Raw genomic sequence first — 115343 nt, 5'->3', positions numbered from 1 at the left:
TTCCGGCGCCCTCACCGTCGGCACCACCGACAAGGTCACCGCCCTCGATCCGGCGGCTGCCTACGACAACGGCTCCTCCACGGTGTGGACGCAGTGCTACGGCTACCTCATGGGCACCTCCGTCGGCTCCGAGGACGGCAAGCCCGAGCCCGACCTCGCCGAGTCCGGGGAGTTCACCAGCGAGAACGTCTACACCGTCACGCTCCAGGAAGGCCTGACCTTCGCCAACGGCAACGAGCTGACCAGTGAGGACGTCAAGCACACCTTCGATCGACAACTGAAGATCGCCGATCCCAACGGCCCCTCCAGCCTGCTGGGGAACCTCGAGAAGGTCGTGGCCGTCGACGACCTCACCGTCGAGTTCCACCTCACCGAGCCCAACGACCAGACCTTCCCGTACGTGCTGTGCAGTCCGGCCGGCCCCATCGTCGACGCCGACGTCTTCCCCGCCGACGAGGTGCTTCCCGACAACGACATCGTCGACGGCGGCGCGTTCTGCGGCCCGTACCAGATCACCAGCTGGAAGATCAACGACCTGGTCTCCTATCAGGCCTTCGACGGCTACAAGGGCATCTTCGGCGCCCCCGCCACGCAGAAGGTGTCGATGACCTACTACGCCGACCAGAACAACATGAAGCTGGACATCCAGGAGGGCAACATCGACTGCGTGTGGCGCTCGCTGTCCGCCACCGACATCGAGGACCTCTCGGCCGACGACGCCGTCACCGTGCACGAGGGCCCCGGCGGCGAGATCCGCTACATCGTGTTCAACTTCGCCACGATGCCCTACGGCACCAAGACCGAGAACGCCGACCCCGCCAAGTCGCAGGCCGTCCGTCAGGCCGCCGCCGATCTCCTGGACCGTGCGGCGATCGCGAAGTCGGTCTACAAGGGCACCTACACGCCGCTGTACTCCTACATCCCCGAGGGGCTGCCGGGCTCCGGCACCCAGTTCAAGGACATGTACGGCGACGGCGAGGGCGGCCCCGACGCCGCCCGCGCGAAGAAGCGACTCGAGGACGCGGGCGTCGAGATCCCGGTGCAGCTCAGCCTGCAGTACAACCCCGATCACTACGGCGCCTCCTCGGGCGACGAGTACGCAGCGGTGAAGAGTCAGCTGGAGGCCGACGAGCTGTTCGTCGTCGACCTGAAGTCCACCGAGTGGGTCCAGTACAACAAGGACCGCACCAGCGACGTGTACCCCGCGTACCAGCTGGGCTGGTTCCCTGACTACTCGGACGCCGACAACTACCTCTCGCCGTTCTTCGCCACGGACAACTTCCTGGTCAACCACTACTCGAACGAGAAGGTCGACCAGCTGATCGCCCAGCAGCGCGGCACCCAGGACGAGGCGGAGCGCGAGGCGCTGTTCGTCGAGATCCAGGACATCGTGGCCGAGGAGATCTCGACCCTGCCCCTGCTGCAGGGAGCCCAGATCGCGGTGTCCACGACCGAGGTCGAGGGCGTCACGCTGGACTCGTCCTTCAAGTTCCGCATCGCTCCGATCAGCAAGTGACCGCGGAGCCCGACACGACGGTCGAGCCCACCACCCCCCGACCCGCGCGCAAGCGCGAGCGCTCGGGGGGCCTCGGCCGCTACATCCTGGTGCGCTTCCTGCTCATCATCCCGACCGTGTTCATCCTGATGACGGTCGTGTTCTTCCTCATGAGGATCACGGGCGACCCGATCACGGCGGCCCTGGGCGGCCGCCTGACTCCCGAACAGCTCGCGGAGCGCCGTGCCGAGGCCGGCTACGACCGCCCGCTGATCGTGCAGTACATCGACTATCTCGGCGGTGTGGTCCGCGGCGACTTCGGCACGTCCTACACCGACGGCACCCCGGTCGCCCAGATCCTCACCACGTACGGCGGGGCGACCTTCGAACTGGTGGTGTATGCCGTGGTGGTCGCACTGGTGGTCGGCGTGCCCCTGGGCATGATCGCGGCGCGCACCCGCGACCGCTGGCCGGACGCGGTGCTGCGGATCGTGGCGATCCTCGGCTACGCGACGCCCGTGTTCTTCGTGGGCCTGCTGCTGAAGCTCGTGTTCTCCGTGGGCCTGGGCTGGCTGCCGGTCGCCGGCCGCCTCTCCACCCGCGGCGAGCTGACCATGAGCTCGATCCTGAACCCCTCGCCGTTCTACCTGCTGGACGCGCTGCGGCTGGGGGACGTCGACCTGCTCGTCGACGTCACGAAGCACGCGCTGCTGCCCGCCATCGCGCTCGGCGTGCTCACCGGGGGCATCTTCCTGCGCCTGGTGCGCACCAACATGATCGGCACGCTGGAGATGCAGTACATCGACTCGGCCCGCTCCCGCGGGGTGGCCGAGCGGCGGTTGACCACCCGGCACGCCCTGCGCCCGGCACTGATCCCGATCGTGACCGTGATGGGCATGCAGATCGCGATGATGCTGGGCGGTGCCGTGCTGACCGAGACCACCTTCGAGTGGAACGGGCTGGGCTACATGCTCGCCGAGTACATGAAGGCCCGCGACTACGTGGCCGTGCAGGGCATCGTGATGATGCTCGCGGTCATCGTGGCGATCTCCAACTTCCTGGTCGACGTCGTCGCCGCCCTCATCGACCCCCGAGTGAGGTACTGACATGACGCTCTCGAACCCCGTCCCCCCGGGAGAAGACGGCGGCGCCGACCACGACCTCGCCGCGGAATCCACCCGTGTCGCCGCCCGGGCCCGATCCTCATGGATCCTGCGGCTGCCGGTCATCTCGCACCTGCGCGGCAGCGTCGGGCTGCAGCGCGGCATGCTCATCACCGGACTGGTGCTGGTCCTCGGTCTGCTGCTGACGGCCCTGTTCGCCCCGGTGGTGGCGCCCTACGGCTTCGCCCAGACCGGGGTCGACGGCCAGCGCTTCGGCGGCCAGCAGCCGCCGTCGGCCGAGCATCTGCTGGGAACCACCGTGACCGGTTTCGACGTGCTCTCGAGGGTGATCTGGGGGACCCGCACCGCGGTGGCCGTGATGGTCTGCGCGGTCGTGGCCTCCCTGTTCCTCGGCTCCGCCGTGGGTCTGCTGTCGGGTTACCTCGGCGGCTGGCTGGACCGCGTGCTGGTGATGCTGGCCGACGCGATCTACGCCTTCCCCTCGCTGCTGCTGGCCATCGTCATGTCGATCGTCATCTCCGGCGGGCAGTCCAACGCCTGGGGCGGCATCCTGGCCGCCGCCATCTCCATCACCGTCGTGTTCGTCCCGCAGTACTTCCGGGTGATCCGCGCCGAGGTGGTCCAGCTGAAGGCGGAGCCGTTCGTGGAGGCCGCGAAGGTCATCGGCACCGGACACAAGCGCATCATGGGCACGCACCTGCTGCGCAATGCCACCCGCACCCTGCCGCTGATCTTCACGCTGAACTCGTCCGAGGCGATCCTGACCCTCGCCGCGCTCGGCTTCCTGGGCTTCGGCATCGAGCCGACCAGCGCTGCCGAGTGGGGCTACGACCTCAACCGCGCGATGGCCGACGCGACCAGCGGGATCTGGTGGACCGGACTGTTCCCGGGCCTGGCCATCGTGGCCGCCGTGCTCGGCGTGACGCTGGTGGGCGAATCCATCAACGACCTCAACGACCCGCGTCTGCGGACGCGGAAGAAGCGCTCCCGCGCCCGACGGAAGGCGGCGGCATGACCGATACCCAGAGCACGCCGGCGGTCCCACGACTCGCGATCGAGAACCTCGACGTCCACTTCGCGACCGACGGCGGGGACGTCCACGCGGTCGACGGGATGGACGTCGAGGTCGCGCCCGGGGAGATCCTCGCCATCGTCGGTGAGTCCGGCTCCGGCAAGTCCGTCACCGCCCGCTCGATCCTGGGACTGCTGCCGGAGACCGCCGAGGCGACCGGAGCCGTCCTGGTCTCCGGCACAGACGTGGTGAGCCTCAGCGGGGCGCAGTTGCGCGAGCTGCGCGGCGAGGACGTCTCGATGATCTTCCAGGAGCCCTCCAGCGCCATGAACCCGGTCTTCCCCATTTGGTGGCAGATCGGGGAGGGGTTGCGGGCGCATCGCCCGAAGATGACCCGCAAGGAGATCCGCGCGGAGGCGGTCGCGGCGCTCGAGAAGGTGGGCATCCCTGATCCCCACGAGCGCATCGACCGCTACCCGCACGAGTTCTCCGGCGGCCAGAAGCAGCGCATCATGATCGCCATGGCGCTGGCCCTGGGGGCGGAGCTGATCGTCGCCGACGAGCCGACCACCGCGCTGGACGTGACCGTCCAGGCCGAGATCCTGGAGCTGCTGCGGGACGTGCGGGACCGCTTCGGCACCTCGGTCATCGTGATCACCCACAACATGGGGGTGGTCGCCGATCTCGCCGACTCCGTGGCCGTGATGTACCACGGGCAGGTGATCGAGCGCGCCGGGGCGGTGGAACTGTTCGCCCATCCCCGTGAGGACTACACCAAGAAGCTCCTGGCCGCGGTGCCGCACCTGGGCCGCAACTCCGCGTGGACGGCGCTGGATGCCGAGCAGCAGCAGCAGATCGATGAGGCCGAGCCCATCGTCGTCGCGAAGAACCTGGTCATCGAGTACCCGGGACGTCTGGGAAAGCCTGCCTTCCGTGCCGTCAAGGGCGTGGACTTCAGTATCCGCGCCGGCCAGGTGTACGGCCTGGTGGGGGAGTCGGGCTCCGGCAAGACCACCATCGGCCGTGCCATGGCCGGTCTGGAGCGCACCACCGGCGGCAGCCTGCAGGTGCTGGGCCACGAGATGAACGGGATGAAGGAGAAGTCCTTCAAGCCATTGCGCCGACGGATCGGCTTCGTGTTCCAGGACCCTGCCACCTCCTTCAACCCGCACCTGACCATCGAGCAGTGCATCGCCGAGCCGCTGATCGTCCATGAGCCGCAGCAGGGCGCGCCCGAGCATGCGAAGCAGGTGCGGGAGCTGCTGGAGGCCGTGGAACTGCCGGCGTCGTATGCGGGCCGATACCCGCACGAGCTCTCGGGCGGGCAGCGTCAGCGCATCTCGCTGGCGCGGGCGCTGGTGCTGGGACCGGAGCTGCTCATCGCCGACGAGCCGACCAGCGCGTTGGACGTGTCGGTGCAGGCCACGGTGCTGGAGCTGTTCCGCGAGCTGCAGAGCCGCCTCGGCTTCGCCGCCCTGTTCATCAGCCACGACCTCGCGGTGGTCGACACCCTCGCCCACCGCATCGGGGTGCTGTTCCGCGGCGACCTGGTCGAGGACGGCCACGGCCCGGACGTGCTGCAGCGGCCCACGCACGACTACACCCGCAAGCTCATCGCCTCCCTGCCGGTGCCCGACCCCGTCGAGCAGGCCGAGCGGCGCGAGGCGTTCATGCGGGAGTGGGGCAGCGGCGCGGCGAGCTGAGGCCTCCACCCACGGGAGGACCCCGGATCGACCTGGGAGCTGACGCGCCGGCCGGGCCGTCCCGGAACCCTGGTGGGCATGATCTACGCACCACCCCGCCCCGCGGTCCTTCGCCCGGCCCGGACGGTTCCCGCCCGGATCGAAGCTCTCGACCTGGTCCGCCTGCTCGCCGTCGTCGGCATGATGAGCGCGCACCTCCTGGCCCCTCTCGCGCTCGTCCCCGGTGCCTCCGGCCCGGAAGCCGCAGCGGCCCGGGTCGCGCACCTGCTGACCGAGGGGACCTCCTCGACCCTGTTCGCCGTCGTCGGCGGCTGCAGCCTCGTGCTCGCCTCGCGACGGCACCTGGCCGACGGGGACCGCCGCGGCGCGGTCCTGGCGATCCTGGTGCGCGGCGCCGTGGTGACGGCGCTGGGCCTGCTGCTCGAGCTGGCCCCCAGCCCCGTGATGGTGGTGCTGGTCCCCTTCGGGCTGTCCATGATGCTCACCGCGCCATTGCTGCTGCTGCGCGCCCGGGTGCTGGTGGCCGTGATCGCCGTGCTGACCGCCGGGGGCCATCCGCTCGCGATGGCCGTTCCCGGGCCGGTCGAGTTCGGCACCGTGACGCTGCTGAGCCTGGACGACCCCGTCGGCGTGCTCCGGGGACTGGTGCTGACCGGCCAGTACCCGGTGATCACCTGGATCCCGTACCTGCTGACCGGCATCGTGCTGATGCGCGCCGTGCTGCGTGAGCAGGAGGCCGGGCGGATCCGGCGCCTCTCCCTCCTCGCCCTGGCAGGCGGGGCCGTGACCGCTGCGGCCGCCCACCTCCTGCCGGTCCTCGCCGCCGCCCTCGGGCACGCGAGCCCCGGTGCCTGGTACACCGCCGCGACGCACACCGGAACCGTCGCCGACATGCTGGCCACGGGCGGCATCGCCGTGGCGCTGATCGGCCTGGCGCTGCGCCTGCTGCCGCCTCTGCACCTGCTGCCGACGCTGCACACGGTGCGCGGGAGGATCGCGCAGAGCCTCCGGGCGGCAGGTGCCGCGCCGCTGACCGTCTACGTCGCCCACGTGCTGGCCACGGGCATCGCAGTGGTCATCGCCGTGCTCCTGTCCGGTGGGGACCTGAGCTCGATGCCCTGGTACGTCGCCGGCGCCGGGATCCTCGCCGTCCACCTCGGCGGCGTGTTCGCCCTCGGCGCGGTGCTGGCCGAGCGGGGAGGACGCGGGCCGCTCGAAGCCCTGCTGGCCACGGTGATCCGCCGGGCCGTGCGGCGGTGAGTTCATCGACCGTTCGCCGGGATGCCGCCGCGTGCTCGCCGCCGGGACGGATACCCGTCCGTCGGATCCGGTTGCCTGGGCCGGCACACCCCCGCCCCCGACGGAACGGCCCCTCCATGAGCTCCTCCTCGACCACTCCCTCGACCACTCCCTCGACCAGTTCCTCGACCACGACCTCGTCCTCTCGTCCGGCGCACTCCCGCCGATCACTGCTGCGATACTCCGCCACCGGGATCGCTGCAGCGGGCATGATGGGGACCGCGTCGGCCGCCCCCGCGGCGCCGACCGACAGGCCCCTGCGACCGAACGAAGGCATCGTGCGAGACGAGCTCTCCTTCCGGGACGACGGCACCTTCACCGTCGTCCAGTTCAACGACACCCAGGACGGACACCGCACCGACGTGCGCACCATCGCCTTGCAGGAGGCGGTGCTGGACGACGTGGCTCCGGACTTCGTGGTGATCAACGGCGACGTCATCGACGGATCCCCCACCACGCCACAGGAGGCGAAGCAGGCGATCAACAACGTGGTCCGCCCCATGGAGGACCGCGGCATCCCTTGGGCGCTGACCTTCGGCAACCACGACGAGGACTCCAGCGCGACCACCGGCCTCGAGGAGGCCGGCTACCTCGAGTTCGTCGCTCAGTACCGGCACAACGTCAACACCCCCGGCGCCCGGGACACCACCGGCAGCGGCAACCAGGTGCTGACCGTGCGCTCCGCGGCCTCGCGGGCCGACGCCTTCGCCCTGTGGCTGCTGGACTCCGGTCGCTACGCCCCGGAGCAGATCGCCGGCCAGGACTTCGAGGGCTACCCCGACTGGGACTGGCTGCGTCCCGACCAGGTCCAGTGGTATCTCAGCGCCTCCCAGCGGCTGGAGAAGAAGAACAAGCAGCTGGTGCCGGGTCTCGTGTTCCAGCACATCGCCCTGTGGGAGCACCGCTTCATGTGGTTCGCGAGCGTCGATGCCCGCACCGAGGCCGATCACGCCCGCGCGGCGGCGAAGCACTCGATCGAGGGGGAGCGCAACGAGGACGAGTGCCCTGGCCCGTTCAACTCCGGCATGTTCGCCGCGATGCTGCAGCGCGGGGACGTGAAGGGCCTGTTCGTCGGGCACGACCACATCAACACGTACGCGGGCGACTACTACGGCATCCAGCTCGGCTACGGCCCGGGCACCGGCTTCGGCACCTATGGGTTGGGCGGCACCGAGGAGCACCGTCTGCGCGGGGCACGGGTCTTCCACCTCGACGAGAACGTCGAGGGCACCTACGCGGGCACCGAGCTGCGCTTCGCCGCCGACTACGGCATCGACCTGAGCGGGACCGGGCAACCGGGCGAGCCGGCGGACTTCCCCGACGGGGTGCGCTGAGCGTCGAGGAGCTCCGCTCCGCGGTGAGGACGGTCCGGTCGGAGCGCTTGCACTGCGGGGGAGGACCTCATAGCGTCGAGGCATCACCGAGGAGAGGAACGACGATGTCGCATGTCACCGCACAGGACGGGACCACTCTGTTCGTCGAGGACAGCGGGGGTGCCGGGCATTCCGTGGTCCTGATCCATGGCTGGCCGCTCTCCGGGGAGTCCTGGGCACACCAGAAGAGCGCCCTCGAGCAGGGCGGATACCGCGTGATCACCTACGACCGTCGCGGGTTCGGACGTTCCGACAAGCCCCGGGACGGCTACGACTACGACACCCTCGCCACCGACCTCGCGGCCGTGCTCACCCAGCTGGACGTGCACGAGGTGACGCTGGTGGGGTTCTCCATGGGAGGCGGCGAGGTCGTGCGCCATCTCGCCACCCAGGGCAGTCCGCGCGTGCGCGCGGCCGTGCTCGCGGCGGCCGTACCGCCCTATTTGCTGCAGACCGACGACAACCCCGAGGGTCCGCTGACACGGGACGCCGCCGCACAGCTGCGCGAAGGCCTCGAGCAGGACCGCGACGCCTTCTTCACCGAGTTCGCGACGGGCTTCTTCACGGCGGGCGATCGGCTCGCGGTCGATCAGGCCGAGGTCGACGAGGCGGTGCGGATGTCGCGCCAGAGCGACCAGGAGGCTGCCCTGGGCTGCATGGAGGCCTGGGCCACCACCGACTTCCGCGAGGACCTGCGAGCGATCGACGTACCGCTGCTGGTGATCCACGGGGACTCCGACGGCACCGTGCCCTTCGAGGGCTCCGGCAAGCGGACGCACGAGGCGGTCCCCGGCAGCGAGCTGGTGCTGATCCCGGGCGGGCCGCACGGCCTCAACGCGAGCCATCCCGAGCAGTTCAACCGGGCGCTGCTGGACTTCCTCGGGCGCTGAGCTCAGGGTCGATCGAAGACCGGCGGCGCCCCGGCCAGGAGCACCTGGACGATGGGGACGTCGGGCGGAGCCCACTGCAGATCCCGCAGCTGGTCCCGCTCCAGCCACTCCAGGAGGTCGTGGTCGGTGCTGTGCGTCGGCGCGGCACCGACCAGGCGCACCCAGTAGCAGTCCAGGTGGAGGTCGCGGCCCCCGCCGTCGCCCACCCCTCGGCCGATCAGGTGGCCGACCCGCGCCTGGACGTCGAGCTCCTCGGCGAGCTCGCGGACCAGGGCCTGCTGCGGGGACTCGCCCCGCTCGATCTTCCCGCCGGGGAACTCCCACAGCCCGGCGGCGGCCCTTCCTGGCCTCCGCCGGGCGGCCAGGATCCGCTCCCCGTCGACGATCACCGCGCCGACCACGCGCAGGGGCGCGGGGTCGATCGGTGCCTCCTCACCGGTCAGCCCGTCGACCCGCGGTTCCGGCCGCTCCGCAAAGCCGACGTCCTCGGGCGACCAGGCATGTTCACAGGTCAGACACTCCCGCTCCGGGCCGAGGCCGACGCAGCTCTCCCAGACCACCCACGGCGGCGAGGACTCCGTCGCCCCCGCCAGGGGGATTCCGATCACGTGGTGGATCACCTGGTCACTGCCGCAGCGGGGGCAGGTGCCGCGGTGCCAGGTGATCTCGGCGCCGGTGCCCTCCTCGGGGTGGATCATCATGCGCCCAGTCTCCCGCACGGGTGTGACGGACGAGGCGCTGTTCACCGTGGAGCGCCGTTCAGCTCCAGGTGACCGGCAGCTCGGGATCGGCCATGTCGACGTTCGGGATGCTCATCCCGCCGCCGAGCCACATCTCGCAGATGCCCGTCTGCCCGTCCTTGGTGCATTCCATGGTGGTGTCGATGCTGCCGACCACATCGCCCTGGACATACGTGGGCTCGTCGCCGGACGGGGTGGGCTCCATCGTGTCGATGGCGCGCTGGGTGTCCTCGGGCATGGTCCGCTCCACCGTGCCGTCGGTCATCGTCCAGCCGTCGCTGCTGGTCGACGGCAGCGTGCCGATCCCGCAGCCCGCCTCGAGGGTCTTCTGCGCCAAGCACAGCTCGGCCGCCTCCTGCACGGCGCCGCGGAAGGCGGTCAGCCCGTCGTCGTTCAGCATCGGCTCCGGCCACGTCACCTCGGGCACCGAGCTGGTGATCAGCAGCGGGTCCTCGCTCGAGAGGGTGAAGTACGAGCTGGAGAGGGCTGCCTGATAGGCACCGGGCAGCAGGCGGATGCGTGCCTCGTCCTCCAGCTCGACCCCGTTCAGGGTGACGCCGAGGCCGTTCAGGGTGGCGGGGAGGGTGGCCGTGGCGATGGACGGGACCAGCTCCCAGGTCTCGTCCTGGTCGTAGTCGGCGACGCTGAACTCCGCGCTCGTCGCCTCACCGCCGACGGTGTAGTCGACCGTGACGGACCCGTCCATCGGGTCCTCACCGTCCAGCACGGGCTCGTGCACGGTGATGTCGGCGACCGGAGCGGCCTCGAGGGCCGCGGCGTACGCCTCCTCGGACAGTTCCGTCGCGTCCTGCGAGGAGCTCATCGGCATCAGCTCGAGCGCGGTGGCGACCTCGCCGCCCTCCAGCGCGCTCATGTAGTCGGTGACCAGCGAGGTGGCCTGCTCCTCGGCCGTGGGCCCGGAACCGGCGGAGACCGCTCGCACGGCGAAGACGATCACCAGCGCGATCACCACGAGCACGGCGATCAGGACGAGGAGACCCCCGCCCACCAGCGCGATGATCTTCCCGGTGCTCATCGTCCGCCGCGGACCGGGGTCCTGCGGTGGCGTCGGGCCCTGCGGCGTCGCTGGGCCTGCTGGCTGGAACGTCATGATTCTCCCCCGGGATCCCCTGGTGTGCGGGTCGCAGCGGCCAGGTTATCGGCAGGTGTCCGCGTTCACCGGGAGGGACGCGAGGCCGTGACCGAGCTGAGACCCTCTCGAGCACGGCCGTGAGCATCGCGACCGGGCCGACCTCGCCGCGAGGACCGGATCCCCGACGGCGCGGAGCGCTCAGCCCTGGTCGGCGAGCACCTCGAGCACGTCCTCGCCGTACTCGGTGAGCTTCTTGGCACCGACGCCGCTGACGGTGCCGAGCGCCGCGACCGAATCCGGCCTGGTCTGGACGATGCCGACCAGGGTGGCGTCGGAGAAGACCATGTAGGGGGCGATCTGCTTCTCCTTCGCGACGGCGGTGCGCCAGCTGCGCAGCGCTTCGAACCGCTCGCGCTCGGCGATCTCGAGCCCGTCGGCCGCCCGTGAGCCGCCGCCCCCGCCGCGGCCGCCGCGGGACCGGGTGGCCTTGGCAGGGGATCGGTCCACGGCGAGCTCGACGGTCTCGTCGCTGCGCAGCACCGGGCCGGAGGCAGGGCCGGGAGTCAGGACCCCGTAATCCCCCTGGGGTTCGACGATGCCGCGGGCCACCAGCTGGCGCAGCGCGGAGCGCCACTGCTTCTCCGTGAGCTCGTCACCGATGCCCCACACGCTCAGCTCCTCGTGCCGGGACTGGCGCGAGCGCTCGTTCTCCCGACCCAGCAGCACCTCGATCACCTGGCCGGAGCCGAACTTCTGGCCCCGCTCGCGGTCCAGGCGGATCAGCGCCGACAGCAGCTTCTGCGCCGCGACCGTCGCGTCCCAGGTCTCGGGCGGGTTCAGGCAGATGTCGCAGTTGCCGCAGGCGTCGGTCTCCATCTCCTGACCGAAGTAGCGCAGCAGCTGCGCCCGGCGACAGGAGACCGTCTCGCACAGGGCGAGCATCGCATCGAGGTGCGTGCGGGCATTGCGCTTGAACTGCTCGGACCCCTCGCCGGAGTCGATGAACTTGCGCAGATTGACCACATCGCCGAGACCGAAGGCCAGCCAGGCCGTCGAGGGCTGCCCGTCGCGACCGGCCCGCCCGGTCTCCTGGTAGTAGCCCTCGATGGACTTGGGCAGGTCGAGGTGGGCGACGAAGCGGACGTCGGGCTTGTCGATGCCCATGCCGAAGGCGATCGTCGCGACGATGATCAGGCCCTCGGCGCGCAGGAACCGCTCCTGGTGGTCCCGGCGCACGTTCGCGTCGAGGCCCGCGTGGTAGGGCAGGGCGGCGATGCCGCGGTCCGAGAGCCAGGCGGCGGTGGTCTCCACGGACTTGCGCGATAGGCAGTAGACGATCCCGGACTCGCCCTCGTGCTCGGTGGTGATCAGCCGCAGCAGCTGCTCGCGGGGGGAGGCCTTCGGCTCGATGCGGTACTGGATGTTGGGGCGGTCGAAGCTGGAGACGAAGTGCTCCGCCTCCTGAAGGCGCAGTCGCTCGGTGAGCTCGCGATGCGTGGCCTGGGTGGCGGTGGCGGTCAGCGCGATCCGCGGGACGGTGGGAAAGGCCTCGGCCAGCACCGACAGCCCCAGGTAGTCGGGCCGGAAGTCGTGGCCCCATTGGGAGACGCAGTGGGCCTCGTCGATCGCGACCAGGGAGAGCTCGGCGCGGCGCAGGAGATCGAGGGTGCGCGGCAGCACGAGGCGCTCCGGAGCCATGTACAGCAGGTCCAGCTCCCCGGCCAGCAGCTGCTGCTCGACGGCCTGGACCTCGTGGAGCTCGAGCGTGGAGTTCAGGGCCGCGGCTCGGATGCCGACGGCCTCGAGCGCGGCGACCTGGTCCGCCATCAGCGCGATCAGCGGAGAGATGACGATGCCGGTGCCCTGCCGCAGCAGCGCTGGGACCTGATAGCACAGCGACTTGCCGCCGCCGGTGGGCATGAGCACCACGGCGTCCCCGCCGCCGGCGACCTGGTCGATGATCGCTCGCTGGTCTCCACGGAAGGAGTCGTAGCCGAACACCGTCGAGAGGATCGCCAGGGCGCGGTCGGTCTGCTCGACATCGCCCTCGCGGAGCGCAGAGATCGGGTCGGCGGCGGGCGAGGCATCCATGGTGGCCACTGTATTCGGGTCGGCCGACGGGCGGCGACCGAGCGGGGACGGCGGTGGACGGGCGCGTAGACTTCCGGAGATGAGACCCCTGCGGTACTCCATCAACGTCACCGTCGACGGCTGCTGCGACCACCGGGCGGTGGAGCCGGACGAGCAGATGCATCGCCATCACGCCGAGAACCTCGCGCGCGCCGACGCCCTGCTGTTCGGTCGGGTCACGTACCAGATGATGGAGGAGGCTTGGCGCCTGCCGCTGGAGCCGGGGGTGTTCCCGGAGTGGGTCGGGCCCTTCGCCCGCACGATCGACGCCGCCCAGAAGTACGTCGTCTCCGGCACCCTGACCCAGGTCGACTGGAACTCCCAGCTCCTGCGAGGGGACCTCGCCACGGCGGTCCGCGAACTCAAGGAGGCGCCGGGGGAGGGCCTGCTCACCGGCGGCGTGACCCTTCCGCTCGCCCTCGCGGAGCTCGGCCTGATCGACGAGTACGAGTTCCTGATCCATCCGCGGATCGCCGGACACGGCCCGGCGCTGTTCGCCGGACTGTCCGAGCCCCTGGACCTGGAGCTGACGGAGCGCTCGGAGCTCAACTCGGGCGCCGTGGTGCTGACATACGCCCCCGCCCGGTAGGACGGGAGCAGACGACGCAGGACGCGTGCGGCGCCGAGTGATCGACGGCATGACAGAACCCGAGGCGAGGGAGGACCGTCGGTCACCTCGAGTCGCGGCAGATGAGCCGGCCCACTGCCCTGGGCGGGTGCCGTCGAATGTCGGGCGTCTCACCGGATTACATCATCACCTTCTCCGACCTCCAGAAGGTCGAGTGAGCTGATCGTCGACCGGCGAGGACGGGGTCGCGGCCCCGTCCTCCGCCCTCGCAGAGAGCCACCGGGTCGCGTGTGAGCCCGGCATGCGCTGCGCCGGCGCGCCCTCCGGGTCAGCCGGTGGAGCGACTCCCCGCGGGGGAGGAGTCGGCGTGCCGCGCCAGCGTGCGTTTGGTGTGGGCCGTGCGTCGGCGCAGCTCCCCGTAGGCGGCGAGGAAGTAGATGACGGTCCCGACCGCGGCGATCACGAAGAACCGATCCCGATGTGCTTCGTAGGCCGTGACGTCCGCGCTGGCGAGCAGGACGACGAGCGCGCCCGCCGCGATCACCGCGAGGTCGACGATCCAGACCACCTTCAGCACGCGGGTCAGCGTCCTGCGATCCCTCGTGTCCACGTCGGTATGGGCATCGCGGGCCTGCTGGGCGTGGAACACGTCCACCCGCTCGGCGAAGAGCTCGTCGTCGGCCTCACCGTCGGGGTAGCTCTCAGCGGCTCCCATCATCCTGGCGAACAGGACGTAGAGGACCACGCTGAGCACCCAGACGGGTGGGAAGAGGAAGTACACGGGCGCGAGCCCCACGATGAGGACCACGGCGGCGAGGGCCAGCGGGATCCCCCAGGCCAGCAGCGAAGGGGCGTTCTGAACCCCCTTGTAGCGCGCCCAGTATCTCGTCATCCCGAGCCTCGGCAGCAGCCAGTACTCGGCGAAGAGGATCCCGCCGATCGGCACGAGGGCGATCCCGGCGTAGGTCACCAGGTTCAAATAGCCGCGATAGATGAACGGGAAGACGGCCGCGACCACGACGAGACCACCGATGATGAGCGTGACCTTCGGCCGCGAGAACCGGGGGAAGACGCCTTGTCCGGCCAGCCCGGCCCGATACAGGTTGGCGTTGGCCGTCGTCCACCCGCCGACGATGACGACGGCGAAGCCGGCGTACCCGAGTGCCTGGAGAGCGACCTGACCCGGTTCGAGCACGGTGATGCTCTTCATCGTGATCGCAGCGGTCGCCGCCCCCATGAAGCCGGCCGATACCCAGGCCATGTAATGGCCGAGGAACATGCCGGTGGCAGACATGTAGCCGTACCAACTCTTCTTCGCGTACCGCAGCAGTGACATGTCGATGAGCCCGGCATGGGCGAACGAGTTCGCGGCCCAGGCGTACCCGATGACCCCCAGCAGGCCGATGCCTTCCGCGCCGTCCGGCGTCCTGCCCGTGAAGACGGTGTCGCCGCCGATCGTGATGACATCGCTCCATCCCGACAGCGCGGTGGTTCCGAGGGCCTCGTCGGCGGCCCTGGGCACGAGCACGATCCCGCCGGTGGCGAACATGACCATCAGCCACGGTCCGCAGATGCTCGCGAACTCGGCGAGCGCGTTGAAGCCGAACGCCGCCACGAGCACGGCCACGGCCCCGAAGACGATCGCGAGGACGATGAAACCCACGCTGGTGGGGTACGCCTCCTTCTGCGCGGGGAAATCGAAGATCAGGCGCAGCGCGGTCGCCGAGACGGTGATCATGGCCGCGGAGATGACGGCGAACACCACGGCGTTCAGGCCGTTGTACAGCGTGGACGTCGTGCGTCCGGCGGCCCGGTCGAGGAAGGTGTAGACGCTCATCCGGGTCCGCGTGGCGATCGGGGCGGTGATGAAACGGTAGGTCAGCACCGCGAGCAGGTTGCCGACGGCCAGACCGATGATGACGTCCCAGATCCCGGCGCCGAGGATGACGAAGGTCGCGCCGAAGACGAATTCCGTGCCCGCGACGTTCTCGGCGGCGTACAGCCCGGCGAAGTGTCCCGGTCCGTGCAGCTCGTGCTCGCCGGCCGGGAGCTGCTCGGAGTCCATCCCGGCGATCCGTCGATCGGCCTCGGCTGCGGTCTTAACCGACATGACGTTCCCCTCAGCGTTTCCGGGATCTGTCCGTTTCACCGTCGACCGTACCCGGGCCTGCCCGAGGGACGGCGAGCCGTGCACGCAGGTGCAGGTCGGTATCGCGGCGAAACCGCTGACGGGCCGGACCAGGCAGGCGCATCCTTCCGAGCGGTCGGTCGCGGACGTGATCGACGAGCTCGAGGACCTCGGCCGGAGGATCGATGTATCGCAACCGGGACGGATCCTCATCGATCCCGCTCCCTCTCCCGTCGCAGGGGAGACGAGACCGGATCGTGGCCTCGGGCCCGCGCCCACCGCTCCCGCGGGACGCTGTCCCCGATAGAGTCGGGGCACTCCATGGCGAGCTCCCCGCCCGCGGAGCCCTCGTCGCACAGCCGCGGCGAAGGACCCGGCCGGTCCGTCTCGCGATCGCCCGCCGCGGCCGCTCCCCGGCCCGAGAACGAAGACGGTGACATCCGTGACGAAGCGGTATCTGATGCGACTCGGCAAGACGCCGTTCGACGTGGTCGACGCCTTCCACACGCTCGATCACAACTGGCTCGGCACCAACAGCGGCAACCTCATCTACGGGGCCGCCTCCCACAAGCTCTTCTCGACCCAGGACACCGTGGTCGAGGCGAACCACTATCGCATCACCGGGAAGATGGCGGAGCAGGTCAATGCCGAGTACGGCGGGTTCATCCTGCCGCTGGCCAACTGCTTCCGCCCGGATTTCGAGGACCATCTGCGGCGGACCGCCGACTTCCTCGAGCGGCTCACCATCCCCTTCGTGATGCTCTCCGGCGGGGCGCAGCTGCCCCTGGACGGGGACCCTTCCGCGCTGAAGGCGATGGAGCCCACGATCACGCGGTTCGCCCGGGCGGTCCTCAGCGGTTCCAGCGCGCTGACGGTGCGCGGCGAGATGACCGCCGAGTATCTGCGCTCCCTCGGGTTCCACGACGTGGTGGTCGTGGGGTGCCCCTCGCTGACCCTCCACGGGCCCGGACACCGGGTGGAGGTGCCCGAGACCCTCGCTCCCGGGGCACCGCTCGCCTACAACCTGGAGACCAAGGACCCTTTCGGCGGCGATCTCATCGCGGACGCGGAGCGCCACTACCGGGCCACCTACATCGCGCAGGAGCACGGCACCCTGGAGCTCATGCTCTGGGCGACCTCGCCGTACGAAGCCGACGATCCCCGGCTGCCGCTGGAGCGGTCCCATCCGCAGTTCACCGCGGCGCAGGCCGAGATGTACATCGACGCGTATCCGTGGATCGACCGGCTGGGACAGATGGCGTTCTCCTTCGGGGCGCGGGCCCACGGCAACATCGCCGCCGTGCTGGCCGGAACCCCCGGTGTAATGCTCGCCCACGACTCGCGCACCCTCGAGCTGGCGCAGTACCACGGCATCCCGTACCTGGTCCGCGGCAGCGAGCACATGCCGCACTCGGTGCAGGAGCTGTACTCCCAGGTGGACTTCACGGAGTTCAACCGAGGACATGTCGAACGGTTCGAGACGCTGAGCTCCTTCCTGCACGAGAACGGCTTCGAGCACATCTACGACCCGGGGCAGGAATCGGCCCGCGCCGACTACGAGCAGCGGGTCGCGGAGATGTCCTTCCCGCCCGCGGTCCGGCCGACGTGGATCGGGGAGTCCCCGGAGGCGACGCAGCGGCACGCCGTGCTGCAGGACCGCGACGTCCGGCGGAAGAAGACCCAGGCCGCGATCCGCCGGGAGGCCGCCTCCCGGCACACGAAGAGCCAGGAGCAGATCGCCCAGCTGGGGCGCCGTCTGGAGGAGGTCGAGCGGCGTCTCGGGCAGGAGCAGCGGCGCGCCGACGCCGCGGAGACGCGTGCGACGGAGGCCGAATCCCGACTGGCCACCCTGGACAAGCGCCTGGCGAAGGTCTCGCGACTGACCCACGAGGCGACGGATCGTTCGCAGCGGGCACTGCGGATCCCGACGCGCCTCAAGGACGCCGTCTCCCGGTCTCGTCAGAAGCGCTGAGCCGCAGATGACGCATCTCGGAGGAGGCGAGACCGGTGGGGCGACGTTCAGGGACAGCGCGTCGACGTAGGCGGTCACCGGTCTCCCCGAGGCGGTCGGCAACCTGCTGACGCTGCACGGGATCGACCCGACCCTCGTGGGTCCGGACTTCGTGGACATGGGGGGCGCTCCAGGAACCCGTGCCCGCAGTGATGCCGAGCCCGATCTCAGGCGTCCTTCGCCCACGCCCCCGTGTCCACCGGTCTGCCGATGAAGAAGGCGGCGACCACGCCCACCAGCGACAACGCCACCGGCAGCAGCATCGCGTCGGCCATCGCCGCGGCGAAGGGCTCGTACAGCAGCGGCGGCAGGTCCGCGCTCGAGGAGCCCTCGCCGCCGGACGGCATCGCCCTGCCCGAGCCGCCGACGGCCTCGCTGATCCGGGCGGTGATGCGGTCGTTCATGACCGTCGCGATCCCGGCCGCACCGAGCACCGACCCGACCTGACGGGTCTCGTTGTACACCCCGGAGCCGGCGCCGGCCTGCGAGGGCGGCAGGTTCCGTGTGGCCGTCAGCGACAGCGGCCCCCAGATCAGCGCGTTGCCGAGCCCCACCAGCACGAAGGGCACCAGCAGCAGCACGATCGAGGCCTCAGGCGACATCAGGGCGGAGAGCCAGACCAACCCGGCGGCCAGCGAGGCGAAGCCGCCCACGGCCATCCAGCGGGGGTTGTACCGGGTCATGTTCTTGCCGACCACCGGGGCGAGGACCAGGGAGACCACGGCCATCGGGGCAGTCATCAGCGCCGCCTCGGTGGGGGACATGCCCAGGACCCGCTGGAAGTACAGGGTGATGGGGAAGGACAGTGTCAGCACCGTCGCGCCCATCATGGCGATCGCGATGTTCGCGATGCAGAAGTTGCGGTCGCGGAACAGCGACAGGGGCACCAGCGGCTCGCGCCGGTTCAGCGCCTGCCAGACGAGGAAGGCGGCCATGACGAGGATCCCGGCGATGATCAGCCCGGGCACGCTGATCGGCAGGTGGGTCTCCAGCGGGCCGATCTGCAGGGAGTCGGTGATCTGGCCCCAGTCGTAGCTGTTGCCCTCCTGGATGCCGAACACGAGCAGGAACAGCCCGGCCGCGGAGAGCACCACACCGAACCAGTCGAAGGAGTGCACGCGCCGCGAGAAGCGGGGCACGTTCCGCGCGGCCAGCAGCAGTCCGATCACGCCGACGGGGAGGTTGACGAAGAAGATCCACTCCCAGCCCGGCCCGTCCACCAGCAGGCCGCCGGCGATGGGACCCACCAGGGTGGCCACCCCGGCGGTCGCGCCCCACAGCGCGAGAGCCTGCCCACGGTCCTTCGGCGCGAACATCCGCGTGATCATGGACATCGTCTGCGGCGTCATCATCCCGGCGCCCAGGCCCTGGACGACGCGGGCCACGATCAGCATCTCGACGCTTCCGGAGAGCCCGCACCACAGGCTCGCGGCCGTGAACACCGCCAGGCCCGCCATGTACATCGTCTTCATCCCGAGCCGGTCCCCGAGACGTCCGGTGATCAGCAGCGGCACCGCGTAGGCGAGCAGGTAGGCGCTGGTCACCCACAGCAGGGAGGCGAGGTCGGTGCCGAGGTCGGCCTGCATGCGGGGGATCGCGACGGTGACGATGGTGGTGTCCACCAGGATCATGAAGAACCCCAGCACGATCGACCACAGCGCGGGCCAGGGCCGGGCCAGGCGCGGGTCGTCGGCCCCGAGCGCACGGGGAGCGGGGGAGGACTGATCGGCGGGCATGCGAACCCTTCGTCACGGCGGGCAGCGCTCCGGCGGGAACGATCGGGTGCAGGGTACTCCCGAGGGCCGCGTCGGCCGTCCCGCGCGGGAGTTCGCCCTGGCGGGCCACGGCCGTCCGTCGTCGGCCACGTCGGGTCACGGGTCACCTAGGGTGGCAGGGGTCACGTCCCCTCGGGGGCCCGCTGCCGGCACAGCGTCGTGCGGACCGGCCCCCGCGTCCTGAGGAGCTCCCGTATGTCCAGCGCGCCCGAAACCCCCAGCACCCGCACGGAGGGCACGGCGATCTCACGCGCCATGCGCCCTCTGAACCACGTGGTGGAGCGGTACATCCCCTCCGCCCTGGTGTTCTCCATCGTCCTGACCGTCATCGTGGCGATCCTCGGCCTGCTCCTGACGCCCACCGGCCCGGGTGATCTGATCGTGGCCTGGGGCGACGGGTTGGCGGGGTTGCTGGCCTTCATGACCCAGATGGCGCTGATCCTGCTGCTGGGGCACATGCTCGCCAATACCGGGCCGGTGCGGAAGTTCCTGGCCCTCCTCGCCTCGATCCCGAGAACCGAGCCGGCCGCGTACGTGTTCGTGTTCGTGGTCGCCGCGGTCGCCTCCCTCATCACGTGGGGCCTCGGCCTCGTGGTCGGCGGCCTGCTGGCCCGGGAGGTCGCCTACCACGGCCGCGAACGCGGGCTGAGGCTGCACTTCCCGATGCTGGTGGCCGCCGGTTTCGGCGGGTTCGTGGTCTGGCACATGGGCTACTCGGCCTCCGGTCCGCTGACCGCCGCCACCGAGGGCTCCTTCCTGATGGAGCCGCTCGGCGGACAGCCGCTCCCGATCACCGAGACCGTGTTCTCCGGATGGAACATGATCGCCGCCACGGTGACCATCCTGGTGGTCGCCCTCGCCCTGTTCCTGGTGGCCCCGCGGCGCGGCGACACGGTCAAGGAACTGGAGACGGATGCCCGCGAGGTAGTGGAGGACGGCCAGGAGGAGGTCGTCACCCCGGCGGACCGCCTCGATGCCAGCCGCCTCGTGACCGGTCTGACCGGACTCGCGCTGGTGGCATACCTGGTGCTGCACTTCGGCCGCGGCGGCACGCTGACCCTGGACACCGTGAACTGGTCCTTCCTCGCCCTGATCCTGCTGCTGGTGAAGAACCCCTTCGAGCTGATCCACCTGACCAAGAACGCCGCCTCCAACGTGGGCGAGATCCTGCTGCAGTTCCCGCTGTATGCCGGGATCCTGGGGATGATGGTCGGCTCCGGGCTGGTGCAGGTCTTCTCCGACGCCTTCGTCTCGATCTCCACGACGAGCACCTTCGGCCTGTTCGCGTTCCTCGCGGCGGGCCTGGTGAACTTCTTCGTCCCCTCCGGCGGCGGGCAGTTCGCGGTGCAGGGCCCGATCATGCTCAGCGCCGGCGCCGAGCTCGGCGTGGACCCCTCCATCACCATCATGGCGGTCTCCTACGGCGACCAGTGGACCAACATGATCCAGCCCTTCTGGGCGCTCCCGCTGCTGGCCATCGCGGGCTTGAAGATGCGCGACATCCTCGGCTACACCACGATCGTGCTGATCGCCTCCGGACTGGTGTTCGCGGGCACGCTGCTGGTCGTCTCGCTCTGAGCGGTCGCCGGGGCGGTTCGGACGCCGCCTCGCGCTCAGCGGGCCTCGACCTCGGTGGTGAAGTCGTCGACGAGGGCGGCGATCTCCTCGGGGTACTCGCCGTTGATGGCGTGGGAGGCGTCGGGGAAGACCTCGACCCGCGCGTCGGACAGGGTGGAGCGGGCGGTCGCGGCGGCCTCCTCGGGATCGTGCATGACCGACCGCCCGGCGAGGATCGCGAGCACCGGCTGCTCGAGCGTGGCCAGCTGCTCGGGCGTGATCCGGGTGGGCTGCGGCTGAGCCATGCGGTAGTTCTGCATGCCGGACTCGATCATGGTCGCCACCGGGACGTCCTCGACGGATGCGCCACCGGCCGTGTAGGAGGAGAAGGAATCGCGCCACGCCTTCGGCATCCAGGGAAAGGCGGCCGGGATCGACCGTGCGACGGTGCCCAGCGGGATGTCGTCGTAGGTCTGGATCGCGTCGAGGGTGATCAGACTCGCCAGATGCTCGTCGTGGTGGAGGGCCAGATTGGTCGCAGTCCACCCGCCGATCGAGAGTCCGAGCAGGTGGAACCGATCCTCGGGCAGGGCCTCGAGCGCCTGGTGCAGCCAGGCGGCCTTGTCCGCGTCCGAGGTGATGGGCCGGTCCTGGATGCTCCGGCCGGGTTCGCCGAGCAGGTCCATCGCGTAGACGTCGCCGACCTCCAGCAGAGAGGGCAGGTTGTCGGCCAGGACGGGCATGCCCGAGGCGGTCCCGGGCAGGAGCACCAGCGGCAGTTCGGCATCGCCGTCGCCCGCGAAGCGGTACACGCGCACCACGCCGTAGTCGGTGCGCACGTCGTGGGTATCCGCGGGCTCGGGGAGATCGGCGAACGCCGTGTCGTAGGCCTCGAGGTACGCAGCACGCCCCTCGGTGGAGCGCCAGTGCCCGATGGGTGCCGCCTTCGCGGAGCCGAGGGCGTATCCCCCCAGGAGCGCGCCGGCGAGAGCCGCGACGAGGACGATGCGCCGCCGACGTGCTCGGCGAGGTCGTCGCGGGGGTGCGTGCTCGGTCATGTCCGGATCCCTTCGGCCGACGTTCGAGAAGTAATCGTCCATGAGGTAGATTAACCGTCATGTCAACCACGAGAGGCCCGGGTCGTCCGCCGGGCGCCGCCGCACCGCGTCGCGAGCAGCTGGTGGCCATCGCCATCGAGCTGATCGGAGAGCAGGGATACGGCGCGGCGACCCTGAGCCAGGTCGCGCAGAGGGCGGGACTCAGCAAGGCCAGCGTGGTCCACCACATCGGCTCCGTCGCGCAGCTGCTCGGTGCCGCCCACGAGCAGGTGCTGACCTCGATGGTCGCGGTGGTGGGGGACGCCGTGGAGTCGGCCGATGCGGCGGATCGCCCCTCCGCGTACGTCACCGCGATGGTCGGGTACTTCCGCGAGCACCCGAAGCACATCCGGGTGGCGTCCGAGGCGATCATCGAGCTCGGCATCCCCAGGGACTCGCAGGAGCGCTGGGGGCCTCTTGCCCATCTGCTGGAGCAGGCGCGGGAGGCTCGGGGACTCCCGCCGGCCGAGGATCTGCGCACTGCGGCCCTCGCCATCGGCGGCGCCATCGATGCGATCGTGCGTGAGCAGCAGACCGATCCGGCCTACGACAGCGCTGACGCGGCCGAGCAGCTGGCCGCTGCGGTCGCGACGACGCTCCTCAGCCCGCCCGCGTCACGCCCTCGCTGATCCGCAGCGCGTTGGCGTAGATCGTCAGGACCGGGTTTGCGCCCCCGTTGGTGACGTGGGTGGAGCCGTCGGCGACGACGATGTTCGGATGCCCCCACACGTGGCCGTCGGGGTCGACCACGGAGCGTGCCGGGTCCGTCCCCATCCGGCAGGTCCCGGCTTGGTGCTGCCCGTTGCTGGGTGGGGTGAGTCCGCGCAGCGGCGGCATCTGCCGCACCTGCGCCGCGCCGGCCTCGGCCAGCCATTCGGCGGCGCGGGTCGAGAGCATGTCGCGTCCGCGCAGGTCCTCGGCGTGCAGGCTGCCGGACAGGTGCACGATCGCCCTCCCGAACCGGTCGCGGCGGCTGCGGTCGATCCGCACGCGGGAGTCCGCGGTGGTGACCTCCTGGATGGGGCCGACGACGGTGCCCAGGCGCAGCATCGCCCGTTCCATCGCGGGGGAGCCGACGGGGGCGGTGGGATCGACGAGGCCGTTGCGACGCAGGGCCCGCTGGGTGTCGGCCGGGGTGGGCACGAATTCGTCGGCGAGGATTCCCCCGCCCAGGATCCCGTCGTTGCCGTGGCGGAAGTCCGCCGTGGAGATGTCCGGCCCGGGCCCCTTCAGATCCACGACCTGCTCGTCGAACAGGGCGCTGGCCCCGCCGTAGGCGTGGCCCTGCAGGTGCCGGCCCACCTGGTCGGTGTCGTTGCCGAGGCCGTCGGGATGGTTGTCGGTGCCGCTGTCCAGCAGCAGTCGCGCGCTCTCGATCGCCCCGGCGGCGAGGACCACGAGCTCGGTGCGGATCCGGCGCCGCCAGATCGTCCCGTCCTCCTCGCCGACCAGCTCGACCGCCCTCGCGCGCCCGTCGGGCCCGACGTCGATCCGGGAGGCCTGTGCGGCAGGCAGCAGGGTCGCGTTCCCGGTGGCGAGCGCGGCGGGCAGTGTCGTGTTGTGGCTGCCGGCGCGGGCGCCGACGGGGCAGTCCAACCCCACGCACTGCGAGCAGCGCACGCAGGCCGCCCGCCCGGCCCGCCCCCGGGTGTTGATCAGCAGCGGCACCGGCTGGGTGCCCAACCCCAGGCGTCCGGCAGCGGCCTCGAGTCGCTGCCCGAGTGGAGAGCGGGACAGCGGCCCCATCGGCAGCTCGCTGCTGCGCGGCCCCTCCCAGGGGTCGGTCGAGGGGCCGCCGCTGACGCCGAGCATCTGCTCGATGCGCGCGTAATGCGGCTCGAGGGTCTCGTAGCGGATCGGCCAGTCCGCCAGGGAGCTGCCCTCGGGGACACCGTAGGTGCCGGCCATCGCGAAGTCCCGCGGTCCGAACCGCCACGCCTGCGCGCCGTAGACGCGGGTTCCGCCGCCGAGCGTCATCGCATTGTCGCCCCACAGCCCCTCGCCCGCGACCACATCGCGCCCGGCACCGTCGCCGATGCTCACCGTGCGTGGCTCGGCCTCGGGACCGGGGCCGGACCAGGGGAACAGGCCCAAGGCCGAGCGTGGGGTGCGCAGGTGGTCGGTGAGCAGCAGGCTCCGGTCCGGCAGCTCACCGCGTTCGACCACGAGGATCCGGCGGCCGTCCTCGGCGAGGGTCTGCGCGGCGATCCCGCCGCCGGCGCCGGAGCCGATCACGATCGCGTCGTAGTGCTCGGCGAGGGACGGCGGGGTCGCGAAGGCGGCATGGTCCAGCAGCAGCGGGGCGGGGGTCTCCGGCGCCGGCGGCGACCAGGTCTGCACGTGCGGGGCGAGCGCGGGGCCGACCCGGTCGGGGGCGAGACCGTGTTCGTAGAGCAGATCGCCGACGATGATGCGCAGGTCCCGCTCGGAGTCCGGGTCGCCGGGGGAGTGGCGCGCGACGACGTCGGTCCAGCCGACGGGGGCGGTGGCGTCGAGGGCCTGCAGCCGCCCGGCCAGCTCGGCGATGAGCTCGTCGGTCGCCAGAGTGGGGTCGAGGGCGCGGGCGATGTGCTCGCGGGTGGAGGTCGAGGCAGGGGTGTCCTGCACGATCAGCTCCCTGCGGCGCGGTCGAGCGGCATCGGGATCATGGGGAGAGTCATCGCCATCCACCCAGCGTAGGCGGCGGGCGAGTGGGGCTGACCAGACACGGCGGTGGAGCCCTCGCGGAACCGCGTGACCGACATGACAGCAACAGTTCAACTAGATGCCTGTACGGAATTCCTGAAGGGTCCTAGAATGTTCACTGAGACGTTCCTGGCCGGAGAGCACCGTGTGGCGCCGACCAGAAGCAAGAGCTGACTGCAGGATTCCGTGTGCAGAGCGACGGCTGACGCCAGAGAGTCTCCCTTCTTTGTAGTCGCCTGTGATGCATCCGCATCACAGGGTGTATTCGTCATGCCTGAATGGAGTTCACGCACCATGAGCACGCCTCCTCCCTCGCCCGAAGCCACCGGGAACTCGACCCTGCCTCCTGCTCCCGGCTACGGTCAGCCCCCACAGGGCTATGCCCCTCAGCAGCCCAAGAAGAAGGGCCGCTTCGTGAAGTTCGGTCTTCTCGGATGCGGCGGCCTGATCGCCCTGGTCATCCTCATCGTGATCGTCGCCGTGATCGCATCGAGCGGTTCCACCTCCACTGACTCGGCTCCTGCGCAGGACGAGGTCGCCGCTGCGGCTGAAGACGCCCCCGCCGGGGAGGCGGCGGCCGAGGACGAGGCGGCCGAGGAGGAGGCGCCTGCTGAGGACGCCAAGTACTCTCTGACGATCTCGAGCGTCGAGCGTGCGACGGAGGTCGGTGACGAGTACTTCGGGTCGCAGGCGCAGGGCGAGTACGTGGTCATCAAGTACTCGTTCTCCAACACTTCCGGCGAGTCGGTCGATCTGTCTTCCAGCGAGATGACCCTCGTCGGCGCGAACGGCACGGAGTACAGCGAGTCGTCAGACGCGATGATGGCGTTCCCGGATGACTACGCGGTCTACGAGACGGTCAACCCCGGCAACACCTATGAGGGCGTTGTCGTGTACGACGTGCCTGCTGGCACGGACGTCACAACGCTGAGCTACCAGCCGATGTTCTCCTTCGACGGTCCGATCGAGGTCGCGATTCCCTGATCTTGGGTGCTCGACGAGGAAGGGCGGGGAGCCGGATGTCCGGTTCCCTGCCCTTCGTCCGTATCAGGTGGCCACGGTCGTCGCGATGACAGGGCGTACGCCGACAGGATCGTCGACGGGCCTTAGCGCAGGTGCAGCTCTTCCGCCGCGCAGGGATCCGCGTCGACGGCGGCCTCCCAGATCGTGATCCGGCCCTCGGCGGTCATGCTCAACGTGGCGCCGTGCTCGTCCTGGGTCTGCAGCACGGTGCGCGAGCCCTCCTCGGTGACCTCCTCGATCTCCTCGAACCCGTACCCGCTGAGCACCGAGTTCGCGGACTGCATGCGCTGGGTCCAGCCCTCGTCGTCGGCCGGTTCCGGCAGCGGCGTCTCGGGACTCCAGGTACCGGGCGTGAACAGACAGGCGTCCTCACCGGCCGTGACCTCGCGGGTATCGGGCGCGAGCGCCCAGGCGGTGCCGTCGACGGCGAGGGCCGCCTCGAGCTCGGTGACCAGATCGTCATAGTGCGCGGCCGCCTCGTCGGCCGGAACGGGAACCGTCCCGGTGCCGCAGGACCCCAGCGGGATCACCACGGCGAGCAGAGCCAGGGCGAGACGGTGCCGACGGCGCACGAGACGGCGCATGGGTCCTCCTGGACGATAGGTCCTTCTCCCTCGCGATTCCGTGCCGCAGGGCTGTTCAGCGGCCACCGTATCCGGCGACGGCGCTGCACTGTTCACGCCCCGAGCGTGGATTCCCGCACCACCAGCGAGCACGGCGATGTGACCACGCCCCTCTCGCGCTCGCCGTTCATCATGCGCAGCAGCGCCTGGGAGGCCATCCGTCCCAGCTCCCGGTACCGGTTGTCGACGGTGGACAGCTGCGGGGTGCACTGGGTCGCCAGCAGCTCCCAGTTGTCGTGGCTGACCACCGCCACGTCCTCGGGAACCCGCACGCCGGCGCGGGCCAGCGAATCCAGGGCGCCGCGGCCGATCTGGTCGTTGCCGCAGATCAGTCCGTTGAACTCGGTGCCGCTGGTCAGCAGGTCGCGCACGGCTCGTCGGCCCCAGGCCTCGGTCGGTGCTGCTGCCCACGCAGATGAACCCGTCCACCCCGCGTGCCATGAGCATCTGCGCTCGTGCACTGCCTGGAATCGGCAGATTTCGGAGACGATGTCGAGCAGGCCGTGATCGACGTGGATGCAGGGCTCACGGTGGCCGACGGCGAGGTGCTCGCGACGGTCGGTCGGCGCCGCACCTCGGACCGGCCCTGGGCCTACGGCGAGGACGCGGCCGATGGGGCGGACGTGGAGGACACCCGCCGGGTGACGCTGCAGCCCTACCGGGACTGGGGCGAGGGCGGCGCCGGGACGATGCGGGTGTTCATCCCCGTGACGTGAACCGCGGTGATCCGGGGTCGGCAGCACGCCTCACGCCAGCCCCGACCGGTACGCGAACACCACCAGCTGGGCCCGGTCCCGGGCCCCGAGCTTGATCATCGCCCGGCTCACGTGGGTGCGGGCGGTGGCGGGGCTGAGCACGAGGCGCTCGGCGATCTCCTGGTTCGACAGCCCCTCGGCGACCAGACCCACCACCTCTTTCTCCCGTGCCGTGAGCTCCGCGAGGCGCGGGTGCGGGGAGAGGGGACGGCGCTGCTCGGCGACGAATTCCGCGATCAGGGTGCGGGTCACGCTCGGGGCGAGCAGGGCCCCGCCGTCGACCACGGTGCGGATCGCCGCGATCAGCTCCACGGGCGGGGTGTCCTTGAGCAGGAAGCCGGAGGCCCCGGCATGCAGGGCCTCGAACACGTACTCGTCGCGCTCGAAGGTGGTCAGCACGATCACCCGCACCTCCGCGAGCTCGGGGCGGGCGATGATCCGCCTCGTCGCCTCGATCCCGTCGATGCCGGGCATGCGGATGTCCATCAGCACCACGTCCGGCACGGTCTGCACGGTCTCGGCGACGGCGGCCAGCCCGTCGGCCGCCTCCCCGGCGAGAGCGAAGCCGTCCTCGGCCTCCAGCAGGGTGCGCAGACCGAGCCGCACCAGATCCTGGTCGTCGGCCGCCAGCACACGGATCATCGCGGTCCTTCCCTCGGGTGCTCCCCAGTATCCGCGCGACGGCCCGCGCGTGCGTACGTCCGGGGACGCAGCTGCCCGTACGCGCGGGGGCCCGCGACCGCTGCCGGGCCACCGAGGCAGACTGTGTCCATGATCGAGCACCCCGGCCGGCCGCAGCTGCGGGACCTGTGGCTCGCCCTGCCCGTGGGCCTGCTGGTGCTCGGTACGCTGCCGGTCACCGGTCGGTGGGGCTCGGAGGGAGGGTCCGGCACCGGTGGCCCTGGCCCGGATGGCCCCGAGCACACGGCCGACGGGAGCGGCGGCCCCTGGACCTGGGACGCCGGGGAAGGACCGGATCTCACCGCATACCTCCTGGCGGTGCTCGCGGTGGCGGCGGTCGCCCTGCGGCGGTGGCCGCTGCTCGCCATCGGACTCTCGACCGGGGCGAGCACGCTCCACCTCGCCCTCGGCAATCCCTACGGTCCGATCCTGGTCACCGTCGCCATCACAGCGTTCTCGCTGGCTCGCCGGGTGGCGCTGCCGCGCTCGGGAGTCGCCGCCGGTCTCGGGATCCTCGTGCTGCTCGCCCACGGGCCGGTCAGCGTCACACCGCTGGATGGACTGCTGGAGGCACTGCCGCTGTCTGCCTGGGTGGTGGTGCCCTGGTGCATCGGCCTGGCCCGGCGCCAGGTGCTCGAAACCCGCAGCCGTCGGCGCGAGGCCGCGCAGCGCAGTGCGATGGATGCGGAGCGTCTGCGCCTGGCCTCCGAGGTGCACGACGTGGTGGGGCACGGGCTCGCCGCCATCCAGATGCAGGCCGACATCGCCCTGCACGTCGCGGAGCGTCGTCCCGCGCAGGCCCGTGAGGCGCTCGAGGTGATCAGCCGCGCCAGCGCCGAGGCGCTCGCCGAGTTGCGCACCACTCTCGCCGTGGTGAGCCCGCAGGCCACTTCGGCAGAGACGCATGCGCCGACCCCCGGGCTGGACCGACTCGAGGATCTGTGCACGCGGATGCGCGACGCGGGGGTCGACGTCGAGCTGGAGATCTCAGGAGCCCGGCGCGCCGTGCCCTCGGTGGTCGGCGTCGCCGTCTACCGGATCGTGCAGGAGTCGCTGACCAACGTGGTCAAGCATGCCGCGGAACCCCGGGCGCAGGTGCGCGTGGCCTACCTCGACGGCGCAGTAGAGCTCTCGGTGGTCAGCCCCGCGGAGCCGGGGGAGGAGGTGCGGGAGGGCTTCGGCATCGCCGGGATCCGGCGCCGTGCGGCCGATGTCGGCGGCACCGCGGAGGTCGAGACCGACGGCTCCCGGTTCCGGGTGCAGGCCGTGCTCCCGGCGTGACCGCGACTGCGCCCGGCGACGTAGCCGAGGTGCCGCCCACGGGCCGATGGAACCGGGGCCGGACGGGCGCAGAGTGGGGTCACCATCCATCGGAAGGATCACACCATGTTCATCGAGACCCTCACCCAGCTCACCGCCGGCGGCCCGGGCGGCGACGCCGCCTGGAACGGTCCGCACGTCTTCTTCCCGTTCTTCCCACTGCTGCTCCTGCTGCTGCTCGCCGCGTTCCTCATCACCGGCGCTGTCCGTCGTCGCCGCTGGTGGTCGGAGGGCCCGCGCCGCGACGCCGAATCGAAACTGGGCGAGCGCTACGCGGCCGGGGAGATCGACGAGGACGAGTTCCGCGCTCGCCGGGCGGTGCTGCGCGAGAAGAAGTGACTGATCGGCTTTCCCTGGTGCCACGGCACGGCGCCCTGGTCCTGATCTGATCAGGCGCCGTCGTCGATCAACAGGGGCAACAGGGCTCGCGTGGCTTCGTCGGCCGGGAAGAACGTCTCGATGGCGAGCTCGTCGGTCGTGATGTCGCGCGGGGACCCGAACACAGTGACGGCATAGAGCAGCGAAAGCTCACCGAGCGGAGTGCTCAGCCGCATGGGCATCACCAGATCATCGGCCTGCCCGTCATGGTCGACACCGGACTGGGGGATCGGGTACTGCTCGATCTCGGCGATCAGCGCCTCGAGGCCTGCATCGGCCGTGTGCTCGTGCTGACGCCTCGCGCGGCGGAGTGCATCGTCCCGCCACCGTGCCGGGTCATGCAGCTGCCCCAGCATCCCGTCCGGATGGAGGGTGGCGCGAAGGATGTTGAGCGGTGGACCGGCGATCGACCTCGGCAATCCCGACAACATGGTGGTCATGGCCCGATTGGAGGCGAGCACCTCCCAGCGCGCATTGACCGCGACAGCCGGATTGGGGTCATGCCCATCCAGCACCGCTTGGACGGCCTCGCGCACGGGGCCGAGGTCGTCCAGGGGACGTTCGGTGTGATCGGGAGCGAACCCTGCAGCGAGCAGCAGGGTATTGCGATCGCGAAGGGGAACCTCCAGCTCCGCGCACAGCCGGGCGACCATGAGGCGGCTCGGTGTCGCGCGCCCGGTCTCGAGGTAGCTCAGATGCCGGGTGGAGACCCCCGCCGCGACCGCGACGTCGAGCTGGGAGCGCCGTCGCCGACTGCGCCATCGGCGAATCAGGGTGCCGGCTGCAGCAGGGCTCACAGACATCCCGCGATACTACCCAGCGCGGAGCAGCTGCTCCATGACCTCGGAGGTTATCGACACGGCACACCAGCAACGGTGACCCTGGCGACACCGAGTCGAAGGAGACAGTCATGATTCTGATCGAGATCTCATGCCCCGTCGGACGATACGACGACACGGATCGCCGCGCCATCATCGAGCAGATCTGCTCGGTCGTCCTCACGGACGATCACGCGCCCCCGGAGACGATGCATCGCGCTCGCCAGATGGCCCACCTGGGCTTTCGTGACCTGACCGACTGGCATACCGGCGATGGGCCCGCGAATCCCGAGGAGGCCCCGCCGGTGATCGCGTCGGTCACGGTGCCGCGGGCATGGCAGGACGATATGGCGCGCCCCATGATCGGGGCCGTCAAAGCCGCCCTCCGGCGCGTCGATACGAGGCACGGCTGGCAGCGCGAGCCCGGGTCCTTGTGGGTGCTCATCAACGGGGTCCCCGACGGCAGCATCGGGATGGACGGAGCATCCTCCACGGCGGATGACGTCCTGGACGCGCTGATCTCCGACTACCGTGCCGCCGTCGAGAACGGTCGCAACGACCCCGTTCCCGACGGCCATCTCGTCGACCCGATCTGCGGAATGCTCGTGCGCCGAGGGCCGCGTGCTCTCACGATCGAGACGGACGGTGAGACGCTCGGGTTCTGCGCCCTGGGCTGTCGCGACGCGTATGCCCGACGGCACGCGCTCGCCTGACCCCTACCGAGACCGTCCCGCCCCGAACTGCGGGCGGCCGACGGGGCGCTGGCAGGTGCCCGTCACTGCGTCCGCAGGATCAGGGAGGGTGGTTTTCGATGTCGTTCCGGGCGTTCAGCGGTCCGGCCGACCCGTCGTGATCGCCGCGGTCGTGGCCGGGGCCGGCGCCCTCCTCGCCACCGCGCTGCCGACCCCGCCGCACATGCTCCGGACCGTGCAGGACGCTGGAAGACGGCTGTGATGACGTCCGTCAGCGGGCGCCGCCGGAGCAGGCGTGACGCGGTGCACACACCTGATTGACGGTGAAACGGCGTCGTTCGTCGGACGCCCTCCGTAATCTTCTCATGAAGGCCTCAACCGGCAGCTTTTCCCCCTCCGATCACGGATCGGATGCCGATGCTCCTCGCAGACTCTGCGCCATGGAGCTCACGCACCCCGCAGCGGGCCTGACCTCTCAGCAGTAGCCCTGGCACCCCTGTGCCCAGGGAACGACGTCTCGCCCTCAGAATGGAGTGCACTTGTGAACAGCACCTCGCCCTCGCCCCGGGATCCGGGTTCCTCGGATCTGCCGTCCGCACCGAACTTCGGTGCCGCCCCGTATGGCGCCGCGAACAGCGGCGCCACCCCGTACGGCACCTCGAACAGCGGCGCTCCCGGTGTCCCGCCGACCCCTCCCGCCAAGAGCGGCAAGAAGAAGGGCCTGATCGCCGCCGGCTGCGGGTGCATCCTCCTTCTCGTCCTCCTGGTCGGCGGCTGCTCCGTGGTGGCCTTCTCCGGTGGCGACGACGACGCGACGTCGTCCAGGACCGCAACCGCCGAACCGGCCGAGATCGACGAGGAGGCCGGCGCCGCCGAGGATGCCCCGGCTGAGGAGCCCGCAGAGGAGAAGCCCACCGCCGCGGACGAACCGGCCGAGGAGGAGGCCCCGGCCGCAGAGGTTCCCGCCTCCGAGGAGGCTCCGGCCGAGGGCGAGGTCCCCGCCGAGTACACCTCCGCGCTGAACAGCGCCCAGAGCTACTCGGACATGATGCACATGTCGAAGAAGGGTCTGTTCGACCAGCTGACCTCGGAGTATGCCGACCAGTTCTCCGATGAGGCCGCCCAGTACGCCGTCGACAACGTCGATGCAGACTGGAACGAGAACGCACTCGCGTCGGCCGAGAGCTACTCGGACACGATGCATATGTCCAAGGCAGGCATCTACGACCAGCTCACCTCCGAGTACGGCGAGCAGTTCACTGCCGAGCAGGCGCAGTACGCGATCGACACCATCGAGGCGGACTGGAACGCGAACGCTCTGGCCAGTGCCACGTCCTACCGCGACACGATGGACATGTCCCCGGAGGCCATCCGGGACCAGCTGTCCTCCGAGTACGGGGACCAGTTCACCCAGGAGCAGGCCGATTACGCCGTCGAGAACCTCGAGGGCTGACGGCTCTCACCCGAGTCCGCGACGGGGCGTCCACCGCACGGTGGGCGCCCCGTCGCGCCGTGCACCAGGCGATCACCAGGCAAGGCCCAGTCGCTGAGGCCCGCCTCGGCGCTCAGCGAGAACCGAACCCTTCGGTGCCGACGAATTCCGCCACTGCCTCCGTGATCTGCAGAGTCATGGCCGCGTCGGAGATCAGTGGCGTGCCGTCCCCGTCCTGGGTCCCGTAGTCGCCGAAGCTGGCGTGGCTCGCCCCGTCGATCTCGATCATCTCCGCGTCCGCGGGGAGCTTCTCGCGAGCATCGGCGATCTTGGCCGGTGTGGACAGACCGTCCTCGCTGCCGGCCAGGCTCAGCACAGGCAAGCCCGAATCAGGCAGATCGTTCGAGCAGTAGGAGCCGAACAGGACCAGTGCGTCGGCCTCGGGCGCGAGCTGGCAGGCCCGCACGCCGCCCAGGGAGTGCCCGCCGACCATCCAGGACCCGACCTCGGGTGCCTTCTGGGTGAAGGTCTCCAGGCCGCGCCGATCCAGCAGTGCCAGGCGCAGCCACGGCTTCACGATCACCACCGTCATGGCCTGCTCCGTCACGAACGGTGCCAGGCGGGCTGCATATGCTTCCGGCTCCACCTTCGCCCCGGGGTAGAAAACCAGCCCGAGCGGGGTGGGGTCCGTATCGGCCGGTTGCAGCACCATCGCGCTCGAGGTCTCCGCGACCTCGATCTCCGGATCCTGCAGGACCGTGCGCAGCGGGTCCTCCTCGGCCTCCATCACCCCGATCCGGCTCCAGACCACGAGGCCGATCACCGCGACCAGCACGAGCACGAGCAGCGCGACCAGCAGACGGAGGGTCCAGGCGCGAAGACGGTGAGGAGCAGCCACGGGAGCACGGTAGCCGCTCCCGCAGCGGCCCGCGCCCCACCTCCGACGCCACACCGGCCTTCCCTCGACCACGTCCCGGCGCAGGCCCTGATCACCCTGCTCCGAGGGGCACCCTGACCGACGGTCCCCTCCCAGGGCACCCCTGGGCGGGGCCGACGACGCCCACGGGACGCTGATCCGGGTGATCATGGAGCGCACGTGAACATCCACCACCGGACCCCGGAGGACACGTGATCGTGCAGACCCGACTCTGCCTCGAGGACCTCGCCGTCGGCGACGAGGTCCGCAGCGGTGAGCATGCCCTGGACGAGACGCGGATCATCGAGGACGCCCGTCGCTTCGACCCGCAGCCCGTCCACCTCGACGCCTCCGGGGCGGAATCGTCCTTCGTCGGGGGACTCGCCGTGGCGCTGCGTCGAGGGGCGGACGCATGACTCTCGCCGACCTGCTCGCCGCCCTGAACACCGGCGAGCGCATCCCCTCGGACTCCCCGCTGCACACCGTGATGCACGAGGCCAGCCAGGAGGCGCTGCGCATCACCGGCGAGCTGAACGGCAGGTATCACGAGCCCGCCCGGGTGCGAGAGCTGCTCAGTGAGCTGACCGGGACGGAGATCGACCAGACGGTCACCCTGTTCCCGCCCCTGACCTCCGACTTCGGCAAGAACATCCACCTCGGCCGATGCGTGTTCCTCAACGCCGGCTGCCGGTTCCAGGACCAGGGCGGGATCGAGATCGGCGACGATTGCCTCATCGGGCACAACACTCTCATCGCCACGCTCGACCACGACCTCGCCCCCAGCCGTCGCGGCGACATGCACCCCGGTCGCGTGGTGATCGGCCGCAACGTCTGGATCGGCGCGAACGCCACCATCCTGCCCGGCGTCACCATCGGCGATGATGCCGTCGTCGCCGCGGCCTCCGTCGTCACCAAGGACGTGCCCGCCAGGACGCTCGTCGTCGGCTCCCCGGCGCGGGTCGTGCGCGCCATCGAGGACTGATCACCCCCTCGCCCGCTCAGCTCATCCGCTGCCGGTACTGCCGCGGCGCCATCCCGCAGGCCGCGCTCACGTGCGCGTAGAAGCTGCTGAGCGAGCCGAAGCCGCTGCGTTCTGCGACCTCCGGCATCGCCGCCGACGTGGTCATCAGCAGGCGCTGCGCCTCGGCCACCCGGCACATCGTGAGGTACTCGCCGATCGTGGCACCCACCGTCCGACGGAACACGGTCATCGCGTGCGAGGGCGTCAGGTGCGCCGCGGCGGAGACGTCCTCGATGCGCAGCGGCTCGCGGAAGCGCTCGATGACGAACTGGGCCATGGTCATGGTGTGGGCGATGGAGTCCTCCGGCATTCGCCGGGCACCGTCGGCCCGGAACGTTCCCTCATCGACCTCGGCGAAGGGGGAGCGGACCGGGCCGTCGGCCAGGGCGGCCCGCAGGGCGCGGCGCACCGTCGCCCGGATCTCCAGCAGCACCAGGGCCGAGGTCTCGTCGTCCTGGTACTCCGCCAGCCACGACGGCATCATCGATTCGATGCGTGCGCGCACCAGCTCCGAGTCGGTCACCAGCGGCTGCGGGCGCAGCAGCGCACTGATCTCCGCCTCCGGCAGGTTCCAGCCCAGCAACGTCGAGATCGGCACGTGCATCCAGCACACGTCCCCGGCGCGGGAGTCGACCAGGCCGTGGGGCTGCGCTGCCCAGAACAGGGCGATCTGGCCCTCGCGCACCACGAACGGACGCCCGGCGAACACATATCGCAGCTCACCGCGCAGCACCGCATTGATCTCGAGATCGTCATGGCGATGCATCGACTGCATCTGCGGCGGATCCCCGCGACGGCACCACAGCGCGGGCGCCATCGTCTCGACCTCGGGCGGGGCCGGCGGCGACTGAGGCAGCGGCGTCATCGGCTCAGCGTAAGCCCATATCGAAGGATCCTGGACGGAGAGCGCAGAATCGGGCGAGACCTCCGCCCTGAGGCGTCCTTAGCGTGGAGCCATGAGCTCCACGCGTTTCCTCTCCCACCCCAAGATCACCATCATCGGAGCCGGCGGCTTCGTGTTCCCCTTCCGACTGATCGGCGACATCCTCAGCTTCCCCGCTCTGCGCGAGGCGACGCTGACCCTGATGGACATCAACCCCGACAAGCTCGGCCCGGTCGCGAGCGCGACCCGGGAGCTCGTCGACCACCACGGGTTCCCGGTCACCGTCGAGGAGACCACCGACCGCCGTGCGGCGCTGGACGGCGCCGACGCCGTCATCATCACCTTCCAGGTGGGCGGGGTCGAGTCCTACGCGCACGACGTCAAGATTCCCCGGACGTACGGGATCGACCAAGCCGTCGGCGACACCGTCGGCCCCGGAGGCGTGTTCCGCTTCCTGCGCTCGGTCGCCTCCTACGACGCGATCATCGACGACGCCCTCGAGGTGTGCCCGCGCGCCCAGTTCATCAACTACGCCAACCCCATGGCGATGGCCACCGCGTACCTCAACGCCCGAGGGCTGTCCTGCGTGGGCCTGTGCCACAGCGTCCAGGGCACCACCCGCATGCTCGCCCGCAGCCTGGACGTCCCCTACGACGAGGTGCGCTACCGCTGCGCCGGCATCAACCACCAGGCCTGGGTGCTGGAGTTCTCCCGCGGCAGGGAGGACCTCTACCCCCGGTTGCGCGAGGTCATGGCCGAGCGCCACCAGCGCGGCCGCGGCGGCGCCGACCTCGCCGGGGACGATGGGGACCACAGCGAGGCGGCCGAGGCGGCCAGCACCTACGAGGGCGGCAACGAGCAGGTGCGCACCGCGCTGATGAACACCTTCGGCTACTTCGAGACCGAATCCAGCCACCACGCCTCGGAGTACCTGCCCTATTTCCGCAAGACCCCGGAGCTGACCGAGGAGTACATCCCCGAGCGCTGGGACTACTACGAGATCTGCGCCGCGCACGATGACCAGGGCGACATCGACACCCAGTTGCAGCGGCTGAAGGACGAGCTCGCGCCCTCCGTCGAGTACGGCGCGATGATCGTGAACTCGATCGTCACCGGCACGCCGTCGGTCGTGCACGGCAACGTGCCCAACGGCGGTGCACTGATCACCAACCTCCCGGACGACGCCTGCGTCGAGGTGCCGTGCCTGGTCGACGCCAGCGGCGTCCAGCCCACTGCGATCGGAGAGCTGCCGCTGCAGCTGGCCGCCCTGAACCGCACCAACGTCAACGTCCAGACGCTCGCCGTCCAGGCCGCCCTGACCGGCAACCGCGAGAACGTCTTCCACGCCGTGGCGATGGACCCGCTGACCGCCGCCCAGGTGACTCTCGAGGACGCCCGCGCCATGACCGAGGAGCTGTTCGCCGCACATCGTGAGCTGCTGCCGGAGAGCCTACGGAGCTGAGGCCGAACCGTCTGCGCTGCTCAAAGGAGAGTGACCGCATGAGAAACCCGTTCGTCGGACGCCGCCAGATCCTCGCGGTCGCCGGGATCTCGGCAGCTGGCGCTCTCGCCGCTTGTCACGGCGAGAGCACCGAGACCCAGCACCTGCGCTTGTCGTCCTGGAACATCCCAACCGATTTGGTCTCCTACCAAGAGATCGCCGACGAATTCGTCGCCGACCATCCGGGAACGTCCGTGTCGGTCGAGGTGACGACGGGGCAGTTCCACCAGTGGTTCATCACCCGGCTTGCAGCGGACCTCGCTCCGGACATCATCCGCATCACACCGCAACAGATCGGTCGATACGCGGCGAACGGGAGTCTCGTCGACATCAGCGACACCGTCCCAGCCGATTATCCGGCGGACTGGAGCGACCCCTTCTGGGCGATAGGCCAACGCGAGGACGGTCTGTTCGGAATCTTCCAGCACACCGACACCTTCATCACCTTCTACGACAAGAAGATCATGAGTCAGGTCGGAGTGGAGCCTCCTCAGAGGCTCGAGGATGCGTGGAGATGGGACGAGTTCCTCGATATCGCGCAGGAAGTAAAGAAGGCGACGGGTCATTACGCCTTCTCCTACGGATGGAGCGGACCTGACACCGCTTACCGATGGATGCCGATCGTCTACCAGAACGGTGGAACATTCCTCGGAGAGGACGGGCGGACCCCGTCCATGGACAGCGAGGAGGCGATCAACGCGCTGGAGTTCGGTCGTCGGTGGTACACGGATGGCCTCGTCAGCCGTAGCAACATGAGCAAGTCCGGCGGCGGGCACGTCGACTTCGACCTGTTTAACACCGGGCAGGTGGGAATGGCTCTGACCAATCCCGAGGCCATCGCCTCCTTCGATGAGGCCCGCCCGGGGGAATGGGGCGTCGCGCCGATGATCCGCAACAGCGCGGAGGCCTCCGACCTCGGAGGGAACGCGCTCGCGGTCACGAAGTCGTCGAAGCATCCCGAGCTCGCCGCCGAACTGGTCACGTATCTGACCAGTCGACGGAACATCCGGAGCTTCTGCCATGACGGCAACTGGATCCCGTCGCGGAGCTCGTTGACCGCCGAGGACATCGGGTACGCGGACCACGGAGAGGTGATGCAGCTGTTCATCGATCAGGGCGGCACGATTCCGTTGTCCATGGTCAAAGCGCAGTCCGGGGAGTTCTTCAGCTCTCTGAACGCCGTGTTCGCGGACTACTTGGATCTTTGCTTGCTTGGCGAGCTGACTCCGCAGGAGGCGTCCCAGCAGATGATGGAGGCGATGCTCAGTGTCACGTCTCGCTGAAGCCCCTGCACGCGCACGACAGCGCACGGGACGCCGAATCACTCCCTACATCTTCGTCGGCCCCGCAGCGTTGCTCTTCCTGACCTTCTCGCTGGTTCCGATCATCATCGCGATCACTCTCAGCTTCCAGGACACGCAGACATTGGGCGACGGGGACTGGGTGGGACTGCAGAACTTCCAGGAGCTCGGCTCGGACAACCTCTTCCGCACCGCTCTGGTCAACACTCTCGTCTTCGCTGTCGGCACGGTCCCGACGTCGATGGCGATCGGCCTCGCGCTCGCGGTGGCGCTCAACCGACCGCTGCCGGGCAGAGGCGTGCTCAGAGCTCTCTTCTTCGTCCCGATGGTGGCCGCCGGCGTCGTGGTCGGCGTCATCATGTCGTGGATCTTCAACACGGATTACGGTGTCGCGAACAATGCCCTGGTGGTCCTCGGGCTGGGCCGGGTGCCTTGGCTGACCTCGCCGAGCATGGCGATGTTCACGCTGATCATCGTGGTCGTCTGGACGCGAATCGGATTCTGCATGGTCATCTATCTCGGCGCCCTGCAGTCCGTGCCAAGTGAGATCATCGAGGCCGCATCGATCGACGGGGCCGGGCCCTGGGCCCGTTTCCGCCGCATCTCGTTCCCGATGCTCGCTCCGACGACCTCGATCCTTCTGATCTTGAATGTTGTGTTCTCCCTGCAGGCCTTCGACATCATCTACGTGTTGACGGGAGGCGGGCCAGGGTTCTCCACCACGGTGCTCATCCAGTATGTCTTTCGCGCCGCTTTCCAGGACGCACAGATGGGGTACGCGGCCGCCCTCGGACTCGTCCTCGTCGCGATCCTGCTGCTGTTCACGCTGCTGCGGCAGCGTGCCTCGAAGAGAGCGGAGAGCTACCTATGAGCACAATCGCCCGCACCAACCACGTCACGTCACGCCCCGCAACGGTCCCGCCGCGGAGATGGCTCCTGGTTGCCGTCCTCGCGTTGCTCGCGATTCTCATGGTCTTTCCCCTGTATTGGATGGTCGTCTCCGCGCTGACTCCGGGCGGACAATCGCAGAGTTCCGAGTTCTACTTGTGGCCGAAGGCGCCGACCATGGGAAACTTTACGGAGGTGTTCACCACTCAGCCCGTCTGGCGATGGATCTGGAACTCCCTGTTCATCTCGGTCATCACAACGGCAATCTCCGTGGTGGTGTCTCTCGGAGCTGGCTATGCGCTGGCCAAGTAACGCTTCGCCGGGCGTGGCCTGGTGTACGCGGCGTTCATGGTCACGATCATGATTCCGATCCAGGTCACGATCGTCCCGTCGTTCCTGGTGGTCGCACAGATCGGCCTTGTCGACTCCCCGTGGGCGGTCATACTCCCCACGGCCTTCGACGTGGTCGGCATCTTCATCGCGCGGCAGTTCATGCTGGGCGTGCCGGACGCGCTGGTCGAAGCTGCCCGAGTGGACGGTGCCGGCGAGTTCCGTGCCTTCTTCTCGGTGGTCCTGCCCACCTGCGGTCCGCTGGTCGGGGTGCTCGTCATCCTCGCCTTCATGGCGCGCTGGAATGATTTCCTCTGGCCGATGGTGGTCCTGCAGGGAGCGGAGAACCTCACCGTGCCCGTGGGTCTGTCAACCCTGACCAGCAACCCCGCCTTTGCCTCTCCATGGGGTGCCGTGATGGCGGTCGCAACGATCACCGTGCTACCAATCCTGGTCGTGTTCCTCGTTTTCCAGAAGCAGTTCGTCCAAGGGATCTCCAGCACCGGGATCAAGTGAGCCGGGCTAGGGTCGGAACCGTACGACGCAGCCCGAGGTCCTCGGAGGAATCATGGCACCGTGGCTCCTGGCCCTGTTCGCCGGCCTGATCGCCGGCGGCGCTTTGCTGCTGGGCAGCGCGATCGCCTGGTTCGTGAAGGTCCCCGCGACCGTCGTCGCCGGGATCATGGCCTTCGGCGCCGGGGTGCTGATCTCCGCGCTGACGCTCGAGCTCGTCTCCGATGCCATGGACCAGGGCGGTCTGGCCGCCACCGGCGGCGGCTTCCTCGCCGGAGCGGTGATCTACGTCGGGCTGAACATCCTGCTCTCCCGCTTCGGGGCTCGCCACCGCAAACGCTCCGGTGACCAGCAGCCCCGGGCCGATGAGCAGTCCGGCAGCGGGGGAGCGATCGCGATCGGCGCCCTGCTGGACGGGGTCCCGGAATCGATGGTGCTCGGGCTCAGCGTGCTCGCCGGCCCCGGTCTCAGCATCCCGATGTTCGCAGCCGTGTTCATCTCGAACGTGCCCGAGGGGCTCTCCAGCAGCGCCGGCTGGAAGCGCGCCGGCCGCAGCCGCACCTACGTGTTCGGGATCTGGGGCGCGATCGCCCTGGCCTCCGGGGTGGCGGCGCTGGCTGGATACGTGATGCTGGACGGGGCCTCGCCGACTGCTCTCGCCGCCGTCAATGCACTGGCCGCCGGGGCGATCCTCGCCATGATCACCGACACGATGATCCCCGAGGCCTTCGCGAAGGACTCGCTGTACACCGGCTTGCTCGCGACCTTGGGTTTCCTCGCCGCGCTGAGCCTGCACGCGATGGGATGACGTCGCGCGACAGCACGTGAACCGGCTGCACCTCGACGTTATGGCCCAGGATCCCCTCGCCGAGCAGCATTGGTCGATCGGTCTCGGCGCGACGGCGGTGCGGTGGGACGATGACGGGTGGCTGGTCATGGCCGACCCGGAGGACGACGAGTTCTGTCGGATGGACCAGGGCATCGCCGCCGGGACGAGGTGCGTCGCGTCGGGCCGGCGCACGTCCGGCGAGGAGCGCTCTCACGTCGGTGCGCCGAGCCCCGTTCCCAGGCCGGCCCGGGGCCGTGTAGCGTGGTGCCAGCGTCGCGTGTCGGTGGCAGTCCTGTCAGACATGGAGGCGCCGGACCTCGAAGGAGGACGACGATGACTGCGTCGCTCCCTTCGCCCTCTCGTGACTGAGGGCGAGAACGCCAGGTTGACCGCCTGGAGCCGAGAACTGCGCGCCGTCCACGAGCGGCTGTGAGAAGCCCTGCGCGTGACACGCGCCGCGTTCGATGGCGGTGTGCCCACGGAACGGGCCACCCGAGATCTTCTGCTGTACTGCCACGGCTTCTGCACGGCCCTGACCGATCACCACGTCGGCGAGGACCGTCTCCTGTTCCCCGCGATCGCCGCGGCCCATCCCGAGCTGCGCGAGACCCTGCGCTCCCTGGTGCAGGACCATTCGATGATCTCCCATCTGGTCGGCGCCCTGCAGGCCGCCACGCAGAGAGCAGCATCGCGCGCGGAGATCGACCAGCACCTCGAGGGGATCGCGGCGATCATGGAGAGCCACTTCGCCTACGAGGAACGTCAACTGCTCTCCGTGCTGGATACCCTCGCGCTGACGGCCGATCCATACGACGTGCTGGGGCCACTATGACTCCCGTCGTCCACCAGGCGCCCTGGAAGCCCACCACGAGAACATGCTGGATCGCTATGACGCGCTCAGCAGGAGACGAGGAACCATGAGCACGGTCGCGTGGGGATTCACCTGTTCCCTCGACGGATTCATCACCGGCCCCGATCACGACATGAGCTGGCTGTCCGCTGCTGAGGGGATCGACGACGTCGCCTCGGAGCAGCTGGCCGGCGCCGTCGGCGCGATCCTCTCGGGCCGCCGCGGCTACGACGCCGCGCTCGCGCAGGCGAGCGAGCGGGACGATCTGACCTCCGAGGCCTACGGAGGAGCCTGGAGCGGCGTCGAGCTCGTCCTCACTCACCGCCCGGAGGAGCTCGCGGACGATCCCCGCGTCATCGCTGCGGGCAGCGACGGGCCGGGCATCGTTCCCCTGAACTGCGACATCCGGGAGGCGATCCGCCTCGGGAAGGATGCCGCGGGCGGCAAGGACCTGCAGATCATCAGCGCCGACCTCGCTCGTCAGGCCCTCGCGCACGATCTGGTCGACGAGCTGCAGATCTTCGTCGCCCCCGTGTTCTTGGGGGATGGGACCCGCATCTTCGACGTCCCCGGCGGTCTCCGCTACGACTGGGAGCTGGTCGGGCCCATCGAGGGCGCGGAGCGAAGCGTCGGACGAACCTACCGACCCCGGCGCCGCAGAGCCTGACGACGCTCGAGCTCGCGGCGATCTCACACCCCGAGCCGTTCCTTCTCCTCGGCGAGCACCGCGGTGGCGATCGCGACGTCGGACGTCTCCGTCGCCTCCAGGTCGGCGTTCTGGGTCGCGGAGTCCAGAGCGGAACAGCGTCATGTCGACGTCGGCCTCGCGGAGGTCGCCAAACCGCCCGCTCTGGCCGGTCGCGGCGGCTGCTGGTTTCGCCACATCGAGGACGGCGCCGTCCTCGCGGAGATCCACTGCGGGATCGAGGACCCGTTCCACCCTGCGCGCACAGCGCACCCGGCGCTCGTCGTCGACACCGCCGAGCAGCTCGAACGGATGGCCGCACGGATCGAATCCGTCGACGGCGACGTGGACTGGGCCGAGCGCACCAGCTTCGAGGGGTACCCGCGTTTCCACGCCCGGGACCCCTTCGGCAACCGCCTGGAGGTCCTCACCCCGGACTGATCCGTCGACCCGTCGGTGGCGGGCCGATGCCGACCGCATGAACACTCGCCGTCGGCCCGGTGGCATGTCCGATTGGTCCGGTGATGGCTGCATACGGTCGTCGTGGTTGCCGTTCCCGATCCCCAGGAGACCACCATGGCCCTCGCCCTCGATCGCCGTCACCTCCTCGCCGGCGTCGGCGTCGCCGCCGTCGGCGTCACCGCCGCCGTCGCCCTCCCCGCCACCTCCGCCCCCGCGAAGCCCGAGACGCCCGGGTCCGAGGAGGGCAGCAGCCCCTTGATCGGCAAGCCCACCCACGACCGCCTCCACGTGATGACGTTCAACATCCGGCTGGAGCGGGTCGGCGACACGGAGAGCGGGGACCCCGACCACTGGCCGGATCGTCGGCCGCTCGTCATCGACCTGCTCGAGCGCGAGCAGCCCACCCTCCTTGGTGTCCAGGAGTGCAAGTTCGACCAGCTCTCCGCGATCCAGGAGGCGCTTCCGGACCACGAGTTCGTCGGCTACGGCCGCCACGGCGGCAGCCAGGACGAGTACTCCCCGCTGTTCTACGACGCCACCCGCTTCGAGCTGCTCGCCTGGGACCAGTTCTGGCTCTCCGACACCCCCGACGTGATCGGCTCGGCCACCTGGGGCAACGAGATCAGCCGCATGATCATCTGGGCGCGTCTGCACGACCGGGAGACCGACACCGAGTTCGCGGCGATCAACACCCACTTCGACCACCAGTCCGAGCCCTCCCGGGTCCAGAGCGCTCAGACGATGGCGGATCTGTTCGAGGGCGGGGAGCTGGACGGGCTGCCCACCATCGTCACCGGGGACTTCAATGCGCCCGCCGGGGACTCCGAGGCCTACACCACCCTGGTCACCGACGGGCCGACGGTCGACACCTGGGAGACCGCCGCCGAACAGCTCACCCCCGCCTGGGGCACCTTCCTCGGCTACGAGGAGCCCGAGGAGGGGTCCACTCGCATCGACTGGATCCTCAGCACCGAGGACGTCACCACCCATGAGGCCGCGATCAACGTCTCGACGAGTCAGGACGGCCGATATCCCTCGGACCATGCCCCGGTGCAGGCCCTGGTCTCGCTTCCCTGAGCCGCCCGTGATGCCGGCATCGTGGCGGTGCATCGGTCACCAGGCGCGACGCGGAAGCCGGCTCGTCGTCGGCCGGCTGAACGGTCACGGGCAAGGGCCTTAACACGAACTGGCTCCCCTGATAGGGTCGATCAATCGTTTGTGAGGCACCTCATGCGCCATGCAGGGTGTCCGAGCCGATGATGGAGAAGGGAAGCGAGCCAGGTGACCGTGAAGTCCACGTGCATGAAGGCCGCAGCATTCGCAGCAGGACTGATGATGGTTTCGGCAGGCGCCGCGCACGCCGCGGGTCCATCCGACGCCGAGGGGGACGTCTCCACACAGGGGCTGCCCCAATGCATCAGCGCCCGGGACGACGCACAGGGCGACGTCCATGTGGTCAACAACTGTGGGTCGTCCTACCGCTACAAGGTGGTGATGGCATTCGGCCCCGATCTCTCGTGTGAGACCGTCAAGTCCGGCTGGTCGCACACGTACGACGATCCTTACGGGCGCTTCGATGGCATCCAGGCGTGCTGAGTGCCACGACGATGAGTGACCGTCGGTGACCCGTACTTCCCTTGATGGTCAGCGCGGATCGGCCCTGCCGACGGGCCGAGCTGGCGTCTCAGGGGTGGAACCGCTTCGAGGGCGTGCATCCGGGCTCGATCCCGGGGCGCGCCCTCGTGGCCTGTCCCGGCGCTCATCGCTTGTGGTACAGCGAGCGGCGCTGGAATCGCGGCTCCGAGGTCACCGAGATCCCCAGGTTGCGGAAGATCCCCTCATCGACCGTGCCCAGGATCGTGGTGGTGTGCACGTCGCGGCCGGCGAGGTTGCGCAGCTCGTCCAGCGCGCGCCGAGCGTGATCGGCCGAGGCGGCCGAGACCGACAGGGCGATGAGCACCTCGTCGGTGTGCAGGCGCGGATTGCGCGAGCCCAGCCGCTCGGTCTTCAGCGTCTGGATCGGCTCGATCGCGGCGGGGGAGAGCAGGTGGACGTCGTCCGCGATGCCGGCCAGGTGCTTCAGGGCGTTCAGCAGCATCGCCGCGGAGCAGCCCAGCAGCGGTGAGGTCTTGCCCGTGATGATGGTGCCGTCGGCCAGCTGGATCGCGGAGCCCGGCTCCCCGGTGCGCTCCTCGACCTCGAGCGCGGGGCCGACGACGGCGCGGTCCTCGACGGTGCAGCCGGCTTTGGACATCACCATCGCCACCCGTTGGGAGACGACGTCGTCGTGGTCGCCGATCCGCTCGTCGACCGCAGCCTTGTAGAAGCGGCGGATGATCTCCTGGCGTGCGGCCTCGCGGCACACCTCGTCGTCGATGATGCAGTGTCCGGCCATGTTCACGCCCATCTCGGTGGGGGAGGCGTAGGGGGAGGCCCCCGTGAGCTTCTCCAGCAGTGTGCGCAGCAGCGGGAACACCTCGACGTCCCGGTTGTAGCTGGTGACCTGCTCCCCGTGGGCCGCGAGGTGGAAGGGGTCGATGAGGTTGATGTCGTCCAGGTCCGCGGTCGCCGATTCGTAGGCCAGGTTCACCGGATGCTCCAGCGGAAGATTCCAGATCGGGAAGGTCTCGAACTTCGCGTACCCCGACCGGATCCCTCGCGCATGGTCGTGGTAGATCTGCGAGAGGCAGGTGGCGAGCTTGCCCGAGCCCGGCCCTGGGGCGGTGACCACGATCAGGTCCCGCGAGGTCTTGGAGTGCTCATTGGCCCCGAAGCCCTGCTCGGAGACGATCCGTGCCGTGTCCTGCGGGTAGCCGGGGATCACCCCGTGGCGGGCGACGGAGAGCCCCAGCCGCTCCAGGCGCTCCTTGAAGGCCAGCGCCACATGGTTGGAGTCCTCCAGCTGGGTGATCACCACGTTCTCGACCAGGAAGCCGTGCTCGCGGAACACGTCGATCAGCCGCAGCACGTCATCCTCGTAGGTGATGCCGAGGTCGGCGCGCACCTTCTGCCGCTCGAGGTCCTTGGCGTTCAGGCACACCATGATCTCCAGCTCGTCCTTGAGCCGCTCGAGCATGGTGATCTTGTTGTCCGGGGTGAATCCCGGAAGCACCCGGGCGGCGTGATGGTCGTCGAAGAGCTTCCCGCCCATCTCCAGGTAGAGCTTCCCGCCGATCTGCTCGCGGCGCTCCTGGATGTGGCGCGACTGCAGCTCGATGTACTGCTCGCGGTCGAAGCCGACCGATGCGCTGCCGCGGGCCGCCGGGGCGTCGGGGACGGACGAGGCGGGGCTGGGTGAGGCGGGGGTGGACGAGACGGGGGAGCGGGGATCCGAGGCGGTCACCCCGGCACGCTAGCACCGCGGCGGTGGCGGGGGATCGGGCCCCATGGTCCGCGAGGCCGGGTGCGAGCAACGGCACGGTCGGTGGGCCGAGCCTCGACGGTCGCGGTCACGCGTGTCCGTTCCACCGAGCACCGAGGGTGCGGTGATGCGCGTCGGTGTCACCGAGGGTGCGGTCATGCGCGTCCGTGCCGCCGAGGATGCAGACACGCGCGTCCGTGCCGCCGAGGATGCAGACACGCGCGTCCATTCCACCGATAGATGCGCGTCTCGGGATGGATCGATGGAACCGGTGGCGACATCGCGGTGTGTCGCGGGCAGCGGGCAGGATGTCGCGCCTCATGGGCAGCGGGAAGCGGGCTCCGCAACTCTCCCCGACGCTCACGGTGATCTTCGGGTCGTCGGGTCCCGCGCCAGCCCTGACGTGCCAGGCCCCGCCCAGGGCGTGCCAGGCCCCGCCCAGGACGTGCCAGGCCCCGCCCAAGACGCGTCCGCCCCGTCGAATTGATTCGTATCGACGATGAGAGCCGCCGGTGCGAAATCCTCTGGCCAGCGGTGACGCCCGGGCCAGTCCACGTGCGGCCATCGAGGCGCCTCGGAAGTCGGCATCGGCGCCTTGCGTCGTCCCTGAACCTGCGCCATGATGGGCGACACCGCGTGAGTGGTCCGCGCCAGAGTCGGCACTGCAGACCACCTCGGTTCCACCCGCTGATCGCCGCCGACAAGCATCTCCCGTATCGATACGAATCGATACCGAGAGTCGAGACAGAGGAAACAGGATGACCATGGCCCTCACCCCGAGGCCGTCCCCGCACGAGAACGACGTGCCGGACCGTGCCACCCCGGGCCGCCCCGTGCACCGTCGCCCGGCAAGCGCCCGCCCCATCAGCGCCCGCCCCGTCAGCCGCCGCGCCCTCGGCGTCGGCGCCCTCGCCGTCCCGGGGCTGCTGGGCCTGGCCGGCTGCGGCTCCGATGTCGGCAACGGCGGTCCGAACGACATCCGGATCGTCGATTACTACAACACCCCGGCCGACGACGTCGCCATCAACGGCACCTTCGAGAAGTGTGCCGAGGAGCTCGGTCTGACGTTCTCGCGCGAGAAGGTCCCCGGCGACCAGCTGATCGCCAAGGTGCTGCAGATGGGCTCTTCGCGCACCCTGCCCGACCTGCTGATGCTCGACAATCCCAACGTCCAGCAGGTCGCAGCCTCCGGGGCTCTGGCGCCGCTGGAGCAGTACGGGATCACCACCGAGGGGCTCACCGATCCGGTCGCCGACCTCGGCATGTATGACGGGACGCTGTACGGTATTGCCCCCACGGTGAACACCATCGCCCTGTTCTACGACGCCGCCGCCCTCGAGGAGGCCGGCATCGCACCCCCGACCACCTGGGAGGAGCTGCACGAGGCCGCCGCGGCCCTGACCACTCCGGAGCGGTACGGCCTTGCCTTCTCCGCCATCGCCAGCTACGAAGGCACCTGGCAGTTCCTACCCTTCATGTGGACCAACGGGGGCGATGAGACCGACCTCGACGGCGAGGGCGTCATCGGCGCCAGTCGGTTCTGGTCCGACCTCGTGCGCGAGGGGCTCGTCTCCCGCTCCGTCGTCAACTGGGGCCAGGGCGATGTGATCGACCAGTTCAAGGCGGGCAACGTCGCCATGGTCGTCAACGGCCCGTGGAACATCGCCGGGCTCGAGGCTGACACCCCCGATCTGGACTGGGACGTGGTCACCATTCCCGTGCCGGAGGCGGGCACCGACCCCGTCGCCCCGCTCGGAGGCGAGGTGTGGACCGTGCCAGTCACCGGCGACGAGGAGAAGCAGAAGAAGGCCGCCGCCCTGCTGAAGGCGTTCGTCGCCCCCGAGAACCAGCTGTACATGGCGGGGGAGCGCTCCACCATCCCCGGGGACACGGCGGCCGCCGAACAGTTCGCGGGCGAGCACCCGGAGCTGTCCACCTTCGTCGAGCAGGTTTCCACCGCCCGCTCCCGCACCGCCCAGCTGGGCCCGGAATGGCCGCGCACCGCCAAGGCGATCTACACCGCCAACCAGCGGGTCCTCGTCGACGACACCGACCCGGCCGAGGCGTTCGACGAAGCCTCCCGGACCGTCGAAGCGTCCCGGACCGCGAGCTGACGAAGGAGCCGACATGACCACGACCGCCACCCAGTCCGACGCCCGGGCCGCCGGGCCCGCCTCGGCATCCCGGCGTCGGGCGCGCCGCGGGGACCTCCTGGTCCGCTACGCGTTCATCGCCCCCGCCGCGATCTACATGATCGCCTTCTTCGGCTACCCGATCCTGAAGAACGTCGTGATGAGCTTCCAGGCCTACGACTTCACGACCTTCTTCAACGGCGAAGCGCCCTTCGTGGGCCTGGCCAACTACACCGCCACCTTCTCCGATCCCATCTTCACCCGGGCCCTGGGAAACACCGCGCTGTTCACGATCGGCTCGATCATCGGACAGTTCGTGATCGGTATGGCCCTGGCGCTCTACTTCCGCAAGAAGTTCCCGCTGTCGGGCTTCCTGCGCTCGCTGCTCCTGCTGCCCTGGCTGCTGCCGATGATCGTCTCTGCCGCGGTGTGGCGCTGGATCCTCGAACAGGACAACGGCGCGCTGAACCGTTTCCTCGAGGGCGTCGGACTGATCTCCGAACCGATCCCGTGGCTGGTCAGCTCGTCGACCGCCCTGCTCGCCGTGATCATCGTGAACATCTGGTTGGGCATCCCCTTCAACGTCGTGCTGTTGTACAGCGGGCTGCAGTCCATCCCCGACGAGCTCTACGAGGCCGGCCAGCTCGACGGCGCCACCGGCTGGAAGTCCTTCTGGCACATCACGCTGCCGATGCTGCGCCCGGTGGTCTCCGTGGTGCTGCTGCTCGGGGTGATCTACACGATCAAGGTCCTCGACCTCATCATCGGGCTCACCGGCGGTGGCCCCGCCAACGCCACCCAGACCCTCGCCACCCGCAGCTACGAGATGAGCTTCATCGAGTTCGACTTCGGCCAGGGTGCCGCGCTGAGCAACGTCCTGATCCTGATCGCCCTGGCCTTCAGCCTCGTCTACCTGCGCGCCAACGCCCGCGCCGCGAAGAAGGGATGACCGCGATGAGCACCGCCACCACCGCCCCCGCCGCTCCCGGCCTGACCCCGACCCCGCACCGGCCGCGCTCGCGCCGCGCGTGGATCCACACCGTGATCGGCATCGTCCTGGTCGCGATCATGCTGTTCCCCGTCTATTGGATGGTCAACGCCTCGCTGGCCCCGGCGGGCAACAGCCTGAACACCCAATGGCTGCCGCTGAACCCCGACTTCTCCGGCTACTCCCGCGCCCTCGCCGACCAGGGCCAGAACCTCATCACCTCGCTGATCGTCGCGATCGGTGCCTGCGTGCTGTCCGTGGCGATCGCCGCCCCCTGCGCGTACGCGCTGGCCCAGTTCAAGATCAAGGGCACCGCGGTGCTGCTGTTCGTGGTGCTGATCAGCCAGATGATCCCCGGCATCGTCATCGCCAATGCGCTGTACACCGTGTACACCCCGTTGGGGCTGATCAACTCGATCCCCGGACTGATCCTGGCCGACGCCTCCCAGGGCATCCCCTTCGCGATCCTCATCATGCGCGCCTACCTCGAGACGTTCGAGACCTCGATCGTCGAGGCCGCCCGCGTGGACGGCTGCGGGCACGTGCGGGCCTTCTGGTCCATCGTCCTGCCGGTCTCGAAGAACTCCCTGATCACCGCGGGGATCTTCTCGTTCCTGTTCGCCTGGAGCGACTTCCTCATGGCGCTGACGCTGACCACCGGGGAGACCATCCGCCCGGTGACGCTGGGGCTGTACACCTACATCGGCACCAACGACACCGACTGGAGCGCCGTGATGTCCACGGCCGTGCTCTCGTCCCTGCCCGCCGTGATCCTCATGATCATCGCCCAGAAGTACGTCGCCGCCGGAGCCACCGGCGGGGCCGTGAAATGACCGCACCTCTCCCTCCGAGCGACCGCCGCTCGAGCGCCGACGGGCCGACACCGTTCGCCCAGCACCCCCGTGAAAGGACCCTCTCCATGACCACGACGCCCACCACACCTGCCACCTCCACCACCACCGCCGCGTCCGGCACCGCAGCCGCGCCGCTGCGCGTGACCGTCTGGGGCGAGAACCGCCACGAGCAGCGCGATGAGCGCGTGCGCGAGAACTACCCCGACGGGATGCACGCCGCCATCCGCGAGGCGATCACCGAGAACCTCGGGCAGGAGGTCACCACCCGTGTCGCTCTGCTCGACGACCCCGAGCACGGGCTGAGCGAGGAGGTCCTGGCCGAGACCGACGTGCTGACCTGGTGGGGACACATGGCCCACGACGAGGTCTCCGACGAGGTCGCCGAGCGCGTCCAGCAGCATGTGCTGGCCGGCATGGGCCTGGTGGTGCTGCACTCCGGTCACTGGTCCAAGCCCTTCACCCGGCTGATGGGCACCACCTGCACCCTGCGCTGGCGTAACGAGGCGGACCGCGAGCTGGTGTGGACCGTGAACCCCTCCCACCCCATCGCGGAGGGCGTCCCGCACCCGATCATCATCGACGAGCAGGAGATGTACGGGGAGCACTTCGACATCCCCGTGCCCGACGAACTGGTGTTCGTCTCCTCCTTCAGCGGGGGAGAGGTGTTCCGCTCCGGCTGCACCTTCCGCCGTGGCAAGGGCAAGATCTTCTACTTCAGCCCCGGCGACCAGGACTACCCCGTCTACCAGCACCGCGACGTGCGTCGGGTCATCGCCAACGGGGTGAGCTGGGCCCGTCCGGCGGTCGCCGACCGTGCGGTGCCGTTCCTGGACCGCTACGAGACCGACTGGTTCGTCACCGGCGCCGCCGGGCAGGGCGTGGGCGACGCGGGGGCAGTGGGGAAGGGCGCATGATCGACCTCCATCACCCCGTCCGCGACCCGCAGTCCGCCGGCCACGAGTCCCCCACCGGTCCGGTCCCGGTGGTCGTCGTCGGCGCCGGCGGCATGGGGAAGACCTGGATCCGCACCGTGCTGGACAACGACGCCGCCGTGCTGGTGGGGATCGTCGACGTGATGGACGGCGCCGCCGAGCGCGCGGTCTCCGAGCTCGTTCCCGAGCATCAGCGCTCCGCCGTCGTCACGGGCACCGACTCGGCCACCGTCGCCCGGCAGGCCGCGGCGGAGGCCGTCATCGACGTGACGATCCCGGCCGCCCATCACAAGGTCACGGCCGACGCCCTGCACGCGGGGTACCCGGTGCTGGGGGAGAAGCCCTGCGCGGCGACCCTGGCCGAGGCCGTGTCGCTGGCCGGGCACGCCGAGACCACCGGCCGGCTGTTCATGGTCTCCCAGTCCAGGCGGAACAACCCCCACCTCGGCGAGACGCGACGCCTCGCCGACGAGCTCGGCGGCGCCGGCATCGTCGACACCCGCTTCTACAAGGCGCCCCGCTTCGGTGGCTTCCGCGACGAGATGGAGCATCCGCTGATCGTGGACATGGCGATCCATGCGTTCGACGCCGGGCGCGTGCTGATCGACGGCAACCCGGTGGCCGTCACGGCCACCGCGTACAACCCCGTCTGGAGTTGGTACGCCGGGGACGCGGCCGCCACCGTGACGATCACCTACGACACCGGCGCCGTGCACACCTTCTCCGGATCTTGGGCCGCCCCCGGCGCCGAGACCAGCTGGAACGGTGACTGGCAGATCAGCTGCGAGCGCGGCAGCGTCCACTGGGACGGCGAGGAGCCGCCGACGGCCCGGCCCGAGGGCGGTGAGCAGCACCCCGGCCGTGCCCCCGCGCCGGAGGCCCGCTGGGAGCTGGATGCCTCGCTGTCCGAGTTCTGCGCTGCCCTGCGCGGGGGTCCCGTTCCGGCCTCGGAGGTCCACGGCAACGTCTGGACCCAGGCGATCGTCGAGGCGGCGGTCCGCTCGGCGGGGACCGGACGACGGGTGCTGCTCGCCGAGGTGCTCGACGAGGCGCTCGACGCGGCGCGCGAGCTCGATCTCGCGGACGGACGCAGCCGGGCACTGTCGACGTGGAAGACTGGCATCTCGGGGCTGACCACCACGTAGAGCAGCGCCGGGGACGGGGAGGGAGCCATGGCCGTCAGCAGAGCCCAGCGGAAGAAGCCGCCGACGAGCCTGGACGTCGCACGCCTGGCCGGCGTCTCGCAGTCCACCGTCAGCTACGTGCTGACCGGCTCCCGCCCCATCTCCGAGGCCACCCGCGTCCGGGTCGCGGACGCCATCGACAAGCTCGGGTATCACCCCAACTCCGGGGCCCGCACCCTGCGCTCCCAGCGCAGCGGCGTGATCGGGCTGATGGTCCCCGAGGCCGACTCCGACGACGGCGTGCTGATGGTCTTCATCGGCGCCATCGCCCGCGAGGCCCAGCGCCACGGCTACGACATCCTGCTGGTCACCGCGCAGGAGGGCGCCCGCGGCATCCGCCGCGTCGTCCGCACCGGCGTGTGCGAGGCGCTCATCCTCATGGAGCTGGACCGGCACGACGAGCGCGTCGCCCCGGTCATCGAGTCCGGGCTGCCGTTCGTGACCATCGGCAAGCCGGAGGAGTTCCCGCAGGGCTCCGTCGTGGACCTCGACTTCGAGATGCTCGGCAGGATGGTGGTCGAGCGCTCCGTCGAGGAGGGCTGCGATCGCCTCCTGCTGTTCGGCTCCCCCGACCGCAAGCGCCGCCGCAACGACGTCTCCCGCTTCCTCTCCGGTGTCGAGGACAGCGCGGAGGAGTGCGAGCTGGAGATCGTGCTCGATCACGAGGCGCTCTCCGGCGTTCCCGATCGAGCCCTGCGGCTGACCCTGCCCAACCAGCGCACCGCCCTGTTCGGCATCACCGGGGTGCGCCAGGCACTGTTCGCCATGGCCGCGACGGGCGCGCTGGTGGACGAGACAAGGCTGCTGATCGCGCTCAGCGGCGAGGATCTGGTCGACGTCAGCCCGCTGCTGGCCGCCGTGCCGCAGATCGACCCGCGCCGGATCGAGATCAGCGAGCTGGCCGTCGCCGAGCTGGTGCGCCTGCTGCAGATCGAGGGTGCCGGGCCCCGCATCACGTTGGTCGAGCCCCGCTGGCTCGAAGGCTGACGCGTCGCGCCGACGACTCCTGCGAGACGGGCTCGGTTCCTCGAAGGGCGACGGGACACGCCATCGATTCCCCCGATATGCATCGGAACCGGTGCGGATCGATGGAACGGATGGGCGCGGCGCACCCTGGTGGCCCACCGAGCACTGGCTGTGACCCGCCGACGAGCGCCCCTCCGCCGACGAACGCCCTTCCGCCGACGAACGCACTACCGCCGACGAACGCCCCACCAGCGACGAGCGCCTCACCGGCGACGAACGCCCCTCTGCCGACGAGCGACCCACCGGCGACGAGTGATGAGAGGCCCGTCCTGCACCGCCCCGACGAGAGACCCGCCGCACCGGCATGACCGGCGAATATGCTGCGAAGCCGACGAAATCATGTCAGACTCTTCCCAGGAACTGATGTAAGCCAGATCACCTTCCCTATTCGCGTCGCGTGGCAACTCCTGGAGGCCGCATGTCAGACGTCCCCGCTCCCACCATGTTCTCCCGCTTGGCCGCCGAGTTCGTCGGCACCTTCTGGCTCGTCTTCGGGGGCTGCGGCGCCGCGGTGCTGGCAGCCGGATTCCTCACCGAGGACGGCATCCACATGGGCATCGGCTTCCTCGGTGTCGCCTTCGCGTTCGGCCTGACCGTGCTCACCGGCGCCTACGCCGTCGGCCACATCTCCGGCGGGCACTTCAATCCGGCCGTGACCTTCGGCGTCTTCCTCGCCGGCCGGATCGAGGCCAAGGCCGTCCTTCAGTACATCGGCACCCAGATCGTGGGCGGCATCGTCGCCGCGGTCGTGCTCTTCGTGGTCGCCAGCGGCCAGAGCGACTTCGCGATCGAACCGGGCGCGGCGGGTTCCTTCGCGACCAACGGCTACGGCGACCTCTCGCCCGGTGGTTACAGCTTGCTGTCCGCCCTGGTCCTCGAGATCGTGCTGACCGCCATCTTCCTGTGGGTGATCCTCGGGACCACCGACGGACGGGCACCGGTCGGCTTCGCCCCGCTGGCCATCGGACTGTCCTTGACCTTGATCCACCTGGTGGCGATCCCGGTGACCAACACGTCCGTGAACCCCGCCCGATCCTTGGCGGTGGCGGTGTTCAATCCGGCGGCGCTGGCCCAGGTGTGGCTGTTCTTCGTGGCCCCGGCGATCGGCGCCGCCATCGCCGGCCTCAGCTACAAGCTGCTCTTCGCCGCCGAACGCTGAGAGAGGGCCGTCTCCGCTCCGTCGCCGCGGCCCTGTGAAGAACTATGACGGCCCAGAAGCTTTTAGCTGTCGGCGATCGTCGTGACCGCCGGGTCATCGGGGGCGCCCTCGACGGCCATCCGTCGCGTCCCAGCTCACGAGCCCATCGGGACGGGAGCACGACGCATCCCGCGCGACGCCGACGCGTCGCGACACCGCCGGGTGAGCCCTCCCACATGGACTGACGGCATAGGCCTGCTTGGGGGGCGCATAAGATCGAGACATGTCTATCGCGCCCACGCCCGTCGACGCCCACGAGATCCTCGCGTCGGTGATCACCGATGCCCCGGACGCTCGGGAGGTGGTGGCGACGCTGCGTCCCGAGGTCCTCGCCCGCACCCGCGAGGCCTACGACGCGCTGTACCGCAGCGAGCAACTGCTGCCCGCCCCGGTGCTGCATGCCCTTGCCGTGGTCACCGCGGACTGGCAGGGCAGCGGTGCGCTGTCCGCCTGGCACGCGACCCAGGGCGCCGATGCCCGTCTGACCGCCGCCGATCCGATCGCCGCCGACCTCCACGGCCTGGACGCCGCCACGCTGAACGCCCTGCGCGAGCACGTGGACCTGCTGTCGGTCTCCCCGGCGCTCATCGGCCGGGCGGACCAGACCCGCCTGCTGGATGCCGGGGTCGACGCGCCCCTGGCCGTCCTGGTCAGCCAGCTCGTCTCCTTCGAGAGCTACGTCCAGCGCCTCGTCGCGGGCCTGGCCGCCCTGCACGGCCTCGACGTGCCCACCATCGAAGCCCCGACCCGCCACCCGCGGTCCCGCGGCCGCGCCGCCGAGCACGGCGGCCCCACCGCCACCGGTCGCACCCGCCCGTCCACCTTCACCCGGGAGGTCCTGCAGTGGGAGCCGTGGGTGGCCGTGCCCGAGGAGAACGAGCTCAGCGAGCTCCAGCGCGCCTCCTTCGCCTCCAAGGCCAGCACCAACAGCGTGTACTTCCGGATGCTCTCGCTCACCCCGGCCATCACCGCCGCCCGCAGCGGGCTGGACAATGCGATCTTCCTGCCCCGCGACGGCGCCCCCAAGGCCGAGCGCGAGCTCGCCGCCGCCGTGGCCAGCAAGGTCAACGACTGCATCTACTGCGCCTCCGTGCACGCGCGCAAGGCCGCCGGCTTCTCCCGGCGCGAGGATGCCGTCGACACCCTGCTCGCGGCCGCCCTCGAGCGCGACGACGACTGGATCGCCGCAGACCTCGCTCCGCTCACGGCCGGCCAGGACGCCCGCTGGTCCGCCGTCATCGCCGCGGCCGCCGAGCTGTCCCGCCCGCGCCCGCAGCTGACCGCCGCCCAGCTCGAGCCGCTGCGTCGCCAGGGGCTGACCACAGTCGAGATCACCGACCTGCTGACCGCGGCAGCCTTCTTCGCCTGGGCCAACCGCCTCATGCTCAGCCTCGGCGAGCCCTCCCTGCCCGACACCGACGTGCCCGACTCCGACGTGCCCGACTCCGGCAGGTCCGGCGCCGAGCGCGTCGCCGCCTGACCCCTCCGCCCCTGTCCGAGCCCCGTCCCGTACCCGTCGAGGAGCCATGACCCCTGCACTCCGCCGCCGCACCCTGCTCGGTGCCGCCGTCGCCACCCTGCCCGTCCTGGGCCTCGCCGCATGCGGCGAGGTCACCGTCGAGGGCGAGGCGGGAGCCGCCACCTCCACGGCCGTCAGGGTGACCGATGATCAGGACCGGGAGGTCGAGCTGCCTGGCCCGGCACGCCGCGCGGTCGTGCTGAACAGCTACACCAATGAGTTCGTGCGGGCCATCGGGGCCGGGGACGCCGTCGTCGGCGTGGACCGCGCATCGCTGGACCGTCTGCCGTACCTGTCGCTGGCGGAGAGCGAGGTGATCGCCGAGGGTCTGGACCAGCTGAACTACGAGGCCATCGCCCAGCTCGAGCCCGACGTGGTGATCATGCCGCGCAACGCCATCTGGCAGGAGGCCGCCGAGCAGCTCGAGCCCTTCGGGATCCCGATGATCGTCGCCACCGCATGGGACACCGACGTGGTCGACGAGACGATCACCCTCCTCGGCAAGGTCTTCGGGGCCGAGGACGCCGCCACCACCGTCCTGGAGTTCAAGGACGAGATCACGGGCGTTCTCGGGGAGCGCCTGGCCGACATCGATCCCGTCTCCGTCTACTTCGAGACCGTCGAGCCGTACCTGACCGCCCTGCCCGGCTCCGGCTTCGACGCCATGATCGAGGCCGCCGGCGGCACGAACATCTTCTCCGACGCCTCCGGTGGGGACGCCCAGGAGGAGCTCACCGTCGACCCCAGCGAGGTGGTGCTGCGCGACCCCCAGGTCGTGTTTCACGAGTTCGAGCCCTCGGCCGAGCCCGTCGACCGCTTCGAGGAGATCCGCGAGAACATCGCCGATCGACCCGGCTGGGACGGCATGAGCGCCCTGGCCGAAGGGCAGATCGCGATCGCCAACGGCTGGGCGACCTCCGCGCTCGGCAAGTCCATCGGAGCGCTGTACCTCGCCTCCTGGCTGCACCCCGACGCGCTCGGCGACGTCGACCCCGACCAGTACCTCACCCGCTGGGTCACCGAGTTCCAGGACACCGAGCTGTCCGACCCGGCCGACTACGTCCAGGGACCTGCCTCATGAGCACCACCCTCGAGACCCGCCGCCAGAAGACCGATGCCCCGGCGCCCGCCCCCGGGACGACCGGAGCGTCCACCGCCCGCCGCCGCGAGCTGCGCAAGTCCCTGACGCTCGCCGTCGGCCTCGTCGTCTCCGTGCTCGCGCTGATCGCCGCCGTCACCATCGGCACCGCCGGGGTGGGATTCACCGACGTGGTCCGGTCGATCCAGGTCAGCGTCTTCGGCGGCACCATCAGTGCCGACTTCGCCTCCTCCTACGCGGTGATCACCCAGCTGCGGCTGCCGCGCGTGCTGCTGGCCTTCGCCGCCGGCGCCGCGCTGTCCGTCTCCGGCGTGCTCATGCAGGGCCTGCTGCGCAACCCGCTGGTCAGCCCCTTCACCCTCGGCGTGTCCCCGGCGGCCGCCTTCGGGGCGGCGCTGGTGATCACCCTGGCCGGGACCAACCAGCTGCCCGCCTGGGCGACCATCGTCGGCGCCATGGTGATGTCGCTGATGGTCTCCGCGGTCGTGCTCGGCATCGCCACCGCCCGCCGCATGGCAGTCGCCACCCTGCTCCTGCTGGGCATCGCGATGACCCAGATCTTCGAGGCGCTCACCTCCGCGCTGCAGTTCACCGCCAACGAGAACACGCTGCAGGCGATCATCCGCTGGACCTTCGGCTCCGTGAACGACGCCAGCTGGGACGATGTGCTGATCGTCGGCATCATCACGCTGGTCGCCGTGCCGCTGACCCTGTGGTTCTCCAAGGATCTCAACGCCATCGCCTTCGCCGGCGACGACGCCGCCCGCAGCTTCGGCGTCAACGTCGGCCCGGTGCGCGTCGGCCTCATCGCCCTGGCGGTCACCCTCGCCGCCGTCGTGGTCAGCTTCTGCGGCATCATCGGCTTCGTGGGGCTCGTCGGCCCCCACATCGCGCGGCTCGCGATCGGTGCCGACCACCGCCACCTGCTGCCCTTCGCGGCGCTGTCCGGTGGGCTCCTGCTGCTGGTGGCCGACGCCGTCGGCCGCACCGTCATCGCCCCGGCCGTCGTGCCCGTCGGCATCGTGGTCGCCTTCATCGGCGGCCCCGTGTTCATCTACCTCATCCTCACGCGAAGGAACACTCTGAAGTGAGCCTCACCGTCGATCATCTCTCCTTCTCCTACGGAAAGCGGAAGATCCTCGAGGACATCTCCTTCGAGGTCGCCCCCGGGGCATTCTGTGCGCTGCTGGGCCCCAACGGCTCCGGCAAGTCCACCCTGGTCAAGGCCATCGCCGGCGTGCACCGCGCGAAGGCGGGGCGCGTCACGGTCGAGGGTCGCACCACCGCCTCGCTGGGTCGGCGCGAGCTCGCGAAGGTCGTCGGCTACGTCCCCCAAGCGGGGGACGCCCCTTTCGACCTCACCGTGCGCGAGGCCGTGATGCTGGGGCGCACCCCGCACTACGGGCTCACCCCGCGCGAGGAGGACCGCGCGAAGGTCGAGGACGCGATCGTGCGCATGGGTCTGACCGACCTGGCCGAGCGCAGCATGTCCGAGCTCTCGGGCGGCCAGGCCCAGCGCGCCCTGATCGCGCGGGCCCTGGCCCAGGACACCCGCGTGCTGCTGCTGGACGAGCCCACCAGCGCGCTCGACCTGCGCTATCAGATCGAGACCCTGCAGCTGGTCCGCCGGATCACCCGCGAGGAGGGCATCAGCGCTCTGATCGCCATCCACGACCTCAATCACGCCGCCCGCTACTGCGACCAGGTGATCGTGCTGCACGACGGCAGCGTCACCGCCGACGGCGCCCCTGCCGACGCCTTGCAGGCCCCGACCCTGCGCACCGTCTACGAGGTGGACGTCGAGGTCGCCGCCCACGAGGACGCCGTCGAGGTGCGCCCGCGTGTGGACGAGCAGGGCTTCACCCGCACCGGTGCCCGGCTCGACGAGCCGGCGGCTGCCGTGAGCTCTCGATGAGCACCCTGGACGCGGTCATCGTCGGCGGCGGACCCCGGGGCGTCGCCACTGTGCTGCGCGCCGCCGCCCGCGCGGCGGAAGGCGGGGGAGACCCCGTCCGGCTCGCCGTGGTCGACGCCCTCGCCGTCGGCCCGGGAGCGACGTGGCTGATCGACCAGCCGGGGGAGTACCTCAACAACACCCAGGCCGACGCCACCACCATCCACCCCGATGCCTCGACTCCGATGTCCGGCCCTGCCGCCCCCGGCCCGGACCTCCTGGACTGGGCGCGGTCCGTCACGGACTCCGGCGCCCACCCCCTGGGGGACTGGGTGCTCCAGGAGGCCCGCACCCTGGTCGGCGCGACGTTCCCCTCCCGGCGTCTGCAGGGCGCCTATTTCCGCGACCAGCTCGATGCCGCGATCGCCGCGGGGCACGTCGAGGTCACCGAGATCCACGGCCTCGTCGTCGACCTCCAGCGTTCGGGCGAGGACACCGTCGTGGTGCTGGCCGACGGCCGCCGCCTGTCCGCCCCCACCGTGGTGCTCGCCCAGGGCATGGTCCAGGCCCGCCGCAGCCCCGACGTGACCGCCCTGGCCGAGGCGGCCGAGCGGTTCGGCCTGCGCTACGTCGAGCCCGGCATGCCGGCCGAGCGCGACTACACCGCCCTGCCCGCCGGGCGGACCGTGCTGGTGCGCGGTCTGGGCGCGAACTTCTTCGACGTGATCGGCCGGCTCGTCACCGAGTGGGGCGGAGCGATCGAGCCCGTCCCCGGTGACCCGGCCGGCCGCCTGCGCTACGTCCCCAGCGGCCGCGAACCGCACCTGGTGGTCGGCTCGCGCCGCGGCGTGCCCTACCGCTCCAAGCCCGACGGCGGCCGCGCCGTACGTCCCTTCACCGCCTGCTGGGCCACCCCCGCGTGGTTCGAGGCGCTCGCGGAGCGCTCCGACGTGGACTTCGCCGCCGAGGTGTGGCCGGTCCTGTCCCGCGAATTCGCCCGCGTGTACCTCGAGGCCCTCACCGAGATCGAGCCCGCGGCGGTCACCGGGAACTGGATCGGTGCCCTGGAGACGTCCGGGACCCAGGACGAGGTCGACGCCGTGCTGGATGCTGCGATCGGCGAGGACCGCTGGACCTGGACCCTGGACGAACTGCACCGGCCCACCGGCGGTGAACCCGTCAGCGGCCCGGCGTAGGACGCGCTGGTCGCCCGTCTCGTCGAGGACGAGCTCGGCTCGCTCTCCGACCCGGCCCGGCACCCCCGGGCCGCGGTCAACGGTGCCATGGGTGCGCTGCGCAAGCAGGTGGGACGCCTGATCCGGCTCGGCGCGTTCCACGGCCGGTCGCTGGCCCGCGACGTGCTCGGCTGGTTCGACGGTGACTCCCTGGCCCTGGCCTCGGGCCCTCCCGCTGACCGCGTCCGCCTGGTGCTGGCCCTGATCGAGGCCGGCGTGATCGAGCTGTTGGGCCCGCAGACCGTCGTCGAGGCCGACGAGCAGCAGGGACGCTTCCACGCCGTCTCCCCGATCACCGGCCGGGTCGCCACCGCGGACGTCCTTCTGGAGACCCGCATGTCCAAGGGGAAGATCCCCGAGACGGACGATCCGCTGCTGCGTGCGCTGCTGGCCACCGGGCGCGCCCGGATCCACGCCGTCGACGGTATTCCCACCCAGAGCCTCGAGGCCACCGGCGCGGAGATCGCCGAGGACGCACCGAACGGCCACAACCTCATCGCGGCCGACGGCACCGTCGACCCCGCCGTGATCGTGCTCGGCATCCCGGCGCTCAGCACCCAGCCCGGCAGCGCCATCGGCGCCACCCCGGGGGTGCCCTCTCCGCTGCTGGCCGGGGCGGACGTGGCCGCCAAGCAGATCATGGCGCGGGTGCGGGCGACCGTCAGCGCCTGAGGTCCAGGGGGCTGAGCCTCAGGACTGGTCGTCGTCGGGGTCGTCGTCGCGACGCAGGGCGACCCGGTCGACCCCCTCGAGCTCCATGAGCTGGGGGATCAGGTCCCGCACCGGGGGCCTGCCGTGGAAACGCACGTCCATGACCACCACTCGGCGATCGTCCCGGACGGTGCGGCGGCTGTGCTCGATCGAGCTGGTGAACCCCATGGCGGTCGCCATCCCCAGCAGGTCCCGCAGCACCCCCGCGCCGTCGACGTACGTGATCCGCAGCAGGCGCTTCGCATCGGGGGACGGCAGTCGGTGGATCAGCGGAGCGACCAGGAACAGGGTCACCAGATGCAGGAGGGTCAGCAGGATCGCGAGGGAGAGCATCCCGGCCCCGCAGGCCATCCCCACGGCCGCCGCGACCCAGATGGTCGCCGCCGTGGTCAGGCCGCGCACCACGTTGCGCCCCTTGAAGATGACGCCGGCGCCGAGGAAGCCGATGCCGGAGACGATCTGGGCGGCGATGCGGGAGGGGTCCAGCCGCACGTCGTCGCCGATCACTGCCGAGAAGCCGTACACCGAGACCAGCGTGAACGCGCAGGAGCCCAGTCCCACCAGCACATGCGTGCGGAACCCGGCCGCCTTCTGCCGGAACTGCCGCTCGAGCCCGATCAGCGAGCACAGCACGAACGCGGCCAGGAGCAGCTCGGTCTCGACGATCGAGGTGCTCGTGAAGAGTCCGACGGGGGAATCCATGGGAACCACCTCCGCCCGCAAGCTAACAGAGCCCGCGCGGGGCGATGGCGGAGCGACGAGCATGCCCCCTCCTCGGCGCGCAGCTGCTCTGCGCACAGATGCTCTGCGCAGGGTGGACCCTCTGATGGTGAGCCACTTCACAATCGTTATGCGACCGTAACGCCTACCAATGGAGGTTTTGCCGTCCGGGGAGGTTCAATCAGGGTCCACGGGTCGATGACGTCCCGTCGCTCCCGCGGGAGCGCACTCTGAGAGAGAGGTCAGTCATGACCGCGCAGCATTCGCACCGCTTCTCGATCTCTGACGGAACCACTCGCCGACGCTTCCTGGCCACCACCGGAACCCTCGGCGGAGCCGCAGCCCTCGCGGCCTGCGGCGGCGCCACCGGTGGTGGCGGTGGGGACGAGGGCGAGGAGCTCGTCGGCGTCGGCAACAACGGCGAGGCCGGCACCGGCCGCAGCGGCGACGCCGCCGACCAGCTCTTCATCGCCGGCTTCCAGTGGAGCCCGCCCACCAACTTCAACACCTTCGCGGGCGCCCCTGCCTGGCCCGCGTCCTCCAACGTGGCCCAGTACGTCTACGAGACGCTGCTGCGCTTCGACATCGTCTCCGGCGAGCTGCTGCCCGGGCTGGCGGCGTCCTACGAGGTCGACGGCAACGAGTCCATCTCGCTGACCCTCCAGGACGGCATCACCTGGCACGACGGCTCGGAGTTCACCGCCGACGACGCCCTGTACACCTTCGAGCTCGGCAAGATCGATCCCGGCCTGGGCGTCGCCTCCTTCTGGACCGAGGTCGACGAGATGACCGCCGACGGGAAGACGATCAGCATCGCGGTCAACTCCGAGCGCAAGAACGTCGGCGCCGTCCTCGCCCAGCTCGCCCAGCAGTTCATCGTGCCCAAGGCCGTCTTCGAGAAGGTGGTCGAGGAGACCGACAAGAACGTCGCCAGCTGGGAGACCGACGAGGCGATCGGCACCGGCCCGTTCACCCTCGAGCTGGCCGACCAGACCCAGATCATCCTCGCCCGCAACGAGGACTACTGGGGCGCGGACTTCTACGGCGGCCTGCCGAAGATGTCGAAGATCATCCACCCGATCTTCAAGTCCAACGAGGACGGCAACATCAAGTTCCAGTCCGGCGCGCTGGACGTGATGCAGCAGTTCGTCCCGCAGATCTGGAAGATGTGGGAGTCCGGCAAGCCCGTGGGCACCTACCTCCAGGAGGAGCCCTATTTCGTGCCCGGCTCGGTGCCGATGTTCCTCATGAACGCCACGACGCCCGGCCTGGACGATCCCAAGGTCCGCAAGGCGCTGGCCTACGCGGTGGACTACGCCTCGATCGCCGAGACGGCCATGTCCGGCTACTCCTCGCAGGTGCTGGCCTCGTTGATCATCCCCGACGGCGCCGAGGACCAGTGGCTGGACCGCGACAAGGCGACGGCAGATGGCTGGGCCTACGACGCCGAGAAGGCCGAATCGCTGCTCCAGGAGGCGGGCTACGCCAAGGGCGACGACGGCATCTACGCCAAGGACGGGCAGAAGCTCGGCCCGTGGACGATGATCACCCCGCAGGGATGGACGGACTGGAACGCCGCCCTGAAGATCGTGTCCAAGAACTTCCAGGACATCGGGGTCGACGCCTCGACGAACTTCCCCCAGCAGGCCCAGGTCACCACCGCCATCCAGAACGGCGACTTCGCCATGGCCTGCTGGTACGTCGCCGGCACCAATCCCGCCACGCCGTGGCAGCGGTTCAGCGATGTGATGAGCAACGTCGACATGGTCGAGCTCGGCCAGACCGCCTACCGCAATTACGGGCGCTGGGAGAACGGGGAGGTCAACGATCTGCTCGAGGCCGCGGCCGCGGCTCCGGACGATGATTCCAAGAAGGAGGCGCTGACGGCGCTGGATACGCTGTACCGCGCGGAGGTCCCCGCCTTCCCGCTCATGTACCGGCCCGACGAGTTCTTCGAGTTCAACGCCTCGAACTGGACGAACTGGCCCACCGAGGACAATGACTACGCCCCGCCGATGTTCCGCGGCGCCGGCAATACGTGGATCTTCGAGCTCAAGAAGATCGGCGAGTGAGGGGCGCCGGTGAAACTCGGTCGCTACGTCGCTCGGAAGACGATCTGGTACCTGGTCGCGCTGGTGGCAGCGGTGAGTCTGAACTTCCTGCTGCCCCGGCTCGTCCCGGGCAACCCCGTCGACGTCATCGTCTCCAATCTCTCGCGCGGAGGCAGCGTCACCAGTGAGCAGCAGCAGGAGGTGTACGAGAGCTATGTGGCCGAGTTCGGACTCGACCAGCCCCTGTGGCAGCAGTTCTTCACCTATCTAGGCAAGGTGTTCACCGGGGACCTGGGCACGTCCTTCGCCTACTACCCGGCGTCGGTCAACGAGCTGGTCGGCCAGGCGCTGCCCTGGTCCATCGCGATCCAGCTGCCCGCGATCCTCGTCGGCTGGGTCCTCGGGAACATCATCGGCGCGATCGCCGCCTTCCGGGGCGGGAACTGGGACCGCTCGGTGTTCACCACCTCGCTGTTCCTCTCCGCGATGCCCTACTACTGCCTGTCGATCATCCTGCTGTACGTGCTCGCGGTGGCGGTCGGGTTCTTCCCCGTCGGCGGGGCGTATTCCCTGGGGCTCACCCCGGAGTTCAGCGTCGCCTTCCTGTGGGACGCGCTGAGCTACTACTGGCTGCCGTTCCTCTCGCTGGTGATCGTGTTCATCGGCGGCCAGGCCGTCGGCATGCGCTCGATGGCCATCTACGAGCTGGGCGGGGACTACGTCAACTACGCCCGAGCGATGGGCATCCGGGACAACAAGATCACCCAGTACATCTTCCGCAATGCGATGCTCCCGCAGATCACGGGCCTCGCCCTGGCCATCGGCACGCTGGTGGGCGGGGCGCTGATCACCGAGCTGGTCTTCAGCTATCCCGGGGTCGGCACGCTGCTGTTCAACGCGATCGCCGCCAACGACTACCCGGTCATCCAGGCCATCACGCTGATCATCACCGTCGCGGTGCTGCTGGCGAACTTCGGCGTGGAGATCGTCTACGGCATCGTCGATCCGCGCATCCGCGCCGCACAGTCGGGGGAGAAGTGACATGTCGACCGTGAACAGCTCCATGGCCGAGGAGACGGCCGCACCGCGGGCGAACACCCTGCGCTCGTTCAACTTCTCCGCCCGGTTCTGGGTCTCCCTCGTCATCGTGGCGTGCGTGATCCTGATGAGCCTGGCCGGATTCATCTACCCGACGGGGCCGGCGGAGAAGGTGGGCTCGCTCTACGACCCGCCGGGCAACGGGCTGCTGATGGGCACCGACAACTTCGGCCACGACGTCATCGCCGTGCTGATGGCCGGGACCCGCACCTCGCTGATCATCGGCCTGGTCGCCGGGATCGTCGCCACCACCATCGGCGTGGGCGTCGGCCTGCTGGCCGGCTACGTCGGCGGTTGGTTCGAGGAGCTCCTGATGGGCGTGACCAACGTGGTCCTGGCCATCCCGGCGATCGTCGTGCTGATCCTGATCTCGATGTCGCTGCCCAGCAGCACCATCTGGTCGCTCGCGATCGTCATCGGGATCACATCCTGGCCCTGGACGGCCAGGGCGGTGCGGGCGCAGGCCTCCTCGGTCGCCACCCGTGAGCACATCGACGTGGCCCGGCTGTCCGGGGTGCGTCTGCCCGGCATCCTGGTCAAGGACGTGCTGCCCTACATCCTGTCCTACGCCGTGATGGCGTTCGTGCTGCAGGTCGCCGGCGCGATCCTCGCCGAGGCCGCGCTGTCGATGCTGGGCCTGGGCCCCTCCGGGGTCAATTCACTGGGCACCCAACTGCACTGGGCGCTGGCCTTCCAGGCCGTCGCCAGCGGTGCCTGGTGGGCGTTCCTGCCGCCGACGCTGGTGCTGACCCTCGTCTCCTTCGGCTTCCTGCTGCTGCAGGCCAGCCTCGACGAGGTCTTCAACCCTCGCCTGCGCCGCGGCAAGCGCAAGCAGATGAAGCAGGCCGCCGCCCGCCGCGAGGAGGAGGCGCGGCTCCTGGCGGAACAGGCCGCCGACCCCGCTGCTCGCGCCGACCCAGGTGCTCCCGCCGACCCCGCTGCGTCGGGCACGCATCAGCACCCCGAGCGATCCGAAGCAGGTGATCCGGTATGACCGACGAGCGCACGAGCACCGGCGGCGCCCCGCCCGCCGCCGACGCCGCCGCCTCCCGCGGCGCCACGCTGGCCAGGGCCCGGAACATCCGCTGCGTCTACGGCGGCGGCGAGCAGGACTTCACCGCGGTCGACGGCGTCTCCGTCCAGCTCGGTGAGGGGGAGATCCTGGGGCTGGCGGGGGAGTCGGGCTGCGGCAAGACGACCCTCGGCAATGCGCTGGCGATGATCGCCACCCCGCCGTTGTACGTGCTCTCCGGGACCCTCGAGATCGATGGGGAGGAGATCGACCTGTCGACCCTGCACACCACCGACCTCGCCCGGCATCGGCCCTATCGGGGGCGGACCGTCGCGATGCTCCCGCAGGGCGCGATGAACTCCATCAGCCCGACGCTGCGGATCTCCAGCCTGGTCAAGGACGTCATGCGCGCCCACGATCCGAAGGTCACCAAGGACGAGGCGCTCGACCTGGCCCGGGAGCGGCTGACGATGCTCGAGATGCCGGTGCGAGTGCTGGACTCCTACGCCCACCAGCTCTCCGGAGGCATGAAGCAGCGCATGATCACCGTGATCTCCACGCTGCAGAACCCCCGGCTGCTGATCGCGGACGAACCCACCTCGGCCCTGGACGTCTCCAGCCAGCGCATGCTGGTGGAGATGCTGCTGGCGATGGTCGAGCAGGGGATCATGTCCGGCGTCATCTTCGTGACCCATGACCTGCCCGTGCTCTCCCAGGTCTCTGACCGGCTCGCGATCATGAACGCGGGACGGCTGGTCGAGACCGGGCCCACGCGCCGCCTGGTCGAGGATCCACAGCACGAGTACACCCGCACCCTGCTGTCCTCGGTGCTCGACCCCAGCCACGAGACCCGACGGCGCGGGGTGGCACGGCGCATCGGCACGCACGCCACCCCGACCACGAGTACGACCCCGAGCACGAGCACGAGCACGAGCACCGAAGAGGTGGGCACACCATGAGCGAGACCGGCACTGACCTCCCGCGCGATGCGGCCAGCGCCGGGCGCGAGGCGGCGTTCACCGCCCGTCGCGGCGCGGGAGACATCCTCCTGTCCTGCCAGAACATCACCAAGGAGTTCTCCGTCGCCGGATCGAAGATCACGGCCGTCGACGACGTCAGCCTCGAGTTCCCCGAGACCAGCGTGCTGGCCGTGGTGGGGGAGTCCGGATCCGGCAAGTCGACGCTGGCGAGGATGCTGCTGCGCCTGATGCCGGCGACCTCGGGCACCATCACCTTCCGCGGCCAGGACGTCACCCACCTGCACGGTCGCGGACTGCGGCAGTACTGGACGGAGGTCCAGGCGGTCTTCCAGGACCCCTTCTCCTCCTTCAACCAGTTCTTCACCGTGGGATCCCTGCTCCGCCGTGGCCTCTCGCTCGCCAAGGTCCCGGCCGACGAGGCCGACGCCCTCATCGCCGAGTGCCTGGGCTACGTCGACATGACGCCGAAGGAGACCCTGCACAAGTTCCCCCACCAGCTCTCCGGCGGGCAGCGACAGCGCGTCATGGTGGCCCGCGCCCTGATGATGCGCCCGAAGGTGCTGCTGGCCGACGAGGCGACCAGCATGCTCGATGCCACACTGCGGGTGAACGTGCTGAACGTCCTGCACGACCTGAAGAACGAGCTGGGCATGACCATTCTGTTCATCACCCACGACATCGGGCAGGCCTGCTACCTCGCCGATCGCGTCGCCGTGATGGAACGCGGGTCGGTGGTGGAGCGCGGCACCACCGAGGAGGTCATCTTCGCCCCGCAGGCCGATTACACCAGACGTCTGCTCTCCGATGTCCCCGATCTGCGGGGAAGCCTGAAGTCATAGGGGTGACCACGAGTCAGGACGTCTCGTGCCCGGGTGGGGCCAGCAGCACCGCGAAGGTCTCCAGGGTGCGCTCGAGCTCGACCGAGGGCTCCAACAGCCACTGGATCTGCAGACCGTCCGAGGCCGAGATGAGCAGGGCAGCGATGTCGGCCGGATCCACGTCGTCACGGATCCGGCCGTCCTCCTGCTCGGCGATCAGACGCACCGTGAGCTCGTCCCGGATCCGGGCGAATCGTGCGGTGAAGAACTCGGTGGAAGGGCTGGCGTCGACCGCGAGAGAGGACGCCAGCAAGGTCGTGTACAGCTCCACCATCCCGGGCACCCCGATGTTGAGCATTGCGGCCTTGACCAGCACGTCCAGCGCCGAGATCGAATCGTCGTACGTCTTCGCGGCGTCCCGCTTGGACTCCGCGTGCTCGTAGACCGCCACCAGCAGCTGCTCGCGGGAGTCGAAGTAGTGCAGCAGCGCCGCGTGGGAGACGCCGATGGCGGTGGCGATGCGTCGCAGCGAGGTGCCGTCGGCCCCGCGCTCCCGGAACACGTCGATGGCGCGGTCGAGGATCTCCTGTCGACGCGCGACGCCCTTGGAGTACGACCCGGCGCGGCCGATGGTCGGGGGCCGGGTTCCGACGGGATCGGCGCTCTCCTCGGTGGTCATGGCGCGATGCTACGCGCAAAAAAACCTCCAGGTGGAGGATTTGCGTGATAATCTCTTCCCGACGCCCTCACCGTGACGTGCGGCCAGCGGGTGACAACCGTGAGAAAGAAGGATTGCCATGGCCTTGCCCAACGCTTCCATCCAGCTCTACACGCTGGCCGCCGAGTTCTCGGCGGACATGAACGGGTCGCTCGACAAGCTCGCCGGGATCGGCCTGCGCACCGTCGAGGCGTTCGACTTCGTGCGCCGCCCGGCGGAGATCCGCGCCGCTCTCGACCGGGCCGGCCTGAGCTCCCCGACCGGTCACGCGCCGCTGCTCTCGGACGAGCTGTGGACCCCGGACGGCTCGATCCCCACCCCGGCCAACGAGGTCGTCTTCGAGGCCGCCGCCGAGATCGGCATGAAGACCGTCATCGAGCCGATGGTCGCCGCCGACCGATGGCTCACCGAGGACGGTGTGAAGGACATCGCCGAGCGCCTCAACGCCGCCTCCGAGAAGGCGAAGGATTTCGGACTGAGCGTCGGCTACCACAACCACGCGCAGGAGTTCGTGGCCTCGTTCGACGGGCAGACCGCCTACGAGCGCTTCCTCGACCTGGTCGATCCCTCCGTCGTGATCGAGCTGGACCTCTTCTGGGCCCTGGCCGGCCAGCAGGATGTCGTCGCCCTCGTGAACACGCTCGGCGATCGCCTCGCCGCGATCCATGTCAAGGACGGCATCGCCCCGGCCTCGAACCCCTTCGCCCCCGATGCCCCGGCGTTCAGCTCCGACAGCCTCGACCAGCGCCACGCCGGCGACGGCGAGGTGCCCACCATCGAGGCGATGCAGGCGGCCACGGCCGTGCAGTACGCCGTCATCGAGTACGACAAGGCGCCCGGCGACGTCTTCGAGGACATCGCCGACAGCTACACCTTCCTCATCGAGAAGGGCCTGGCAGCATGAGCAGCTCCACCACCCCCGTCGGTGTCGGCTTCATCGGCGTCGGCGTCATCTCCGACACCTACCTCGAGAACCTCGGCTCGTTCCCGGACGTCGAGGTCCTGATCCTCGGCGACCTCGACACCGAACGGGCCGCCTCCCAGGCGACGAAGCACGGCGTGCCCGCCTCCGGCACCGCGCAGGACGTGCTGGATCACCCGGACGTGCAGGTCGTCGTCAACCTCACGATCCCGGCCGTGCACGCCGAGATCTCCTCCGCCGCGGTCGCCGCCGGCAAGCACGTGTGGACCGAGAAGCCCCTGGGCCTGGACCGCGAGTCCACGTCGTCCCTGCTGGCCCTGGCCGAGCAGAACGGAGTGCGGGTCGGCTGCGCGCCCGACACCGTCCTCGGCCCCGGTGTCCAGACCGCCAAGCGCGAGATCGCCAAGGGCACCATCGGGCGCCCCCTGTTCGCCCAGACCTCCATGCAGTACCAGGGCCCTGAGGTCTTCCACCCGAACCCCGGCTTCCTGTTCGCCAAGGGCGCGGGTCCGCTGCTGGACATCGGGCCGTACTACTTCACCACCCTGGTGAGCCTGTTCGGGACCGTCTCGGCGGTCGCCGCGATGGGCGTGAAGGCCACGGAGGAGCGCACCATCCAGGTGGGCGACAAGGCGGGAGAGACCTTCCCCGTCGAGGTCCCCTCGACGATCTCCGTGCTCACCCAGTTCGAGGCCGGCCAGACCGGCACCTCCCTGGTCAGCTTCGATTCGCCGCTGGCCCGTCAGGGCGTCGTCGAGATCCACGGCACCGAGGGCTCGCTCGTGGTCCCGGATCCGAACACGTTCGAGGGTCGCATCGCCTACGTGCGCCCCTTCGAGTCCTTCGGCGAGCAGCCCCCGGAGCAGGAGTGGATCGAGGTCCCGCAGGAGGGGATCGTCACCGGACGCGGCCTGGGTCTGCTGGACATGGTCCGCGCGATCGCCGAGGGTCGTCCGCATGTGGCCAGCGGCGAGCTCGGCTACCACGTGCTCGACGTGATGCTCTCCGCCGAGGAGTCCGCGGCCTCCGGCGAGTTCGTCACCGTCGACAGCTCGGTCGCCGAGGTACCGCTGCTGTCCGAGGGCTTCGACCCCTTCGCGCGCACGGTCTGACCGTCCGCACGTTCTGATCCGGCTGCTGCCGGGGCCCGACCCGACCTCCGCCGGTCTTCCCGGGCCCGAGCCCCTGTCACCTCCCGCCTCCCGGGACGTGACAGGGGCTTCCTCGTGTCGCGGGTGGCCGCGACGCCATGTGTCGGTGTGTGTCGGGAGCACTTCTCGAATCACGGCATCACGATTAACGTCTGAAGGCATCAGATGACCTTATGGCTCGGGGTCACTCCCGCAGCCCGCCCCGACTCCAGGACTGGTGCCCATGACAGCGGTCGACCTCGACAGCGCCCCCGGCGGTCCGCCCGGCCCCCATGCCCCTCGTCTGCAGGTGCGCGTGCTGTCGTCGGCGTTCATCGGCACCACGGTGGAGTGGTACGACTTCTACCTCTACGGCACGGCCGCCGCCCTCATCTTCAACACCCAGTTCTTCCCCTCGCACTCCGCCGTCGCCGGCACCCTGGGCGCCTTCGCGACCTTCGCGGTCGGCTTCATCGCCCGCCCCGTGGGCGGCATCGTCGCCGGGCACCTCGGCGATCGCGTCGGTCGCAAGGCGATCCTCGTCGCCTCGCTGATCACGATGGGCGCCGCCTCCACGGCGATCGGCCTGCTGCCCACCTACGAGAGCATCGGTGTGCTGGCCGTGTTCGGACTGGTGCTGCTGCGCCTGCTCCAGGGACTGGCCTGCGGTGCCGAATGGGGTGGGTCCGCGCTGCTCTCGGTCGAGCACGCACCGCGGGGGCTGCGCGGTTTCTTCGGCAGTTTCACCCAGGTCGGCTCCGCCGCCGGGATGCTGCTGGCCACGGGATCCTTCGCCGTCGTCCAGGCGCTGACCACCACGGAGCAGTTCGAGGCCTTCGGCTGGCGGCTGCCGTTCCTGGCGAGCTCCGTGCTCGTGGTGTTCGGCATCATCATCCGCACCGGGATCTCCGATGCCCCCGCCTTCCGGGCCCTGAAGGCCGGGGACCGCGTCGAGAGAGCCCCGCTGAAGGAGGTGCTGCGCCACCACCGCCGGGCCCTGCTGATCACGATCGGCCTGCGACTGGCCCAGCCGGGTCTGTTCGCGATCCTGGCGATATACCTGATCAACTACCTCGACCATCGCCGGGGCGATGCCTCCTCCGGCGTCACCGCCGTGCTGATCGGCTCCGCGGTCGGCCTGGTCTCCGGACCGCTGTGGGGTGCCGCCTCCGACCGCGTCGGCCGTAAGCCCCTCGCCGTGGCTTCGATCCTCGGCATCTCCGTGTTCATCTGGCCGTTCTTCGCCTTCCTCGACGCCGGCCCGATCGTGGCGCTGCCGCTGATGATGATCCTGGGGATGAACATCCTGCACGACTCGATCTACGGCCCCCAGGCCGCCTGGTTCGCCGAGCAGTTCCCGCTGTCGGTGCGCTACACCGGCGTCTCCGTCGGCTGTCAGGTCGGCACCGTGCTCTCCGGCGGCCTCACCCCCGTGATCGCCGCCTCCCTGCTGCTGGTCGGGAACGACACCCCCTGGTTGATCTGCCTGTACATCACGGTGCTGTGCGCCCTGTCCCTCGTCGCGGCCCTGGCCGCGAAGGACCCGGTCCGTGACCGCTCCATCGACCCCCTGACCATCGACGACTTCGAGGAGACCCGATGACCACGCCGATCTTGCTCAACGCCTTCGAGATGCTGGTGCCGGCCTTCCAGTCCCCGGGCCTGTGGCGCCACCCCGACGACCGCAGCCGCGAGTACAACCGTCTGGACTACTGGACCCATCTGGCCCGCACTCTCGAGGACGGCGGCTTCTCCGGAGTCTTCCTGGCCGACATCCTGGGCCAGTACGACGTCTTCGGCGGCGACGGCGACGCCGCGATGCGCGGGGGAGTGCAGTACCCGATCCTCGACCCGAGCGTCATCATCCCCGCCATCGCCGCGCAGACCTCCACGATCGGCGTCGGAGTCACCGCCTCGACCACCTACGAGCACCCCTACCTCCTCGCCCGCCGTTTCACCACGTTGGACCATTTCACCGATGGCCGCGTCGGCTGGAACATCGTCACCTCCTACCAGGACTCCGCCGCTCGCAATCTCGGCCTGTCGGGGCAGGCCCCGCACGATCAGCGCTACGACCGCGCCGAGGAGTACATGGACGTGGTCTACAAGCTGTGGGAGGCCTCGATCGACGACGACGCGATCGTCGTGGACGCCGATGCCGGCATCTTCGTCGATCCGGAGCGGGTGCGGCGCATCGACCACCTCGGCGAGCACTTCTCCGTCCCGGGCCCGGCGCTTGCCGAGCCCTCCCGCCAGCGCACCCCGCTGCTGTTCCAGGCCGGCGCCTCCCCGCGCGGGCTCGCCTTCGCCGCGAAGCACGCCGAGGCGATCTTCTACAACGGGCCGACGCCGCAGATCGTGCGCGGCTGGGTCGACACGGTCCGCGGCGACCTCGTCGCCGCCGGGCGCGCGGCCGACGCGGTCAAGATCTTCACCATGGCCACCGTGATCACGGCGGAGACGGACGAGGAAGCCCGCGCGAAGTACGCGGATTACCAGCGCTACGTCGACCCCGAGGCGGCGCTCGCCCTGTTCGGCGGCTGGACCGGCGTGGATCTGGCCGGTGCGGACATCGACGCCCCGATCGAGCACCTGGAGACCGAGGCCCACCAGTCCGCGCTGAGCACCTTCACGAAGCTCGACCCCGACCGCGTCTGGACGATCCGGGAGATGGCGAACTTCATCAGCATCGGTGGTCGCGGGCCGGTGATCGTCGGCTCTCCCACCACGGTGGTCGACGAGCTGGAGCGCTGGCGCGAGGAGGCCGATGTGGACGGCTTCAACCTCTCCAGCGTGATACGCCCCGGCGGCCAGGAGGACTTCGTCCGCCACGTGTCCCCGGAGCTGCGCCGCCGCGGACTGCTCGCCGAGCAGCGTCCGGGAGCCACGTTCCGCGAGGCCGTGCTCGGGAAAGGTCCGCGCCTGGCCGAGGACCATCGCGGCGCCTCGTTCCGTCTCGCCGCCGCGGGAGCGGACGCATGAGCGGGGCGACCGTGCAGGCGCACCTGAAATCCGTCCGCGCCCACGGGGAGTGGCGGGGCCGGATGCGCACCGAGAGCCAGGTGCGCTCCTTCACCGTGGTCAGCGACGAGCCGGAGCCCGTGGGCGGCACGGACACGGCACCGACCCCGATGGAGCTGATCGCCGGCGCCGTGAACGGATGCCTGAGCGTGGTGATCGAGACCGTCGCCGGCGAGCTGGGCCTCACGCTGGTCGCCCTGGAGACCACCTCGCACGCCCACATGGACGTGCGCGGCTTCCAGGGCACCGCCGAGGTCTCCCCACACTTCCGGGACTATCTGCTGACGCTCACCCTGGACATCGACGGGGACGAGGAGACCCGCGACGAGCTCCGGCGGCTCAGCGAGAAGCGCTGCCCGGCCGTGAACCTGGTGCGCGATGCCGGCGTGGATCTCGTGATCGACTGGCAGTTCGTCCCGCACGGGACCTGAACCGCTCCGGGCGGGGAGGCTGGCTCACACGGGGCCGGTGCAGGGAGGACGCCTACCCCTGTGAGTCCTGCTCCAGCCCGCTCCTGCCGTTGCGCAGGGGAGAGAGGAGGACGAGGGAGACGGCCGCGGCGAAGACGACAGCGACGATCGCGAACGTCGGCCGGAATCCGACGGCGCCGGCGAGGATGCCCCCGATCAGCGCGCCGATCACGGCGGCGGAGCGGTTCACCGACCGCATCGAGGCATTGACGCGACCCAGCATCGAGCGCGGCGCCGCCGCCTGCTGGTACGCCATCTCGCTGGGTTCCTCGATGCCCATCGAGAATCCGTAGATCAGCTGAACGACGCAGAGATACGCCACCGCGACCCCCGGTGCGGCCCCGTTCGGCGTCAGGGCGGTGGCGGCCCAGGCCAGCGCACACAGGATCCGGGCCGAGATGATCACGTCCCCCTCCCCGACGCTCCGCGCGGCACGGTGCGCGGCCAGAGCGCCGAGCAGACCGCCGACGCCGGCCGAGGCGAGCACCAACCCGTACGCCCCGGCGGACCATCCGAGCCCTCGCAGGACGAACAGGCTCAGCACGGTCACGGCGATGCTGTTGGCCACGAACCAGACATGGGTCGACAGCGCCAACGGAGTCAGCGTGCGATGGCGGTACAGGAAGCGCAGCCCCTCGCCGATGCCCCGGAGCAGGCGGGGCGGCTGCGGGTGGGGAGCCGGCTCCGGGCGGCGGATCCGTGCAAGCATCACCGCGCCGATCACGCGACCGATCACCGGGACGAGCAGCGCGGCCGGCGCACTGAGAACGCTGATCAGCAGCCCGCCGAGCGCAGGACCGGAGGTCTGGGCGACGGTGACGGACTGACCCAGACGCGCATTGGCGAGGACCAGGGATCGTCGCGGCACGAGGTCGGGCAGATAGGACTTCTCCGCGGCGGAAATCAGCACGGTGCAGCACCCGATCGCGAACAGCAGCCCGATGATCGCCGGGATCGAGAGCGCAGCGGCGAGTAGCAGCAGGGGGATGGCGAGCAGCAGCGCGGACTGGGCGAGAGAGGCGATGACGATCGTCGGCCGACGGCGCCACCGGTCGACGTATGCGCCCGCCACGAGCCCGAGCAGCAGATGCGGTAGGAACTGGGCGGCACGCACCAGCCCGACCTGCCCCTCCGAGGCGCCCAGGACGTCGATGACCAGCACATCGACGGCGACGGTCATGGCCGACAGCCCGAGCGCCCCGATCGTGCCGGCTACCCAATAGCTGCGGAATCCGCGCAGGGCGAGCGGCTCCCTCATCGTGCCGTCCAGGACGGCGCGGTGCGGTCGGCCTTCATCGCCCCAGTATGCGCGGGTCGGCATCCAGCGGTCGAACAGATTCCGGCCGCACGCAGAGGCTCACCGGATGCGGCGCCCCACAGGCCCGGATGCGTAAGACGCCGCAGACGCCTCAGATGTCTCGGAAAGTCTCGATCCGGGCCCCGAGCTTGTTCAAGCGGGCGGCGAGGTCCTCGTAACCGCGGTTGATGACGTAGACGTTGCGCAGCACCGAGGTGCCCTTGGCGGCGAGCATCGCCAGCAAGATCACCACGGCTGGCCGCAGCGCGGGCGGGCACACGATCTCGGTGCCGCTCCAGCGCGTGGGACCCTCGATGAGCACGCGGTGCGGATCCATGAGCTTGACGTTCCCGCCGAGCTTGGTGAGCTCGGTCAGGTAGATCGCCCGGTTCTCGTACACCCAGTCGTGCAGCATGGTCTGGCCCTCCGCGCTCGCGGCGATGACCGCGAAGAACGGCAGGTTGTCGATGTTCAGACCCGGGAACGGCATCGGGTGGATCTTGTCGATCGGGGCCTTCATCTGCGAGGGGTGGGTGGTGATGTCCACCAGACGGGTCTGGCCGTTGCGCGCCGTGTACTCCGCGGAGCGGTCATAGCGCAGGCCCATCTCTTCGAGGATGGCCAGCTCGATCTCCAGGAACTCGATCGGCACCCGCTGCACGGTGATGCTCGAGCTGGTCACGATCGCGGCGGTGATCAGGCTCATCGCCTCGATCGGGTCCTCGCTGGGGGCGTACTCGACGTCGGTGCTGATGCCGGTGGTGCCGTGCACCGTCAGGGTGGTGGTGCCGATCCCCTCGATCCGGACCCCGAGCTTCTCGAGGAAGAAGCACAGGTCCTGGACCATGTAGTTGGGGCTGGCGTTGCGGATGATCGTCTCGCCCTCGTAGAGCGCGGCCGCCAGCAGCGCGTTCTCGGTGACGGTGTCCCCGCGCTCGGTCAGCACGATCGGCCGACGGGGACCGGTGCCCTCCGAGGCGGTCGCCTGGTAGTAGCCCTCGGTCGCGACGACGTCGAGTCCGAAGGGCCGCAGCGCGGTCATGTGCGGTTCGACGGTGCGGGTGCCGAGGTCGCAGCCGCCGGCATAGGGCAGCTGGAAGGTCTGAGCGCGGTGCATGAGCGGCCCCAGGAACATGATGATGCTGCGGGTGCGTCGGGCCGCGTCGGCGTCGATGGACGCCAGGTCCAGACGCTCGGGGACGCGCAGCTCGAGATCGTTGTCCTCGTTCAGCCAGCGGGCCTTCACCCCGATGGAGGTGAGCACCTCCAGCAGCCGGTTGACCTCCTCGATGCGGGCGACCTTGCGCAGCACCGTGGTGCCGGTGTTCAGCAGGGAGGCGCACAGCAGGGCGACGCCGGCGTTCTTCGAGGTCTTGACCTCGATCTCGCCGTGCAGGGTGGTCCCGCCGTGCACGCGCAGGTGATTCGGGCCGGAGGCCCCGACACCGACGAACTCGGAGTCCAGGGCCGCCCCGAGGCGGGAGAGGGTGTCGAGGGTCAAGTTCTGCTGCCCCTTCTCGATGCGGTTCACGGCGCTCTGGCTGGTGCCCAGTTGAGCGGCGAGCTGGGTCTGGGTCAGCTCGGCGTGGAGGCGGGCGTCGCGGATGATCGCCCCGATCCGTTCGCGGTAGTTCTCGGTGCCAGGGGCGGGCATCTCCGTCGTCTGCGTCATGTGAGCGACGATATCTCATGCATGAGATACCTGCTATGGGATCGAGTGCGGTTCTCGTCACGCCGCGCCATGGAGCGGCGCGGCGCCGAGCAGCCCGTGCACCGATGGACGTCCGGGGCCGCGAGCTCAGCCGGCCGTCAGCACCGGCAGCGCCTCGACCAGACCGCCGACGCGATAGGCGCGTGCCGGGTCATAGGGTTCGAAGCGCAGGTCCATCCTCGCCTCCGTGGGCGTCATGGCGGCCTTGCGGTTGTTGCACTCCTTGCAGGCGGAGACGAGATTCAACCACGAGGACTCCCCGCCCCGGGAGCGCGGGACGATGTGATCGACCGTGGCCAGCAGCGCCTCGCAGGCTGGCGTCTTGGACACGCTGCGCCCGCAATAGGCGCAGGTCCAGTGGTCGCGTTCGTGGACCGCGCGGAAGGAGAACCCGACCGATCGCTGTCCGGCACCCTCCACCCAGGCGCCGCTGAGCTCTCGGGTGAGCTCGAGGACGGTGGGGACGATCCGGTGATCCAGGATCGTCAGCTCGACGGGATCGGCGACCTCGCGGCGGATCATGCCGAAGGCGTGGCGCACGGTGGTGGTGTGCAGCAGCTCGCCGATGCCGGTCGTGACGTCGTACCCGAGGTTGTAGACCTTCACCACGGGCATCGTGCTCACCACCTTCCCTCGGGCCGTGCTGCGATTCTCGGTCACCGCAAGTGTGACCCGAAGCACGCAGTCCTCACCATCGAATTGTGCGCGCCCCAGGTTGATCGGAGGCTCTTCATCGGTGTATGGCCTGGAAACTCTGCGTGTCGGCCCCGTAGCTCAGGCGCCTCGGCAGCGCCTCGGGGGCCCCGGCGGCCGGGGACCGACAGGGCCCCACCGGGAGGCTCTCGCGTGCTGTACGAGGGAGGATCCGGTCGGCTTCCGCCCCGGTCTGCGGGGGATCTGTGTGCTCGTCATGGGTCAGCCCGTGAGGACGCTGAGGATCCCGGTCGCCGCGAGGGTGATCAGCGTGGTCCACAGCACGATCGCGATGACCTGCCAGAGAAGCACCCAGGTGCGCCGGACGCCGGAGGCGACGAGCGTCGCTGCGGTGAGGTGCGTGGGCAGCGCGAGGGGGCCGATGAGGCTCGCGCCGGGAACCCCGAAGCGCACCACCCAGCGCATCAGGCGCTCGCGGCCCTTGGACCTCGTCTTCGTGGGGGCGATGCCGCGGTCCTCGACGGGCTCGCCGGTGCCGGCGGGGGCCGGGGCGCCGACGCGCACCTCGGCGCGGGAGCCGACGGCAGCCGTCTCCCGGGCCCGGGCCCGGCGGCCCAGGATCGCGGAGCGGATCCGATCACCGAAGTGGACGATGACGAACACGATGAGGATGTTGCCGATCGCCCCGGCCACGGCGGCGAGCACCGGGTTGATGCCCGCGATCACGCCCAGGGCGGCGGAGCCCTCGCCCTCGATGTACGGGACCATGCCCGCCAGGGCGACGACGAACGGCTGGAGGAGAGCGGGGACCTGGTCGACGAGATTCTGGAGGCCTTCGTAGGGATTCATGCTGAGTCCTTCAGGAGATGCGGAACACGATGTGTCCAGCCTGGTCGACCGCACGCCGTCGCCGTAGAGCGGGATGTCAGCAGTCCGGATGACCGGTTCCCGGGCTCCGACTGACACCTGTCATACGCATGGATGACGCCCCGCACTACCGCACCCGCGACGGGTGCGAGAGCCTTGGTGCGGCGAGTGCGACCCAGGTGTGAGCACGGAAGCACCACCGAGACGAAGAGCGGGGTCCGATGGCAGAGCAGAGCAGCAGCACCGAGGAGGGGCGGTCGACGCGCCTCTGGTCCACGCAGGACCCGCCGCCCGAGTTCCAGGGCCTGCTGTTCGGCGCCGCGATCCTGATCGGGTTCCCGGCGCTCACCCTGACCGTCCTCGATCGGCCCGGGAGCCCTGCCACGACAGGCGCGGTCGCGGTCATCGTCGTCTCCCTGCTGCTGTCGATCTGGCTGGTCCACCGGGGACGCAGCATGCTCTCGATGACGACGATGAGCGTGATCCTGGCCCTCGCGGCCATCGCCCTGATCCTCGCTTTCGTCCTGGCCCAGGACCCCATCACGGTCATGGCCACGAGCGTCCCGTTCGGGTTCGGCGTGGCATGGATGCACCCGCGCTGGGCCCCGGCCGCGGCCGGCCTCGGCGCGATCGCGGTGGCCGCGGTGGTCGCGAGCCTGGTGCACGACAGCAGCGTCGCCCCGCGCGATGTGGTGATGATGGGGGTCTACTTCGGGGCCGCCGTGATGGGCTTCGCAGGCAGCAGCCTCGGCTGGCAGATGCAGCAGCGCCTGGACCAGCACCACGCCGATCAGCACGAGCTGTCCCTGGCGCGTGAGCGGCTGCGCTTCGCCACCGATCTTCACGACGTCCAGGGCCATACGCTGCTCGCGATCAAGATGAAGGCCGAGCTGGCCCGGCGCAGCCTGGACCGGGATCCCGGCCGCGTGCTCGCGGAGCTGCAGGACATCGAGGACCTCGCCGCCCAGGCGGGGGACCAGACCCGCGAGCTCGCCCAGGGCTACCGCGGCCTCACTCTCGCCGCCGAGCTCGCGAACCTCGACCAGCTGCTCACCGCCGCCGGGATCCAGGTCCGCATCGACCGCGGCGAGCAGGCACCGGCCGCGGAACAGGAGGAGCTGTTCGCGACCCTGGTGCGGGAGGCCACCACCAACATCCTGCGGCATGCGGACGCGTCCCGCGTGCGCATCGAGCTGACCTCGACCTCCGTCGTCGTCCGCAACGACGGCGGCGTCGGTGAACTGGAGCATGACGGCCCCGGCGGCAGCGGCCTTCTCGGCCTGCAGCGCCGGTTCGAGCGCGCCGGCGGCCACGTCACCTGGCAGCAGGAGCGCGACCACTTCACGGTCACCGGCACCCTGGAGGAGCCCTCATGATCCACGTCTTCCTGGCCGACGACGAGGACATGCTCCGCACCGCACTGGTCTCGCTGCTCGAGCTCGAGGACGGCCTCACCGTCGTGGGGCACGGCGGCACCGGGCGCGCCGCGCTCGAGCACGAGCCGGCCGCCGAGGTCGACGTCCACGTCCTCGACCTGGAGATGCCCGATCTCGACGGCATCGACACCGCCCGAGCGCTCGTGGCCCGTGACCCGTCGGCCGCGATCGTGATGATCACCCGGCACGCCCGACCCGGGATCCTGCGTTCCGCCCTCGCCGCCGGGGTGCGCGGATTCGTCCCCAAGAGCACCAGCGCCGATCAGCTGGCCCGCGTCATCGAACGGATCCATGCCGGTGGGCGTTACGTGGATCCCGAGCTCGCTGTCACCGCGCTGGGTTTCGACTGTCCGCTCACCGAGCGCGAGGTCGACGTCCTGCGTCTGACCCACCAGGGACTTCCCATCGCCGAGATCGCCGCACATCTCCACCTCGCCCAGGGGACAGTGAGAAACTATCTCTCGGACGCCATGGCGAAGGTCGGCGTCGCGGACCGTCACCTGGCCGCCAGGGAGGCCCGCGTGCACGGCTGGATCTGAGAGCGAGCGCGAGGGGACACCGTGGGATTCGAACAGTTCGAGATCGTGGCCGTCGTGGCGGTGCTCATCATCGTCGCCGCGTCCTACTTCTCGACGCGGCTCGGCCTGGCCACGCCGATCATCCTGGTGATCGTCGGTCTCGGAGTGAGCCTCATCCCGGGCATGCCGGAGGTCCATCCGGCCCCCGAGCTGATCCTGACGGTGGTGCTGCCGCCCCTGCTCTACTCGGCGGCGGTCAACATGCCGGTGATGGACTTCCGCCGTGACCTCAGCACGATCGGTGCGCTCTCCGTGGTGCTGGTGCTGGTCTCCGCGTTCGTCGTCGGCACCCTGCTGTGGGCGATCTTCCCGAATCTCAGCTTCGCCGCCGCCGTCGCCGTGGGCGCGGTGGTCAGCCCGCCGGACGCGGTCGCCGCGACCTCCATCGGCAAACGCCTGGGCCTGCCACCCCGGCTGCTGACCATCCTCGAGGGCGAGGGCCTGGTCAACGACGCGACCGCCCTCGTGCTCCTGCGCACGGCGGTCGCGGCCACCGCCGGCGCCTTCTCGTTCTGGCAGGCCGCCGGGGACTTCTTCTACGCCGTGGCCGTGGCCATCGTGGTCGGCACCGTCGTCGGCTTCGTCGCCGTGCGTATCCGCTCGAAGATCGATCAGCCGGTGCTGACCACTGCCATCTCCTTCGTGGTGCCGTTCATCGCCTTCCTGCCCGCCGAGCTCGCCCACGCCTCCGGGGTGCTCGCGGTGGTCGCGGCCGGACTGGTCACCGGCGCGATGGGCGTGCGCCGGCTCAGCGTGGCCGACCGCAACGCCGAGCGCACGAACTGGCTGACGGCCCAGCTGCTGCTGGAGAACGGCGTGTTCCTGCTGATGGGCCTGCAGCTGATGACGCTGATCGACGACGTCTCGCACGACGGTCTGTCGGTCTGGAGCGCCGTATGGATCGGGCTGGCCGTCACCGTCCTGCTCGGGATCATCCGCACCGTCTTCGTGGTGCCGGTGGTGTTCACCGCCCGTCGGCGCCGATCCGACTACGAGGAGAAAGCCCGACGCTTCTCCGAAGTGCTCGACCACGTCTCGGCCGACGAACGCTTCCGCTCCCATCCCCGCCACGAGCGGCTCGAACGCTGGCTGCAGCGCCGCCACGCCGATGCCCGCTTCTACGCCGGCAACGGACTGGGCTGGCGCGGCGGAGCAGTCCTGGCCTGGTCCGGCATGCGCGGCGTGGTCACTCTCGCCGCCGCGCAGTCGCTGCCCACCGACTTCCCGTACCGCACCCAGCTGGTCCTGGTCGCCTTCGTGGTCGCCCTGGTCACGCTCGTGGGCCAGGGCGGCACGCTGCCGCTCCTGATCCGCGTGCTCGGTATCCGCGGCACCGATGAGGAGCGCGCCCGGCGCGAGCTGTCGCTGCTGCTGTCCGAGGTGAACGAGGCCGCCGTCGGCCAGGTGGTCGACAATCCCGACCTGCGGCGCCGCGACGGCAAACCCTTCGACGCTGCGGTCCTCGACCGAGCCCGGCAGATGCATGAGCGCATGACCAGCCCCGACGGCAGGGGCCACGAGCACGACGCGGCCAAGGCCCAGCTCCCCGAGCTCCTGCAGCTGATCCTCGACGCCCAGCAGGACGCCCTGAACGAGGCGCGCTCCACCGGCTCGTACGACTCCAGCACCATCAAACGCGCCCAGAAGCAGCTCGATCAGGGGTACGTGCGCATCTCGGGGGTCTGAGCCGCCCGCGAAAGTGCGACCTCCGTCATGCGAGATGCTCGAATATGCGCGTTACGACCCCGAAACGGTGCAGAATGATCGCCGTTCTCGGAGTGCACCGTGCGGCATGGCCGCCGCACGCCGCCGTGCGCCCCGCAACCTGAGAGGTACCGATGAAGTTCTTCCAACGCTTGGGCAGATCGCTGATGCTGCCCGTGGCCGTGCTCCCCGTCGCCGCGATCCTGAGCGGCATCGGCTACTGGATCCTGACCGCGACCGGCAACGACACCAACCTCGTCGGCGTCTTCTTCAAGACCGCCGGCGGTGCGTTGCTGGACAATCTGCCGCTGCTGTTCGCGATCGGCATCTCCATCGGCATGGCCAAGAAGTCCGACGGCACCTCCGCGCTCGCGGGCCTCGTCTCCTGGCTCATGGTGACGACGCTGCTGAAGCCCGAGAACGTCGCGCTCTTCCAGGGCATCGAGGAGGACGCGGTCAACCCCGCCTTCGACAATCTCGAGAACGTGTTCGTCGGCATCATCTGCGGCCTCATCGGCGCCTGGGTCTACGACCACTTCAAGGACACGAAGCTGCCGGACGCGCTCTCCTTCTTCTCCGGCAAGCGCTCCGTCGCGATCATCACCGCCGGGATCTCCCTGGGCGTCGCCCTCGTGCTGTTCTTCGTCTGGCCCCTGGTGTACTCGGGCCTGGTCGGCTTCGGAGAATTCATCCTCACCCTCGGTCCCGTCGGCGTGGGCATCTACGGATTCTTCAACCGCCTGCTGATCCCGCTGGGTCTGCACCACGCCCTGAACTCCGTGTTCTGGTACGACGTCGCCGGCATCAACGATCTCGGCAACTTCCTGAACAACACCGGCACCTACGGCGTCACCGGCCAGTACATGACCGGCTTCTTCCCCATCATGATGCTCGGCCTGCCCGGGGCGGCGCTCGCGATGTACGTGACGGCGAAGACGACTCGGCGCAAGGTCGCCGCCGGCGTGCTGCTCTCCAGCGCCATCGCCTCGTTCTTCGTGGGCGTCACCGAGCCGCTGGAGTTCTCCTTCATGTTCCTGGCTCCCGGCCTGTACGTGGTCCACGCCCTCTTCACGGGCATCTCCATGGGCGTCAGCGCCGCCCTGCCGGTGCGGATGGGCTTCGGCTTCTCCGGCGGCTTCATCGACCTGGTGCTGGGCTGGGTGAACCCCATGGCGCAGAACCCCTGGGCGATCCCGCTGATGGGCGTGTTCTGGTTCGTCGTCTACTTCGTGGTCTTCCGCTTCATCATCCGCCGCTTCGACCTGAAGACCCCCGGCCGGGAGGATGACGAGGACCTCGTGGACGAGGACGACGCCCTCGCCCCCGGCGCGGACAAGTACCTCGTGACCGCCACCGCCTTCCTCGCCGCCCTCGGCGGCCGGGAGAACATCGTCGACCTCGAGAACTGCGCGACCCGCCTGCGCATGGAGGTCGCCGACACCACGGCCGTCGACGAGGCCGCTCTCAAGCGCGCCGGAGCCGCCGGCACCATGAAGCCGGGCGGGCAGTCCGTCCAGGTCATCTACGGCACCAGCGTCCAATTCGTGAAGGACGCCATGGAGGGCATCATCACCGGGAAGGCCGAACCGGTCGCCGACGAGGATGTCGCGGCGGCGAGCTCCGGCGCGGCCGCTGCCACCGCCACCGCGGTGCGCGCGAGCTCCCTGGTCCGCCTGCGTCAGCCCGTGCCCGGCGCCGTCGTGCCGCTGTCGGAGGTGCCCGATCCGACCTTCGCCGGCGGCATCATGGGCCCGGGCGTCGCGATCGAGCCGACCTCGGGCGAGGTCGTCGCTCCCGCCGCCGGGACCGTCACCCACGTGTTCCCGACCGGCCACGCGGTGGCGCTCACGCTCGATGACGGCACCGAGGTGCTCGTCCACGTCGGCCTCGACACCGTGAAGATGCAGGGCGAGGGCTTCACGACCCTCGTGGAGACCGGGGAGCACGTCAGCGCCGGCACGCCGCTGCTGCGCGCCGACCTCTCGGCGATCCGCGTCGCGGGGTATTCGACGGTCACCCCGGTGATCGTGCTCAACGACAAGGAGGCTCGGATCGAGCTGATCTGAGCGGACACGCGGCCGTGGAATCCGGTCGCAGTGAGCTGAGCGGCGGCCCGGCGGCGGGGGAGACCTCGGCTCCGGGCCGCCGTCGTGCGTCGGGGCCGAGGAGCGGGGGCGGGGCCGGGCGGTGCTGCGGGGACGAGGGCGGTGCTGCGGGGCGGGGCCAACATGTGCCACGCCAGCGCGAATCTTCCTCCACAAGGGGTGTTCATCCACAATTTAGGACGGGTCTGCGAAAAGGCTGGCACGCCTCGAACGAAAGTTCTAAACTAGGGGGAGGGAATCGGGCGAGAGAGGACGGTGTGATGACGGTGAACAGGTCATCATCTGCAGCCGCCTCTGTCGACTCGACGCACCCCGCCGGGTCACCTGCGACCGACGCCTCGCACTCCTCCGCCGAGTCGCCGTCGATCAGCGCGGCCGAGCCCCCGCGGACGCCGGTCCGCGCCCGCACCCCGCTGGGTCCGGACTCCTTCGCCGCCCGCTCGCACGTCGAGCCAGGGTGCGTCGAGGAGCAGCTCGCCCGGGCGCTGTTCGCCACGCACCACGAGGAAGCCCTCGCCTATGCCGGGCGCCTGCGGAAGCTCGCGATGCTCTGGGACGACACCAGCGAAGAGGGCGACATGAACGCGATCCTCGTCGCCGACGCACGCCGGGTCACGCTGGATCAGGCCCGCACGCAGCTGAGCGATGCCGCCACCGCCGTCGTCGGCCTGCCGCGTACGCTCGCCCGTCTCGAAGCCGGACACCTTCCGGTCACGTGGTTCGAGCAGCTGCTGCGCCGGACTCGTCGACTCACCTCCGACCAGTGCCGGCAGGTCGACGTCCGGGTCGCCGAGTGGGACCTCGAGAACATCGCTGCGGACCGGTTCTCGCGGGAGTTGGGCACGCTCATCGCCTGGTTCGGGATGGCGGCGGTCCGTGAGACCCCGACCGAGCAGCGGGACGTCTCCCTCGAGATCAACCCTGATCACGACGGTACCGCCTGCCTGCACGTGACCGGACCGATCCCTGAGATCCTCGACCTCTCGCGCCGTCTCGACCTCGCGGCGCGTGCCGTCCAGGGCGAGCAGCGTCGCGCCGTGACGGAAGGGCGCCCGGCACCGTTCGACATCGACGGCGACGTCGGCCGTACGGAGTGCCGTATGCCGCTGGCCGCCCTGCGCTACGCGATCCTCACGCGCACCGTGCTCGAGACCCCGGGTGTTCAGGTGCCCCGGAGCCGCTTCCGCCTGCAGGTGATCGTCCCGGCCATGACACTGCTGGGGGAGTCCGACGCCCCCGGCACCATCGACGGCACCATCCCGCTGCCCGCCCGGATGGCTCGCCATCTCGCAGCCGATGAACCCACCTGGTATCGGATCCTCACCGACCCCTCCGACGGCGCCTACCTCCCGCTGCCGCCGGCGACGTACTCGCCCACCACCGCGATGGCCGAGCACCTCCGTCTGCTCGATCCGGTCTGCGCCTTTCCCGGATGCACCAACAATGTGTGCACGGTCGGCGAAGCGGATCATATCGAGGAATACGATCACCGAAACCCCGAGAGGGGTGGACAGACCGCCCTCGAGAATCTTCACCGATTGTGCTGGACGCACCACGACATGAAGACCCGAGGACTTCTCGATCCGGTCCGAGGGCCGGACGGCACCACCACGTGGCACATCGGCGGTCGCGCCATCATCACCTCCGACCAGAACCGGGATCTGCTGACCCCGGAACTCGCCGCGGCCCTCCAGAGCTCCTGGGAGTTCTACGAGGACATGCGCATGGGGGACGACCTCCGCCTCCGGGGTCTCCGACTGCTCGGGGACCCGGACCCGGCCGACGTCCGGGATGCGCCCGATGTCTCGGATCCGCCCGAGCCGGGAGCGTCCGCCGACGGCGCGGACCGTGGCGCGCTCGTCGGGACGGCACGGTTCCCTGCCCCGCCCTTCTGAGCGATCTGCGTCCCATGGTGTCCCCGGTGTGTACGCCACCAGGGAAACTTCGCCTCGGTAGGTGGCCGGATCCGTCCTGCACCGTCATGCTGGAGGGATGTCGGAGAACTCGCCCCGGGAGCGTTCCTCCCACGAACCGGACCCGGCCACGCAGGAGCAGTGGCAGCGGGAACGGGAGGAGGTGCTGTCCGAGTACGGCACCTGGCGACTGACCGACGACGAGGACGCCCCCGCCGCCGATGAGGTGCGCACGCTCGAGACGTTGCTGCGGCTGAAAGCGGAGCAGCAGGGCAGTCCCGAGATCGGCCTGTGGACCGAGGAGCTGGCGACCGCGCTGCTCACCGAGGTCGTCCCGCGCACGGTCATCCAGCCCCGCGAGCACGCGATGGACATGGTCCCGACCCTCGGCCGGTTCTTCACCTATCTGGGGCAGACGGGCCGCTGGGCCGCGGACTCGATGCCGCCGCAGGCCGCCCCCATGATGCTCTCCTCCTTGGAGTTCGCGACTCTCGAGGCGGCCGACGACCCCTCCCGCCGCTCCTTCTCCACCAACATCCTCGGCCATGGTCTCGCGCTCGGCGTGGACCTCGAGGACGACGACGAGCTGGCCGGCTACATGCACTGGTACAACTCATTGCCCGACGACGAACGGGTCGAGCTCAGCGACACCGGACGCCTGAGCGACCCGACCGTGCCCTTCGACCGGGAGGAATCGCTGCGTGCCGCGCGGGAGGAGAACGTCCGCAGCAGGTCCTGGCCGTGGTTCCTGCCCGAGCTCAAGGACGGCGACGGCATCACGGTCACGGAACTCGGCACCGATCAGGAGTCGCAGGTCTATGCCGACACCTCGTTCGTCGCCGTGGCCGCCGGCATCCTGGATCTGGTCGGTGACGGAACCCGCAGGATCACCGGGACCCAGGCGCTGTCGCGGACGGACTGCTCCGCCCTGCTCGAGACCATCGGGACACCCCGGACGGTGCGCAGCATGTGGCAGCACCCCGAGATCGCGGGCCCCTGGATCACGCTGCTCGACGGTGGCTGGCTCAGCCTGACCGGCACCCGCGTGCACCGCGAGCCGGGCCCCGTCCCGTACGTGACGCGCAGCGACGACCCGGAGAAGTTCGTCGAGTTCGGCCATGCCGTGCTCACCGCGACGATGTTCGGCCGGGATGCCCGGGACCCGGACGACGGCGGGTTCCGCGGCATGCCCGACACCCTCGCCGCGCTGCTGGTCGCCTGCAGCGAGCAGGGACTGGACCTCCACGAGAACCTCGAGCGCGCCGCGCAGGAAGGTCGCGCCCAGGCGTCCGTCGAACGCACCGCAGCACAGCGCAGCGTCGAGGAATGGCAGCGGTGGTCGAACGTGCAGGTGGACCTGGATGCGCTCACCGAGTCGGGCGTCCTCACCCGCGACGGCGCGCGATACCGCGGCTCCGCGGCCGTGATGGCCGCCCTGGTGGCGCTGATCAAGGATCAGGAGACGCGCGGGCCCGGCGACGCCTGAGCCGGCCGCGGGGGGGGGCGGGAGGCCCGGGACCGCCGTCCCCCCTGGCGTATGGCCAGTCTATGCCCTGGTACGGGGCTTGCGGCAAGGCCCCCTCGGTGCGCAAGAATCACTCGCTCGTGCGGCCCGACGGCCCACGAGGACGCACCACCACCGGGGGAGACATGACGCAGACCAGCACCTTCGACCTGGCCGCACGCCCGCAGCACAAAGCCGCTGCCGAACGCATCGGCCGCGACGAGGAGCAGTTCCGGTCGATCGCCACAGCACTGGCCGACGACATCGACGACGTCCGCCGAGCTCTCGACGCCGCCCTCGCGCACCAGACCGGGGACGCCCAGGGACGGGTCGAGCGTGACGCGAAGGTCGCCCACTTCCGCACCCGCCTGCGGGGGCTGGAGAGCTTCCGGCTCGACGCGGTCCTGGGCCGGATGAGCCCGACCGACGGGTCCGGGCCGATCTACATCGGACGGCTCGCCGTGCACGGAGCCGACGGGAAACCGCTGCTTGTGGACTGGCGCTCCCCGGCCGCTGAGCCCTTCTTCGCCGCCACCCGCGCCGACCCGCTGGGCCTGGCCTCCCGACGCCGCTATCGATGGGCGGGCGGACGGGTCCGGGACTACTGGGACGAGATCCTGACCCCGAACGAGGTCGAGGACCCGGACGGGTCGGACGCGGCGGAGTCGGACACGGCCCTCGACACCGAGTCCGCGCTGCTGGCCACCCTGAACCGGGCGCGCAGCCCTCGGATGGAATCCGTGCTGACCACCCTGGCCGCGGACCAGGACGCGATCATCCGCGCGAGCGCCCGCCGCCCTCTGGTGGTCGACGGCGGCCCCGGCACCGGCAAGACCGTCGTCGCCCTGCACCGCGCCGCCTATCTGCTGTACAGCGACCCGCGCCTGCGCGACCGTCGGGAAGGCGTGCTGTTCATCGGCCCCCACCATCCCTACCTCCAGTATGTCGCCGACGTGCTGCCCAGCCTCGGCGAGGACGACGTGCGCACCTGCACCCTCGCGGACCTGGTGCCGGAGGGGGCCGGCGCTCGGCTCGAGGATGACCCGCAGGTCGCCGCGCTGAAGGCGACCTCGATGCTGGTGGAGGCGATCGAGCCCGCCGTCGGCCTGTACGAGGAACCGCCGCGTCGTGACCATCAGCTGGAGACGGACTGGGGCGCGGTGCTCCTGGGCGAGGAGGATTTCGCCGAGGCCTTCGAGGCCGTCGACCCCGCCACGGCGCACAACCTCGCCCGCGAGGAGATCTGGGAGGAGCTCGCCGAGATCGTCGCCGCCCAGCTCGCCGACACCTACGACGAGCACCCCGATCTGCGCCAGGTGCGCGCGGCGCTGGCCTACGACGAGGAGCTGGTGACCCTCGTGCACCGGGCGTGGCCGATCCTGCGGGCCACCGACCTCGTCGGCGACCTCTTCGAGGTCCCCGCCTACCTGCGGCGCTGCGCTCCGGGCCTGACCGCGCAGCAGGTTGAGCTGCTGCAGCGGACCGACGCCCGTTCGTGGACCGAGGCGGACCTCCCGCTGCTGGACGCCGCCCGCCACCGTCTCGGGGACCCCGGGGCCGACGCTCGCCGGCGCCGCCAGCAGACCGCCCGCCGGGAGACGGTCGACGAGGTGGATCTGATGGTCGACTACCTCATCGACTCCGACAGCTCGGACCTGCAGGAGATGTCCATGCTGCGCGGCGAGGATCTCCGCAACGCCCTCGAGGACGCGACCGCGGTGGAGATCGCCCCGCCCGACGAGCTGGCCGGGCCCTTCGCCCACGTCGTGGTCGACGAGGCGCAGGAGCTCACCGACGCCCAGTGGGCGATGATCCTGCGTCGCTGCCCCTCGCGCAGTCTCACCCTCGTCGGCGACCGTGCTCAGGCGGCGCACGGATTCCGCGACACCTGGCGCGAGCACCTCCATCGGATCGGCCTGGACCGGCTGGAGCTCACGGAGCTGTCGATCAACTACCGCACTCCGCAGGAGATCATGGAGCAGGCCGCGCCGGTGATCCGCGCCGAGCTGCCGGATGCGAACGTGCCCACCTCCGTCCGGGAGTCCGGCGTGCCCGTCCGCCACGGGCGCACGGAGCAGCTCGAACAAGTCCTCGCAACCTGGCAGGCCGAGCACGAAAAGGGCACGGCCTGCGTGATCGGGCACCCGACCTTCGCCTCGACCCCCCGGATCCGGGCGCTCACCCCGCGCCTGGCCAAGGGGCTCGAGTTCGATCTCGTCGTGCTGGTGGACCCCGCGGACTTCGGCGAGGGCCTGCCGGGAGCGGCCGCGCGCTACGTGGCGATGACCCGGGCGACCTCGGAGCTGGTGGTGCTCACCGGTCGATGACGATTCCCACGTGGGCACCGCAACGTGGCAGGCTGGGCTCGGACGGCGGGACCTACTCCCCGCTTCTCCGCTTCTCCGCCTCTCCACCGACCCGCCAGGAGCCCCCGATGACGCTGCGCGCCAGCACCCACGACGGCACCCACCCCCGTCCCACGATGATGCGCGAGGACTGGACCTCGCTCGACGGCAGCTGGGGCTTCGCCCATGACGACGCCGACGTGGGGACGACCGAGCGCTGGTACGACCCCGCCCGCTCCGAGCGGTTCGACCGCACCATCACGGTGCCGTTCGTGCCGGAGTCCGAGGCCTCCGGGATCCATGACACCGGCTTCCATCCCGTCGTCTGGTACCGCCGCACGATCACGGCGGTCCCGACGCCGGGGCAGCGGATCCTGCTGCACCTCGGTGCCGTCGACCACGAGGCCCACGTGTGGGTCGACGGGCGCCTGGCCGGTCACCACGTCGGCGGCCAGACCTCCTTCACCTGCGATCTGACGGATCTGCTGGATGCGGGGGAGGAGCACGTGGTGGTGGTGCGCGCGTTCGACGACCCGCACGACGTCGAGCTGCCCCGGGGCAAGCAGGACTGGCGCGAGGAGCCCCACGGCATCTGGTACCACCGCTCCACCGGCATCTGGCGCAGCGTGTGGCTGGAGACCGTCCCCGAGCAGCATCTGACGAGCTTCCAGTGGGACTTCGACATGCCGCGCGCCCGGGTCGACGTGAGCCTGCGCCTGGAACGTCGGCCGCAACCGGGCACCACGGTGCGGATCGCGCTGAGCGCGGGGGAGGAGGCGCTCGGCACCGTCGAGGTCGCCGCGCACGACCCGCGGATCGAGACCAGCGTGGACGTCCCCGCCGTCCGCAACACCCAGGACCGCGACCGGCTGCTGTGGCGGCCCGAGCACCCGCGTCTGGTCGACGTGTCCCTCCAGGTGCTCGTCGACGGGGAGGTCGTCGACACGGTGGCCAGCTACCTCGGCCTGCGCACGACCGGTATCGACCGTGGACGGTTCCTCCTGAGCGGCGAGCCGTACTTCGTCCGCTCCGTGCTCGAGCAGGGTTACTGGCCCACCTCCCAGCTGACCGCCCCGACGATCGCGGCGTACCGGGAAGAGGTCGAGCTGATCAAGGAGCTCGGCTTCACCGCCGCCCGCATCCACCAGAAGGTCGAAGACCCCCGCTTCCTGTTCTGGGCCGACAAGCTCGGCCTGCTGATCTGGGGCGAGACCGCCAACGCCTACTCCTACTCCCCGCGCGCCGTCTCGGCGGTCACCGCGGAGTGGACCGAGATCGTCGAGCAGGTGCGCGCCCATCCGTCGGTGGTCACCTGGGTGCCGATGAACGAGTCCTGGGGCGTGCGCGACCTGGCCGACCACGCCCCCCAGAAGGACCTCACCATCGCCCTGACCGCGCTGACCCGGGCGCTGGACCCGTCCCGGCCGGTGGTCGCCAACGACGGCTACGAGATCACCGGCGGGGACATCCTCGCCCTGCACGACTACACCACCGACGCCGCGGTCCTCGCCCGCCGCTACGAGGACGAGGACGCGGTCGCGGAGGTGCTCGCGAGCCGCGGGCCGCTGGGACGGCGCCCGATCGACGATGCCGCACAGCACGTCACCGACGGCGCCCCGGTGATGGTCACCGAGTTCGGCGGGATCGCCTACGCCTCCGAGGGCACCTGGGGGTATGCGACCGTGACCACCCCCGAGGAGTTCGAGGCGAAGGTCTCCGGGCTGTTCGCGGCGCTGAACGGGACCTCCGCGCTGGCCGGGCACTGCTACACGCAGCTGACCGACACGCTCCAGGAGGCCAACGGGCTGGCCGATGCGGACCGTCGGCCGAAGCTCGACCCCGCCGTGATCCGGGCGTTCGTCACCGGGCGCGCGCAGGGGTAGGGCCCGGCTCAGCGGATGCCGCGCATGCCCTTCCCGACGGGCTTGGCGACCGCCAGCATGATCAGCCCGATCACGATGGTCACCGCACCGAGCACGCCGAAGTAGGTGCCCTCGGTCTCGGCGGTGTAGAACTGCGCCAGGGACCCGGACAGCGAGGTGCCCAGCGCCACCGACAGGTTGTACAGCGCCATCATCATCACGGGGAACGCGGCCGGGGCCAGCTTGGTCGCCAGCGACAGCCCCACCGGCGACAGCGAGAGCTCGCCGAGGGTGGCGACGAGCATGATCATCGCGACCCAGAGCACCGGCACCGAGGCCACCGGCACCATCGGCAGGAACAGCAGGAACGCCGAGCCCATCAGCATGATGCCGATCGCGAACTTCACCGGGGTGCCGGGCTGGCGGGTGCCGAGCTTCGTCCACAGCGCCGCGAACAGCGGAGCCAGCACGATGATGAAGAACGGGTTGAACGACTGCACCCACGGGATCGGCATCTCCCAGGAGCCGAGGAAGGGCAGCTGCAGCGCCCGGTCCAGGCGATTGTCCGAGTACAGGGTGATCACGGTGAACTGCTGCTGGAACAGGGCGAAGAACGCCGTGGTGCCGATGAACAGCGGGATGAAGGCGACCACGCGGGAGCGCTCGTCGGCGGAGACCTTGCGTGAGGTCAGCAGGAAGGTGAACAGGGCGACGGCCCCGACCACGGACAGGCCCACCATGATGTTCGCCAGGTTGTCCGGCGTGACCACGCCGCTGAGGACGAGGATGATCACCAGCAGCACGACCACCACGGCGATGCCCGCCCACAGCGGGCGCCGGGCGCGCGGCAGCGGATCCGGCACGGCGTGCACGGTCGTCGGCAGATTGCGCCGGGTGAGCAGGTACTGGGTCAGGCCGATGGCCATGCCGATCGCGGCGAGGCCGAAGCCGAGGTGGAAGCCCCACTCCTTCTGCGCGAAGCCGGTGATCAGCGGGCCCAGCAGACCGCCGATGTTCACGCCCATGTAGTAGATGGAGAATCCGGCGTCGCGCCGTGTGTCGTGGACGTCGTAGAGCGAGCCGACCAGCGTGGCGGCGGTGGCCTTGAGCCCACCGGAGCCGATGCCCACCAGCAGCAGACCGGTGACCAGGCCGGGCACGCCCGGCAGCAGGGCCAGCGAGATGTGGCCCAGCATGATCATCACGGCGCTGCCGAACAGGGTCCGCTCGGGGCCCAGCAGCCGGTCGGAGACCAGTGCGCCCAGGATGCAGAAGACGTAGACCGAGCCGCCGTAGGCGCCGACGATGCTCGCGGCGACCGTCGGATCGATCCCCAGACCACCCTGGGTGGTCTCGAAGTACATGTAGATGGCGAGGATGCCCTGCATCCCGTAGAAGCTGAAGCGCTCCCACAGCTCGACGCTGAACAGGTTCGCCAGCGGGCCGGGCTGGCCCATGAAGGTCCGGCCCGAGGGATTGTGCTCGTCCTGGCCGACCACGTCGGTGGCCGCCGGATCTGAGGGGTCTGAAGAATTCACGGTGACCGATCCTGCGCCACCTGCCCGGCGCTCGGCAATCCCCCGGGAGGGGATGTGACCGGTCAGTCGCCCCGTGCAGGCGTCGGAGAAGTCGTGAGGTGGGTCAGGCGACGGAGGCGCCGGAGCCCGCGGAGGTGGAGGCGCTGCGGGCGCGGGAACCGCTCCGGGAGGCGGCGCGGCCGGCGAGGGCGATCCTTCCCGGGCCGACGGCCGCGAGCAGGAGCGCCCCGGCGCCGAGCGCGCCGACGAGCTCCCAGCCGCCCTCGGTGACGAAGACGCCGCTGCCGAGGTGCACCAGGAAGGCGGCGACCGCCATGGTGATCGCGAGCGCGAGACCTGCGATGGAGGTCAGCACCCCCAGGATCAGCAGCGCCCCGCCGATCAGCTCGACGCAGGCGACGAGCGGGGCGGCGATCCCCGCCAGCGGGACGCCCATGCCGGCGAAGCCCTCGGTGGTGGCGGCGATCCCGTTCTGGCCGGCCTTCTGCCAGCCATGGGCGATGAAGATCCCGCCGAGGACGAGACGGGCGAGCAGCAGGGCGGGGTCCCGCACGGCCGCGGGCAGGGCGGTGGTCGCAGAGATCATGGAAGGTCCTCTCGAGACGGATCGGTGCCCCCGGCTGTCCGGGGACCGCCACGCTAATGGAAAACTCAACTATTCCTGGGGTCCGGGAGGAGTGATCCTTCCCTCGTCGCTCAGGAGCCGGGTCGTTCAGGAACCGGGCCGTTCAGGAATCAGGACGCTCAGGAGTCCGGGGCCAGGCTCGGCATCTCCCGCAGCCCGAACTCATGGCGCAGCGCCCGGGTCGCGGCGTGCCAACCGTTCATCCCGTGCACCCCTGGTCCCGGCGGGGTCGCCGCGGAGCACAGGTACCAGCCGGTGGTGCCGAGCTGGTACGGATCCCAGCGGGGGGTGGGCCGGGCGATCATGGACGCCATCGTCACGCCGCCCATGGTGATGTCACCGCCCACGAGGGCGGGATTGTGGTGGGCCATGTCGGCGGCGCTGATCCCGCGCGAGCTCACGATCACGTCCCGGAAGCCCGGGGCGAACCGCTCGATCTGCCGCGTGACCAGCTCCGTGGGATCGCCCGGGTCGCCGGCGGGCACATGGGCGTAGCTCCACAGCGGGCGCAGCTCCCCGCTGCGTCGGGAGGGATCGGCGATGGAGGGGTCGCTGACCAGCGTCACCGGATGATCGGGCACGCGACCCGCGGCGACCTCGGCCTCGGCCGCCGCCATCTGGGCGCGGGTGCCGCCCAGGTGCTGGGTCCCGGCCCGCCCCACCTCGGCGTCGCGCCAGGGCACCGGGCCGGAGAGGACGAAATCGACCTTCGCGGCGGCGTCGCCGCGCCCGAATCCGCGCAGCGCGGATTCGAGGGAGCGGGGGAGACGGTTCGCGAGGATGTCCGCGGCGGCCCCGGCCGTCGTGTCCAGCAGCACGGTCCGGGCGGGCGGCACGTCCCGCCAGGTGCGCACCCGGTGACCGGTGACGATCTCGCCGCCGTGCGCCCGGAGGTCCGCGGCCAGCGCGTCGATGATCGACCGGGACCCGCCGACGGGGATCGGCCAGCCGGCTCCGTGGGCGATCGTGCCCAGCAGAGCGGAGGTGGCGGCCAGTCCCAGCGAGGGGATCCGGCCGATCGCATGGGCCGCGACCCCGGCGAGCAGGGCGCGGGCCCGTTCGGTCCGCAGCGGCAGGCCCCAGGCCGGGGTGCCCTGCAGGCCGACCAGTGCGCCGAAGAGCGGCGCGATCTCGAGGGTGCGGGGCGTGGTCAACAGTGCCCGCGGGATCGACCGCTTGTCACCGAGGGCGAGCTCGGCCACCAGGTCCTGATGGCGCGACAGGGCGCCGAGCGTCGCGCGCCAGGCCGCGCCGTCGGCACCGAGCCCTTCGGCGGTGCGGTCCGCGTCGTGCCAGGCGATCGCGGCGGGCTCGTCGTCCAGCGGTTGAGCGTAGGAGGCCTCGGGGGCCACCAGATCCACCCCGCGCGCACCCAGGTCGAAGGTCTCGAAGAAGGGGCTGGCCAGCGCCAGCGGATGCACCGCCGAGCACAGGTCGTGGACGATCCCGTCGGCCAGGCCGAGGTCCAGCGTCCGGGAGCCCCCGCCGATCGTGTCCTGGTCCTCGAGCACCTGGACCCGCAGCCCCGCCCGGGCCAGGGTCACCGCTGCGGTGAGACCATTGGGTCCGGAACCGACGACGACGGCGTCGAGGGCGGGGGACGGATGCGCACTCATCTGCCCAGCCTAGACGGGCGGCCTCTGTCCGGCAGTCGGCCGAACCATTTACGAAACGCGGGTGTCGCGTAATCTGGGGGAATGGAGACCACCACTGCCCAGTCCACGCCTCCCGTCCCTCCGAGCCCGCGCGGCCCGAAGAAGCCCCGGAAGCAGGCGGTGCTCGAGGTCCTCGGCAAGACCCGGCTCTCCCCGCGCCTGCTGCGCGTGAGGATCGGCGGTGAGCAGTACTCCCATCTGCGCCGCAGCACGCAGGCCGACGCCTACGTCAAGCTCCTCATCGCCGACCCGGCCTCGGGCCTGCAGCCCCCGTACGACCTCGACGCCCTGCGCGAGGACACCCCCGAGCTGCTGCCGGCGCGACGCACCTACACCGTGCGCCACTGGGACGACGAGGCCCAGAGCCTGGATCTGGACGTCGTGCTCCACGGCCACGGAGACGACAGCGGCACGGCCGCCCGCTGGGCCGACGAGGCGCAACCGGGGGACCGAATCGCGCTGATGGGCGCCGGAGGCGGTTACACGCCCGAAGGGTCCGCCTCCTCGCACCTGCTGATCGGTGACCACGCCGCCCTGCCGGCCATCGCGGCCTCGCTGGAGTCGATGGATCCGGAGGCCACCGGCCTCGTGCTCCTCCACCTCGACGAGGAGGAGGACCTGCTCGAGCTCACCCGCCCCGCCGGTGTCGAGCTGCGCTGGGTGATCGGCCCGCGCGAGCGGCTGCTGGAAGCCGTGACCGCGCTGGACCTCTCGGCCGGCACAGGCCTGCAGGTGTTCTGCCACGCCGAGCGGGCGCTGACCAAGCAGCTGCGCCGCGTCCTGGTCGCGGACGCCGGCATCCCGCGGGACCAGATCTCGATCTCCGCCTACTGGGCGCTGGGTCGCATCGAGGACCAGTTCCAGGCGGAGAAGCGCGAGGCCATCGGCAAGATCGATGAGTGAGCCGACGCACACCCCCGACCTCGTCGTCGGGGAGGACGGCCTGGCCCGCCCGCGGTGGGCCGCCGTCCACGAGGACCTGCGCGCCTACTACGACACCGAATGGGGCCTGCCCGTGCGCGACGAGCGCGGGGTGTTCGAGCGCCTCGCTCTCGAGGGCTTCCAGTCCGGGCTGTCCTGGGCGACGATCCTGCGGCGCCGGGAGGGGTTCCGGCGCGCCTTCGCCGACTTCGACGTGGACGCCGTGGCCGCCTACGGCCCGGCCGAGGTCGAGGCTCTGCTGGCCGACACGGGGATCATCCGCCACCGCGGGAAGATCGAGGCCACCGTCTCCAACGCCCGTGCCACCGTGGCCCTGCGCACCGCCGAGGGTCTCGGCGCCCGCGGCGACCTCGGCCCCGGCAGCGACCTGGGGCGACTGGTCTGGTCCTACCGCCCCGCGCGCACCCCGGCCCCCGCCGTGTCCGCTGAGGTGCCCACCACGAGCCCCGGCTCCCGCGCCCTGGCGAAAGAGCTGAAGAGCCACGGGTTCCGCTTCGTCGGGCCGACGACGATGTTCGCGCTGATGGAGGCGATCGGCCTGGTCGACACCCACCTCGTCGGCTCCCACCGCCGCGGGACCTCCGGCGTCTGGGCGGCCGACGGGACGTCCGTGAGCTAGCCACAGTTCGTCACAGACCTCGCCACCTCCCCGGGGAGCGACCCATGCTGGGCCCGCTGACCGCATCGTCGAGACCTGTCCCGGGAGGCCACGTGAGCACTGCAGCGATCCACGCCGGCTGGAGAGCGGACGACATGCACGGCGCCCTGACGCCGCCCGTCTACGCCTCCAGCGCCTACGCCCACGAGGACCACGCCTCGCTCAAGGACCTCTTCGCCCGCCGCAGCGCCGGCTTCGCCTACTCGCGCTCCGGCAATCCCACCACCGCCGTGCTCGAGCAGCGGATGGCAGCGCTCGAGGGCGGGACCGGCGCGATCGCCGTGGCCAGCGGCCAGGCCGCCACCACCATCGCCCTGTGCGCCCTGCTCGCCCCGGGGAGCCACGTCGTCGCCTCGCAGCTGCTGTACGGCGGCACCACCGAGTTCCTCGGCGATACGCTCGCCGACCTCGGCGTGACCTGCACGGTCGTCGATCCCTGGGACCTCGGTGCCTGGGAGCGCGCGATCACACCCGCCACCCGCGCCGTGCTCGTGGAGTCGATCGCGAACCCCGGTGCACAGCTGGTGGACCTCGAGGCGATCAGCGCGATCGCCCATGCCCGCGACGTCCCTGTCGTCGTCGACGCCACGCTCGCCAGTCCCGCCTTGCACCGGCCCAGCGAGCACGGGGCCGACGTGGTCGTCCATTCCGCCACCAAGCACCTGTGCGGCCACGGCACGACCTTGGGCGGGCTCATCGTCGACACCGGCTCCTTCGACCCCCGGCGATGTCCGGAACGCTGGCCCCGCCTGACCACCCCCAACGCCCGGTTCGGCGTCACCTTCGCGACGGAGTACGACGGCGGCGGCTCCGGCCTCCTGGCCTACGCCCGCTCCAAGTACGTCACCGATTTCGGAGCCGCCCTGCCCGCCGCCAGCGCCCAGCAGATCCTCGTGGGCATCGAGACCCTCGACCTGCGGATGCGCAAGATCAGCGCCGACGCCGCCGCCCTCGCCCGCCGTCTGCACGGCGCGCAGGGCGTGGTCCGCGTCGAGCACCCCACGATCCCGGGTCGGGTCGACGCCCCTCTGGCCGACCGCGACTTCCCCCGCGGCACCGGTGGGGTCTTCTCGATCGACCTCGCCGGGGGAGAGGACGCCGCCGCGGCCTTCTGCGACGCCCTGGAGCTGTTCACCCTCGCGGTCAACATCGGCGATGCCCGCTCGCTGATCTGCCATCCCGCCACCACCACGCACTGCCACCTCGACGAGAGGCAGCGCCGCGCGTGCGGCGTCGGCCCCGGCACGGTCCGGCTGAGCATCGGGCTGGAGGACGTCGAGGACCTCACCGCCGACCTCGAGCGGGGCCTCGCCGCCGCGCGAGCCGTGGCGGCGTCGCCCGGCGCCGGCTCACCGGCTGTCGTCGACCCCGTGGCCACCAGTCGAGGGTGATCCCGGTCCCGGACGGGAACATCCCCGCTCCCGGTGCGGTTCGAGCGGACATGGAGTCCTCTGCGCGCAACCCTGACGTGCGCACCACCGACGTGGTGGTGATCGGTGCCGGCCAGGCGGGACTGTCCGCCGCCTACCACCTGCGTCGGCGCGGCCTGGAGTTCGTGATCCTGGACGCCGAGGACGGGCCCGGCGGAGCCTGGCGCCACCGCTGGGACAGCCTCACCATGGCGACCGTCAACGGAATCCGGGAGCTGCCCGGCATGCCCGAGGTGGCCGCCGAGGCCGCTGCTCCGTCGAACCGGGCCGTGCCCGCCTACTTCGCCGACTTCGAGGAGCGCTTCGAGGTTCCCGTCGAGCGCCCGGTGCGGGTGACGCTGGTCGAGGACGACCCCGCCGCGGCCGCTTCCGGGGACGACGCACCGGATCCCGCACGGACCCCGCTGCTGGTCCACTCCGTCGGCCCGGACGGCACTCGTCGCGCGCCGATCCGTGCCCGCGCGGTGTTCAGCGCGACCGGCACCTGGACCCGCCCCTTCGTCCCCGCCATCCCGGGAGCCGACTCGTTCCGAGGCCGCCGGCTGCACACCGTCGACTACGTCCGCGCCGAGGACTTCGCCGGGCAGCGGGTCGCCGTCGTCGGCGGCGGCATCAGCGCCCTGGGCTTCCTCCAGGAGATCGCCGAGGTCGGCGAGACCCTCTGGTACACCCGACGCGAGCCGGTGTTCGGGGACGGGCCCTTCACCCACGAGGCCGGCCGTCAGGTCATCGCCGGCGTGATCGACCGGGTCCGCCAGGGCCGGCCCGCCGGCTCCGTCGTCTCGAACACCGGCCTGCGCTGGACCCCGGAGCTGCGGGAGGCCGCGCGCCGCGGGGTCCTCCGGCGACGACCCATGTTCGAGCGCATCACCGAGACCGGGTTGGTGGAGGCCGACGGCACCACCACCGAGCTGGATGCGATCCTGTGGGCCACCGGCTTCCGCCACGAGCTGCGCCACCTGCGCCGGCTGGGGCTGCGGAGCCCGCTCGGCGGCATCGCCCTGGACGGCACCGCGGCGGCGGCGGACCCGCGCATCCATCTGCTCGGTTACGGCCCCAGCGCCTCGACCATCGGCGCCAACCGTGCGGGGCGCGCCGCCGTGACCGCCCTGCTGAGGACCTTCGAGAGAGAAGACGTGCCCGTCTAGGCTGGAGCCCAGCCCACCGGGAGGAGCCCCCATGAGTTCTGCGACCGCTGCGACTGCTGTGTCCGAGCATGCCGTCCCCACCGTCCTGCCCGCCCTGCCCGAGGAGGGGATCGAGCGGGTGCTGTGCGTCGTGGCCCACCCCGATGACATGGAGTACGGCGCCTCCGCGGCCGTGCGCGCCTGGTCCGAGGCGGGCGTCGAGGTGACCTACCTGCTGCTGACCCGCGGCGAGGCCGGGATGGCCGAGGATCCGACGATCGTCGCCCCGCTGCGCGCCCGGGAGCAGCAGCGCGCCTGCGAGGTCGTCGGCGTGAAGGAGCTGCGGATCCTCGAGCATCCCGACGGCATGCTGGAGGCGACCCTGGCTCTGCGCCGGGACATCGCCCGTGCGGTCCGCCAGGTGCGCCCGGACCTCGTGCTGACGGCGAACTTCGATCTGGAGGCCTATGGTTCGCTGAATCAGGCCGATCACCGGGCGGCGGGGATCAGCGCGGCGGACGGCACCCGGGACGCCGCCAACCCCTGGGTGTTCCGCGAGCTGCTCGAGGACGAGGGGCTGGAGCCCTGGCCCGCGCGCGCCCTGCTGGTCCTGGGCCATCCCGAGCCGACCCACGCCAAGGCCGTCAGCACCGCGCACGTGCAGGCTGCGGTCGACTCCCTGCGTGCCCACGAGGCGTACCTCGAGCACGTCACCGGCGACCCCGCCCCCGAGGACTTCATCCCCGAGATCCTGCGCGCCGGCGGCACGGCTGCCGGGTGCGAGCACGCGGTGACCGTGCGGGCCCACGACCTCGGCGGTCTCGGGGAGTGACCTGACACCGTCTCGAGACATGGGACGGGACCGCTCGGTCGCCCTGGTCCTTGGCGCGCCGCGCGGAACGTTCCTAGGCTGGGGGCAGCACCGGACGACGAGCCACGGATCCGCTGACGCGTTCCCGCGCCCCCCGGATCCGGGAAGGAGCAGTCCATGTCCACCATGCACGAGGGGCTCGACCTCTCGCAGATCCCCGAGCTCGCCGCGCAGCTGCGCGTCGACTCCGTCCGCGCCTCCACCGCCGCCGGGTCCGGGCACCCCACCTCCAGCATGTCGGCCGCCGACCTGCTGGCCACGCTGGTGTCCCGCCACCTGCGGTACGACTGGGACGACCCCGCGGCCGACGGCAACGACCATCTGATCTTCTCCAAGGGCCACGCCTCCCCCCTGCTGTACGCGGTCTACAAGGCGGTCGGCGTGGTCTCCGACGAGGAGCTGATGACCGGCTACCGACGTTTCGACCAGCGTCTCGAGGGCCACCCCACCCCGGTGCTGCCCTGGGTCGACGTCGCCACCGGCTCCCTCGGCCAGGGCCTTCCCGACGGCGTCGGCGTCGCGCTGTCCGGCAAACACCTCGAGCAGGCTCCCTACCGCGTGTGGGTCCTGTGCGGCGACAGCGAGATGGCCGAAGGCTCCATCTGGGAGGCGCTCGACAAGGCCTCCCACTACGGGCTCACCAACCTCGTCACCATCGTCGACGTCAACCGGCTCGGCCAGCGCGGTCCCACCGAACTCGGCTGGGACCTCGATGCCTACGCCGCGCGGGTGGAGGCCTTCGGGGCCCGTGCTCTCGTCATCGACGGCCACGACATCCAGCAGATCGACGACGCCCTCGCCCAGGCCGATGAGCCCGGTGATCGCCCGATCGTGATCCTCGCCCGCACCGTCAAGGGCAAGGGCTACTCCGCGGTCGAGGACCAGGAGAACAAGCACGGCAAGCCGATCCCCGAGGACGAGGAGAAGGAGGCGATCGACGAGCTCGGCGGGCAGCGCGACCTGCTCGTGCGCGGTCCTCGGCCGCCCGAGGTCACCCGGTCCGTGCCCGAGGTGCGTCCCGTCGAGCTGCCCACCTTCGAGATGGGGGAGGAGCTCGCCACCCGCAAGGCCTACGGCAAGGCCCTGGTCGCCCTCGGCCACGCCGATCCTCGCGTGGTCGCCCTGGACGGCGAGGTCTCCAACTCCACCGGCACCGGCGACTTCGTGGAGGAGTTCCCGGAGCGGTACTTCGAGATGTTCATCGCCGAGCAGCAGCTGGTGGCGGCCGCCACCGGGCTGTCCGTACGAGGCCACATCGCCTTCGCCTCCTCCTTCGCGGCGTTCCTCACCCGCGCCGCGGACTTCCTGCGGATGGCTCCCGTCTCCCGGGTGGACCTGCGGATGGTCGGCTCCCACGCCGGCGTCGAGATCGGCGCCGACGGGCCCTCCCAGATGGGCCTGGAGGACCTCGCGCTGTTCGCGGCCCTCCAGGACTCGACGGTGCTGTACCCCTCGGACGCGACATCGACGGCGAAGCTCGTCGAGCAGATGGCTGCGACCTCCGGTGTCAGTTACCTGCGCACCACCCGCGGCGGCTACCCGGTGCTGTACGAGGCGGGCGAGGAGTTCCCCGTCGGCGGTTCCAAGACGCTGGTCAGCTCGGAATCCGACGACGTCACCCTGATCGGCGCCGGCGTCACGCTGCACCAGGCGCTGTCCGCCGCGGCGACGCTCGCCGAACAGGGCATCCGCGCCCGCGTGATCGACGCCTATTCGGTCAAGCCGATCGACGTCGACGGCATCCGTGCCGCCGTCGAGTCGACCGGGGGACGGGTGGTCGTCGCCGAGGACCACCACGCCGAGGGCGGACTCGGTGCCGCGGTGCTCGCCGGCCTCGCCCGGGAGAGCATCCAGGACCTCCACCTCGAGCACCTCGCCGTGGACGGCGTGCCTGGATCGGGCACCCCCGCCGAGCTGCTGGACTGGGCCGGGATCGACGCCGCGCACATCGCGGCGGCGGCCCGCAGCCTGCTGGAGGCCTGAGCGGACGCTCCCCACGACGACGGCCGCGCCTCGATCCCGCATCGAGGCGCGGCCGTCGCCGTGCCCGGCGGAGGGGAGTCCTCGGCCCGGCGGCGGCTCGAGGTCAGGAGGCTCGCTCGTCCCGTCGGCCGAGCTGCAGGTCGTCCATGTCCTCGAGTTCTCTGCCCTTCGTCTCCGGGAGCAGGCGCACCACGAAGACGAACGAGATCGCCGCGAAGACGGTGTAGACCGTGTAGGCGAAGGTCAGGCCGACCTGCGACATGGCGGGGAACGTCGTGGACACCAGGAAGTTCGCGATCCATTGGGTGGCGCCTGCGACGGCCAGGGCGGAGGCGCGGATGCGATTGGGGAACATCTCCCCGAGCATCACCCACATGATCGGGCCCCAGGTGGTCGCGAAGAACACCACGAACGCGTTGGCGCCGATCAGGGCGACCGTGGACCAGGGGTCCAGGAGCGAGACGGCGTCGCCCGCGCCCTTCTCGGCGAAGGAGAAGGCGACAGCCATCGCCGCCAGGGAGATCGTGGTGCCGGCGGAGCCGATCAGCAGCATGGGTCGGCGGCCCACGCGGTCCACCAGCAGGATCGCCACGATCGTGGCGATGATATTGATCACCGAGGTGATCGTGCTGGTCAAGAACGCCTGGGACTCTTCGAAGCCGACGGACTGCCACAGCGTCGTCGAGTAGTAGAAGATCACGTTGATGCCGAGGAGCTGCTGGAGCGCGGCCAGGAGGATCCCCACCCAGACGATCGGCCTCAGCCCGAGGCGGTCCCCGAGCAGGTCCCGGAGGGTCTCGCGCTGCTCCCGCTCCAGGGAGCTGCGGATCTGATCGATCTTCAGGTTCACGTCGAGCTCACCGGTGAACCGGTACAGCACCCGAGAGGCCTCGTCGAACTTCCCCGTCGCGACCAGGAACCGCGGTGACTCCGGCAGCTTCAGCGCGAACACGCCGTAGAAGACGGCAGGGACCGCCTCGATCAGGAACATCCACCGCCAGGCGGGCACCCCGAACCAGAGGGTCGCCGCCGCGCCGCCGGCGACGTCGGCGAGCAGGGCGTTCGACAGCAGCGCGGCGAAGATGCCCAGCACGATCGACAGCTGCTGGAGCGAGCCCAGCCGGCCGCGGTACCGCGCCGGGGCCACCTCCGCGATGTAGGCGGGGGCGATGATGCTGGCCGCCCCCACGCCCAGGCCGCCGAGGATGCGCCAGGCGATCAGATCCCATACCCCGATGGCGAGGCCGGATCCGATCGCCGAGACGAAGAACAGAACCGCCGCGATCACCATCACCTTCACGCGCCCGTACCGGCTGGAGAGGCTGCCGGCGAACCAGGCGCCCACGGCGCTCCCCAGCAGCGCGGAGGAGACGGCGAAACCGGTCAGACCGGATCCGAGCGTGAACTCCTCGGACAGCGCGTCAACGGCGCCGTTGATGACGGAGGTGTCGAAGCCGAACAGGAAGCCGCCGACCGCGGCGGCGACGCTGATGACGATCACCTTGGGATTCAGGTGCTGTGCATGCTCCGCCGAAGAGCCGGCGGATCCCTCTGCTGTCGACATGAGAACGGTGCCTCCGGGTCGGGGACGGGGTGAGGCCGACGGTACCCCGGAACGGCCTGAGGCAGCAGGCAGCCGGTCACGCGAGGGGCGCGGCCGCACGACGCGCTCCGACCGGAGCCGTGATGACCGTCACATCCTCGCGGAGCAGTCAGTCGTGGCCGGGCGCGTCCTCGTCGTCGTTCCCCTCACCGGTCTCGGCGGCGGCCTCGAGGCGCTCGAGCTCCTGCTCGGCGACGGCCGGGTCGAGCTTGACGAAGACCGGGACGGGCTTGACGACCGTCTGCCCCACGGCCACCGGGTGGTGTCCCCAGGACGGGACGTCGGTGTAGTCGCCGGTGATGACGGGGTAGGAGGGGCCGCCATCGAGGTCCTCGACCTCCACGATGTGCGGCAGCGGGGCGATCTGCCGGTCGCCGCCCAGGGCCCGCTCGACCGCATTGGCGGACTGCGGCAAGAACGGGGCGAGCATCGTGTTGAGATCGGTGACGGCCTGGGCGAGGACGTGCAGCACCGTCAGCAGGCGCGGGCGCTGCTCCTCGGCCTTCAGCTTGAACGGCTCGGTGCGGGAGACGTAGGCGTTCGCCTCGCCGACCAGGCGCATGGCCTCGGTGATCGCGGCCCGCTGGCGGTGGGCCTCGATGAGCGTCCCGACGGTGTCGAAGCCCTCCCGGATCGCGCCGAGCAGCTGCTCGTCGATCTCCTCGAGGTCGCCGGCGGGAGGGATCTCGCCGACGTTCTTGGCGATCATGGCCGCGGTGCGGTTGATCAGGTTCCCCCAGCCCGCGACCAGCTCGTTGTTGGTGCGAGAGACGAAGTCGGACCAGGTGAAGTCCGCATCCTGGTTCTCCGGGCCGGCGGCGGAGATGAAGTACCGCAGAGCATCGGGCTGGTAGCGCTCGAGGACGTCGCGCACGTAGATGACGATGCCCTTGGAGGAGGAGAACTTCTTGCCCTCCATCGTGAGGAACTCGCTCGAGACGACCTCGGTGGGCAGTGTCAGCTCGCCGAACTTCCCGGGCTCGCCGCCCTTGTCGCCCGCGCCGTTCTGGGCGATCATCTCCGCCGGCCAGATCTGGGAGTGGAAGACGATGTTGTCCTTGCCCATGAAGTAGTAGGCGAGGGTGTCGGGATCGTTCCACCACCTCCGCCACGCCTCGGGATCGCCGGAGCGCCGGGCCCACTCGATGGACGCGGAGAGGTAGCCGATCACGGCGTCGAACCACACGTACAGACGCTTGTTGGGCTGATCCTCCCAGCCCGGCACCGGGATGCCCCAGTCGATGTCCCGGGTCATCGCGCGGGGCTTGATGTCGTCGAGGATGTTCTGGCTGAAGCGGATCACGTTCGGGCGCCACAGACCCGTGGCCTCCCGTTCGTCGAGCCAGCGCCCGAGCTCCCCGGCCAGGGCGGGCAGGTCCAGGAACCAGTGCGAGGTCTCGATGAACTCCGGGGTCTCGCCGTTGATGCGCGAGACGGGGTCGATCAGATCCGTGGGGTCCAGCTGATTGCCGCAGGTGTCGCACTGGTCGCCGCGGGCACCGCCGGCACCGCAGATCGGGCAGGTGCCCTCGATGTAGCGGTCCGGCAGGGTGCGGCCGGTCGACGGGGAGATCGCCCCGGAGGTGCTCTTCTCGACCATGTAGCCGTTCTCGCGCACCGCGACGAACATGTCCTGGACCACCTGGTGATGGTTGCGGGTGGTGGTCCGCGTGAACAGGTCGTAGCTGAGGCCCAGCGCCACGAGGTCCTCGACGATCAGACGGTTGTTGCGGTCGGCGAGCTCGCGGGCCGTGATGCCCTCTCTATCGGCCTCCACCAGGATCGGTGTGCCGTGCTCGTCGGTGCCGGAGACCATGAGCACGTCGTGGCCGGCCATGCGCATGTAGCGGGAGAAGACGTCGGAGGGGACGCCGAAGCCGGCGACATGACCGATATGGCGGGGACCGTTGGCGTACGGCCAGGCGACCGCGGACAGGACTGTGCTCATAGCAGTCGAGTCTAGAGGAGGGCGGGCCCGGTCTCAGCCGCGATCATGGCGCACGGCGCGCCAGCCGAACTCCTCCGCCCCGCGCACGTGCCCGGCCGAATCGTCGAGGAAGGCGACCTGGTCAGGACGGAGGACGCTGGTCAGCTCCTGCGTGAGGCGGGCGTGGGCGCGGGCGAATGCCTCGCGCTCGGGCTTGGCGGCGCCGAGGTCCGCCGTGTTCAGCAGGAATCGTCGGCGCGGGCCGAGGAAGCCGGTCAGCCCCAGCTCGTCCAGCTCCTCGGGGACGCGATCGGTGCCGTTGGTCAGGACGAACACCCCCAGCCCGTCCTCGCGGAAGCGCAGCAGGTGTGCGAGCACCTCCCGGTCGAGCCGCGCCGGGGTGCCCGCCCAGAGCCGCACGGTCTCCCGCGCGGCCGCGGGAGCGGCCCCCTGCGCCACGAGCTCGTCGACGCAGCGCTCCCGCCACTGCGCGTGGGTGCCGCGACCGCGGGTGACCTCCTCGAGGAAGGGGTGACCGAGGATGGCCGCGAAGGCCGTGCCCGGTGCGACGCCGGCGCGGTGGTCGAGCCGGTCCCACAGGGAGGGATCGAAGACCCGCAGCACCCCGTCGAGGTCGGAGACCACCGCGCGCACGTCGTGGGCTGAGACCAGGGCGCGCAGCTGTTGCAGAGAAGTCGGGGGAGGGGCCATCGAGCCATCCTAGGAGCGGGTGCGCGCTCACCATCGACGGGAATTGCCGTGACAGCTCCCGCGCGGCGGCCTACCGTGGAGGGCATGAACATCGTCATGTCGAGCGCCGCCCACGTGGCGCGCCCCCGCGTCCGCCGCTGACGGCGGCGCACGAGCACACCCCCACGCCGTCGTCCGGACCATGACCGGGCGGCCGTTTCGCCATGCCCGGTGACCCACCACCGGAAGGCACGACATGACCTCACACACCTCCTCTCTCCCGTCCACCGGCACCGCGCATCTTCGCGCCCGGGACCTGCGCCTGGCCCGCGGCGGACGGGTGCTGCACGACGGGCTCGACCTCACGCTCGCCCCGGGCGACCGCCTCGCCGTGGTCGGCGAGAACGGACGCGGCAAGACCACCCTGCTCGAGGTGCTGGCCGGGGCCCTCGAGCCCGACGCCGGCACCCTCGAGCGCCACGGCAGCCTCGGCGTGGTCCAGCAGGACCTGCCGGTGACCACCGCGGAACGCACCGTCGGGGACCTGCTCGATGAGCTGCTCGCCCGGCCCCTGCACGCGCTGGCCGAGCTCGACGAGGCGTCAGCGGCGCTGGCGGACGACGTCGGCCCCGCCGCGAGTGCACGTTACGACGCGGCACTGGCCCTGGTCACCGCCATGGACGCCTGGGACGCCCCGCGCCGGCTCGAGGTCGCCCTGGACGAGGTCGAGGCGGTCACCGACCGCACCCGCGCCCTCGCGACGCTCTCGGTGGGTCAGCGCTACCGGGTGCGCCTGGCCGGGGTCCTCGCCGCCCGCGACGACCTGCTGCTGCTGGACGAGCCGACCAACCACCTCGACGCCCGCGGACTCGACCACCTCACCCGCGCCCTGCGGGAGCACCCCGGCGCGCTCGCCCTGGTCACCCACGACCGGGCTCTGCTCGCGGACGTCGCCACCGCGGTGCTCGACCTCGATCCGACCCGCGACGGTCGTGCCCTGCTGGTCGGCGGCGGCCTGCAGCGGTGGCAGGAGGTCCGCGACCGCGCCCGGGCCGCCTGGGAGGAGGCCCACCGCGCCCAGCAGGAGGAGCATGCGCGGCTGAGCTCCCGGGCCGAGGAGGCCCGCTCGCGGCTGTCGACCGGCTGGCGACCGCCCAAGGGCACCGGGAAGCACCAGCGCCAGACTCGTGCCCCCGGCGTGGTGCGGGCGATGAACGACCGGCTCGACCGGCTCGAGGAGCACCGTCTCGACGTCCCGCCCCCGCCCCCGAGGCTCACCCTGCCCGCCGCGAGCACCACGGTCGGCGCGCCGCTCCTGCGGGCCGACGACGTGCACGTCACCGGGCGCCTGGAGCGGACGACGCTGCGGCTCGAGGGCGGGGACCGCCTGCTCGTCGTCGGCCCCAACGGGGCGGGCAAGACCACTCTGCTGCGCGTGCTCGCCGGGGAGCTTCCCCCGGACAGCGGCGGGGTGCGGGTGCTCGGCGGCGCACGGATCGCCCGTCTGCCCCAGGAGGACGAGCGTCCCGCGGTGCACCGGGGCAGTCCGGGGGAGCGACGGCGCCGGGACCTGGCGACGCTGTTCGGCCGCCGTCCCGACGTGCTGCTGCTGGACGAGCCGACGAACCACCTCGGCATCAGCGGGGTCGACGACCTGCTCTCCGCGCTCGAGCAGTCCCCGTCGGCCGTGGTGCTCGCCACCCACGACCGCTGGATGCTGCGCGCGCTCGCGCACTGGCCGCGGCTCGTGCTCGGCGGGACGAGGACGGAGTGAGCGGCGCTGTCCTCAGTGGTCGCCGCGGCGACCCAGGGTCGTCTCCGGCGTGGCCCCGGGCCGGGTCCACTGGGGGACGGGGCGGCTCGTCGGCCCCCAGGCGGCGTTCCCGTCGGCGTCGGTGCGCCAGTACCAGCAGGCCGGTTGGTCCGCCTCGCGTCCCGGCGGCATCTCCTGCCAGGCCTCGCCGCGGCCGAAGGGCGTGTGGTCGAGGAGGGCGAGGCCGGGTTCGGCGATCTCGTTCCCGCGGCCCGTCGTCGAGTAGGTGAGGAAGACCCTCTCGCCGTCGCGCACGAAGCAGGCCAGGTAGCCCATCTCGCCGCCGATCGGGCCGTCGAGGCCGCGGACCGAGTACCAGGGCTGCGCGTAGCCCATGAACTCAACGAAGGGGGCGACCTCCTCCCACGCCCCGGTGGTGAGGATCGCGAAGGAGACGCCGCGGGCATTGAGGTACGTCGCGTCCTGCAGGTGCCAGGCGGTCACCGTGCAGCCCTCGCACTGACCTTGGTGCGGCGCGCCGTCCCACCACATGTGCTGGTAGACGATCAGCTCCTGGCGCCCCTCGAACAGGTCGAGGAAGGGGACCGGACCGTCCGGGCCGACGACCTCGGTGGCGGCATCGACCTCCAGCATGGGCAGTCGTCGGCGCTCGGCGGCCAGGGCGTCACCCGCGTGGGTGTGCTCCTTCTCGCGCACCAGCAGCGCATCGCGCTCGGCCTGCCAGGTGGCACGGTCGACGACGGGCGGGAGGCCCTCTCGGGCGGTGGTCGGGTCCTGCGGCGAGTGCGTCATGGTGTCCTCCCGGGCCTCGCGCGCCGGGCGGCGGTGCCTGTGGCGCGGCGGTATCCAGTCAAGCACTCGTGCCGCGGCGACGGAAGGGATTCGGGGCGGGTGGCGATCACTGGATACCCTGTGACCATGAGCAACGAAGGACTTCAGGCCGCCCAGCAGAAGATGGCCGATGCCGGGGTCGCCCGGACCGCCATCGACGTCTTCACCCACTACTACGGTCAGCTCGAGGAGGGGGTCACCGGCACCATCCCCGAGGGCACGATCGAGCCCTACCTCGACCCGCCGCTGCTCGAGGACGTCACGATCGATCCCGCCCACGCCAAACAGGTCTTCGACCGGCTCGCCATCATCAATCTCAACGGCGGGCTCGGCACCTCGATGGGATTGGACCAGGCCAAGTCCCTGCTGCCCGTGCGGGACGGCAAGAACTTCCTGGACCTCCTGGTCGAGCAGGTCCTGGCCGCCCGGCGCGGAACCGGCTCGCGGCTGCCGCTGATCTTCATGAACTCCTTCCGCACGCGCGAGGACACCCTCGCCGTGCTCGAGAAGTATCCCGACCTGCGTGTCGGCGACCTGCCGTTGGACTTCCTGCAGAACAAGGAGCCCAAGCTCCGCACCGACGACCTCACGCCGGTCACCTGGGAGCAGGACCCGGCGCTGGAATGGTGCCCGCCCGGCCACGGCGACCTCTACACCGCCCTGCAGACCTCCGGGCTGCTCCAGCAGCTGCTGGACGCCGGCTTCACCTACGCCTCCGTCTCCAACTCCGACAACCTCGGCACCGTCCCCAGCCCCGTCCTGGCCTCCTGGTTCGCTTCCACCGGGCCCCCCTATGCCGCCGAGCTGTGCCGCCGGACGCCCGCGGACCGCAAGGGCGGTCACCTGGCGGTGCGCACGTCCGACGGCCGTCTCATCCTGCGTGACACCGCGCAGACCCCGGCCGAGGAGATGGACTACTTCACCGACGAGCACCGCCACCCCTTCTTCCACACCAACAACCTCTGGTTCGATCTGGAGAAGCTCGACGCCGTGCTGAAGGAGCGCAAGGGCGTCATGGGCCTGCCGCTGATCCGCAACGAGAAGACCGTCGACCCCTCAGACTCGTCGAGCCCGGCCGTCTACCAGCTCGAATCCGCCATGGGCGCAGCGATCGAGGTGTTCGACGGGGCGACCGCGATCGTCGTGGGCCGGGACCGCTTCCTGCCGGTCAAGGCCACCAGCGACCTGATGCTGATCCGCTCCGACGTGTACGACCTCGACGAGCGCGCGGCCCTGGTCCAGCGGGTCGACACGGTGCCGTCGGTGTCGCTGAGCGCGGCGTCCTACAAGCTGATCGGCGACTTCGAGCCGCGCTTCTCGCACGGCGTGCCCTCGCTCAAGGACGCCGTCAGCCTGGACGTCCAGGGAGACTGGACCTTCGGCGGCGACGTCACCGTGGTCGGAGATGCCGTGCTGGGCGCCGAGGGCGGCGAGGTGCCCGAGGGTGCCCGCGTCGGCACGGTCAGCCCGGCCTGAGCGAGCAGCGGGGCGCGGGTCCGGATGTGCTGCTTTCGGCACCGCGGCGCCGGGCACGGCGATGCGCGCAGGGCCGTCTGCTCAGTCAGCTCAGGTGGGGCCAGAGTGGACGTGGCGCTGCGGCGAGCGCGAGGGAGCGGGCGAAACCGGCCTGATCGAGCAGGTGGGTCCCGGCGTCGGTCTCTCGCGAATCGGTGACCAGGTCGGTCTCGGGATCGCGCCGGGTGTCCCAGAGTCGCTGCGCGTACTCCTCGGTGATCTCCCGACCTCGGACGCGGCTGCCCAGGATCGACTCCGCCATCAGCAGGTTCGACAGGAGGATGGCGTTGAACTGGAGCGGCTGCTCGTCGAAGGGACCGCCGTCCTCGAACGGGCGATACCGCGCGAAGATCGCCTCGACCAGATCCAGGGCGTTGTCCCGGTGGACGCTCTCGCCGGTGATCTCATAGGCGAGCGCCTCGGCCCCGAGCGGGACGCCCTGGTTGTAGGTCCAGAAGGTCGTGTCGATCTGCCCGTCGGGCTTGATGTTGTCCCAGTACAGACCCTCCGGTGCCAGCAGGGTCTCCCGGGCCCAGGACATCCAGCGCAGGGCGTCCTCGAGGGCAGCGGGATCCCCGGTGAGCTGATGCCACCGCAGGGCGACCTTCGCCGACGGCACGGTGGAGACGGTGTTGCGATCCCGGTTCCAGTCAGCCTGAGTCCAGAAGATGCCGCCGGGGGAGGCCAGGCTCTGGTCGGTGGACTCCCCGGAGCGGAAGAGGTCCAGCAGCTGGCGGGCACGATCCAGGTCTCCCGCCGATCCGTCGGTGAGCAGGTGCTGTTCGATCTCGAGCAGCGCGATCCAGTCGTTGTCGTCGTAGTAGAAATCGCCGTGGGCACCCTGGATCGAGTCGGTCGCGGCGGTGTAGCCGGGCAGGCCGGTGGTGCCCCCTGCGGGGTACCAGTAGTGCTCCTGGGCGCGGATCAGGGCGGCATCGGCCGCGTCGGGATCGAGGTCGCCCGTGTGCGTGGGCGGGCCACCGTCCGTGAGCGCGGCGATGAGCTCGGTGACCGCGGCGCGAGCCTGCGACAGCGGCCACGCATAGCTGAACTCCGGATCGCCCTCCTGGCGGGGGAAGCGCTCGATGAGCATGTCCGGGTCCGTCTCGGCGCGGAAGTGCGTCAAAAGCGCTGCCGAGGCCGCGACCGCCCGGTCACGGGCCTGCCTCGGGGTGACAGGGCCGACGGGGGAGCGGTCGTTCTCGGACGCGACGGGAAGAGTCCTCTCGACGGGGGCAGCGGTGGCTGCAGGAGGGACGGCGAGGACCGCCGTGGAGGTGAGCGCAGCGGAGAGCACGCCGCGCCGCGACGGGGAGACGGGGACGGCCGGGTCGGTCATGGCGAGGCACCTCGCGGGGCGATCGGGGATGGGGGCGCCCCTACGCTAGCGGGAGGTGTGATCCGGCGCACGCTTCTTGGTACCGATCGGACGTCCCCTCAGGCGGCGGTGCGTCGTCCACCCTGCGGGGCGACCTCGTCCTTGACCAGGAGGTTCCCGATCGGCGGATCGGTGACCCAGCGTGTCGCGGTGGCGACGATGCCGCGGGAGAGCACCGCGGTGATCGCCAGACCGATGACGATCAGGGGCAGCGGCGCCCACCAGGCCTCGACCCAGGCGAAGGGCTCGTCCATGTAGCGGATCGGCAGCAGGACCAGAGGATGCAGGAGGTAGATCGTCAACGAGCGGGCACCGAGCGCGGTCCAGATCGTCTGTCCCAGCGGCGTGGCCAGCAGCAGGGCGACCGTGCCGACCATGCCGGCGGCGAGCACCAGGATCTGCATGATGATCGCGAGCCAGATCTCGTAGGGCCCGTCGGCGTAGCTGCCGCGGAGGAAGAACCGCGAGACCGAATACATCTCGTGGGTGGCGAAGGAGAACACCAGCGCCGCCAGCAGAACGCCGCCGCCGACCCAGACGCGGTGGGGCAGCGTCTTCAGCTTCTGCAGCATCGCCGGCGTCGTCACCAGCCCCAGGACGAAGAACGGCAGCATCTCGAAGAAGCGCCCCAGGGTGAAGGTGCTGTCCAGATCGGGATCCAGCGGAGCGATCACCGCGACGGCCACGGCGAACACCAGCGGATAGCGCAGCACCCGCAGCACGGGCGTGATCAGGCGCCACATCAGCAGAGCCAGCAGGAACCACAGGGTCCAGGCGGTGGAGACGAACTGCAGATGGAATTCCTGGCCCAGCAGCAGCATCTTCCCGACCTCGTGGAGCATCTGGAAGATCAGGAACGGCGCGAGCATCGCGGTCAGCAGGCGGCGCACCTGCCGCGGCTCATTGCGATAGGAGCGGGAGAGGAACCCGGAGATGGCCACGAATGCGGCCATGTGGAAGGAATAGATCCAGGTATGGATCGCGCCCCCGAGGAACCCGGACTTGCCGTCGAAGCATTCGAGCGTGTGCCCGACGACGACGAGGGTGATGAGAATGCCGCGGGCGTTGTCCAGGAACGGATCGCGCACTGTCTTCGCGGGGGGCGTCGGCGGCAGATCCTCCCGGCCGGTGGCTGGTGGGGACGCGACGCCCGCATCCCGTTCATGGTCCGCCGCGGCGGCGGCCGACGGTGCAGTGCCCCCGGGGCGCCGCAGTGCCGGGGCACGGCGATGCTGGGCACCAGGACGCGGTCGGCTCGGATCGGCGTCGGTCATGGATCTCCTCGATGCTCACCTCGTGACGACCGCGTCAGAGTACGACCCCGGCGCCGGGGCTAGGTCGAGGCGCGCCCGACGGCGCACGGCGAGATGCGCGGCGCGGCGAGGCCCGGGATCGCACCGCGGCGAGTCGCGGGGCTCGGCGCGTCGCGCGGCACGACCGTGCGCGGGCGGCCCGTCAGGCCGGTCCGCGGGCGTAGCCCCGTCCGCCGGTGAGGTCCAGCTGGTGGGGCAGGGGATTGCCGAAGCGGTGGTCCGTGGCGCTGATCGCCTGCTCGTGCAGGAACGGCAGCATCTCCACCCGGCCGCTGGCGACCACGGCACCGGTGAACAGGGCGACCTCGACGTGCTCGGCGGTCGCGGCGCGCAGATGCTCGTCGGCCTCGCCGAGCAGACGGATCCGCGGCCGGCGGAGACCGGGCACCCGGCGCGCGAAGGTCGGGGCGTCTTCCACCTGGACCTCGGACCCCGACAGACCCGCGGCGGTGGCGACCTCGGTCAGCGCCGGGTCGGCCAGGGAGACCTCGACGTCGGCGTCCACGGTCGCGGCGGCATGCAGCACGCGGGCCAGCTGGGTCGCGGACGTGCCGGCGGCCGCCCGGATCAGCACCGGGATCGGCAGATGCCGCAGGACGTTGATCTCGCCGTGCAGGTCCTGCACGTCCCGCGGAACGAAAGTGCTCGCCCAGTGCTCGCGGTCGGAGTGACGGGCGGCGGACAGCCAGGCGTCCTCGTCACCGGCCGAGAGCGCCGACCCCGCGTCGGCGGCGTCCATGAGGTGGACGAGGTAGTTCGGGCCGCCGGCCTTCGAGGTCTGCCCGATCGCCGAGCGCTTCCAGCCGCCGAAGGGCTGACGCTGCACGATGGCCCCGGTGATGCCGCGGTTGACGTAGAGGTTCCCGGCCTCGACGTGCTCGGTCCACCAGGCGATCTCGGCGGGTTCCAGCGAGTGCAGCCCGGCGGTGAGGCCGTAGGCGGTGCCGTTCTGGATCCGCACCGCGTCCTCGAGGGTCTCGGCATGGATCACGCCGAGGATCGGACCGAAGTACTCCGTGAGGTGGAACGCGGAACCCTCCTCGACGCCGGCGCGCACACCGGGGGAGAACAGGCGCCCGGAACCGTCCAGCTGCCGGGGGCGCGCGAGCCAGGACTCACCATCAGCCAGCTCCGTCAGCCCGGAGGCGAGCTTCTCGCCGGGCTCCTCGATGACCGGGCCCATCTGGACGGTCGGATCCGTCGGCTCGCCGACGTGGAGGCTGAGCACCGCATCGGCGAGCTGCGCGGAGAAGCGGCGGGAATCGGAGACGGAGCCGACGGTGATCACCAGGGAGGCGGCCGAGCACTTCTGCCCTGCGTGCCCGAAGGCGCTGGTGGCGACATCGTGCGCAGCCAGATCCAGATCCGCGTGCGGGGTGACGATGATCGAGTTCTTGCCGCTGGTCTCGGCGAGGATCCGCAGCTCGGGCCGCCAGGACGCGAACAGCGCGGCCGTGTCCGAGCCCCCGGTGAGGATGAGCTGATCGACCCGCGGATCCGAGATCAGGGCGCGACCCACCTCGTTCTCGGGCACGTCGACGAGGGTGAGCACCCCCTCGGGGACGCCCGCCTCATGCAGCAGGCGGCCGATCAGGGCACCGCAGCGCCGGGACTGCGGGGCCGGCTTCATGATCACGGCGCTGCCGGTGACCAGGGCGGCGAGCGTCCCACCGGTGGGGATCGCCACCGGGAAGTTCCACGGCGGGGTGACGAGCGTCAGCGGGCGCGGGGTGAACGCGACGTCCTCCTGATGATCGAGCTGCTCGGCCTGCTCCGCGTAGTACAGGGCGAAGTCGATCGCCTCGCTGATCTCCGGGTCGCCCTGCTCGAAGGTCTTGCCGGTCTCCGAGGCC

At 70.4% G+C, this 115343-nt stretch carries 100 protein-coding genes (2 of these 100 cut by a window edge); 70 read left to right on the top strand and 30 right to left on the bottom strand.

The window, feature by feature from the left end; genetic code table 11:
• The 7 genes from BH708_RS04915 to BH708_RS04885 form a co-directional block, all read left to right on the top strand.
• Positions 1-1516, top strand: partial view of an ABC transporter substrate-binding protein gene (locus BH708_RS04915; RefSeq protein ID WP_076807070.1) — the 3' portion only. Its footprint begins 125 nt before the window's first position; only the last 1516 of its 1641 coding nucleotides appear in the window; its start codon lies off the left edge, out of view; the stop codon is at positions 1514-1516.
• Positions 1513-2601: an ABC transporter permease gene (locus BH708_RS04910; protein WP_076807069.1), complete on the top strand. Its 1089-nt coding sequence runs from the start codon at positions 1513-1515 to the stop codon at positions 2599-2601. Before BH708_RS04915 ends, BH708_RS04910 begins: the two co-directional genes overlap by 4 nt.
• Before the next feature lies 1 nt (position 2602).
• Positions 2603-3634, top strand: coding sequence for an ABC transporter permease (locus tag BH708_RS04905; RefSeq protein WP_076807067.1), 1032 nt, complete (start codon positions 2603-2605; stop codon positions 3632-3634).
• Entirely contained in the window at positions 3631-5334 is a 1704-nt protein-coding gene (locus BH708_RS04900; protein ID WP_076807065.1) for an ABC transporter ATP-binding protein, read from the top strand. The genes BH708_RS04905 and BH708_RS04900 overlap by 4 nt, the downstream gene beginning before the upstream one ends.
• Before the next feature lie 78 nt (positions 5335-5412).
• The gene (locus BH708_RS04895) at positions 5413-6594 is read left to right on the top strand and encodes a heparan-alpha-glucosaminide N-acetyltransferase domain-containing protein (RefSeq protein ID WP_157235755.1); all 1182 of its coding nucleotides are present in this window, start codon (positions 5413-5415) and stop codon (positions 6592-6594) included.
• Positions 6595-6710: 116 nt separating this feature from the next.
• Complete coding sequence (locus BH708_RS04890; RefSeq protein WP_076807062.1) at positions 6711-7967, top strand: metallophosphoesterase family protein; 1257 nt, start codon at positions 6711-6713, stop codon at positions 7965-7967.
• Positions 7968-8071: 104 nt separating this feature from the next.
• Entirely contained in the window at positions 8072-8896 is an 825-nt protein-coding gene (locus BH708_RS04885; RefSeq protein ID WP_076807060.1) for an alpha/beta fold hydrolase, read from the top strand.
• A gap of 2 nt (positions 8897-8898) precedes the next feature.
• Here the strand turns inward: BH708_RS04885 and BH708_RS20100 are convergent, their stop codons facing one another.
• From BH708_RS20100 to recQ, 3 genes are all read right to left on the bottom strand, one after another.
• On the bottom strand, positions 8899-9597 hold the full coding sequence (locus tag BH708_RS20100) for a (deoxy)nucleoside triphosphate pyrophosphohydrolase (protein WP_253705478.1): 699 nt from the start codon (positions 9595-9597) through the stop codon (positions 8899-8901).
• Positions 9598-9655: 58 nt separating this feature from the next.
• On the bottom strand, positions 9656-10672 hold the full coding sequence (locus tag BH708_RS04875; protein ID WP_253705477.1) for a hypothetical protein: 1017 nt from the start codon (positions 10670-10672) through the stop codon (positions 9656-9658).
• A gap of 255 nt (positions 10673-10927) precedes the next feature.
• Entirely contained in the window at positions 10928-12820 is a 1893-nt protein-coding gene (recQ, locus tag BH708_RS04870; RefSeq protein WP_083713868.1) for a DNA helicase RecQ, read from the bottom strand.
• Between the two features lie 79 nt (positions 12821-12899).
• Between recQ and BH708_RS04865 the strand changes: the two genes are divergently transcribed.
• A complete protein-coding gene (locus tag BH708_RS04865; RefSeq protein WP_076807057.1) occupies positions 12900-13448 on the top strand; it encodes a dihydrofolate reductase family protein in 549 nt (182 codons plus the stop codon).
• 307 nt (positions 13449-13755) lie between these two features.
• On the opposite strand, the gene BH708_RS04860 is transcribed toward BH708_RS04865, so the two are convergent.
• Positions 13756-15537, bottom strand: a complete 1782-nt coding sequence (locus BH708_RS04860) for a cytosine permease (protein ID WP_076807055.1) — start codon at positions 15535-15537, stop codon at positions 13756-13758.
• Positions 15538-15997: 460 nt separating this feature from the next.
• Between BH708_RS04860 and BH708_RS04855 the strand changes: the two genes are divergently transcribed.
• Positions 15998-17527: a polysaccharide pyruvyl transferase family protein gene (locus tag BH708_RS04855; protein ID WP_076810813.1), complete on the top strand. Its 1530-nt coding sequence runs from the start codon at positions 15998-16000 to the stop codon at positions 17525-17527.
• A gap of 206 nt (positions 17528-17733) precedes the next feature.
• On the opposite strand, the gene BH708_RS04850 is transcribed toward BH708_RS04855, so the two are convergent.
• Entirely contained in the window at positions 17734-19302 is a 1569-nt protein-coding gene (locus tag BH708_RS04850) for a DHA2 family efflux MFS transporter permease subunit (protein ID WP_076807054.1), read from the bottom strand.
• 234 nt (positions 19303-19536) lie between these two features.
• Here BH708_RS04850 and BH708_RS04845 point away from each other — a divergent pair, with 234 nt between their 5' ends.
• The gene (locus BH708_RS04845; protein WP_076807052.1) at positions 19537-20919 is read left to right on the top strand and encodes a short-chain fatty acid transporter; all 1383 of its coding nucleotides are present in this window, start codon (positions 19537-19539) and stop codon (positions 20917-20919) included.
• A gap of 35 nt (positions 20920-20954) precedes the next feature.
• Here BH708_RS04845 and BH708_RS04840 read toward each other — a convergent pair whose 3' ends face one another.
• Positions 20955-21956, bottom strand: a complete 1002-nt coding sequence (locus BH708_RS04840; protein WP_076810811.1) for an alpha/beta fold hydrolase — start codon at positions 21954-21956, stop codon at positions 20955-20957.
• Positions 21957-22015: 59 nt separating this feature from the next.
• Here BH708_RS04840 and BH708_RS04835 point away from each other — a divergent pair, with 59 nt between their 5' ends.
• Complete coding sequence (locus BH708_RS04835) at positions 22016-22624, top strand: TetR/AcrR family transcriptional regulator (protein ID WP_076807050.1); 609 nt, start codon at positions 22016-22018, stop codon at positions 22622-22624.
• On the opposite strand, the gene BH708_RS04830 is transcribed toward BH708_RS04835, so the two are convergent.
• The gene (locus BH708_RS04830) at positions 22596-24602 is read right to left on the bottom strand and encodes a GMC oxidoreductase (RefSeq protein ID WP_083713293.1); all 2007 of its coding nucleotides are present in this window, start codon (positions 24600-24602) and stop codon (positions 22596-22598) included. The two genes, BH708_RS04835 and BH708_RS04830, sit on opposite strands and share 29 nt — an antisense overlap.
• A 372-nt stretch (positions 24603-24974) precedes the next feature.
• Between BH708_RS04830 and BH708_RS04825 the strand changes: the two genes are divergently transcribed.
• The gene (locus tag BH708_RS04825; protein WP_076807047.1) at positions 24975-25664 is read left to right on the top strand and encodes a DUF4352 domain-containing protein; all 690 of its coding nucleotides are present in this window, start codon (positions 24975-24977) and stop codon (positions 25662-25664) included.
• 122 nt (positions 25665-25786) lie between these two features.
• Here the strand turns inward: BH708_RS04825 and BH708_RS04820 are convergent, their stop codons facing one another.
• Both BH708_RS04820 and BH708_RS19970 read right to left on the bottom strand, forming a co-directional pair.
• Entirely contained in the window at positions 25787-26287 is a 501-nt protein-coding gene (locus BH708_RS04820) for a hypothetical protein (RefSeq protein WP_076807045.1), read from the bottom strand.
• 92 nt (positions 26288-26379) lie between these two features.
• The gene (locus BH708_RS19970; RefSeq protein WP_076807043.1) at positions 26380-26787 is read right to left on the bottom strand and encodes a substrate-binding domain-containing protein; all 408 of its coding nucleotides are present in this window, start codon (positions 26785-26787) and stop codon (positions 26380-26382) included.
• Here BH708_RS19970 and BH708_RS19965 point away from each other — a divergent pair.
• Positions 26782-27042, top strand: a complete 261-nt coding sequence (locus tag BH708_RS19965; RefSeq protein ID WP_076807041.1) for a hypothetical protein — start codon at positions 26782-26784, stop codon at positions 27040-27042. The two genes, BH708_RS19970 and BH708_RS19965, sit on opposite strands and share 6 nt — an antisense overlap.
• 30 nt (positions 27043-27072) lie before the next feature.
• Here the strand turns inward: BH708_RS19965 and BH708_RS04805 are convergent, their stop codons facing one another.
• On the bottom strand, positions 27073-27723 hold the full coding sequence (locus BH708_RS04805) for a response regulator transcription factor (RefSeq protein WP_076807039.1): 651 nt from the start codon (positions 27721-27723) through the stop codon (positions 27073-27075).
• Positions 27724-27852: 129 nt separating this feature from the next.
• On the opposite strand from BH708_RS04805, the gene BH708_RS04800 reads away from it, so the two are divergent.
• Together BH708_RS04800 and BH708_RS04795 are read left to right on the top strand one after the other, a co-directional pair.
• Entirely contained in the window at positions 27853-29043 is a 1191-nt protein-coding gene (locus BH708_RS04800) for a sensor histidine kinase (protein WP_157235751.1), read from the top strand.
• Between the two features lie 105 nt (positions 29044-29148).
• Positions 29149-29421 (top strand): SHOCT domain-containing protein, encoded by a 273-nt coding sequence (locus BH708_RS04795; protein WP_076807035.1) that lies wholly within the window; start codon positions 29149-29151, stop codon positions 29419-29421.
• A gap of 50 nt (positions 29422-29471) precedes the next feature.
• Here BH708_RS04795 and BH708_RS04790 read toward each other — a convergent pair whose 3' ends face one another.
• Positions 29472-30263, bottom strand: a complete 792-nt coding sequence (locus BH708_RS04790) for a helix-turn-helix transcriptional regulator (protein WP_076807034.1) — start codon at positions 30261-30263, stop codon at positions 29472-29474.
• A gap of 107 nt (positions 30264-30370) precedes the next feature.
• Here BH708_RS04790 and BH708_RS04785 point away from each other — a divergent pair, with 107 nt between their 5' ends.
• Positions 30371-30991, top strand: a complete 621-nt coding sequence (locus tag BH708_RS04785) for a hypothetical protein (protein ID WP_076807032.1) — start codon at positions 30371-30373, stop codon at positions 30989-30991.
• A gap of 520 nt (positions 30992-31511) precedes the next feature.
• Positions 31512-32423 (top strand): Ltp family lipoprotein, encoded by a 912-nt coding sequence (locus BH708_RS04780; protein ID WP_076807030.1) that lies wholly within the window; start codon positions 31512-31514, stop codon positions 32421-32423.
• A gap of 112 nt (positions 32424-32535) precedes the next feature.
• On the opposite strand, the gene BH708_RS04775 is transcribed toward BH708_RS04780, so the two are convergent.
• Positions 32536-33300: an alpha/beta hydrolase gene (locus tag BH708_RS04775; protein ID WP_076807028.1), complete on the bottom strand. Its 765-nt coding sequence runs from the start codon at positions 33298-33300 to the stop codon at positions 32536-32538.
• A 236-nt stretch (positions 33301-33536) separates the two neighbouring features.
• Between BH708_RS04775 and BH708_RS04770 the strand changes: the two genes are divergently transcribed.
• Together BH708_RS04770 and BH708_RS04765 are read left to right on the top strand one after the other, a co-directional pair.
• Positions 33537-33734: a hypothetical protein gene (locus BH708_RS04770; RefSeq protein ID WP_157235748.1), complete on the top strand. Its 198-nt coding sequence runs from the start codon at positions 33537-33539 to the stop codon at positions 33732-33734.
• The gene (locus BH708_RS04765; RefSeq protein ID WP_076807025.1) at positions 33731-34300 is read left to right on the top strand and encodes a DapH/DapD/GlmU-related protein; all 570 of its coding nucleotides are present in this window, start codon (positions 33731-33733) and stop codon (positions 34298-34300) included. The genes BH708_RS04770 and BH708_RS04765 overlap by 4 nt, the downstream gene beginning before the upstream one ends.
• 16 nt (positions 34301-34316) lie before the next feature.
• On the opposite strand, the gene BH708_RS04760 is transcribed toward BH708_RS04765, so the two are convergent.
• Positions 34317-35204: a helix-turn-helix domain-containing protein gene (locus BH708_RS04760; protein WP_076807023.1), complete on the bottom strand. Its 888-nt coding sequence runs from the start codon at positions 35202-35204 to the stop codon at positions 34317-34319.
• Positions 35205-35295: 91 nt separating this feature from the next.
• On the opposite strand from BH708_RS04760, the gene melA reads away from it, so the two are divergent.
• From melA to BH708_RS04705, 12 genes are all read left to right on the top strand, one after another.
• A complete protein-coding gene (gene melA / locus BH708_RS04755; protein WP_076807022.1) occupies positions 35296-36684 on the top strand; it encodes an alpha-galactosidase in 1389 nt (462 codons plus the stop codon).
• 149 nt (positions 36685-36833) lie between these two features.
• Positions 36834-38006 (top strand): sugar ABC transporter substrate-binding protein, encoded by a 1173-nt coding sequence (locus tag BH708_RS04750; protein WP_253705476.1) that lies wholly within the window; start codon positions 36834-36836, stop codon positions 38004-38006.
• Positions 37990-38895, top strand: coding sequence for a carbohydrate ABC transporter permease (locus BH708_RS04745; protein ID WP_076807019.1), 906 nt, complete (start codon positions 37990-37992; stop codon positions 38893-38895). Before BH708_RS04750 ends, BH708_RS04745 begins: the two co-directional genes overlap by 17 nt.
• Positions 38892-39224 (top strand): hypothetical protein, encoded by a 333-nt coding sequence (locus BH708_RS20265; RefSeq protein ID WP_253705475.1) that lies wholly within the window; start codon positions 38892-38894, stop codon positions 39222-39224. The genes BH708_RS04745 and BH708_RS20265 overlap by 4 nt, the downstream gene beginning before the upstream one ends.
• Before the next feature lie 21 nt (positions 39225-39245).
• Positions 39246-39758, top strand: a complete 513-nt coding sequence (locus BH708_RS20260) for a carbohydrate ABC transporter permease (RefSeq protein ID WP_256386309.1) — start codon at positions 39246-39248, stop codon at positions 39756-39758.
• 52 nt (positions 39759-39810) lie between these two features.
• On the top strand, positions 39811-40563 hold the full coding sequence (locus BH708_RS04735) for a ZIP family metal transporter (RefSeq protein ID WP_076807017.1): 753 nt from the start codon (positions 39811-39813) through the stop codon (positions 40561-40563).
• A 16-nt stretch (positions 40564-40579) separates the two neighbouring features.
• Positions 40580-40921, top strand: a complete 342-nt coding sequence (locus BH708_RS19960) for a VOC family protein (protein ID WP_076807016.1) — start codon at positions 40580-40582, stop codon at positions 40919-40921.
• Positions 40922-41056: 135 nt separating this feature from the next.
• Positions 41057-41416, top strand: coding sequence for a hemerythrin domain-containing protein (locus BH708_RS04725; RefSeq protein ID WP_253705473.1), 360 nt, complete (start codon positions 41057-41059; stop codon positions 41414-41416).
• 85 nt (positions 41417-41501) lie between these two features.
• On the top strand, positions 41502-42101 hold the full coding sequence (locus BH708_RS04720) for a dihydrofolate reductase family protein (RefSeq protein WP_076807014.1): 600 nt from the start codon (positions 41502-41504) through the stop codon (positions 42099-42101).
• A 63-nt stretch (positions 42102-42164) separates the two neighbouring features.
• Positions 42165-42560: a glyoxalase gene (locus tag BH708_RS04715; protein WP_371329968.1), complete on the top strand. Its 396-nt coding sequence runs from the start codon at positions 42165-42167 to the stop codon at positions 42558-42560.
• A 102-nt stretch (positions 42561-42662) separates the two neighbouring features.
• Positions 42663-43658 carry an endonuclease/exonuclease/phosphatase family protein gene (locus BH708_RS04710; protein WP_253705472.1) on the top strand — a complete coding sequence of 332 codons (996 nt, stop codon included), beginning with the start codon at positions 42663-42665 and terminating at the stop codon, positions 43656-43658.
• Between the two features lie 225 nt (positions 43659-43883).
• Positions 43884-44177, top strand: a complete 294-nt coding sequence (locus BH708_RS04705; RefSeq protein ID WP_157235745.1) for a hypothetical protein — start codon at positions 43884-43886, stop codon at positions 44175-44177.
• A 163-nt stretch (positions 44178-44340) separates the two neighbouring features.
• Here the strand turns inward: BH708_RS04705 and BH708_RS04700 are convergent, their stop codons facing one another.
• Entirely contained in the window at positions 44341-45924 is a 1584-nt protein-coding gene (locus tag BH708_RS04700) for a DUF1846 domain-containing protein (protein WP_076807008.1), read from the bottom strand.
• A 776-nt stretch (positions 45925-46700) separates the two neighbouring features.
• On the opposite strand from BH708_RS04700, the gene BH708_RS04695 reads away from it, so the two are divergent.
• The 13 genes from BH708_RS04695 (at position 46701) to BH708_RS20250 (ending at position 60675) form a co-directional block, all read left to right on the top strand.
• The gene (locus tag BH708_RS04695; RefSeq protein WP_253705471.1) at positions 46701-48056 is read left to right on the top strand and encodes an extracellular solute-binding protein; all 1356 of its coding nucleotides are present in this window, start codon (positions 46701-46703) and stop codon (positions 48054-48056) included.
• A 13-nt stretch (positions 48057-48069) separates the two neighbouring features.
• Positions 48070-49023, top strand: coding sequence for a carbohydrate ABC transporter permease (locus BH708_RS04690; protein WP_076807006.1), 954 nt, complete (start codon positions 48070-48072; stop codon positions 49021-49023).
• Between the two features lie 5 nt (positions 49024-49028).
• A complete protein-coding gene (locus BH708_RS04685) occupies positions 49029-49895 on the top strand; it encodes a carbohydrate ABC transporter permease (RefSeq protein WP_216639501.1) in 867 nt (288 codons plus the stop codon).
• A gap of 86 nt (positions 49896-49981) precedes the next feature.
• On the top strand, positions 49982-50830 hold the full coding sequence (locus tag BH708_RS04680; RefSeq protein WP_076807004.1) for a ThuA domain-containing protein: 849 nt from the start codon (positions 49982-49984) through the stop codon (positions 50828-50830).
• Positions 50827-51993: a Gfo/Idh/MocA family protein gene (locus BH708_RS04675; RefSeq protein WP_076807002.1), complete on the top strand. Its 1167-nt coding sequence runs from the start codon at positions 50827-50829 to the stop codon at positions 51991-51993. The genes BH708_RS04680 and BH708_RS04675 overlap by 4 nt, the downstream gene beginning before the upstream one ends.
• Before the next feature lie 27 nt (positions 51994-52020).
• Positions 52021-53019: a LacI family DNA-binding transcriptional regulator gene (locus BH708_RS04670; protein WP_076807000.1), complete on the top strand. Its 999-nt coding sequence runs from the start codon at positions 52021-52023 to the stop codon at positions 53017-53019.
• A 457-nt stretch (positions 53020-53476) separates the two neighbouring features.
• Positions 53477-54217 carry an aquaporin Z gene (gene aqpZ, locus BH708_RS04665; RefSeq protein WP_076806998.1) on the top strand — a complete coding sequence of 247 codons (741 nt, stop codon included), beginning with the start codon at positions 53477-53479 and terminating at the stop codon, positions 54215-54217.
• 262 nt (positions 54218-54479) lie between these two features.
• Positions 54480-55736, top strand: a complete 1257-nt coding sequence (locus tag BH708_RS04660; RefSeq protein ID WP_076806996.1) for a peroxidase-related enzyme — start codon at positions 54480-54482, stop codon at positions 55734-55736.
• Positions 55737-55782: 46 nt separating this feature from the next.
• Positions 55783-56856, top strand: a complete 1074-nt coding sequence (locus BH708_RS04655) for an ABC transporter substrate-binding protein (protein ID WP_076806994.1) — start codon at positions 55783-55785, stop codon at positions 56854-56856.
• Positions 56853-57965 (top strand): iron ABC transporter permease, encoded by a 1113-nt coding sequence (locus BH708_RS04650; RefSeq protein WP_076806992.1) that lies wholly within the window; start codon positions 56853-56855, stop codon positions 57963-57965. The genes BH708_RS04655 and BH708_RS04650 overlap by 4 nt, the downstream gene beginning before the upstream one ends.
• A complete protein-coding gene (locus BH708_RS04645) occupies positions 57962-58789 on the top strand; it encodes an ABC transporter ATP-binding protein (protein WP_076806990.1) in 828 nt (275 codons plus the stop codon). The genes BH708_RS04650 and BH708_RS04645 overlap by 4 nt, the downstream gene beginning before the upstream one ends.
• The gene (locus tag BH708_RS20255; RefSeq protein WP_253705470.1) at positions 58786-59964 is read left to right on the top strand and encodes an FAD/NAD(P)-binding protein; all 1179 of its coding nucleotides are present in this window, start codon (positions 58786-58788) and stop codon (positions 59962-59964) included. Before BH708_RS04645 ends, BH708_RS20255 begins: the two co-directional genes overlap by 4 nt.
• 87 nt (positions 59965-60051) lie before the next feature.
• Positions 60052-60675, top strand: a complete 624-nt coding sequence (locus tag BH708_RS20250) for a hypothetical protein (protein ID WP_253705469.1) — start codon at positions 60052-60054, stop codon at positions 60673-60675.
• An 18-nt stretch (positions 60676-60693) separates the two neighbouring features.
• Here BH708_RS20250 and BH708_RS04635 read toward each other — a convergent pair whose 3' ends face one another.
• Positions 60694-61416, bottom strand: a complete 723-nt coding sequence (locus BH708_RS04635) for an MgtC/SapB family protein (protein ID WP_076806988.1) — start codon at positions 61414-61416, stop codon at positions 60694-60696.
• 266 nt (positions 61417-61682) lie between these two features.
• Between BH708_RS04635 and BH708_RS04630 the strand changes: the two genes are divergently transcribed.
• Genes BH708_RS04630 through BH708_RS04610 form a run of 5 tightly spaced genes read left to right on the top strand, consistent with a single transcriptional unit; the run spans position 61683 to position 67414 of the window.
• Complete coding sequence (locus tag BH708_RS04630) at positions 61683-63506, top strand: ABC transporter substrate-binding protein (RefSeq protein WP_076806986.1); 1824 nt, start codon at positions 61683-61685, stop codon at positions 63504-63506.
• 9 nt (positions 63507-63515) lie between these two features.
• The gene (locus tag BH708_RS04625; RefSeq protein ID WP_076806984.1) at positions 63516-64526 is read left to right on the top strand and encodes an ABC transporter permease; all 1011 of its coding nucleotides are present in this window, start codon (positions 63516-63518) and stop codon (positions 64524-64526) included.
• A 1-nt stretch (position 64527) separates the two neighbouring features.
• Positions 64528-65577 carry an ABC transporter permease gene (locus BH708_RS04620; RefSeq protein WP_083713285.1) on the top strand — a complete coding sequence of 350 codons (1050 nt, stop codon included), beginning with the start codon at positions 64528-64530 and terminating at the stop codon, positions 65575-65577.
• Complete coding sequence (locus BH708_RS04615; protein WP_083713284.1) at positions 65574-66554, top strand: ABC transporter ATP-binding protein; 981 nt, start codon at positions 65574-65576, stop codon at positions 66552-66554. Before BH708_RS04620 ends, BH708_RS04615 begins: the two co-directional genes overlap by 4 nt.
• Entirely contained in the window at positions 66551-67414 is an 864-nt protein-coding gene (locus BH708_RS04610) for an ABC transporter ATP-binding protein (protein ID WP_083713282.1), read from the top strand. The genes BH708_RS04615 and BH708_RS04610 overlap by 4 nt, the downstream gene beginning before the upstream one ends.
• Before the next feature lie 13 nt (positions 67415-67427).
• Here BH708_RS04610 and BH708_RS04605 read toward each other — a convergent pair whose 3' ends face one another.
• Complete coding sequence (locus BH708_RS04605; protein ID WP_076806982.1) at positions 67428-68072, bottom strand: TetR/AcrR family transcriptional regulator; 645 nt, start codon at positions 68070-68072, stop codon at positions 67428-67430.
• A 118-nt stretch (positions 68073-68190) separates the two neighbouring features.
• On the opposite strand from BH708_RS04605, the gene BH708_RS04600 reads away from it, so the two are divergent.
• From BH708_RS04600 to BH708_RS04580, 5 genes are all read left to right on the top strand, one after another.
• Positions 68191-69015, top strand: a complete 825-nt coding sequence (locus BH708_RS04600) for a sugar phosphate isomerase/epimerase (protein WP_076806980.1) — start codon at positions 68191-68193, stop codon at positions 69013-69015.
• Complete coding sequence (locus BH708_RS04595; protein WP_076806979.1) at positions 69012-70145, top strand: Gfo/Idh/MocA family protein; 1134 nt, start codon at positions 69012-69014, stop codon at positions 70143-70145. The genes BH708_RS04600 and BH708_RS04595 overlap by 4 nt, the downstream gene beginning before the upstream one ends.
• A 262-nt stretch (positions 70146-70407) precedes the next feature.
• Positions 70408-71766 carry an MFS transporter gene (locus BH708_RS04590; protein ID WP_083713281.1) on the top strand — a complete coding sequence of 453 codons (1359 nt, stop codon included), beginning with the start codon at positions 70408-70410 and terminating at the stop codon, positions 71764-71766.
• On the top strand, positions 71763-73145 hold the full coding sequence (locus BH708_RS04585) for an LLM class flavin-dependent oxidoreductase (RefSeq protein ID WP_076806977.1): 1383 nt from the start codon (positions 71763-71765) through the stop codon (positions 73143-73145). Before BH708_RS04590 ends, BH708_RS04585 begins: the two co-directional genes overlap by 4 nt.
• Positions 73142-73615, top strand: coding sequence for an OsmC family protein (locus BH708_RS04580; protein WP_076806975.1), 474 nt, complete (start codon positions 73142-73144; stop codon positions 73613-73615). The genes BH708_RS04585 and BH708_RS04580 overlap by 4 nt, the downstream gene beginning before the upstream one ends.
• 52 nt (positions 73616-73667) lie before the next feature.
• On the opposite strand, the gene BH708_RS04575 is transcribed toward BH708_RS04580, so the two are convergent.
• The 4 genes from BH708_RS04575 to BH708_RS04560 all read right to left on the bottom strand — a co-directional run bounded on the left by BH708_RS04575 (position 73668) and on the right by BH708_RS04560 (position 78165).
• Complete coding sequence (locus tag BH708_RS04575; protein WP_083713279.1) at positions 73668-74975, bottom strand: MFS transporter; 1308 nt, start codon at positions 74973-74975, stop codon at positions 73668-73670.
• An 88-nt stretch (positions 74976-75063) separates the two neighbouring features.
• Positions 75064-76623 (bottom strand): UDP-N-acetylglucosamine 1-carboxyvinyltransferase, encoded by a 1560-nt coding sequence (locus BH708_RS04570; protein WP_216639500.1) that lies wholly within the window; start codon positions 76621-76623, stop codon positions 75064-75066.
• A 126-nt stretch (positions 76624-76749) separates the two neighbouring features.
• The gene (locus BH708_RS04565) at positions 76750-77277 is read right to left on the bottom strand and encodes an HNH endonuclease (RefSeq protein WP_076810793.1); all 528 of its coding nucleotides are present in this window, start codon (positions 77275-77277) and stop codon (positions 76750-76752) included.
• Between the two features lie 300 nt (positions 77278-77577).
• On the bottom strand, positions 77578-78165 hold the full coding sequence (locus tag BH708_RS04560) for a small multidrug efflux protein (protein WP_076806973.1): 588 nt from the start codon (positions 78163-78165) through the stop codon (positions 77578-77580).
• Between the two features lie 239 nt (positions 78166-78404).
• Between BH708_RS04560 and BH708_RS04555 the strand changes: the two genes are divergently transcribed.
• From BH708_RS04555 to BH708_RS04520, 8 genes are all read left to right on the top strand, one after another.
• A complete protein-coding gene (locus BH708_RS04555; RefSeq protein ID WP_076806971.1) occupies positions 78405-79559 on the top strand; it encodes a sensor histidine kinase in 1155 nt (384 codons plus the stop codon).
• Positions 79556-80158 carry a response regulator transcription factor gene (locus BH708_RS04550; RefSeq protein ID WP_076806970.1) on the top strand — a complete coding sequence of 201 codons (603 nt, stop codon included), beginning with the start codon at positions 79556-79558 and terminating at the stop codon, positions 80156-80158. Before BH708_RS04555 ends, BH708_RS04550 begins: the two co-directional genes overlap by 4 nt.
• Before the next feature lie 21 nt (positions 80159-80179).
• Complete coding sequence (locus BH708_RS04545; protein ID WP_083713278.1) at positions 80180-81883, top strand: sodium:proton antiporter; 1704 nt, start codon at positions 80180-80182, stop codon at positions 81881-81883.
• Positions 81884-82035: 152 nt separating this feature from the next.
• Positions 82036-83967, top strand: coding sequence for an N-acetylglucosamine-specific PTS transporter subunit IIBC (gene nagE, locus BH708_RS04540; RefSeq protein WP_076806968.1), 1932 nt, complete (start codon positions 82036-82038; stop codon positions 83965-83967).
• 299 nt (positions 83968-84266) lie between these two features.
• Positions 84267-85901: an HNH endonuclease signature motif containing protein gene (locus tag BH708_RS04535; protein WP_083713276.1), complete on the top strand. Its 1635-nt coding sequence runs from the start codon at positions 84267-84269 to the stop codon at positions 85899-85901.
• A gap of 97 nt (positions 85902-85998) precedes the next feature.
• Positions 85999-87405, top strand: coding sequence for a hypothetical protein (locus BH708_RS04530; protein ID WP_083713275.1), 1407 nt, complete (start codon positions 85999-86001; stop codon positions 87403-87405).
• Between the two features lie 164 nt (positions 87406-87569).
• A complete protein-coding gene (gene helR / locus BH708_RS04525) occupies positions 87570-89750 on the top strand; it encodes an RNA polymerase recycling motor ATPase HelR (RefSeq protein ID WP_076806967.1) in 2181 nt (726 codons plus the stop codon).
• Positions 89751-89857: 107 nt separating this feature from the next.
• Complete coding sequence (locus tag BH708_RS04520) at positions 89858-91651, top strand: glycoside hydrolase family 2 protein (protein WP_083713274.1); 1794 nt, start codon at positions 89858-89860, stop codon at positions 91649-91651.
• An 8-nt stretch (positions 91652-91659) separates the two neighbouring features.
• On the opposite strand, the gene BH708_RS04515 is transcribed toward BH708_RS04520, so the two are convergent.
• The 3 genes from BH708_RS04515 to BH708_RS04505 form a co-directional block, all read right to left on the bottom strand.
• Positions 91660-93087, bottom strand: coding sequence for a peptide MFS transporter (locus tag BH708_RS04515; protein WP_083713862.1), 1428 nt, complete (start codon positions 93085-93087; stop codon positions 91660-91662).
• A gap of 184 nt (positions 93088-93271) precedes the next feature.
• Complete coding sequence (locus BH708_RS04510; RefSeq protein ID WP_076806963.1) at positions 93272-93754, bottom strand: DoxX family protein; 483 nt, start codon at positions 93752-93754, stop codon at positions 93272-93274.
• Positions 93755-93912: 158 nt separating this feature from the next.
• Complete coding sequence (locus BH708_RS04505) at positions 93913-95409, bottom strand: NAD(P)/FAD-dependent oxidoreductase (RefSeq protein ID WP_076806962.1); 1497 nt, start codon at positions 95407-95409, stop codon at positions 93913-93915.
• A gap of 81 nt (positions 95410-95490) precedes the next feature.
• On the opposite strand from BH708_RS04505, the gene BH708_RS04500 reads away from it, so the two are divergent.
• The 6 genes from BH708_RS04500 (at position 95491) to BH708_RS04475 (ending at position 102459) form a co-directional block, all read left to right on the top strand.
• The gene (locus BH708_RS04500; protein ID WP_076806960.1) at positions 95491-96351 is read left to right on the top strand and encodes a siderophore-interacting protein; all 861 of its coding nucleotides are present in this window, start codon (positions 95491-95493) and stop codon (positions 96349-96351) included.
• Entirely contained in the window at positions 96344-97009 is a 666-nt protein-coding gene (locus BH708_RS04495) for a DNA-3-methyladenine glycosylase I (RefSeq protein ID WP_076806958.1), read from the top strand. Before BH708_RS04500 ends, BH708_RS04495 begins: the two co-directional genes overlap by 8 nt.
• A gap of 92 nt (positions 97010-97101) precedes the next feature.
• Positions 97102-98439, top strand: a complete 1338-nt coding sequence (locus tag BH708_RS04490) for an O-acetylhomoserine aminocarboxypropyltransferase/cysteine synthase family protein (protein ID WP_157235742.1) — start codon at positions 97102-97104, stop codon at positions 98437-98439.
• A gap of 50 nt (positions 98440-98489) precedes the next feature.
• A complete protein-coding gene (locus BH708_RS04485) occupies positions 98490-99626 on the top strand; it encodes an FAD-dependent oxidoreductase (RefSeq protein WP_076806954.1) in 1137 nt (378 codons plus the stop codon).
• Positions 99627-99657: 31 nt separating this feature from the next.
• Entirely contained in the window at positions 99658-100437 is a 780-nt protein-coding gene (locus BH708_RS04480) for a PIG-L deacetylase family protein (RefSeq protein ID WP_076806952.1), read from the top strand.
• Positions 100438-100593: 156 nt separating this feature from the next.
• The gene (locus BH708_RS04475) at positions 100594-102459 is read left to right on the top strand and encodes a transketolase (protein ID WP_076806950.1); all 1866 of its coding nucleotides are present in this window, start codon (positions 100594-100596) and stop codon (positions 102457-102459) included.
• Positions 102460-102562: 103 nt separating this feature from the next.
• Here BH708_RS04475 and BH708_RS04470 read toward each other — a convergent pair whose 3' ends face one another.
• The 3 genes from BH708_RS04470 to BH708_RS04460 all read right to left on the bottom strand — a co-directional run bounded on the left by BH708_RS04470 (position 102563) and on the right by BH708_RS04460 (position 106700).
• On the bottom strand, positions 102563-104023 hold the full coding sequence (locus tag BH708_RS04470) for a sugar porter family MFS transporter (RefSeq protein WP_076806948.1): 1461 nt from the start codon (positions 104021-104023) through the stop codon (positions 102563-102565).
• A gap of 148 nt (positions 104024-104171) precedes the next feature.
• Positions 104172-106010 (bottom strand): methionine--tRNA ligase, encoded by a 1839-nt coding sequence (metG, locus tag BH708_RS04465; RefSeq protein ID WP_076806946.1) that lies wholly within the window; start codon positions 106008-106010, stop codon positions 104172-104174.
• 33 nt (positions 106011-106043) lie between these two features.
• The gene (locus BH708_RS04460) at positions 106044-106700 is read right to left on the bottom strand and encodes an HAD family hydrolase (protein WP_076806944.1); all 657 of its coding nucleotides are present in this window, start codon (positions 106698-106700) and stop codon (positions 106044-106046) included.
• Positions 106701-106935: 235 nt separating this feature from the next.
• On the opposite strand from BH708_RS04460, the gene BH708_RS04455 reads away from it, so the two are divergent.
• The gene (locus tag BH708_RS04455; RefSeq protein ID WP_076806942.1) at positions 106936-108453 is read left to right on the top strand and encodes an ATP-binding cassette domain-containing protein; all 1518 of its coding nucleotides are present in this window, start codon (positions 106936-106938) and stop codon (positions 108451-108453) included.
• A gap of 12 nt (positions 108454-108465) precedes the next feature.
• Here the strand turns inward: BH708_RS04455 and BH708_RS04450 are convergent, their stop codons facing one another.
• Complete coding sequence (locus BH708_RS04450; RefSeq protein WP_076806940.1) at positions 108466-109245, bottom strand: DUF899 family protein; 780 nt, start codon at positions 109243-109245, stop codon at positions 108466-108468.
• Between the two features lie 126 nt (positions 109246-109371).
• Here BH708_RS04450 and BH708_RS04445 point away from each other — a divergent pair, with 126 nt between their 5' ends.
• Complete coding sequence (locus tag BH708_RS04445; RefSeq protein WP_076810782.1) at positions 109372-110760, top strand: UTP--glucose-1-phosphate uridylyltransferase; 1389 nt, start codon at positions 109372-109374, stop codon at positions 110758-110760.
• 85 nt (positions 110761-110845) lie between these two features.
• Here BH708_RS04445 and BH708_RS04440 read toward each other — a convergent pair whose 3' ends face one another.
• From BH708_RS04440 to BH708_RS04430, 3 genes are all read right to left on the bottom strand, one after another.
• Positions 110846-112138 (bottom strand): glycoside hydrolase family 76 protein, encoded by a 1293-nt coding sequence (locus BH708_RS04440; protein WP_076806938.1) that lies wholly within the window; start codon positions 112136-112138, stop codon positions 110846-110848.
• Positions 112139-112236: 98 nt separating this feature from the next.
• Positions 112237-113451, bottom strand: coding sequence for an acyltransferase family protein (locus BH708_RS04435; protein WP_083713273.1), 1215 nt, complete (start codon positions 113449-113451; stop codon positions 112237-112239).
• A 181-nt stretch (positions 113452-113632) separates the two neighbouring features.
• Positions 113633-115343 carry the end of a bifunctional proline dehydrogenase/L-glutamate gamma-semialdehyde dehydrogenase gene (locus BH708_RS04430; protein WP_076810780.1) on the bottom strand. 1718 nt of this gene lie beyond the right edge of the window, so only the last 1711 of its 3429 coding nucleotides appear in the window; the start codon falls outside the window, past its right edge; it ends in the stop codon at positions 113633-113635.

The sequence above is a fragment of the Brachybacterium sp. P6-10-X1 genome, from assembly GCF_001969445.1.
Taxonomy (GTDB): Bacteria; Actinomycetota; Actinomycetes; order Actinomycetales; family Dermabacteraceae; genus Brachybacterium.
Note: the sequence above shows the minus strand (reverse complement) of the source record. Positions and strands in the feature narration are given on the sequence as shown.

What these genes read in the sequence shown, in the direction of transcription:
- BH708_RS04905 (WP_076807067.1), top strand. Translation starts at nt 2,603, where the DNA reads ATGACGCTCTCGAACCCCGTCCCCCCGGGAGAAGACGGCGGCGCCGAC.
- BH708_RS04900 (WP_076807065.1), top strand. Translation starts at nt 3,631, where the DNA reads ATGACCGATACCCAGAGCACGCCGGCGGTCCCACGACTCGCGATCGAG.
- BH708_RS04895 (WP_157235755.1), top strand. Translation starts at nt 5,413, where the DNA reads ATGATCTACGCACCACCCCGCCCCGCGGTCCTTCGCCCGGCCCGGACG.
- BH708_RS04890 (WP_076807062.1), top strand. Translation starts at nt 6,711, where the DNA reads ATGAGCTCCTCCTCGACCACTCCCTCGACCACTCCCTCGACCAGTTCC.
- BH708_RS04885 (WP_076807060.1), top strand. Translation starts at nt 8,072, where the DNA reads ATGTCGCATGTCACCGCACAGGACGGGACCACTCTGTTCGTCGAGGAC.
- BH708_RS20100 (WP_253705478.1), bottom strand. Translation starts at nt 9,597, where the DNA reads ATGATGATCCACCCCGAGGAGGGCACCGGCGCCGAGATCACCTGGCAC.
- BH708_RS04875 (WP_253705477.1), bottom strand. Translation starts at nt 10,672, where the DNA reads ATGAGCACCGGGAAGATCATCGCGCTGGTGGGCGGGGGTCTCCTCGTC.
- recQ (WP_083713868.1), bottom strand. Translation starts at nt 12,820, where the DNA reads ATGGATGCCTCGCCCGCCGCCGACCCGATCTCTGCGCTCCGCGAGGGC.
- BH708_RS04865 (WP_076807057.1), top strand. Translation starts at nt 12,900, where the DNA reads ATGAGACCCCTGCGGTACTCCATCAACGTCACCGTCGACGGCTGCTGC.
- BH708_RS04860 (WP_076807055.1), bottom strand. Translation starts at nt 15,537, where the DNA reads ATGTCGGTTAAGACCGCAGCCGAGGCCGATCGACGGATCGCCGGGATG.
- BH708_RS04850 (WP_076807054.1), bottom strand. Translation starts at nt 19,302, where the DNA reads ATGCCCGCCGATCAGTCCTCCCCCGCTCCCCGTGCGCTCGGGGCCGAC.
- BH708_RS04845 (WP_076807052.1), top strand. Translation starts at nt 19,537, where the DNA reads ATGTCCAGCGCGCCCGAAACCCCCAGCACCCGCACGGAGGGCACGGCG.
- BH708_RS04840 (WP_076810811.1), bottom strand. Translation starts at nt 21,956, where the DNA reads ATGACCGAGCACGCACCCCCGCGACGACCTCGCCGAGCACGTCGGCGG.
- BH708_RS04835 (WP_076807050.1), top strand. Translation starts at nt 22,016, where the DNA reads ATGTCAACCACGAGAGGCCCGGGTCGTCCGCCGGGCGCCGCCGCACCG.
- BH708_RS04825 (WP_076807047.1), top strand. Translation starts at nt 24,975, where the DNA reads ATGAGCACGCCTCCTCCCTCGCCCGAAGCCACCGGGAACTCGACCCTG.
- BH708_RS04820 (WP_076807045.1), bottom strand. Translation starts at nt 26,287, where the DNA reads ATGCGCCGTCTCGTGCGCCGTCGGCACCGTCTCGCCCTGGCTCTGCTC.
- BH708_RS04805 (WP_076807039.1), bottom strand. Translation starts at nt 27,723, where the DNA reads ATGATCCGTGTGCTGGCGGCCGACGACCAGGATCTGGTGCGGCTCGGT.
- BH708_RS04800 (WP_157235751.1), top strand. Translation starts at nt 27,853, where the DNA reads ATGATCGAGCACCCCGGCCGGCCGCAGCTGCGGGACCTGTGGCTCGCC.
- BH708_RS04795 (WP_076807035.1), top strand. Translation starts at nt 29,149, where the DNA reads ATGTTCATCGAGACCCTCACCCAGCTCACCGCCGGCGGCCCGGGCGGC.
- BH708_RS04790 (WP_076807034.1), bottom strand. Translation starts at nt 30,263, where the DNA reads ATGTCTGTGAGCCCTGCTGCAGCCGGCACCCTGATTCGCCGATGGCGC.
- BH708_RS04785 (WP_076807032.1), top strand. Translation starts at nt 30,371, where the DNA reads ATGATTCTGATCGAGATCTCATGCCCCGTCGGACGATACGACGACACG.
- BH708_RS04765 (WP_076807025.1), top strand. Translation starts at nt 33,731, where the DNA reads ATGACTCTCGCCGACCTGCTCGCCGCCCTGAACACCGGCGAGCGCATC.
- BH708_RS04760 (WP_076807023.1), bottom strand. Translation starts at nt 35,204, where the DNA reads ATGACGCCGCTGCCTCAGTCGCCGCCGGCCCCGCCCGAGGTCGAGACG.
- melA (WP_076807022.1), top strand. Translation starts at nt 35,296, where the DNA reads ATGAGCTCCACGCGTTTCCTCTCCCACCCCAAGATCACCATCATCGGA.
- BH708_RS20265 (WP_253705475.1), top strand. Translation starts at nt 38,892, where the DNA reads ATGAGCACAATCGCCCGCACCAACCACGTCACGTCACGCCCCGCAACG.
- BH708_RS04735 (WP_076807017.1), top strand. Translation starts at nt 39,811, where the DNA reads ATGGCACCGTGGCTCCTGGCCCTGTTCGCCGGCCTGATCGCCGGCGGC.
- BH708_RS04720 (WP_076807014.1), top strand. Translation starts at nt 41,502, where the DNA reads ATGAGCACGGTCGCGTGGGGATTCACCTGTTCCCTCGACGGATTCATC.
- BH708_RS04705 (WP_157235745.1), top strand. Translation starts at nt 43,884, where the DNA reads ATGAAGGCCGCAGCATTCGCAGCAGGACTGATGATGGTTTCGGCAGGC.
- BH708_RS04695 (WP_253705471.1), top strand. Translation starts at nt 46,701, where the DNA reads ATGACCATGGCCCTCACCCCGAGGCCGTCCCCGCACGAGAACGACGTG.
- BH708_RS04690 (WP_076807006.1), top strand. Translation starts at nt 48,070, where the DNA reads ATGACCACGACCGCCACCCAGTCCGACGCCCGGGCCGCCGGGCCCGCC.
- BH708_RS04685 (WP_216639501.1), top strand. Translation starts at nt 49,029, where the DNA reads ATGAGCACCGCCACCACCGCCCCCGCCGCTCCCGGCCTGACCCCGACC.
- BH708_RS04680 (WP_076807004.1), top strand. Translation starts at nt 49,982, where the DNA reads ATGACCACGACGCCCACCACACCTGCCACCTCCACCACCACCGCCGCG.
- BH708_RS04675 (WP_076807002.1), top strand. Translation starts at nt 50,827, where the DNA reads ATGATCGACCTCCATCACCCCGTCCGCGACCCGCAGTCCGCCGGCCAC.
- BH708_RS04670 (WP_076807000.1), top strand. Translation starts at nt 52,021, where the DNA reads ATGGCCGTCAGCAGAGCCCAGCGGAAGAAGCCGCCGACGAGCCTGGAC.
- aqpZ (WP_076806998.1), top strand. Translation starts at nt 53,477, where the DNA reads ATGTCAGACGTCCCCGCTCCCACCATGTTCTCCCGCTTGGCCGCCGAG.
- BH708_RS04660 (WP_076806996.1), top strand. Translation starts at nt 54,480, where the DNA reads ATGTCTATCGCGCCCACGCCCGTCGACGCCCACGAGATCCTCGCGTCG.
- BH708_RS04655 (WP_076806994.1), top strand. Translation starts at nt 55,783, where the DNA reads ATGACCCCTGCACTCCGCCGCCGCACCCTGCTCGGTGCCGCCGTCGCC.
- BH708_RS04650 (WP_076806992.1), top strand. Translation starts at nt 56,853, where the DNA reads ATGAGCACCACCCTCGAGACCCGCCGCCAGAAGACCGATGCCCCGGCG.
- BH708_RS20255 (WP_253705470.1), top strand. Translation starts at nt 58,786, where the DNA reads ATGAGCACCCTGGACGCGGTCATCGTCGGCGGCGGACCCCGGGGCGTC.
- BH708_RS20250 (WP_253705469.1), top strand. Translation starts at nt 60,052, where the DNA reads ATGGGTGCGCTGCGCAAGCAGGTGGGACGCCTGATCCGGCTCGGCGCG.
- BH708_RS04635 (WP_076806988.1), bottom strand. Translation starts at nt 61,416, where the DNA reads ATGGATTCCCCCGTCGGACTCTTCACGAGCACCTCGATCGTCGAGACC.
- BH708_RS04630 (WP_076806986.1), top strand. Translation starts at nt 61,683, where the DNA reads ATGACCGCGCAGCATTCGCACCGCTTCTCGATCTCTGACGGAACCACT.
- BH708_RS04620 (WP_083713285.1), top strand. Translation starts at nt 64,528, where the DNA reads ATGTCGACCGTGAACAGCTCCATGGCCGAGGAGACGGCCGCACCGCGG.
- BH708_RS04615 (WP_083713284.1), top strand. Translation starts at nt 65,574, where the DNA reads ATGACCGACGAGCGCACGAGCACCGGCGGCGCCCCGCCCGCCGCCGAC.
- BH708_RS04610 (WP_083713282.1), top strand. Translation starts at nt 66,551, where the DNA reads ATGAGCGAGACCGGCACTGACCTCCCGCGCGATGCGGCCAGCGCCGGG.
- BH708_RS04605 (WP_076806982.1), bottom strand. Translation starts at nt 68,072, where the DNA reads ATGACCACCGAGGAGAGCGCCGATCCCGTCGGAACCCGGCCCCCGACC.
- BH708_RS04600 (WP_076806980.1), top strand. Translation starts at nt 68,191, where the DNA reads ATGGCCTTGCCCAACGCTTCCATCCAGCTCTACACGCTGGCCGCCGAG.
- BH708_RS04595 (WP_076806979.1), top strand. Translation starts at nt 69,012, where the DNA reads ATGAGCAGCTCCACCACCCCCGTCGGTGTCGGCTTCATCGGCGTCGGC.
- BH708_RS04590 (WP_083713281.1), top strand. Translation starts at nt 70,408, where the DNA reads ATGACAGCGGTCGACCTCGACAGCGCCCCCGGCGGTCCGCCCGGCCCC.
- BH708_RS04585 (WP_076806977.1), top strand. Translation starts at nt 71,763, where the DNA reads ATGACCACGCCGATCTTGCTCAACGCCTTCGAGATGCTGGTGCCGGCC.
- BH708_RS04580 (WP_076806975.1), top strand. Translation starts at nt 73,142, where the DNA reads ATGAGCGGGGCGACCGTGCAGGCGCACCTGAAATCCGTCCGCGCCCAC.
- BH708_RS04575 (WP_083713279.1), bottom strand. Translation starts at nt 74,975, where the DNA reads ATGCCGACCCGCGCATACTGGGGCGATGAAGGCCGACCGCACCGCGCC.
- BH708_RS04570 (WP_216639500.1), bottom strand. Translation starts at nt 76,623, where the DNA reads ATGACGCAGACGACGGAGATGCCCGCCCCTGGCACCGAGAACTACCGC.
- BH708_RS04565 (WP_076810793.1), bottom strand. Translation starts at nt 77,277, where the DNA reads ATGCCCGTGGTGAAGGTCTACAACCTCGGGTACGACGTCACGACCGGC.
- BH708_RS04560 (WP_076806973.1), bottom strand. Translation starts at nt 78,165, where the DNA reads ATGAATCCCTACGAAGGCCTCCAGAATCTCGTCGACCAGGTCCCCGCT.
- BH708_RS04555 (WP_076806971.1), top strand. Translation starts at nt 78,405, where the DNA reads ATGGCAGAGCAGAGCAGCAGCACCGAGGAGGGGCGGTCGACGCGCCTC.
- BH708_RS04550 (WP_076806970.1), top strand. Translation starts at nt 79,556, where the DNA reads ATGATCCACGTCTTCCTGGCCGACGACGAGGACATGCTCCGCACCGCA.
- nagE (WP_076806968.1), top strand. Translation starts at nt 82,036, where the DNA reads ATGAAGTTCTTCCAACGCTTGGGCAGATCGCTGATGCTGCCCGTGGCC.
- BH708_RS04535 (WP_083713276.1), top strand. Translation starts at nt 84,267, where the DNA reads ATGACGGTGAACAGGTCATCATCTGCAGCCGCCTCTGTCGACTCGACG.
- BH708_RS04530 (WP_083713275.1), top strand. Translation starts at nt 85,999, where the DNA reads ATGTCGGAGAACTCGCCCCGGGAGCGTTCCTCCCACGAACCGGACCCG.
- helR (WP_076806967.1), top strand. Translation starts at nt 87,570, where the DNA reads ATGACGCAGACCAGCACCTTCGACCTGGCCGCACGCCCGCAGCACAAA.
- BH708_RS04520 (WP_083713274.1), top strand. Translation starts at nt 89,858, where the DNA reads ATGACGCTGCGCGCCAGCACCCACGACGGCACCCACCCCCGTCCCACG.
- BH708_RS04515 (WP_083713862.1), bottom strand. Translation starts at nt 93,087, where the DNA reads ATGGGCCAGCCCGGCCCGCTGGCGAACCTGTTCAGCGTCGAGCTGTGG.
- BH708_RS04510 (WP_076806963.1), bottom strand. Translation starts at nt 93,754, where the DNA reads ATGATCTCTGCGACCACCGCCCTGCCCGCGGCCGTGCGGGACCCCGCC.
- BH708_RS04505 (WP_076806962.1), bottom strand. Translation starts at nt 95,409, where the DNA reads ATGAGTGCGCATCCGTCCCCCGCCCTCGACGCCGTCGTCGTCGGTTCC.
- BH708_RS04500 (WP_076806960.1), top strand. Translation starts at nt 95,491, where the DNA reads ATGGAGACCACCACTGCCCAGTCCACGCCTCCCGTCCCTCCGAGCCCG.
- BH708_RS04495 (WP_076806958.1), top strand. Translation starts at nt 96,344, where the DNA reads ATGAGTGAGCCGACGCACACCCCCGACCTCGTCGTCGGGGAGGACGGC.
- BH708_RS04485 (WP_076806954.1), top strand. Translation starts at nt 98,490, where the DNA reads ATGGAGTCCTCTGCGCGCAACCCTGACGTGCGCACCACCGACGTGGTG.
- BH708_RS04480 (WP_076806952.1), top strand. Translation starts at nt 99,658, where the DNA reads ATGAGTTCTGCGACCGCTGCGACTGCTGTGTCCGAGCATGCCGTCCCC.
- BH708_RS04475 (WP_076806950.1), top strand. Translation starts at nt 100,594, where the DNA reads ATGTCCACCATGCACGAGGGGCTCGACCTCTCGCAGATCCCCGAGCTC.
- BH708_RS04470 (WP_076806948.1), bottom strand. Translation starts at nt 104,023, where the DNA reads ATGTCGACAGCAGAGGGATCCGCCGGCTCTTCGGCGGAGCATGCACAG.
- metG (WP_076806946.1), bottom strand. Translation starts at nt 106,010, where the DNA reads ATGAGCACAGTCCTGTCCGCGGTCGCCTGGCCGTACGCCAACGGTCCC.
- BH708_RS04460 (WP_076806944.1), bottom strand. Translation starts at nt 106,700, where the DNA reads ATGGCCCCTCCCCCGACTTCTCTGCAACAGCTGCGCGCCCTGGTCTCA.
- BH708_RS04455 (WP_076806942.1), top strand. Translation starts at nt 106,936, where the DNA reads ATGACCTCACACACCTCCTCTCTCCCGTCCACCGGCACCGCGCATCTT.
- BH708_RS04450 (WP_076806940.1), bottom strand. Translation starts at nt 109,245, where the DNA reads ATGACGCACTCGCCGCAGGACCCGACCACCGCCCGAGAGGGCCTCCCG.
- BH708_RS04445 (WP_076810782.1), top strand. Translation starts at nt 109,372, where the DNA reads ATGAGCAACGAAGGACTTCAGGCCGCCCAGCAGAAGATGGCCGATGCC.
- BH708_RS04440 (WP_076806938.1), bottom strand. Translation starts at nt 112,138, where the DNA reads ATGACCGACCCGGCCGTCCCCGTCTCCCCGTCGCGGCGCGGCGTGCTC.
- BH708_RS04435 (WP_083713273.1), bottom strand. Translation starts at nt 113,451, where the DNA reads ATGACCGACGCCGATCCGAGCCGACCGCGTCCTGGTGCCCAGCATCGC.